The sequence below is a fragment of the Anaerobacillus sp. QJM3NY_32 genome, from assembly GCF_056173645.1.
The window spans coordinates 2,357,648-2,472,990 of record NZ_CM149684.1; the positions used below are offsets into that span (position 1 = coordinate 2,357,648).

General features: G+C 38.4%; 112 protein-coding genes, 7 tRNA genes, 1 pseudogene and 1 riboswitch (1 of these 121 cut by a window edge). Of the genes and pseudogenes, 26 read left to right on the forward strand and 94 right to left on the reverse strand.

Going from position 1 to position 115,343, the window contains the following annotated elements; genetic code table 11:
- The 6 genes from AC0VYH_RS12380 to xylA form a co-directional block, all read right to left on the reverse strand.
- Positions 1-641 carry the start of a helix-turn-helix domain-containing protein gene (locus AC0VYH_RS12380; RefSeq protein WP_475365312.1) on the reverse strand. Its footprint begins 850 nt before the window's first position, so only the first 641 of its 1,491 coding nucleotides appear in the window; the start codon lies at positions 639-641; its stop codon lies off the left edge, out of view.
- A 241-nt stretch (positions 642-882) separates the two neighbouring features.
- The gene (locus tag AC0VYH_RS12385; protein ID WP_475365313.1) at positions 883-1,419 is read right to left on the reverse strand and encodes a hypothetical protein; all 537 of its coding nucleotides are present in this window, start codon (positions 1,417-1,419) and stop codon (positions 883-885) included.
- Positions 1,420-1,533: 114 nt separating this feature from the next.
- Entirely contained in the window at positions 1,534-2,022 is a 489-nt protein-coding gene (locus tag AC0VYH_RS12390; protein ID WP_194221835.1) for a hypothetical protein, read from the reverse strand.
- A 45-nt stretch (positions 2,023-2,067) separates the two neighbouring features.
- Complete coding sequence (locus tag AC0VYH_RS12395; RefSeq protein WP_194221836.1) at positions 2,068-2,760, reverse strand: MerR family transcriptional regulator; 693 nt, start codon at positions 2,758-2,760, stop codon at positions 2,068-2,070.
- Positions 2,761-3,933: 1,173 nt separating this feature from the next.
- Positions 3,934-5,421: a xylulokinase gene (gene xylB / locus AC0VYH_RS12400; RefSeq protein ID WP_475365314.1), complete on the reverse strand. Its 1,488-nt coding sequence runs from the start codon at positions 5,419-5,421 to the stop codon at positions 3,934-3,936.
- Positions 5,422-5,471: 50 nt separating this feature from the next.
- Positions 5,472-6,803, reverse strand: coding sequence for a xylose isomerase (xylA, locus tag AC0VYH_RS12405; RefSeq protein ID WP_475365315.1), 1,332 nt, complete (start codon positions 6,801-6,803; stop codon positions 5,472-5,474).
- A 752-nt stretch (positions 6,804-7,555) separates the two neighbouring features.
- Between xylA and AC0VYH_RS12410 the strand changes: the two genes are divergently transcribed.
- Positions 7,556-8,176 carry a YesL family protein gene (locus AC0VYH_RS12410; RefSeq protein WP_475365316.1) on the forward strand — a complete coding sequence of 207 codons (621 nt, stop codon included), beginning with the start codon at positions 7,556-7,558 and terminating at the stop codon, positions 8,174-8,176.
- Positions 8,177-8,364: 188 nt separating this feature from the next.
- Positions 8,365-9,747, forward strand: coding sequence for a D-xylose transporter XylE (gene xylE / locus AC0VYH_RS12415; protein ID WP_475372593.1), 1,383 nt, complete (start codon positions 8,365-8,367; stop codon positions 9,745-9,747).
- Between the two features lie 105 nt (positions 9,748-9,852).
- Here xylE and AC0VYH_RS12420 read toward each other — a convergent pair whose 3' ends face one another.
- The 4 genes from AC0VYH_RS12420 to AC0VYH_RS12435 form a co-directional block, all read right to left on the reverse strand.
- Positions 9,853-11,964: a glycoside hydrolase family 52 protein gene (locus tag AC0VYH_RS12420; protein WP_475372594.1), complete on the reverse strand. Its 2,112-nt coding sequence runs from the start codon at positions 11,962-11,964 to the stop codon at positions 9,853-9,855.
- A 28-nt stretch (positions 11,965-11,992) separates the two neighbouring features.
- Positions 11,993-12,814 (reverse strand): carbohydrate ABC transporter permease, encoded by an 822-nt coding sequence (locus AC0VYH_RS12425; protein ID WP_475372595.1) that lies wholly within the window; start codon positions 12,812-12,814, stop codon positions 11,993-11,995.
- 13 nt (positions 12,815-12,827) lie between these two features.
- Entirely contained in the window at positions 12,828-13,706 is an 879-nt protein-coding gene (locus AC0VYH_RS12430; protein ID WP_475372596.1) for a carbohydrate ABC transporter permease, read from the reverse strand.
- A 204-nt stretch (positions 13,707-13,910) separates the two neighbouring features.
- Positions 13,911-15,212, reverse strand: coding sequence for an extracellular solute-binding protein (locus tag AC0VYH_RS12435; RefSeq protein WP_475372597.1), 1,302 nt, complete (start codon positions 15,210-15,212; stop codon positions 13,911-13,913).
- Positions 15,213-15,350: 138 nt separating this feature from the next.
- Between AC0VYH_RS12435 and AC0VYH_RS12440 the strand changes: the two genes are divergently transcribed.
- On the forward strand, positions 15,351-16,532 hold the full coding sequence (locus AC0VYH_RS12440) for an ROK family protein (RefSeq protein ID WP_475367487.1): 1,182 nt from the start codon (positions 15,351-15,353) through the stop codon (positions 16,530-16,532).
- Between the two features lie 469 nt (positions 16,533-17,001).
- Here AC0VYH_RS12440 and AC0VYH_RS12445 read toward each other — a convergent pair whose 3' ends face one another.
- The 5 genes from AC0VYH_RS12445 to AC0VYH_RS12465 all read right to left on the reverse strand — a co-directional run bounded on the left by AC0VYH_RS12445 (position 17,002) and on the right by AC0VYH_RS12465 (position 21,872).
- On the reverse strand, positions 17,002-17,322 hold the full coding sequence (locus AC0VYH_RS12445; RefSeq protein WP_475372598.1) for a hypothetical protein: 321 nt from the start codon (positions 17,320-17,322) through the stop codon (positions 17,002-17,004).
- A 624-nt stretch (positions 17,323-17,946) separates the two neighbouring features.
- Positions 17,947-19,440 carry a peptide MFS transporter gene (locus AC0VYH_RS12450; RefSeq protein ID WP_475365322.1) on the reverse strand — a complete coding sequence of 498 codons (1,494 nt, stop codon included), beginning with the start codon at positions 19,438-19,440 and terminating at the stop codon, positions 17,947-17,949.
- Positions 19,441-20,098: 658 nt separating this feature from the next.
- Positions 20,099-20,281, reverse strand: a complete 183-nt coding sequence (locus AC0VYH_RS12455) for a hypothetical protein (RefSeq protein WP_475372599.1) — start codon at positions 20,279-20,281, stop codon at positions 20,099-20,101.
- A 244-nt stretch (positions 20,282-20,525) separates the two neighbouring features.
- Positions 20,526-20,984 (reverse strand): nucleoside deaminase, encoded by a 459-nt coding sequence (locus AC0VYH_RS12460; RefSeq protein ID WP_430242955.1) that lies wholly within the window; start codon positions 20,982-20,984, stop codon positions 20,526-20,528.
- Positions 20,985-21,296: 312 nt separating this feature from the next.
- Entirely contained in the window at positions 21,297-21,872 is a 576-nt protein-coding gene (locus tag AC0VYH_RS12465) for a hypothetical protein (RefSeq protein WP_475365323.1), read from the reverse strand.
- 792 nt (positions 21,873-22,664) lie between these two features.
- On the opposite strand from AC0VYH_RS12465, the gene AC0VYH_RS12470 reads away from it, so the two are divergent.
- Positions 22,665-23,114, forward strand: a complete 450-nt coding sequence (locus AC0VYH_RS12470; RefSeq protein WP_475365324.1) for a DUF1569 domain-containing protein — start codon at positions 22,665-22,667, stop codon at positions 23,112-23,114.
- 221 nt (positions 23,115-23,335) lie between these two features.
- On the opposite strand, the gene ytxJ is transcribed toward AC0VYH_RS12470, so the two are convergent.
- The 10 genes from ytxJ to AC0VYH_RS12520 form a co-directional block, all read right to left on the reverse strand.
- Positions 23,336-23,680, reverse strand: coding sequence for a bacillithiol system redox-active protein YtxJ (ytxJ, locus tag AC0VYH_RS12475; RefSeq protein ID WP_475365325.1), 345 nt, complete (start codon positions 23,678-23,680; stop codon positions 23,336-23,338).
- 31 nt (positions 23,681-23,711) lie between these two features.
- Entirely contained in the window at positions 23,712-23,822 is a 111-nt protein-coding gene (locus tag AC0VYH_RS12480; RefSeq protein WP_475365326.1) for a glycine zipper domain-containing protein, read from the reverse strand.
- Positions 23,823-24,059: 237 nt separating this feature from the next.
- A complete protein-coding gene (locus AC0VYH_RS12485) occupies positions 24,060-24,608 on the reverse strand; it encodes a GNAT family N-acetyltransferase (protein WP_475372600.1) in 549 nt (182 codons plus the stop codon).
- Positions 24,609-25,135: 527 nt separating this feature from the next.
- Positions 25,136-25,879: a type I methionyl aminopeptidase gene (map, locus tag AC0VYH_RS12490; protein ID WP_475365328.1), complete on the reverse strand. Its 744-nt coding sequence runs from the start codon at positions 25,877-25,879 to the stop codon at positions 25,136-25,138.
- Between the two features lie 398 nt (positions 25,880-26,277).
- Entirely contained in the window at positions 26,278-26,775 is a 498-nt protein-coding gene (locus tag AC0VYH_RS12495; protein WP_430242963.1) for a P-loop nucleotide/nucleoside kinase family protein, read from the reverse strand.
- 345 nt (positions 26,776-27,120) lie between these two features.
- A complete protein-coding gene (locus AC0VYH_RS12500; protein ID WP_430242964.1) occupies positions 27,121-27,327 on the reverse strand; it encodes a helix-turn-helix transcriptional regulator in 207 nt (68 codons plus the stop codon).
- Positions 27,327-27,728 (reverse strand): hypothetical protein, encoded by a 402-nt coding sequence (locus AC0VYH_RS12505; protein WP_430242966.1) that lies wholly within the window; start codon positions 27,726-27,728, stop codon positions 27,327-27,329. The genes AC0VYH_RS12500 and AC0VYH_RS12505 overlap by 1 nt, the downstream gene beginning before the upstream one ends.
- 795 nt (positions 27,729-28,523) lie before the next feature.
- Positions 28,524-29,135: an ABC-2 transporter permease gene (locus AC0VYH_RS12510; RefSeq protein WP_475365329.1), complete on the reverse strand. Its 612-nt coding sequence runs from the start codon at positions 29,133-29,135 to the stop codon at positions 28,524-28,526.
- Positions 29,116-29,997, reverse strand: a complete 882-nt coding sequence (locus AC0VYH_RS12515; protein WP_430242969.1) for an ABC transporter ATP-binding protein — start codon at positions 29,995-29,997, stop codon at positions 29,116-29,118. The genes AC0VYH_RS12510 and AC0VYH_RS12515 overlap by 20 nt, the downstream gene beginning before the upstream one ends.
- Positions 29,997-30,374 (reverse strand): GntR family transcriptional regulator, encoded by a 378-nt coding sequence (locus tag AC0VYH_RS12520; RefSeq protein WP_206894689.1) that lies wholly within the window; start codon positions 30,372-30,374, stop codon positions 29,997-29,999. Before AC0VYH_RS12520 ends, AC0VYH_RS12515 begins: the two co-directional genes overlap by 1 nt.
- Positions 30,375-31,016: 642 nt before the next feature.
- On the opposite strand from AC0VYH_RS12520, the gene AC0VYH_RS12525 reads away from it, so the two are divergent.
- Complete coding sequence (locus AC0VYH_RS12525) at positions 31,017-31,409, forward strand: hypothetical protein (RefSeq protein WP_430242971.1); 393 nt, start codon at positions 31,017-31,019, stop codon at positions 31,407-31,409.
- A 470-nt stretch (positions 31,410-31,879) separates the two neighbouring features.
- Here AC0VYH_RS12525 and AC0VYH_RS12530 read toward each other — a convergent pair whose 3' ends face one another.
- A complete protein-coding gene (locus AC0VYH_RS12530) occupies positions 31,880-33,166 on the reverse strand; it encodes an IS110 family RNA-guided transposase (RefSeq protein ID WP_475365330.1) in 1,287 nt (428 codons plus the stop codon).
- Between the two features lie 465 nt (positions 33,167-33,631).
- Here AC0VYH_RS12530 and AC0VYH_RS12535 point away from each other — a divergent pair, with 465 nt between their 5' ends.
- Entirely contained in the window at positions 33,632-36,016 is a 2,385-nt protein-coding gene (locus AC0VYH_RS12535; RefSeq protein ID WP_475365331.1) for a penicillin acylase family protein, read from the forward strand.
- 41 nt (positions 36,017-36,057) lie between these two features.
- On the opposite strand, the gene AC0VYH_RS12540 is transcribed toward AC0VYH_RS12535, so the two are convergent.
- Positions 36,058-37,125 (reverse strand): branched-chain amino acid aminotransferase, encoded by a 1,068-nt coding sequence (locus AC0VYH_RS12540; RefSeq protein WP_475365332.1) that lies wholly within the window; start codon positions 37,123-37,125, stop codon positions 36,058-36,060.
- A 379-nt stretch (positions 37,126-37,504) separates the two neighbouring features.
- Here AC0VYH_RS12540 and AC0VYH_RS12545 point away from each other — a divergent pair, with 379 nt between their 5' ends.
- Positions 37,505-38,128, forward strand: coding sequence for an acetate uptake transporter (locus AC0VYH_RS12545; RefSeq protein ID WP_475372601.1), 624 nt, complete (start codon positions 37,505-37,507; stop codon positions 38,126-38,128).
- 489 nt (positions 38,129-38,617) lie between these two features.
- On the opposite strand, the gene istB is transcribed toward AC0VYH_RS12545, so the two are convergent.
- From istB to AC0VYH_RS12585, 8 genes are all read right to left on the reverse strand, one after another.
- Positions 38,618-39,373 (reverse strand): IS21-like element helper ATPase IstB, encoded by a 756-nt coding sequence (gene istB / locus AC0VYH_RS12550; protein WP_475365776.1) that lies wholly within the window; start codon positions 39,371-39,373, stop codon positions 38,618-38,620.
- Positions 39,370-40,911 (reverse strand): IS21 family transposase, encoded by a 1,542-nt coding sequence (gene istA, locus AC0VYH_RS12555; protein ID WP_475372602.1) that lies wholly within the window; start codon positions 40,909-40,911, stop codon positions 39,370-39,372. Before istA ends, istB begins: the two co-directional genes overlap by 4 nt.
- Before the next feature lie 429 nt (positions 40,912-41,340).
- On the reverse strand, positions 41,341-41,871 hold the full coding sequence (locus AC0VYH_RS12560; protein ID WP_475365333.1) for an RNA polymerase sigma factor: 531 nt from the start codon (positions 41,869-41,871) through the stop codon (positions 41,341-41,343).
- Positions 41,868-43,883, reverse strand: a complete 2,016-nt coding sequence (locus AC0VYH_RS12565) for a DUF6449 domain-containing protein (RefSeq protein WP_475365334.1) — start codon at positions 43,881-43,883, stop codon at positions 41,868-41,870. Before AC0VYH_RS12565 ends, AC0VYH_RS12560 begins: the two co-directional genes overlap by 4 nt.
- Positions 43,858-44,760, reverse strand: a complete 903-nt coding sequence (locus AC0VYH_RS12570; protein ID WP_430242983.1) for an ABC transporter ATP-binding protein — start codon at positions 44,758-44,760, stop codon at positions 43,858-43,860. Before AC0VYH_RS12570 ends, AC0VYH_RS12565 begins: the two co-directional genes overlap by 26 nt.
- Entirely contained in the window at positions 44,753-45,127 is a 375-nt protein-coding gene (locus AC0VYH_RS12575) for a GntR family transcriptional regulator (RefSeq protein WP_194221853.1), read from the reverse strand. Before AC0VYH_RS12575 ends, AC0VYH_RS12570 begins: the two co-directional genes overlap by 8 nt.
- Before the next feature lie 275 nt (positions 45,128-45,402).
- Positions 45,403-45,753 carry a DUF2200 domain-containing protein gene (locus AC0VYH_RS12580; RefSeq protein WP_475365335.1) on the reverse strand — a complete coding sequence of 117 codons (351 nt, stop codon included), beginning with the start codon at positions 45,751-45,753 and terminating at the stop codon, positions 45,403-45,405.
- Positions 45,754-45,849: 96 nt separating this feature from the next.
- Positions 45,850-46,215 (reverse strand): nuclear transport factor 2 family protein, encoded by a 366-nt coding sequence (locus AC0VYH_RS12585; protein ID WP_475365336.1) that lies wholly within the window; start codon positions 46,213-46,215, stop codon positions 45,850-45,852.
- A gap of 318 nt (positions 46,216-46,533) precedes the next feature.
- On the opposite strand from AC0VYH_RS12585, the gene AC0VYH_RS12590 reads away from it, so the two are divergent.
- Entirely contained in the window at positions 46,534-46,965 is a 432-nt protein-coding gene (locus tag AC0VYH_RS12590) for a helical membrane plugin domain-containing protein (RefSeq protein WP_430242989.1), read from the forward strand.
- A 30-nt stretch (positions 46,966-46,995) separates the two neighbouring features.
- Positions 46,996-48,177 (forward strand): NAD(P)/FAD-dependent oxidoreductase, encoded by a 1,182-nt coding sequence (locus AC0VYH_RS12595; protein ID WP_283154090.1) that lies wholly within the window; start codon positions 46,996-46,998, stop codon positions 48,175-48,177.
- A gap of 61 nt (positions 48,178-48,238) precedes the next feature.
- On the opposite strand, the gene AC0VYH_RS12600 is transcribed toward AC0VYH_RS12595, so the two are convergent.
- The 5 genes from AC0VYH_RS12600 to AC0VYH_RS12620 all read right to left on the reverse strand — a co-directional run bounded on the left by AC0VYH_RS12600 (position 48,239) and on the right by AC0VYH_RS12620 (position 53,870).
- Positions 48,239-49,702 carry a sucrose-6-phosphate hydrolase gene (locus AC0VYH_RS12600; RefSeq protein WP_475365337.1) on the reverse strand — a complete coding sequence of 488 codons (1,464 nt, stop codon included), beginning with the start codon at positions 49,700-49,702 and terminating at the stop codon, positions 48,239-48,241.
- Positions 49,703-49,741: 39 nt separating this feature from the next.
- Positions 49,742-51,151 carry a PTS transporter subunit EIIC gene (locus AC0VYH_RS12605; RefSeq protein ID WP_475365338.1) on the reverse strand — a complete coding sequence of 470 codons (1,410 nt, stop codon included), beginning with the start codon at positions 51,149-51,151 and terminating at the stop codon, positions 49,742-49,744.
- 199 nt (positions 51,152-51,350) lie between these two features.
- On the reverse strand, positions 51,351-52,313 hold the full coding sequence (locus tag AC0VYH_RS12610) for a LacI family DNA-binding transcriptional regulator (protein WP_475367488.1): 963 nt from the start codon (positions 52,311-52,313) through the stop codon (positions 51,351-51,353).
- A 117-nt stretch (positions 52,314-52,430) separates the two neighbouring features.
- On the reverse strand, positions 52,431-53,483 hold the full coding sequence (locus AC0VYH_RS12615) for a PQQ-dependent sugar dehydrogenase (protein ID WP_475365339.1): 1,053 nt from the start codon (positions 53,481-53,483) through the stop codon (positions 52,431-52,433).
- A gap of 39 nt (positions 53,484-53,522) precedes the next feature.
- Positions 53,523-53,870 (reverse strand): VOC family protein, encoded by a 348-nt coding sequence (locus AC0VYH_RS12620; RefSeq protein ID WP_475365340.1) that lies wholly within the window; start codon positions 53,868-53,870, stop codon positions 53,523-53,525.
- A gap of 190 nt (positions 53,871-54,060) precedes the next feature.
- On the opposite strand from AC0VYH_RS12620, the gene AC0VYH_RS12625 reads away from it, so the two are divergent.
- Entirely contained in the window at positions 54,061-54,375 is a 315-nt protein-coding gene (locus AC0VYH_RS12625) for a hypothetical protein (RefSeq protein WP_475365341.1), read from the forward strand.
- 158 nt (positions 54,376-54,533) lie between these two features.
- On the opposite strand, the gene AC0VYH_RS12630 is transcribed toward AC0VYH_RS12625, so the two are convergent.
- On the reverse strand, positions 54,534-55,121 hold the full coding sequence (locus tag AC0VYH_RS12630; RefSeq protein WP_475373790.1) for a YdeI/OmpD-associated family protein: 588 nt from the start codon (positions 55,119-55,121) through the stop codon (positions 54,534-54,536).
- Positions 55,122-55,383: 262 nt separating this feature from the next.
- Positions 55,384-56,511, reverse strand: coding sequence for an NAD(P)/FAD-dependent oxidoreductase (locus AC0VYH_RS12635; RefSeq protein WP_475372603.1), 1,128 nt, complete (start codon positions 56,509-56,511; stop codon positions 55,384-55,386).
- Positions 56,512-56,695: 184 nt separating this feature from the next.
- Between AC0VYH_RS12635 and AC0VYH_RS12640 the strand changes: the two genes are divergently transcribed.
- Positions 56,696-57,130: a VOC family protein gene (locus AC0VYH_RS12640; RefSeq protein ID WP_194221861.1), complete on the forward strand. Its 435-nt coding sequence runs from the start codon at positions 56,696-56,698 to the stop codon at positions 57,128-57,130.
- 152 nt (positions 57,131-57,282) lie between these two features.
- On the forward strand, positions 57,283-58,071 hold the full coding sequence (locus AC0VYH_RS12645) for a DUF817 domain-containing protein (RefSeq protein WP_475365344.1): 789 nt from the start codon (positions 57,283-57,285) through the stop codon (positions 58,069-58,071).
- Positions 58,072-58,139: 68 nt separating this feature from the next.
- On the opposite strand, the gene AC0VYH_RS12650 is transcribed toward AC0VYH_RS12645, so the two are convergent.
- The 3 genes from AC0VYH_RS12650 to AC0VYH_RS12660 all read right to left on the reverse strand — a co-directional run bounded on the left by AC0VYH_RS12650 (position 58,140) and on the right by AC0VYH_RS12660 (position 61,844).
- The gene (locus tag AC0VYH_RS12650) at positions 58,140-58,748 is read right to left on the reverse strand and encodes a trimeric intracellular cation channel family protein (RefSeq protein WP_226613615.1); all 609 of its coding nucleotides are present in this window, start codon (positions 58,746-58,748) and stop codon (positions 58,140-58,142) included.
- 110 nt (positions 58,749-58,858) lie between these two features.
- Positions 58,859-60,346 carry a UDP-N-acetylmuramoyl-L-alanyl-D-glutamate--2,6-diaminopimelate ligase gene (locus AC0VYH_RS12655; RefSeq protein ID WP_475365345.1) on the reverse strand — a complete coding sequence of 496 codons (1,488 nt, stop codon included), beginning with the start codon at positions 60,344-60,346 and terminating at the stop codon, positions 58,859-58,861.
- Between the two features lie 196 nt (positions 60,347-60,542).
- Positions 60,543-61,844, reverse strand: coding sequence for an acetamidase/formamidase family protein (locus AC0VYH_RS12660; protein ID WP_475365346.1), 1,302 nt, complete (start codon positions 61,842-61,844; stop codon positions 60,543-60,545).
- A gap of 199 nt (positions 61,845-62,043) precedes the next feature.
- Between AC0VYH_RS12660 and AC0VYH_RS12665 the strand changes: the two genes are divergently transcribed.
- Both AC0VYH_RS12665 and AC0VYH_RS12670 read left to right on the forward strand, forming a co-directional pair.
- Positions 62,044-63,117, forward strand: a complete 1,074-nt coding sequence (locus AC0VYH_RS12665) for a DUF3900 domain-containing protein (RefSeq protein ID WP_303531051.1) — start codon at positions 62,044-62,046, stop codon at positions 63,115-63,117.
- A gap of 362 nt (positions 63,118-63,479) precedes the next feature.
- A complete protein-coding gene (locus AC0VYH_RS12670) occupies positions 63,480-64,475 on the forward strand; it encodes an aldo/keto reductase (RefSeq protein WP_475367667.1) in 996 nt (331 codons plus the stop codon).
- A 170-nt stretch (positions 64,476-64,645) separates the two neighbouring features.
- On the opposite strand, the gene AC0VYH_RS12675 is transcribed toward AC0VYH_RS12670, so the two are convergent.
- The 3 genes from AC0VYH_RS12675 to AC0VYH_RS12685 form a co-directional block, all read right to left on the reverse strand.
- Positions 64,646-65,563, reverse strand: a complete 918-nt coding sequence (locus AC0VYH_RS12675) for an HNH endonuclease (protein WP_430243008.1) — start codon at positions 65,561-65,563, stop codon at positions 64,646-64,648.
- Positions 65,564-65,724: 161 nt separating this feature from the next.
- Positions 65,725-65,862 (reverse strand): hypothetical protein, encoded by a 138-nt coding sequence (locus tag AC0VYH_RS12680; protein WP_475365348.1) that lies wholly within the window; start codon positions 65,860-65,862, stop codon positions 65,725-65,727.
- A gap of 86 nt (positions 65,863-65,948) precedes the next feature.
- Positions 65,949-66,944 (reverse strand): LCP family protein, encoded by a 996-nt coding sequence (locus AC0VYH_RS12685; protein WP_475365349.1) that lies wholly within the window; start codon positions 66,942-66,944, stop codon positions 65,949-65,951.
- Positions 66,945-67,336: 392 nt separating this feature from the next.
- On the opposite strand from AC0VYH_RS12685, the pseudogene AC0VYH_RS12690 reads away from it, so the two are divergent.
- Positions 67,337-67,916, forward strand: a pseudogene (locus AC0VYH_RS12690) (GH25 family lysozyme); the annotation flags it as partial.
- A gap of 140 nt (positions 67,917-68,056) precedes the next feature.
- Here AC0VYH_RS12690 and fbp read toward each other — a convergent pair.
- From fbp to AC0VYH_RS12740, 10 genes are all read right to left on the reverse strand, one after another.
- A complete protein-coding gene (gene fbp, locus AC0VYH_RS12695; protein ID WP_475372604.1) occupies positions 68,057-69,988 on the reverse strand; it encodes a fructose-1,6-bisphosphatase in 1,932 nt (643 codons plus the stop codon).
- Between the two features lie 382 nt (positions 69,989-70,370).
- On the reverse strand, positions 70,371-71,216 hold the full coding sequence (locus AC0VYH_RS12700; RefSeq protein WP_194221872.1) for a bifunctional 5,10-methylenetetrahydrofolate dehydrogenase/5,10-methenyltetrahydrofolate cyclohydrolase: 846 nt from the start codon (positions 71,214-71,216) through the stop codon (positions 70,371-70,373).
- A gap of 41 nt (positions 71,217-71,257) precedes the next feature.
- Positions 71,258-71,340, reverse strand: a riboswitch (ZMP/ZTP riboswitch).
- A 191-nt stretch (positions 71,341-71,531) separates the two neighbouring features.
- Positions 71,532-72,842, reverse strand: coding sequence for an ATP-binding protein (locus AC0VYH_RS12705; RefSeq protein WP_475372605.1), 1,311 nt, complete (start codon positions 72,840-72,842; stop codon positions 71,532-71,534).
- Positions 72,843-72,976: 134 nt separating this feature from the next.
- Positions 72,977-73,050 (reverse strand) — tRNA-Arg (locus tag AC0VYH_RS12710).
- A gap of 91 nt (positions 73,051-73,141) precedes the next feature.
- Positions 73,142-73,215, reverse strand: a tRNA-Gly gene (locus AC0VYH_RS12715).
- A 5-nt stretch (positions 73,216-73,220) separates the two neighbouring features.
- Positions 73,221-73,295: transfer RNA gene (locus tag AC0VYH_RS12720), tRNA-Gln, on the reverse strand.
- Between the two features lie 4 nt (positions 73,296-73,299).
- Positions 73,300-73,384, reverse strand: a tRNA-Tyr gene (locus tag AC0VYH_RS12725).
- Between the two features lie 17 nt (positions 73,385-73,401).
- Positions 73,402-73,478: transfer RNA gene (locus tag AC0VYH_RS12730), tRNA-Met, on the reverse strand.
- A 14-nt stretch (positions 73,479-73,492) separates the two neighbouring features.
- Positions 73,493-73,569, reverse strand: a tRNA-Arg gene (locus tag AC0VYH_RS12735).
- Positions 73,570-73,579: 10 nt separating this feature from the next.
- Positions 73,580-73,664, reverse strand: a tRNA-Leu gene (locus AC0VYH_RS12740).
- Between the two features lie 162 nt (positions 73,665-73,826).
- Here AC0VYH_RS12740 and kynU point away from each other — a divergent pair.
- From kynU to AC0VYH_RS12775, 7 genes are all read left to right on the forward strand, one after another.
- On the forward strand, positions 73,827-75,104 hold the full coding sequence (kynU, locus tag AC0VYH_RS12745; RefSeq protein WP_475372606.1) for a kynureninase: 1,278 nt from the start codon (positions 73,827-73,829) through the stop codon (positions 75,102-75,104).
- 58 nt (positions 75,105-75,162) lie between these two features.
- Positions 75,163-75,348, forward strand: coding sequence for a hypothetical protein (locus AC0VYH_RS12750; RefSeq protein WP_226613644.1), 186 nt, complete (start codon positions 75,163-75,165; stop codon positions 75,346-75,348).
- Positions 75,349-75,359: 11 nt separating this feature from the next.
- A complete protein-coding gene (locus tag AC0VYH_RS12755; RefSeq protein WP_475365355.1) occupies positions 75,360-75,644 on the forward strand; it encodes a spore coat protein in 285 nt (94 codons plus the stop codon).
- A 123-nt stretch (positions 75,645-75,767) separates the two neighbouring features.
- Positions 75,768-77,150 carry an alanine/glycine:cation symporter family protein gene (locus AC0VYH_RS12760; RefSeq protein WP_475372607.1) on the forward strand — a complete coding sequence of 461 codons (1,383 nt, stop codon included), beginning with the start codon at positions 75,768-75,770 and terminating at the stop codon, positions 77,148-77,150.
- 112 nt (positions 77,151-77,262) lie between these two features.
- Positions 77,263-77,427 carry a YjcZ family sporulation protein gene (locus tag AC0VYH_RS12765; protein ID WP_370314233.1) on the forward strand — a complete coding sequence of 55 codons (165 nt, stop codon included), beginning with the start codon at positions 77,263-77,265 and terminating at the stop codon, positions 77,425-77,427.
- 197 nt (positions 77,428-77,624) lie between these two features.
- Positions 77,625-78,158: a 5' nucleotidase, NT5C type gene (locus AC0VYH_RS12770; RefSeq protein ID WP_430243023.1), complete on the forward strand. Its 534-nt coding sequence runs from the start codon at positions 77,625-77,627 to the stop codon at positions 78,156-78,158.
- A gap of 10 nt (positions 78,159-78,168) precedes the next feature.
- Entirely contained in the window at positions 78,169-79,083 is a 915-nt protein-coding gene (locus AC0VYH_RS12775; RefSeq protein WP_430243025.1) for an NAD(P)/FAD-dependent oxidoreductase, read from the forward strand.
- Between the two features lie 54 nt (positions 79,084-79,137).
- Here the strand turns inward: AC0VYH_RS12775 and AC0VYH_RS12780 are convergent, their stop codons facing one another.
- Together AC0VYH_RS12780 and AC0VYH_RS12785 are read right to left on the reverse strand one after the other, a co-directional pair.
- A complete protein-coding gene (locus AC0VYH_RS12780) occupies positions 79,138-80,346 on the reverse strand; it encodes a D-alanyl-D-alanine carboxypeptidase family protein (RefSeq protein WP_430243027.1) in 1,209 nt (402 codons plus the stop codon).
- Positions 80,347-80,614: 268 nt separating this feature from the next.
- On the reverse strand, positions 80,615-80,779 hold the full coding sequence (locus tag AC0VYH_RS12785; RefSeq protein WP_194221881.1) for a hypothetical protein: 165 nt from the start codon (positions 80,777-80,779) through the stop codon (positions 80,615-80,617).
- A 175-nt stretch (positions 80,780-80,954) separates the two neighbouring features.
- Here AC0VYH_RS12785 and AC0VYH_RS12790 point away from each other — a divergent pair, with 175 nt between their 5' ends.
- Entirely contained in the window at positions 80,955-81,158 is a 204-nt protein-coding gene (locus AC0VYH_RS12790; RefSeq protein WP_098443926.1) for an alpha/beta-type small acid-soluble spore protein, read from the forward strand.
- Between the two features lie 51 nt (positions 81,159-81,209).
- Here the strand turns inward: AC0VYH_RS12790 and AC0VYH_RS12795 are convergent, their stop codons facing one another.
- From AC0VYH_RS12795 to AC0VYH_RS12815, 5 genes are all read right to left on the reverse strand, one after another.
- Positions 81,210-81,707 (reverse strand): hypothetical protein, encoded by a 498-nt coding sequence (locus tag AC0VYH_RS12795; protein ID WP_430243029.1) that lies wholly within the window; start codon positions 81,705-81,707, stop codon positions 81,210-81,212.
- 54 nt (positions 81,708-81,761) lie between these two features.
- Positions 81,762-82,016: a DNA alkylation repair protein gene (locus tag AC0VYH_RS12800; RefSeq protein WP_194221883.1), complete on the reverse strand. Its 255-nt coding sequence runs from the start codon at positions 82,014-82,016 to the stop codon at positions 81,762-81,764.
- 102 nt (positions 82,017-82,118) lie between these two features.
- Positions 82,119-82,481, reverse strand: coding sequence for a YppE family protein (locus AC0VYH_RS12805; protein ID WP_194221884.1), 363 nt, complete (start codon positions 82,479-82,481; stop codon positions 82,119-82,121).
- Positions 82,482-82,588: 107 nt separating this feature from the next.
- Positions 82,589-83,083 carry a MerR family transcriptional regulator gene (locus tag AC0VYH_RS12810; RefSeq protein WP_430243031.1) on the reverse strand — a complete coding sequence of 165 codons (495 nt, stop codon included), beginning with the start codon at positions 83,081-83,083 and terminating at the stop codon, positions 82,589-82,591.
- A 333-nt stretch (positions 83,084-83,416) separates the two neighbouring features.
- Positions 83,417-84,367, reverse strand: coding sequence for a DUF2515 family protein (locus tag AC0VYH_RS12815; RefSeq protein WP_475372608.1), 951 nt, complete (start codon positions 84,365-84,367; stop codon positions 83,417-83,419).
- A gap of 98 nt (positions 84,368-84,465) precedes the next feature.
- On the opposite strand from AC0VYH_RS12815, the gene recU reads away from it, so the two are divergent.
- Both recU and AC0VYH_RS12825 read left to right on the forward strand, forming a co-directional pair.
- Positions 84,466-85,071, forward strand: coding sequence for a Holliday junction resolvase RecU (gene recU / locus AC0VYH_RS12820; RefSeq protein WP_430243033.1), 606 nt, complete (start codon positions 84,466-84,468; stop codon positions 85,069-85,071).
- A gap of 78 nt (positions 85,072-85,149) precedes the next feature.
- On the forward strand, positions 85,150-87,840 hold the full coding sequence (locus tag AC0VYH_RS12825) for a PBP1A family penicillin-binding protein (RefSeq protein ID WP_475372609.1): 2,691 nt from the start codon (positions 85,150-85,152) through the stop codon (positions 87,838-87,840).
- A gap of 103 nt (positions 87,841-87,943) precedes the next feature.
- On the opposite strand, the gene nth is transcribed toward AC0VYH_RS12825, so the two are convergent.
- From nth to AC0VYH_RS12915, 18 genes are all read right to left on the reverse strand, one after another.
- Positions 87,944-88,606: an endonuclease III gene (gene nth / locus AC0VYH_RS12830; protein ID WP_475365362.1), complete on the reverse strand. Its 663-nt coding sequence runs from the start codon at positions 88,604-88,606 to the stop codon at positions 87,944-87,946.
- Positions 88,607-88,694: 88 nt separating this feature from the next.
- Positions 88,695-89,411 (reverse strand): DnaD domain-containing protein, encoded by a 717-nt coding sequence (locus AC0VYH_RS12835; protein ID WP_430243038.1) that lies wholly within the window; start codon positions 89,409-89,411, stop codon positions 88,695-88,697.
- A gap of 210 nt (positions 89,412-89,621) precedes the next feature.
- A complete protein-coding gene (gene asnS, locus AC0VYH_RS12840; protein WP_194221890.1) occupies positions 89,622-90,914 on the reverse strand; it encodes an asparagine--tRNA ligase in 1,293 nt (430 codons plus the stop codon).
- Between the two features lie 146 nt (positions 90,915-91,060).
- Complete coding sequence (locus AC0VYH_RS12845; RefSeq protein ID WP_475372610.1) at positions 91,061-92,248, reverse strand: pyridoxal phosphate-dependent aminotransferase; 1,188 nt, start codon at positions 92,246-92,248, stop codon at positions 91,061-91,063.
- Between the two features lie 22 nt (positions 92,249-92,270).
- On the reverse strand, positions 92,271-92,768 hold the full coding sequence (locus AC0VYH_RS12850; protein WP_430243043.1) for a cell wall elongation regulator TseB-like domain-containing protein: 498 nt from the start codon (positions 92,766-92,768) through the stop codon (positions 92,271-92,273).
- A gap of 12 nt (positions 92,769-92,780) precedes the next feature.
- Positions 92,781-92,951: a YpmA family protein gene (locus AC0VYH_RS12855; RefSeq protein WP_098443938.1), complete on the reverse strand. Its 171-nt coding sequence runs from the start codon at positions 92,949-92,951 to the stop codon at positions 92,781-92,783.
- A gap of 324 nt (positions 92,952-93,275) precedes the next feature.
- Entirely contained in the window at positions 93,276-94,100 is an 825-nt protein-coding gene (locus AC0VYH_RS12860; protein WP_226613685.1) for a ComEC/Rec2 family competence protein, read from the reverse strand.
- A 43-nt stretch (positions 94,101-94,143) separates the two neighbouring features.
- Positions 94,144-96,939, reverse strand: coding sequence for an ATP-dependent DNA helicase DinG (gene dinG / locus AC0VYH_RS12865; protein ID WP_430243044.1), 2,796 nt, complete (start codon positions 96,937-96,939; stop codon positions 94,144-94,146).
- A 210-nt stretch (positions 96,940-97,149) separates the two neighbouring features.
- Positions 97,150-97,533 carry an aspartate 1-decarboxylase gene (panD, locus tag AC0VYH_RS12870; RefSeq protein ID WP_430243045.1) on the reverse strand — a complete coding sequence of 128 codons (384 nt, stop codon included), beginning with the start codon at positions 97,531-97,533 and terminating at the stop codon, positions 97,150-97,152.
- A 3-nt stretch (positions 97,534-97,536) separates the two neighbouring features.
- Positions 97,537-98,400 carry a pantoate--beta-alanine ligase gene (gene panC / locus AC0VYH_RS12875; protein WP_430243047.1) on the reverse strand — a complete coding sequence of 288 codons (864 nt, stop codon included), beginning with the start codon at positions 98,398-98,400 and terminating at the stop codon, positions 97,537-97,539.
- Positions 98,397-99,236: a 3-methyl-2-oxobutanoate hydroxymethyltransferase gene (panB, locus tag AC0VYH_RS12880; RefSeq protein ID WP_430243048.1), complete on the reverse strand. Its 840-nt coding sequence runs from the start codon at positions 99,234-99,236 to the stop codon at positions 98,397-98,399. Before panB ends, panC begins: the two co-directional genes overlap by 4 nt.
- Before the next feature lie 262 nt (positions 99,237-99,498).
- On the reverse strand, positions 99,499-100,476 hold the full coding sequence (locus AC0VYH_RS12885; protein ID WP_283154068.1) for a biotin--[acetyl-CoA-carboxylase] ligase: 978 nt from the start codon (positions 100,474-100,476) through the stop codon (positions 99,499-99,501).
- A complete protein-coding gene (locus tag AC0VYH_RS12890) occupies positions 100,461-101,648 on the reverse strand; it encodes a CCA tRNA nucleotidyltransferase (RefSeq protein WP_430243049.1) in 1,188 nt (395 codons plus the stop codon). Before AC0VYH_RS12890 ends, AC0VYH_RS12885 begins: the two co-directional genes overlap by 16 nt.
- Positions 101,645-102,781, reverse strand: a complete 1,137-nt coding sequence (gene bshA / locus AC0VYH_RS12895; protein WP_475367674.1) for an N-acetyl-alpha-D-glucosaminyl L-malate synthase BshA — start codon at positions 102,779-102,781, stop codon at positions 101,645-101,647. The genes AC0VYH_RS12890 and bshA overlap by 4 nt, the downstream gene beginning before the upstream one ends.
- Positions 102,778-103,491 (reverse strand): bacillithiol biosynthesis deacetylase BshB1, encoded by a 714-nt coding sequence (gene bshB1 / locus AC0VYH_RS12900; protein ID WP_475365369.1) that lies wholly within the window; start codon positions 103,489-103,491, stop codon positions 102,778-102,780. Before bshB1 ends, bshA begins: the two co-directional genes overlap by 4 nt.
- On the reverse strand, positions 103,472-103,882 hold the full coding sequence (gene mgsA / locus AC0VYH_RS12905) for a methylglyoxal synthase (protein WP_194221901.1): 411 nt from the start codon (positions 103,880-103,882) through the stop codon (positions 103,472-103,474). Before mgsA ends, bshB1 begins: the two co-directional genes overlap by 20 nt.
- Before the next feature lie 11 nt (positions 103,883-103,893).
- Positions 103,894-104,694 carry a 4-hydroxy-tetrahydrodipicolinate reductase gene (gene dapB / locus AC0VYH_RS12910; RefSeq protein ID WP_475365370.1) on the reverse strand — a complete coding sequence of 267 codons (801 nt, stop codon included), beginning with the start codon at positions 104,692-104,694 and terminating at the stop codon, positions 103,894-103,896.
- Positions 104,695-104,696: 2 nt separating this feature from the next.
- Positions 104,697-105,035: a nucleotide pyrophosphohydrolase gene (locus tag AC0VYH_RS12915; protein WP_194221903.1), complete on the reverse strand. Its 339-nt coding sequence runs from the start codon at positions 105,033-105,035 to the stop codon at positions 104,697-104,699.
- A gap of 243 nt (positions 105,036-105,278) precedes the next feature.
- On the opposite strand from AC0VYH_RS12915, the gene AC0VYH_RS12920 reads away from it, so the two are divergent.
- The gene (locus AC0VYH_RS12920) at positions 105,279-106,148 is read left to right on the forward strand and encodes a YitT family protein (RefSeq protein WP_475367490.1); all 870 of its coding nucleotides are present in this window, start codon (positions 105,279-105,281) and stop codon (positions 106,146-106,148) included.
- 36 nt (positions 106,149-106,184) lie between these two features.
- On the opposite strand, the gene AC0VYH_RS12925 is transcribed toward AC0VYH_RS12920, so the two are convergent.
- The 11 genes from AC0VYH_RS12925 to AC0VYH_RS12975 form a co-directional block, all read right to left on the reverse strand.
- A complete protein-coding gene (locus AC0VYH_RS12925) occupies positions 106,185-106,862 on the reverse strand; it encodes a zinc metallopeptidase (RefSeq protein WP_475372611.1) in 678 nt (225 codons plus the stop codon).
- A gap of 114 nt (positions 106,863-106,976) precedes the next feature.
- Positions 106,977-107,738, reverse strand: coding sequence for a sporulation protein YpjB (locus AC0VYH_RS12930; RefSeq protein ID WP_475372612.1), 762 nt, complete (start codon positions 107,736-107,738; stop codon positions 106,977-106,979).
- Between the two features lie 59 nt (positions 107,739-107,797).
- The gene (gene lhaT / locus AC0VYH_RS12935) at positions 107,798-108,391 is read right to left on the reverse strand and encodes a lipoprotein heptaprenylglyceryl N-acetyltransferase LhaT (protein ID WP_475365373.1); all 594 of its coding nucleotides are present in this window, start codon (positions 108,389-108,391) and stop codon (positions 107,798-107,800) included.
- An 89-nt stretch (positions 108,392-108,480) separates the two neighbouring features.
- A complete protein-coding gene (locus AC0VYH_RS12940) occupies positions 108,481-109,248 on the reverse strand; it encodes a menaquinol-cytochrome c reductase cytochrome b/c subunit (RefSeq protein ID WP_194221908.1) in 768 nt (255 codons plus the stop codon).
- A 64-nt stretch (positions 109,249-109,312) separates the two neighbouring features.
- Positions 109,313-109,984, reverse strand: coding sequence for a menaquinol-cytochrome c reductase cytochrome b subunit (gene qcrB, locus AC0VYH_RS12945; RefSeq protein ID WP_194221909.1), 672 nt, complete (start codon positions 109,982-109,984; stop codon positions 109,313-109,315).
- A 12-nt stretch (positions 109,985-109,996) separates the two neighbouring features.
- A complete protein-coding gene (locus AC0VYH_RS12950) occupies positions 109,997-110,494 on the reverse strand; it encodes a ubiquinol-cytochrome c reductase iron-sulfur subunit (RefSeq protein WP_194221910.1) in 498 nt (165 codons plus the stop codon).
- Positions 110,495-110,627: 133 nt separating this feature from the next.
- The gene (locus AC0VYH_RS12955) at positions 110,628-111,098 is read right to left on the reverse strand and encodes a YpiF family protein (protein WP_430243061.1); all 471 of its coding nucleotides are present in this window, start codon (positions 111,096-111,098) and stop codon (positions 110,628-110,630) included.
- Positions 111,079-111,915 carry a GNAT family N-acetyltransferase gene (locus AC0VYH_RS12960; RefSeq protein WP_475365374.1) on the reverse strand — a complete coding sequence of 279 codons (837 nt, stop codon included), beginning with the start codon at positions 111,913-111,915 and terminating at the stop codon, positions 111,079-111,081. The genes AC0VYH_RS12955 and AC0VYH_RS12960 overlap by 20 nt, the downstream gene beginning before the upstream one ends.
- Before the next feature lie 184 nt (positions 111,916-112,099).
- Positions 112,100-112,636 (reverse strand): ReoY family proteolytic degradation factor, encoded by a 537-nt coding sequence (locus tag AC0VYH_RS12965; RefSeq protein ID WP_194221913.1) that lies wholly within the window; start codon positions 112,634-112,636, stop codon positions 112,100-112,102.
- 67 nt (positions 112,637-112,703) lie between these two features.
- The gene (locus AC0VYH_RS12970) at positions 112,704-113,978 is read right to left on the reverse strand and encodes a tetratricopeptide repeat protein (RefSeq protein ID WP_303530994.1); all 1,275 of its coding nucleotides are present in this window, start codon (positions 113,976-113,978) and stop codon (positions 112,704-112,706) included.
- Positions 113,948-114,907 carry a hypothetical protein gene (locus tag AC0VYH_RS12975; RefSeq protein ID WP_475365375.1) on the reverse strand — a complete coding sequence of 320 codons (960 nt, stop codon included), beginning with the start codon at positions 114,905-114,907 and terminating at the stop codon, positions 113,948-113,950. The genes AC0VYH_RS12970 and AC0VYH_RS12975 overlap by 31 nt, the downstream gene beginning before the upstream one ends.
- Between the last annotated feature and the right edge of the window lie 436 nt (positions 114,908-115,343).

Sequence of the window (115,343 nt, forward strand, 5' to 3'; positions counted from 1 at the left end):
TCCCACTCCCGTAAGAAGCGCTGTGCCTGACTATTTGAATCTGGAATGGCATTCTCAAATACAACCACGATTCGATCACTGGTTGAAAAGACAAGGGGCTTGTTATAAAAATCAAATTGATCTATAAACTGACGCAACTCCTCAAGATAATCGCTTTTTTCTAACTTCATTAAATATACTGGAAAGTGATGGTTTACTTGATCATCAATAAACAATGATTTATACCAAACTCTTTCGTATGCCTCTCCTCCTAACAGTGTCTTATTTACCGCTTTAGCATTACGAAAGGCTTTTTGCAGAGATGTTTTCACCTCTAGGGGAGAAAGCGGTTTCACGATTAAGTCTATTGCACCGATTTCAATCGCTTCTTTTGCCCGTTCAAACGTTGGTTCTGCCGTCACAGCAATAACTTCACCTGCATACCGGTTAATAAAAGTTTTCATAAGACCCCACTTCCCCCTGGGGATCATATCTAATTCAATGAAAACCACATCTGGTAATTCCCTTTCTAACATAGTCATCACTTCTGTTAGATGGTTCGCAGTTATGAATAAGGAAATAGGAAAGGAATACTTTGAAATTAACCATTCTAATCCGCTCAGTTCTCGTGAATCACGGTCTGAAATTAATAGTTTGTACATAGATCTTTCTCACCTACTTTTTACTTACCATTTCGTTTAATCTACCTTACATCATCAGCGGATTATCCTTTGTTAAAAAATTCACTTATTTCAACTTTCTTTATCATTCATTTTGTCAAAATAATGCACATATCACAATGTTTTTTCATCATTCATATAAACTCTTTTATGACAAAACAAAAAAGGACATGCTAGTCATTTAGCAATCCTTCTTATTCTTCATTATAAGTTTAAGACTTCTTCATTCACCTTTACCAAGTACAGCAGTAACACCCCATACTTTATCGTATGCTCCGTAGCCATTTAACCCAATATCGAGGTCATGGAAATAGCGATGTAGCATTTGCACATCCTTTTGACTTGCATGCTCAACGTAACGAAGCGCGATGGATTTGATCTCCTGAAGGTCTCTTTCAAGATCCTTGTCCTCATTGTTTGCATAGAAATTTATATAAGAAACGATTTCAATAGCTTTATCGGTTTGATCATTTATATTCAAATTTGATATTTCTCCAAATCCTGTTGTCTGATTGTAATAGGCATGATTCGCTGCAATAAATGCATTCACGTTTTCCAAATCTGTCTTTTCAGGAAGAAGAGAGGCAATATCCTTCATTTCTTCCTTCGAATAAACTTGTCTATCCTCCAAAACCGACGATACAAGTTCCTTACTTGAAGTTTGCACATTTTCGTTTATGGAAAATAGGGCATAAATGGTAAGGGCCAAGCTACCTAGTGTCGCTAGACCAAGTATGATGAATCTTAGTCTGGTATTCATCAAGACATAGCCTCCCTTATTATTATGAAACTGATCTTTAACGCAACAAAAGCGATATCTCATAAGCTAATCGATATCGCTTTTGGCTATACGGCATGAGTGGAATGGTTCATCTTATTGATCTCCTAAAGTAACGGTGACACCAAAGGTATCTTCGTGGTCGTAGTTGTTCAGCGCTTTATCAAGATCATGAAAATACCTATGAATTTCTCGAACCTCTGACGTCGTAATCTCTATACTAGCAAGAGCCTTAATCGCCATTAAGTCCTTCTTAAGATCGTCATGATCTACACCAATTTCTAAAAACACATTAATATAAGCTACAGCAGCATCCGCTTGAACTTGTTGGGCTTCTATGTCCATCGGACGATCAATCATGCCATAGCCTGTTGTTCGATTGTAAAAAGCATGAAAATCTCCGACAAACTCTTCCACTTGTTTATATTCGGCCGGGAATGATGCAGCAGATACCACTTGATCATTCGCTTTCACTTTTGTACCATTCACTTCGGTATGCAGTGAGAAAATATAAATATAGAGAGCCGCAAATGTAGCAGCGACGAGGAGACTGAGTATGGAAAACATCACCTTAACCTGATCCATTTCATCTTCCCCCATTCGGATTTCTCTCTACTCTATTACAATTCCTTATTTCGCAAATCCGAATATATTTTTAATTTTCGTTACGCCCCATTTAGGATCATGTGATCTACTTTCATCACGGAAGCGATCCTGCACCACCGCCATCAGTCTTTCTTCTCGAGCTGACATATGATCTTCAGCAATTTTTCTTTCTTTTGTCACCTCAAATTGATAAAACTCACGCTCATCGACTGAAATATCAGCAAGATTATCGATTTTTTTACCGATAGAATTGAGTTCCATTTGATTAATAGTTGCATGAGCATCTGATGCAGTCGCTATTTCTTCATGAACAATTTCATGAACCTGATGGACAATATCCTTCTCCAACCGTTTAACCGTTTCATCGATTTTCAGTAGTTTCTTCACTTCATCAGATTCAACAAAGGAGACAATTTTTGAGAGAGATGATTGAATATCAGTCTGATCAGCAGGATTGTTAATCGGTTCAGGAGTATTTTCAATTCCTTTTCCTTGTTGATCCAATGCATTAATAATGACCTCATCTTCGGCATGGCTTTCCTTCATATTTTTAATTAATTGAAGCACTTCAATATCGCCAATTGTATACGTCCGAGCGTTGTTTTCATCACGTGGTATAGTTAAAAACGGAGCAAATTGCTCTTCCCATAATTTCAGTGTATGACGAGACACGTTCAACATGGAAGCCACCCTGGAAATCATCAAAGTATTATTCATCTTCATCATTCCTCCCCGTTGATTTTATAATGAGTTATTCCATACCTCTACACCAGTTTTCCTGCCAGATGACAAAGGTTCTTATCAACAGACAGAGACTCTTAAATATAGCGCTAATCTACCAAACCCTCCCCGTTTGTTGTAATGTTTTGAAACGGTTTAACAGCATTGGACGAATCATGACACCATTTTTCCTTCAGAGAAAGATATCGACATTAAGTTTGTTTTGTTAGTTGCTTAAATTCGTTGTATATGATGTAGCAGAATTGACTAGTGGACCTTATCCAAAAGAAAGACGACACTTAAATCCTTAGTGGATCAGGTGTCGTCTTTCATAAATAATAGGTTGATTTTATACTCGTGTAAAAAAGATGAAGGTACTAAGAAACCCTTAGTAGACATTTTAGGCAGAGTTCTGAAGAATATCTTTTATATCATTCAAGTGTCCAATTAATGATAATGCTGGAACAAGAACATATAGGAAACCTTGGAACAGAACTCTCTTCTGTGATTTTTATCTAAGAAGCTCGAATCCTCCCCAGAATATCGCCACCATGATAGGGATGAAGAAGAAGGGGTATTGAGTCTGTTGTTGATTGACCAGATCTTTAAGAAGTTCAACCTTCCATTCCTCACCTTTTTGTGGTTCATAGGTAATTCTATCCTCTTTCAGCCCCAAGACGTTATGAGATTGTAGAACTAGCGTATCCTCTTTTGCTTCTAGCCCTGCGTAACCGAGCGGTGAATATCCCAGCGGATATGCGATTAAATAAGACTAGACAGATGCAATCATTAGAAGGGGGCTATAGACAAGGATACGCCTCACTTTCCTCAAAACTTTTTCATAATCTTTCAACTAAAAGTAAATAGCTTGCGAGTATTTTTATGTCCTATTTTCTTAAACCACAACAAATATGATAGAGCTCCTAAAATACAATTTGAACGATAAATAGCCAATTGGTGTTGGAATTGTATTTATTAGAAATGGGTTCCTAGCTTATCTTCACCTAGATAATCCCTAAAGTTCCACTTTCTTAAATCCACCAGCATAATTCCCAAAAAGCTAACTAGAATAGGAACAAACTCTGCAAAAAAAGGGCCCGTTTATCCAATACTGATGAACGGGCCCTTTTTTTTATTCAATTCAAGCTAATGTTTACTCATACTCATTTTTTATTGACGAATTGATTTTAACTGCTCACTCAAATCTTTTGTCTGAACATATACGGATTGATAAATCGAAAACATTTTTTTATATGCTTTTACATTAGCTTGATTCGGAGTGAAACGTTCTTTCACTTTTATAAAGGAATCACTGCAGGATTCAAGTGTAGAAAACCAGTTACAACCCACAGCTGCTAGCATCGCCGCCCCAAGGGCTGGCCCCTCTTCACTCTCATGCTTTACAACAGTAGCATCAAAAATGTCCGCCTGCATTTGTAGCCAGGAATCATTCTTTGCCCCACCACCAATAGAAACAATTTCTTGAATGTCTTTTCCATTTTCTCTAAAAATAGAAAGTGACTCCTTCAACGAAAAAGTGACCCCTTCTAATACTGCTTTTACAAAATGAGTTCTAGTGTGTGAAGCATCCATTCCGATAAAACTGCCTCGTATGGATGAATCCGCATGCGGCGTTCTCTCTCCGGCCAAATATGGCGTAAAGAGCAATCCATTCGCACCTGCAGGGATATTGTCGATAGAAGAAAGCAATTCATCGAATGGCACTCCTTCGGCAAATTGGTCTCGAAACCAGTTCAGACTCTGACCTGCGGAAAGCGTGACCCCCATTGTATAATAAGCACCCGGCTTACTATGATTAAAAAAGTGAACCTTGCCGTTAAAATCAAGCTGATTGCGATCTTCATATGACAAAATGATGCCAGAAGTTCCAATACTACAGAGTGTTTTACCATTTCTAAGAATCCCAGCTCCAATAGCCCCGCATGCATTGTCAGCACCACCAGCAAAGATTTCTACATTATCCAAGCCTTTCACTAATCCCTTTGTTATATTACCGACTTTGGCAGTAGATTCAATCAACGGTGGGCATAGGGATAGACTGATGTTAGTCTTGGAAGTGACTTCTTCACTCCATTTATGCCCACTAATATCCATCATCAAGGTCCCGGCTGCATCGGAATACTCCATCTGGAGCTCGCCTGTTAAACGATAACGTACATAATCTTTTGGAAGGAGGAAAACCTTAGTTCTAGCGTATAAATCTGGTTCATTCTCTTTCACCCAAAGTAATTTAGGAAGTGTAAATCCTTCGAGCGCAGGGTTATGGGTGATTTCAAGCAACCTCTTTTCCCCCACAAGTTTCTCAATCGTTCGGCATTGTTCAGTAGTTCTTGTATCATTCCAGAGAATGGCCTGCCGAAGAGGCTTATTATCTTGATCCAGTAATACAAGCCCATGCATTTGCCCAGAGAAACTCATTCCTTCAATAATTGCCGAGGAAGGAAGTTGTCGGGTAATCTCCTCCAAAGCATGAAGGGTTTGTTCCACCCAATCGTCAGGGTTTTGCTCGCTGTATCCAGACTTCGGTTGATGAAGCGGATATGTCTTTGATACTTCTGCTTGAACTTGCCCAGTTCGATCTACAGCGATGACTTTGACTGCACTTGTGCCTAGATCGACTCCAATAACATAGCTCATGGTGCTTCCTCCTTTCCCTCAACCATTTACTATAAGTTTCATTCTTTAACTTATACACGAACATTTGAAAAAGCATTTAGTAAATATGAGTTAATCTCACCTTTTAGTTTTTCCATACGTCCTGATTTTGTCTCAATTTCATTAAGTCCTAAAGCATATTTCTCGAGCTTATGAAAGTCCGTCTTTCCTTCGATAATTTCTTTCCCAATACCTTCTGAGAAACTACGATAGCGATCCGAAATAAAATTCTCAAGAATTCGATCCTCTAACATTTGATGAGCCGCCTTTAATCCAATTGCAAAGCTATCCATCCCAGCAATATGGGCGTGGAAAAGATCGTCAGGATCGAAGGAGTTCCGACGAACCTTAGCATCAAAGTTCAAGCCACCTTTTCCAAGTCCATCATTTTTTAATATCTCATACATTGCGAGAGTAGTAGCGTACAAATCCGTTGGGAATTCATCAGTATCCCACCCAAGAAGCGTATCACCTTGATTAGCATCCACAGATCCTAGCATGCCATTTATTCGAGCGGTATGGAGTTCGTGTTCAAACGTGTGACCTGCCAACGTCGCATGATTCGCTTCGATATTGAATTTAAAATGGTTCTGCAAATCATATTTTTGAAGAAATGATAGAGATGTAGCTACATCAAAATCATATTGATGCTTTGATGGTTCTTTTGGTTTCGGTTCAATAAGAAATTGTCCGGTAAAATTAATTTCGTTTGCATAATCAAGCGCCATGTGGAAAAAGCGTGCTAGGTTGTCTAGTTCAAGCTTCATATCTGTGTTAAGCAAAGTTTCATATCCTTCACGTCCACCCCAGAATACATAATTCTCTGCGCCAAGCTCTTTCCCAACTTCCAGTCCTTTCTTCACTTTTGCTGCTGCATAAGCAAACACGTCTGCTTCAGAGGTGGTCGCAGCTCCGTGAGTGAATCGCGGATGGGTGAACATGTTTGCCGTATTCCACAACAGCTTTGTAGAGCTTGTTTTCATGTAGTCTTTTATCATCTTAACGATGGTATCGAGGTTATTATATGACTCTTTAAGTGTTTCTCCTTCAGGAGCTATATCTACGTCATGAAAACAGAAAAATGGCGCATCTAGCTTATCAAACAGTTCAAATGCAGCTTCGACCCTTGCTTTTGCTTGATCCATACCGCTGTATTCACTCCATGGACGTATCATCGTGCCGGCACCAAATGGATCAGCACCATCTGCAGTGAATGTATGCCAGTAAGCAACCGAAAAACGAAGATGTTCTTTCATCGTTTTGTGACCAATTTTTTCATTCGGGTTGTAATATTTGAATGCAAACGGGTTTGTGGATTGTGCTCCCTCATACTGAATACGATTAATGTTGTTAAAATAACCCAAAATAACTCCTCCTCAAATAAAATTAGCTAACCAATGCGTACACTTACCCTACCTGTTACTGGATAAGAACTTCATGATGTAAAGCAGAGAACATGGTGTCACCTACAGTAAAAAAATCCTTTAAACTTATCTAATTTCTAATGACTTTATGTAACTGCTTTCACCCAAAAGTATAGCACCTCTACATTAGTTTGTCTATTAGATAAACTAAGTTTAAAATTACTAAAGTGAACAATATTAATAATTTAGTCAAATAGATACTAGTTGTAGAGGCAGTTATATCATTAATAGTTGATTTGGAAAAATAAGACCCCATCACTAGTAAGAGATTACTCATCCAATGGTATTTCTCTTTCACGAATGCACTTACAGTCAACGTAATTTTCTGCTTCTACCGATCTTCTTTACTTAAAAAAATGGGGTACGATCCGCCCCCCTCTGTAAGTCATTTATATTGCTAGCCATATATACTCCTCCAAATATTGCTTCTGCTTGCCTCAACGTTCTTATATTAATCGGATTTCATTATATCCCTCCCCCCAAATTAGGAAGTCGTAAATGCTGCTATATTAACTTAGACGACGATATAACATTCAACTATCCTACTCAAATTCATAGAAAATTCGTTTCAAACACTACGATAGCAGTTAACATATAACGAGGAGTATCAGGCTATTGTGATATACTTTTTTTAGTTTATAGTAATCTAAACACATAAGCTAATAGCTATGTTTTAAGACGGGGGTATAGAAATGACAAATACATTTAATGCTTTTTATAGTACCTTTGAGTGGATTACGAAACTAGCTCTTCTCAATTTGCTTTGGTTACTATTTTCATTAGGAGGAGGGATTCTACTTGGGATCTTCCCTTCTACGCTTGCTATGTTTGCTGTTATTAGACAATGGTTAAAAGGAAATACACAGTTATCAATCAGTAAATCATTCTGGCATTATTATAAAGCAGATTTTTGGAAAGGAAATATTCTAGGAGCAATTTTATATTTCTTGATTGGCTTTATCTGTCTTGATTTGTTTTACATCAAGCAGATACATCCAGTTCAATGGACTTATATTCCTTTGTTCGCTTTTATTCTATTGATTGGACTACTATTCTTATACATTTTCCCTACTTTTGTTCATTTCGAAATTAAGCTGAGCACTGTCTTCAAAAATACTTTCTTTATAATGTTGCTTAGCCCCTTAACTACGATAATGATGGTTATTTGTCTAACGTCTATCTATTTTATAATTAAACTACTACCTGCACTAGCGTTTATCTTCGGAGGAAGTGCAACAGCTTTCATTCTTATGTGGCTATCTCTTCATGCATTTTCTAAAGTAACCAGTAAAAACTCGATTCAACATCTATGAGAACTTACAAACATGCTCCAGTGATTTCTAACATAAATAAAAATAAACCTATAGTTAGTTTATCCACTATACAAACTAAGAAACCTCTGATAAAATGAAAACATTGCAAGCGATTTCACTTGAAGGGAGGAAAGAGTAGATATTCTCTACTCTGTAAAAAAATGGAACTAAGACGGAGCATTTACATTATGTTAATCACCCTTGTTGCAACTTTAGGAGGACTTTTATTCGGTTACGATACGGCAGTAATTTCTGGGGCAGAAGGGTCACTACAGACATACTTCTCAGATCATTTACAGCTTAGCTCGCTGGTTCACGGACTTACTGTATCAAGTGCGTTAATTGGCTGTATCATCGGTGGGGTTTTATCAGGTTACTTTTCCAAAAAGATTGGCAGAAAATATTCTCTTATACTAGCTGCTGTACTCTTTTTACTATCAGCTCTCGGCTCAGCTTATCCCGAATTTTTGTTTTTTGGCTATGGTGAGGAGCCGACTTACTCTTTGTTAATTATGTTTAATCTTTATAGAATCATAGGTGGGATCGGGGTTGGATTAGCCTCAGCTGTTTCTCCAATGTACATTGGAGAAATCGCTCCATCTAATATAAGAGGAACGTTAGTATCTCTTAACCAATTCGCTATTATTTTCGGGATGCTCGTCGTCTATTTCGTTAACTGGGGCATCGCCAAGGGGCAACCCCTAGAATGGATGAATGATATAGGCTGGAGGTATATGTTTGCTTCTGAAGCTATCCCAGCTCTATTATTCTTGTTGCTATTGTTTACGGTGCCTAAGACACCAAGGTACCTCGTATCTATCAATAAAAATGAAGAAGCGTTTGCTATCCTTTCAAAAATTCATGATCAAACGATGGCTAAGGCAACCCTATATGAGATAAAAAATTCATTTGACACGAATAAAGCAAAACTCTTTGCTTTTGGGAAAACCATCGTATTTATAGGTATTTTGCTATCTATTTTCCAACAGTTTGTAGGGATAAATGTCGCTCTCTATTATGCACCACGAATCTTTGAAAGCATGGGAGCAGCACGAGACGCCTCAATGGTTCAGACGATTATCATGGGATTAGTCAATGTGATCTTTACGATTATCGCCATCTTAACGGTTGACAAATGGGGCAGAAAACCCCTTCTCATTGTCGGCTCAATCGGTATGACAATCGGAATGTTCGGCGTAGCTGGAATGGCTTTCTCTGACATTATCGGTATTGCCACTTTAGTTTTCATTATTATTTATACAGCTTCCTTTATGATGTCCTGGGGACCGATCGTTTGGGTATTAATTTCAGAAATTTTCCCGAACAAAATCCGAGGACAAGCCGTCGCAATTGCAGTTGCTGCTCAATGGGCGGCTAACTACTTAATCTCTTCTACTTATCCTATGATGATGGAAGTAAGCGGTGGTCTTACATACTCTTTTTATGGAATTATGAGTATTCTATCAGCCATTTTTGTTTGGAAGTTTGTTCCTGAAACAAAAGGAAAATCATTAGAAGAATTAGAAATGCTTTTACGAAAAAAAGGTAATAAGGAAAAGAAATTGGCCTAATCTCATGAAAGCTCCTCGCTTCTCGGGGAGCTTGTTCATTGTAATGTTCCCACACTTAGCAAAACAAAAGGACGAAACCTAATCGGTTTCGTCCATTTGTCAGTATTATTTCTTTTCTTCTAACCATAGAATACTTGTAACTCCTCGGGGATAATATTTACTTCCTGTTATTTCACCAGAGATAATCTGGTCACTCCAGCTCCAAACTGACAATTCTGGATGTGTCAGCCATTTCACATGCGCCGCATCCGCTTTTGCTCCGTTTTCATCAACGTGATGCAATATTTCACGAGCAATAAATTGAGAAAGATACACTTTACTAAGCCAGGAGTTGTTACTAGTAGAGGAAATTTTCCACCCTCCATCATCAAACTTACACACGCCTTCTTTTAGAACCGTATCAAGATGTGCTTTTAAAACCCTAATGTACTCCCCAAATCTTCCTTCCGGATCAAGAGCTTCTTTACAATTCGTATAATATGGAAAGATTAACCCTTCAATTGCAGGAATAATTCTAGAATCATTATTCTCCCCAATCACAGCAGGGATATAGCCTGAATCCGTCAAATGACTTGCCATCGTATGAGCACTTTTCTCTGCTTGTTTTCCAGCTAATGTAGCCAGCTCTTTTTCCCTTTGTTCTGAAAAAATCTTTTCTAGCGCGACATAGGCCGCCCACATTTTCCCTCCAAGGTAAATATTATTCCTAGCCTGTCCTAAGGAAACGTCCAAACTATCATACGTCGTAATTTCTGCTCCGCCCATAACACGACTTGAATCCAGCCCCAGCAATCCGTTGCGCTGAACTGGGTCTGGATGGTCGCGATTTAACATACTCTCGAAACAGCTTTTAAAAATAGTTAAGTTGTCTAATAACCATTGTTCGTCATGGGTTTGTTCAATATAAACTGACGCAGTGAGTACCCAGTTAACCAGCTGCTCCCCTGTCATATGAGAGAAACATCCATCAATCCCATACACTTCATAAGAAGAGTAGTGTGGACGACTAATCGTATTCGCTACGCCCATATCATGAGTGAAACTGATTCCACCTGGATACAGTTCTTCTTCATTTGGAAAACGAACTTGATCTTCATAACTGAATCTATCAATGAACATATCCAATTCATTCTTCACTGTCCAAGGATTCATTTTCATCTCAAAAAACAACTGATCCACTGTTAAATCAAATGTATTCATCATGCGATATTCGCCTTCATTAACTACCCAGAAAGGCTTCCCTTCATGTTCAAGTAATTGAGTATTTCCATAATAACTACGGACCGCATGGGCCATCATGAACTTCTGATCGTTCGATAAATTTGCTTCACTAATCATCGCATTGCTTTGCAGTGCCCGTTGTTTCAGCTCATCAAATTTTCCAATGGCGAAGTTTGCTACGCTTTCTATGTTTGAAAAGTATTTTGTGTAGAAATAAGAAGTATCCATACCAGCTGTCACAATTCCACCTCGATAGAAGCAGATGGCAAATTGATACGTCGCTTTTTCCCCTGGTGGAACATCAGCAATAAGCGTACCTACTGGTCCGAGACCAAACGTCCAATTTTCCTCGAAAGGAGTAGTTAGGATATTTTCCATACTAAAGTGCATAGCTGACTTCGTTTCAGCCTTCTTACTTGCTATAGCCGTTATTCTTCCTTCACCGATACCTGCCAATTCTTCTGCCGTATCATCCAATCGCCGCATCGAAGAATAGGGGTCGCTCCCTTCGTATCCAAAAAAGGCTCGACGCTTTCTCTCTCCCTTTGTATTATCGATGGTTAATTCTGCTAGAACTGCTGGGACAAGCGTTCGTTTCAATTCCTCTTCGCTTGCTGTTTCTGGATTCTCTACTGTATGAACCTGTGAATACACCGTAAATGTTAAATCACCTGCTTTCCAGGTATCCGTACATAGTTGAAAATCTCGTTCAACTTGGTCTTTGGGAAAGGAATGAATGATGTTAGGATTGTCTGGGTTAGGATCCGGGTTCTCAATATCATACCGCTTACTCTCATCGTCATTCGCATCAAAGAATGGAAGAGCATCATAATGACCTTCTTGCTTCAGTGATTCCAGTCCAACGTATATGTTCTTCCTCGGTGAACGCCCTAGTTCTAAATCGAGTCCACCTCCATTACCCCCATAACCTAATGTAAAACTTGAAAAAGCACCGATCGGTGAATGATGAGCATTATAAAAATTGTTTTCTGGCATAACTATCCCTCTCTTTTCCTATAATAAGCTATCCTTTAACTGCACTAGATGATATTCCTTCTACAACCTTGTTACTGAAAAAAATAAATGCAATTAAAATCGGTAACACACTAATGATCAAAGTAGCTCCGATTGCCCCCCAATCCGTCATGTACTGACCAATGAAATTCTGAATACCAACCGTTAACGTCTTGTACTTATCTGAGCTAATAAACGTGTTAACAAATACAAACTCATTCCAGTTATAGATCATATTAATAATTACGGTTGTAGACATAACTGGAATCGTCATTGGCAAAATAATTCTAAAAAACAATCGATGAATGGAACAACCGTCAATAATCGCTGCTTCTTCAATCTCACGGGGCAACGTATAATAAAATCCTAGTAAAATCATCATTGTGATCGGTAAGTTATATGCCGTATAAGTGACAACAATAGACAATGGATTATCTATCAAATTCACATTTAAAAACATATTAAACAACGGAATGAGAGCTGAATGAATCGGGATCATCAAACCAATCATAAACAACCCCAGTACTAGTTTACTTAATTTCCAATTCAGCCTCGTAATCGCGAAAGTAGCCATACTGGCTAATAGTACTGTTAATAGGATGGCTACCGCTGTAATCCATACACTATTGAAGAAATATAGGCCAACCCCTCCATCCCAAACCTTCTGGTAGTTTTCCCAATTAAACTTGCTGGGAAAGGAAAAAGGAGATCCCGAAAAAATCTCTTGATTATCTTTCAGAGAGAATAAGAACAACCAAATGATTGGATATATTTGAAATAAACCTAATATCCCTAAGCAGAGATAGAGCAAGACATAACCTATACGATTCATAAAAGAAGACCTCCTAGTACTGGATATTTTCATCCGATTCCGTCAGTTTACGAATGATGAGTGTCACGATCAACGTTATTAGAAGAAGCATAAAACCTACCGCGCTTCCATAGCCAAACTCATAATTTGAAAATGCTAGCTTATACATATAGGAAGCCATAACTTCACTAGCCCCGTTCGGCCCTCCGCCAGTCATAACGTAAATGAGATCAAAATATTTTAACGAACCTACAATGGCAAGTACGACAGTCACTTTTACGACGCCCATAATAAGTGGAAGTTTTATTTTATAAGCGATTTGCAGAGCAGATGCCCCATCAATCCTTGCAGCTTCAATAATCGAATCTGGAATATTCTTGAGCGCAGCATAATAGATCAATATGTAAAACCCTGCATACTGCCATAGAATTGGGATGAAAATGGCGTATAATACAAGTGAAGGCTCCGCTAACCACGAAGGCGGATTATCAATTCCAATCCCTATAAGAATACTATTCAGAATACCATTATTAGGATTGTAGACTTTAATCCATAGCTGTGCGATTGCAACAGAAGATAAAAGCATAGGGATCAAATAGATTTTCCTCAATAGATCGGCACCTTTTATCTTCGATACGAGGATAAGAGAAATGGCCAGATAGATAATCAAACTGAGTGTTGAAAACAATGCAAGAAGAAAAGAATGTAGAGCACTATCCCAAAACTTATCATCCTGAATAACATTGATATAATTATCCATTCCAATAAATTTCATCGCACTTATACCATCCCAATCCATTAACCCATAATAACCACTCAATAGTAACGGAATGAAGATGAGGATCCCTATTAATAACAGAGATGGTAGAACGTATAACGCAATGACAAACTTATTCGACATAACTTTATTCATAACCACAACTCCATACTGTTCAGATTAGAAAATGCTACCTACTCGCTCGAGAGGACGACCACATTATTTTCAATGAAAAAATTAATATGTTTAAACAAAATACAAAGTAAATTTGAGACGCCTCTTTATTAACTATTTTTGTTATTAGAAAGGAAAGAAACTGGCCTCACTTACAATAGAGGCCAGCTATACTTTTATTTCCCATTACTCAGAATCTGAGAGTGCTTTCTCGTGCAACTTCGCAAACTCTTTCGGTGTAATTTCTCCTCCGAAAAGCGCCTGAATGGCATCAAGGTGAATCTGGGCCACCTCTGGCTTCATTTGCACATCTGCGAACAAAGTGATATTACTAGATTCATTTAATTCATTCAGTACATCGTTGTACATATCTGGAAGCTCTAGATTTTCACTATTCACTTTGGTTGCAGGGATTACGCCAGCTTCTTCTACAGACTTCTCTCCCCACTTCTCTACGAAGAATTTAACGAATTCCTTCGATTCCTCTTTCACATCCGAATTTTCCGCTACAAAAAGCCCAACACCTGGACCACCAACGAAACTATTCTCAACACCACTACCTTCAACTGTTGGAAATTTAAAGAAATCAACTGAATCTCTAAACTCCTGAGGAACATCTTCATTCGTCGTGTAGTTTGGTAGATCCCAAGTTGCAATTAAATACATAGCAGCTTGTCCGTTCATAAACATACTTTTGGCTTCTTCATCTGACAGGCCATTAAACCCCTTCTCAAACGCTCCCATGTCTACAAGGTTTTGAACCTTTTCTGCTGCTGACACTAAGGCCGGGTCTTCAAAAGTGCCAGAACGATCAATAGCTTTAGTTAACACGTCTGATCCACCAATTCGATCTGCAAGATACATGTACCACAATGAGCCAGTCCATCTATCTTTATTTCCTAGTGCGATTGGTTCCACATTATTTTCATTCAATGTTTTTACTACGTTTATTAATTCTTCATACGTTTTAGGCGCCTTAAGACCATACTTCTCAAAAATCGCTTTGTTATAGAAGACAGTTGCAATATTTAATTCAAGTGGAAGTCCGTACGTCTTTCCATCAATCCCATATGCCTCAGTTGTACCTGAGACAAATTGATCTTTTAATCCATCATCCAGAACATCATCTAGCGGTGTAAACATCTCACCATCCACATAAGGTTCCAAAAATCCTGCCGGCCAAGTCATTCCTACATCGGGTAGCTGTTCTGACGTAGATAATACTTTTAACTTATCTTTATATTGTTCATTACTAAGCACTTCAAGGTTAACGTTCACATCCGGGTTTTCTTTTTCAAAATCCGAAATGATTTCGCTTACAATTCTATTGTGATCTTTAGAACTCCCTTCAGGCCAAAGGTGCATGAAATCAATCGTTTTCGTATCACCACTCGATTCTTCATTACTACTTGAAGAAGCACAACCTGTAGCTAGTAAGACCGTGAATATAACCATCACAAAAAATGTAACCGCTTTCTTATAACCCATCTAAAATCCCCCTCATAATTAATAAACCGCTTTCCGTTAATTCAGAATAGCAAATGAATTTATGTTTGTCTACTGGATAAACTAAGTTTATGTTAGAATACTGGTAAGAAGTTAATCGAAAAGGGGAACAAAATGAAAATGACACTAAACCACACTTGGAATCAACACGTTGTAAAAAGAGGGAATAAATCGATCGTACTACAAGTAATAAAAGACAATACTCCGATTTCACGAGCGGATATAGCGAAAATGACCGGGCTTAATAAAAGTACTGTTTCCTCTCTTGTCAGCGAGCTCCTTCTCGAAGATTTGATATATGAATCTGGCCCTGGAAAATCGAGTGGTGGCAGAAGACCCGTTATGCTTCTGTTCAACGAGCTTGCCGGTTTTTCAATTGGAATTGATCTAGGTGTAAACTACATGTTAGGCATCTTAACAGATTTAAATGGCAACATTGTCAAAGAGGAAAAGTTGAATTTCTATGATTTAACATATAAAAAAATTGAGTCTCAACTCATTGCCATGATCAAGAGTCTTTCAATGAACACTCCTTCATGCAAATATGGTGTAATAGGAATTGGAATTGGCGTACCAGGAATTGTGAATAAAGACGGCGAAATTTTATTAGCTCCAAACCTGGGGTGGAAGAACATTAGGTTAAAAACCATTATTGAAGATGAGTTTGCCATTCCAGTTATCATCGAAAATGAAGCAAATGCTGGAGCATATGGCGAAAAGAAATTCGGAGTTGGTCAGGCATTTGATAATATTGTATATGTTAGTGCTGGAATTGGAATTGGCGTTGGTTTACTCTTGAACGGTAAACTTTATCAGGGTCATGAGGGTTTTTCAGGAGAGATGGGCCACATGACAATTGATGTGAATGGCCTCGAATGTCGCTGCGGGAATAAGGGGTGCTGGGAATTATATGCTTCCGAGAATACTTTGCTTAAAAAAGCTAAAGAATTAAAGTTAAACCCACACAAAGGAAAAGAACTTTGTTTAGATGCATTAATTAAACTGGCTAATACGGATCAGCGTTCTGCTGATTTGTTTGAAGAAATAGGAACTTACCTTGGAATCGGCATTAACAATATCATAAATATATTCAATCCGGAACAAGTTATCATAGGAAATCGTCTCGCTTCAGCCAAAAAATGGCTAAAAAAACCAATAAACAAACATATCAAGGATCATACACAAAGATTTCAACAAAAAGGACTTAGGATTGATTTTTCTGAGCATTCAACTCATTCTTCTGCCCTAGGCGTAGTAGCCTTTACAGTTGAAAACTTTCTTCAGATCGATTTAGTTAATTAAAAGAGAGCACCGCTTTACTTGCTACCTAGTATGTTACTTATCGGAAAAGAGAAACAGTCAATAGTTGTTCTTTTTTCCGATTTTTAATGGATAATCAATTCGATAAATACATGCATGTGAGTGCTATTATCATAACAAATGTTCAAACATTTTAGCTCTTCTATTGTCATTTGATCTCCCGCTCAATAAAACTCACCTTTAATCGCCTAATGTAAAAGTTATATTATCTTTCCTCTCTTGAGTAAACAGTATTTACATCACCCTTCCCCATTCTTACAAATGCAAGTGATTCTTCCCCATACATTTCAATTATTCCTTCATCATAAAGAATCTGATCATTCGGCTACATCGACAGCTTGCAATCTTCTCACCGTTCATACCCCTTGCTGACGTTTCTTTTACAATCCTTTTAAATCGGTGATGTTAAAAATCGCTGACTGTGGAATAATTATTACACTCCTAAAGTTAGTTAATTAAATAACAAAATGATAAGTAGAATGATAGTTAAAATTAACAAACAAAAGATGGTATTCCTCAGAATTTGATTCTCTTTTTGCCTTTCTTTCTTTCCTGGTGAACCGTAAAAATGAGGAAAAAACAGAATAATAATCCATTGTGGTATCGATAGTCCAAGCATTAATGGCAACTCAGCTTTTAACCGAAACGGCTCGCCTTCAATCAGTGTAATAATATAAATAACAATTCCTACTACAACAGGGCAGAGTATGATATAAATCAACTTTTGCAATTTTGTTTTTAATATAGATTTTTCATTGTGGTATTCTCCCATAATTCCCCTCCCATGCCTTAGTTTTCTCTTCTCAAACCCAAACTAATTGCCACTAACACGGACTTGTCTATGAACTTTATTCCAGATAACCCCGAGTTTACGGAACATCGATATGTGTTAACGGTGTTTTCAACTACTGGTTTGTATCCGTAGGACAGAAGCCATTACTCCTATGAGGCAAGATGAAAAATAGTGAAAGATCCGGAATTATTCCAAGATACGGTAGAATTGTACATTCCGGAGCTGCAGTGATCATGGTTAATAAGATAACCTTATCTAGTCTTACGGTATTCAAATATAATCCTCTTAAAGCAAATCAATACTTTTATTAGCGTCTTATTATTTAACGCTATTTCAATCTTACTGAACGTTGGATTAATACCAATTATTTCAAAAGAATCCACATAACTCAATCTTTAATTCCAGTTAAAAGGAGCCTATCTTTTTAAAGATAATCGTAGAAGAAGTCGTAAAAGAACATGTGAATGTGACTTTTTCTAATTGTTAGATTAGAACTCCGTTATATAGCGGAATTCTTTTCTACTTTACTGGCATTGAAGAAGCCACTCCATTCCCCTTCAAGTATATAAAAACCCTCTGAAAACATTCAGAGGGTTAAATGAATTATTTTACACCTTTCATCAATTTCTGGATCTTAGGTGAAAGTAGGAATAGTGCAATACTCAATATGATTGCCATACCTCCGATTGCCCCGAAGTACAGCGTTTCTGTTTCTGGTGTATAGAAACGAACAAGTTGTGCATTCAATGCTTGTGCGGCAGCTGAAGCTAAGAACCATAGACTCATAGTTTGAGCAGAGAAAGCTTCTGGAGCTAATTTGGTTGTGGCAGAAAGACCTACTGGTGATAAGCATAGCTCACCAAGCACAACGATAAAATAGCTAAGCACAAGCCATAATGGACTTACTAGTGAATCCTCTCCTCCCAAATATACAGGCAGTAGTATCACTAAGAATGATAAACCAGCAAACAATAGACCAAATGAAAACTTCTTAGGAATCGATGGTTGACGATTGCCAAGTTTCACCCACATCCAAGCAAATACTGGAGCTAATAGAATGATAAATAACGGGTTTAACGATTGGAACCAAGCTGGGGATATACTGATTCCCATGAATTCCAGTTCAGTTCGTTTATCTGCGTAAACTGCAAGGATGGTTGAACCCTGTTCTTGAATTGCCCAGAACATAACAGCTGCAATAAATAATGGAATGTAAGCGATGACTCTGGAACGTTCAGTTTGCGTTGTTTTCGGACTATAATACATCACGATAAAGTAAATGGTTGGAACGACGATACCGAAGATGCCTACTAAATTAATAAATACGTTTAATGTAAATAAGCCAGCAGGAATCGTAATACCTAAAATAATAGTAAGACCAACCACAACTAACCCTGCGATTAATCCATATTTCTTCTTCTCAGATGGCGCAAGCGGGTTTGGAACATAAGTACCAGCTAGACCAAGATTCTTTTTCTTAGTTAACATGAATACAACAAGACCTACGAACATACCGACAGCTGCAACTGCAAATCCCCAATGGAATCCTTTTGTTTCCATAAGCTTACCAACGATTAGCGGGGCAATGAATGCACCAAGGTTGATACCCATATAGAAAATACTGAAAGCTGCATCGCGGCGCGTGTCACTTTCGCTGTACATTTCTCCAACCACAGTTGAAACATTCGGTTTTAATAGTCCTGTTCCCACAACGATCAATACCATGGAAACAAAGAACATAGCTAAACTTCCTGGAAATGATAATGCAATATGACCAAACATGATGAATATTCCACCGTAGAAAACGGCTTTCGAAGTTCCGAATATCCTATCTGCCAACCAGCCTCCGATTACTCCGGACATATATACAAGTGAACCATAAATCGACATGATTGCTAAAGCTGTGTTTTGCTCTAGACCCAGACCGCCTTTTGAAACCTCATAGTACATGTAGAATACAAGGATGGCACGCATTCCGTAATAGGAAAAGCGCTCCCAAAATTCTGTGAAGAATAAAGTGAATAATCCCTTCGGATGTCCAAAGAAACCTTTTTGAGGGACGCTATCCACAATTTTCTGTTTATTCAATGATGACATGTTACTACCTCCCTTATTCCTTTACTATAATATTTTAATATTTTAATAAAGTCAAAAATAGTTTGAAACCCTTTAATATAAACAAAAACATTTTTTGTTTTTCAAATATTAAGTTATTTTAAGATAATTAAAAATTTATTAAGGTACTGTAATAAATATGAAAATAAGCCCGCCATCCAATTTGAACGGCAGACTTATTCTCATTTTCATTACTTTATTATGTTTAAGTACACATGATAACATTTCAATCTCTTGATCTAGGTTTGTCACGTTAACATTTGACTCGTTTAAAATTTTTTTAGGGATGGTGCAGATACTTCCTCTCCAGTTACCTTTGCTTGATCATTATGTGAATGAATTAACGCTGTTTTTCATGATTGCTCATCGAGCGATACAAGTATGAGTATGCGGATACCAACATCATCCATTTTATTTATCATAAATATTCCTTGTTCCTTCTCATAATAATCATCAGGTTTTAATACAACTTTTACGATATCATATATAGTAGAAAGTATCCTTATCACCAGAAAGAGAGGTTAATGTTTTCTTTAAGTTGATCTGATATGTAAAAAAACGTTGAGCGTACGATTAATGAAGATCGGTCTTCAACCTCTACTGTGCTCCTTTATGACAGCATTTTTCCGAATTAACGGAACTAAAACGACAGACTTTGAAAAAGAGTAAGGTTTATAACTAATGTAGATAAAGAACCAGCAGACAGTAATGTTATCATTTTCCACCAGTTTATTTCCTTTGAAGGTTTTACAGCCTCTTTAGACACCGTAACCCATATAGCCATAGATACTATAACTAAGATAAAAATAACTTCTTTAGACATATTTGACACCTCCATAATTTTTCTTAAGTAAACTTCCCTGGGTATTAATTCCAATTATTTCAAATCAGGAAGCATAACTCAATCTTTATTTCAGATAAATGGAGCTTATCTTAATACAAGTAAGCTCCGAGTTTATTGGAAACTATGATACTACTTTACAATCCTTTCTTCTAATTCGCTCCCTTGCTGCTAAAAAAACCAGACAAAAGATTTTTTGCCTGGGGTTACTTACTATCATACTGTTTTATCCAAACGTGTATCCATCAAATACCTTCAAACCTTCGTCATTCAATACTTGTTCTACCACTGAAGGTTTAAGTGGGCTTTTAGTAAATACATCTTTACAGGAAATCATTATGTTGTCACCTGCTATTTGTGCTAATTGATCGTGTGTAACGCTATATACTAATTTACCTAGATTTGACCAAACCATTGCACCTGAACACATTACACAAGGCTCGCAGCTAGTGTACAGAGTGTATTCCTCCAAATCAAATAGCTGATTCTCTGAACAAAAATCTCTGATTAGACCTATTTCTGCATGGTAGGTAGGATCTGAGTGGGTATGTACTTTATTCTCAGCAACTTTTACAATTTCATTGCCTTTAACCAGGATTGCACCAAAAGGTTCGTTTCCTTCTGCTCTTGATTTTGAAGCTTGTTGGATAGCTATTTTCATGTAATATTCATCGTTGTACGTCATAGAAGCTCTCCATTCCCTGTTGAATTATCCCTCATTATAAAGGAAGTACATCTCACTTGCCATCCTTCTCTAAACAAACGCCTCAAATCTCCCATGTCATAAATGAATGAAAGAAATTCCGATGAATTACTATCAATTGGTAGGCTAGTATCCCAAGTCTTAACCTTATCTCCAATAACAAATTGACTACCTGTATATTCGTTGAAGATTGTATTATTTGTGTACTACAAATCTATTTATAGATAAGCTCCGATTTTACTGGAAAATTTGAATTCAAGAAATCCTCAGATTTTGAGCTAAGCCACCTGTAGTTTAAGAATTTTTTTTTACTTCATTCTCAACGACCTTGAATACCTTAGAGTATATTCCTTTTACATTATCTTGTTGAACTTCACTGTTTTTAATTGGGTATGCAAGTTTCCAACCACGATAGCCTTTTTCTTCTCCCTCATACAAAATTCCTGATATAAAATTTTGCGTACCATTAATCCTTTCCGCTTCTTCTTCATAAGACACGGGATTTTCTAAATCTTGAAAAGGTATAGTATTTGCTCGCGAGCCTACAAAGAAGAATGGAATGTTTTTACTCTTATACATTTCTACATATTTTGATTTTGAAGCATCAGATAAATGGTCTTCCATAATGAATACTGCATCATACTTTCTTAAGTTTGAATGATGTAACTCACTTAGAGATAATTCATTAAAATTTATCTGTTCCTCTCTAACATTAGGTTGTTCACCAACAACTGCAATCTTTAACAGCACGCCATCATATGGCTCTTCTTTTACATTATTCGTTTGACAAGCACTCAAAAGAAATAACATCAATGTTAAAATAGTTAAAAGTAATTTTTTTGATTTTATAATAACTACCCATCCTCTCATCTTCTACACACCAACATATCATTTTGACTTTACTGAACTCTACTATCCAATTTGTTTGAGAACTTCAGAATCCATATACACCTCCCATTAACTGACCTTTTACTAGCTAAAACAAAATAGAGCGTAATCCTTTTAGATTAACGCTCCTATATAATAGAAGAGTGTTTATGTATTTATTTCTTCAAGAACGCTCTAATAATATAAATAACAGCTACGATAGGTATTACCGTAACAAAAATCAACATTATAGAAGCAGCACCCATATCCATATAATCCCCCTATTTCATTACCATTTAAATGATTGAGACACTACTAAATTAAATGTAACAAGCACTAGCCTATCCGTTAGCTAAAGAAAAATCACAAAACATAAAGATATAATTGCTGCTATCTTTGCGTCCTTCCTGACTGTGGTTCTTATTGTGGGTACCCATCTTATATTTCCAGACAGGCTAATCAATCTTGCAATCAAAAACAAAATGAGAAAATACATAAAAAAATAAACCAATCATAAAATCACCCTTACTGCATTGTAGATAAAATTAATTCAAACGGCTCCGTGAGCACAATAAGTGATACCAAAATTTTAGCTATCGCTTCGATTTAACGGAACAATGGATTAATTTCCATATTCTTGAGTTTCCCGCTAATCTGAAGACTTGATTCCAAGGTATATCTTGAAGCAGATTTTAAATTAAAGCACCCGTTAGTTTAAAGGATTAACAACGGTGACGGTGAACTCTATAATAATTAATGGGATTTTTTAGTTTTAAAAACTAAAGGAGGATTCTAATGAAAAACATTTTCGAGATCAAGCATACAGATGAAATATTAATTCGTATCGATGACTTAAATGTAAATTCACAACCAATATGGGGTAAAATGAATGTTTCTCAAATGTTAGCTCATTGCTCATCTTTCCAAGATATCGCATTGGGAGATTCTTTCCCTAAAAGAGGTTTGTTAGGAATATTAGTAGGTAGATTTGCAAAACCCATCTTTTATAATGACAAACCTTTAGAGCACAATATGCCAACTATTCCAACCATTTTAATTACATCTAAAAGAGATTTTGAAGTTGAAAAAGAAAAACTAAAACAAAAAATAATAACATTTCAAAAGAATGGACCAGAGTCTTGTACAGATCATCCACATCCTTTTTTTGGAAAACTTTCTTCCCACCAATGGGGAAAAGGTATCTACAAACATCTTGACCACCATTTAAAACAATTTGGAGTTTAGTAGCAGGAGTTTAAATATACCGGACCATCTTAAACTATTCTGCTTTGCCAATAGCCCTGATATTCCTTATGCTTAATAAAAAAGAGCTAGGACTCTATTGATCAATCGCTACGATATAATGGAAGGCTTGATTTCAAGGCCTTTTGTTAAAATCATTGTCTTAGAGTTAAGGTGCGCCTCTAATCTGCTTTAACTTTTTAACAACCCCTTGCACTCGAGTATTAACAAATTGCTTTCTGTATACGTTTTTTTGTAATCTTCCAATGAGATGTATGCCAAATAATTTGTTGTTTATCTATGAGGAGTAGTTGTGGTGATTTGTGAGGTATGTTTGTAACCTTTGCAATCTCATTAGAAATTCTTCTGTTTTCAACAACCTTTACCATATAACAATCCACTATTCCTCCCCCTACCTTTTGGAAGTTCCTCAAGTGTTTGAAGGATCTAGAACTAATCATACAAGATGTGCTATGTTTAAAGACTAATACCGGCGAATGGATCGATTGTCTCCACAGGGCCCACCAATCTTCAAGAGATGTCAATTCATGAATAGAGTTCATTTTCATTCCACCAAAAAGTTAATCATTCCTACTAATTCTATCGATTACTCCTATTATCAATCATGGAACCAAGGACCAAACCTAATAGGATACCCAACATAAGACTAATCGCTAGTTGATTCACAGCTATCCCTATGCTGGTGCCCATGATAAACCAAGAGCAATTCCTAACCCACGGTACTTTGATTTCGTTTTCACATTATTCTCCCTACAGCTTTATTCATTGAACTAAAAGCTACATTACATTAGATACGATTTCATGCTGGAAACGTTTCAAAAATTTGTTCCGTCATAAAAATTAAGTGATAGCCGCTTTACAGCTATCGCTCCGAGATTAATTAAGGCGCAGTATCAAGATACCTTCCTTAAAACCATTACGGTTCTATTACTTGATAAGATCTCTTTTAATAATTGAATACATATATAAATCATCAAACTTACAAAGAGTATATTCATAGCTCCTGAGTAAACCTTCTTTTGTAAAACCTAGTTTGCTAACCAATCTATGGGATTGAATATTAGTAGGCTCTATTAAAGCCTCTATCCGTTCTAAATGGTAGTGATTAAATCCATACTTAATAATAGTTTCTAGCGCTTCTGAGGCAATGCCTTTCCCCCAATAATTTTTATTTAATTCAAATCCAACTTCAGCTTTATAATGTTTGGGCTGCATATTTAAATACCCGCAACTACCTATAACCTTACCTGAGTCTTTTAAAGTAACGCCCCACCTAATGCCTGTTCCTTCTTTTATTATTGAATGATACCAGTCGATTTCATCCATTACTTCTTCAACACTTTGGGCAGGCGGTAACCCCATATGTTTTACGACTTCTTCATCGGACAAATAGTGATACATATCCAAAGCATCCTCTGCGACTACCTCTCTTAGTACTAATCTATCTGTTTCAATTATTGGATTGTGTTTTTCCATTCATGTTCCTTCCCTTAACATTGTTTTTCTATTTTCATGTTTAGCTTACAGATATAAAGAGGATACGAATCTATGTATCGATCTTCAGCTCTTGCTCCGAGATTGTGGAACATTGATATTTGTTATGATTGTTTCCAACTACTAGTTTGTATCCTTAGAACAGAAGCCATTACTCCTATGAGGCAAAAGATAATTCCTACTGGCAAGATGAAGAATAGTAAAAAGTCTGGAATTATTCCAAGGTACGGTAGAATTGTACATACCGGAACTGCAACGGTCAGAGTTAATAAGATAATCAAATCAAGTTTTTTGGTATTCAAATAAAAATCCTCCTAAAAGCAATACAATAGTTTTATTAGCATCTAATCTAAGTCAAAATGCTTAATACCAATTATTTCAAAATAGAACTAATAAATCCATCTTTTTCCCCAAAAGAGCCTATCTAATTAAAGATAAGCTCCGATTTAATAGAACAATGGACTAAATTCAATATTCTTGAGTTGCGCTCGATTGCCGAGTTGTGCTTTTTATAATGTCGTAATAAGAGGTCCTTCATTTGTAAGAATAACCGTATGTTCGTATTGAGCCACAAAGCTTTCATTGGTTAAGAAAGTCCATCCATCTTCAGATTCGAAAACTTCCTCTTCGAATGTAGAGATCATAGGCTCAAAGGCAATTACCGCACCATCTTTCAAGATTTCATCATCCCAACTAGCGAAATAATTAAAAATATGTTTAGGTTCTTCATGAAGCGAAAGTCCAATACCGTGCCCAGTAAGATTTTTTATTACTGTTAAGCCATGGCGTTTCGCTACATTGTGGGCAGCCTTTCCGAGAGCACTTTTTTTTGAACCTGGCTTTGCCTGCTTAAGTCCAGCATGGAATGCCTCTTTAGAAACGTCACATATTTTTTGTAATGCCGCGTCTCCTTTCCCTACTACAAATGAAATTCCAGTATCTGCGTAATATCCGTTTTTTGAACCTGAAACGTCTATATTCACTAAATCTCCTTCATGGATGACCCGTTTTCTCTTCGGAATCCCATGCGCCACTTCATTATTTATACTAATACACGTATACCCAGGAAAATCGTATTCTCTTTTTGGCGCAGATTGAGCTTCTGCCTTTTCAAACATCTCTCTTGCAATTTCATCGAGTTCTTTTGTCGTAATTCCGGGTTTCGTACTATGGACCAATTCATCACGAATCGCTCCACAAATTTCACCAATTATTTTCAATCCATCAAAATCCTTTTTAGTTTTTGCAACCATTGATTTCCCCACTTTTTAATGTATTTTATGATTAGTATTCCATTTAGTTTCTAGCATAAACTGAACAGGTTTTTCTTCAACAATCTCTGGCCCTTTTATGGATTGAATATGACAACCTCTTTTTCCGTTAAATTGCCCTGTTATTAACTTAAACAAAAAGGAGCGTAATCCTTTTTAGATTAACGCTCCGAGATTGTTGCATACCCCTTTAATGCTTATCCATTCAGCTCATCTTGATTAGTTTCTAAATACCAAAGGACGATATTGAAGAGTTGCTCTGATTATACGGTAGACTTGATTTCAAGATAGTTTAAAGTAGATTTTAAACTATCGCATCCGCTACCACCCGTTGCAAACGATTTTGTTCTGTTCCTTATTAAGCTGTGTTACATTACTTATTATTCTTTTCCACTAAATTCTAAGATATTTAAACCCTCAGATGCTTCTGGTGTTTCAAAAAATTTAGTAACATGGATAAACCCCTCTTTCGTGTCAAAAGCTGCTCTTTCGGGCTGTTCGTTACGCCTTTGAGCAATTTGACTTAAGCATTGCTCATTATTTACATTAATGAAAATTAGTTGATGGCTTGCATGTACTTCTGACGCCATATCTAAAAACCACTTCCGCTGTTTTTGAGTGTTAGCTGGAAAATCCATCACTACATCTGAACCGACACTTAATATGTTTTGGACATGCTTTTTTAACAACGGCTTGAGTTGCGCCGAGAATTTTAGATAGTCCTCAAATGATACAATCTGATTCGGATAAAGAGATGAAAGCCATTCATCTTCAGACAATAGTACCGCATGTTTATCGAGCGCCAATTGTTTTGATTTAGTTGTTTTTCCTGCGCCCATTTTTCCACAGAAAAAGTATAGCGTGCCTAATTGTTTCATATTTTCTAACCCCCGCGCTTAATCTAGTGGTTGTTGACCCACCTTACTTCGTTTGTCCAACAAAATATAGCGTTTTTGCAGCAATAGCTCCCGTTTATTGAACAACTTCAATATTGTATCCTAAAACATTTTTACCACATTTAACCAAAAAGCAATCAATAAGTTCCCTACAATCTCAATCCGGATATTTGTGTAACAAGGATCAAAACAAAAATAGAGCGCACGAATCGGTAGAAATTCGTCGCTCATTTGAATTGGGTCTTATTGGTCAGGGTAGATAAATAACCTTATAAGAGAGCTACCGTTTCTACGATACATTTTCAAAAAGTTGTTCTATTAAGGCACTTATCTCAAATCATCTTCGTCTAGAATAAACACATCCTCAATCCTTGAATTTAACTGTCTTGCGATTTTGACTGCTAGTTTAAGTGATGGGTTGTATTCCCCTTTTTCGAGAAACACGATCGTTTCTCTTCGAACGTTCACGCGTTTTGCGAGATCTGCCTGTGTTAGTTTAAGAGCTGCTCGCAATTCTTTCATTCTTGTGTTCATTACTGAAATCCTTTCCTTCTAACTAATAACCAATTGATTCCAAAGCTGAAGATCATTCCGGAGAGTCCTAACATCAGTAGATCATCCTGTTGAATGTGCTTGTGGAAAGCAAAGAGGGCGAGCCAGATAATAAGCGAAGAAAAATAAGAATATCCTGCTGCGAACATTTTCATCTTCTGAGAAAGTTCATCATCGTGAGGGATACCCTCTTTAATATTTTTCCATAACCGTAGAAAGATGGGTATAAGTAGGAGCATGACCACCATGGTCGTGATCGTTAAAATTAACTCAGAAGTCGTCATCGCATCGTTACTGAATACCGTGAACATCTGAAATAGGAGTCCTGCAGCAATCGAAGCTGACAGAATAGAAACAAGAATCAACGCAGTCTTTGAATTCAACTCTCTTACCTCCTTTTGTTAGAAATAATTAACCTTATGTTATAAATATATAACATAATATTGGTTTTGTGCATTATTTTTTAATTTTTCCGAAAATATACGTAATAGCTCATTATTATTAAAGCAAAAAAAGAGAACGCCATCAGAGTGGTGTTCCCGTATTTATTCAACAATTGCTCCGAGATTGTTGAACACTTTAAGTAAAACATTTACGAGCGCAATTTTAGTTAAGTAAACTTCCAAAAAGTAAAATCCCACTCAGAAGAACCGCCAAACTAAGGGATATTATCATTGTGAATAGACTTCTCGTCATACCTTTCCAGTCTCTAATACCAGACAAACCAAATACTCCAGCAAGAAATGTAAATAACGAAATAAATAAAACTATTGTTAAAGGGTGAATTCCGATTATGGAATTACTGAACCAACCTGAGAATGAAACTATTAAAAATAATAACACGCAAATAAATGAACAGATAAATGAACAAATGTTGATCTTCTCCTGCATCCCTCTCTCCTCCAAAAATAACATCTTAAATTCCATCTACTGCATTCTGTGAAAAAGGTCAAATTCATTTTGCTCCGTTACATATGTTATAGAGGCTTGCACTCAATTGAGCAATTGCTCCGATTTAATGGAACAACTTAGATTTAAACTTGAGTTTATATCAAAAAACAAGTCCGATGATGGTGAGAAGTAAATTCTTTAGGATTCACTGATGCTAGTGGTTTAGTTGACTTCCTGGTGATGCCAACATTCAACGCCTCCCCCTTCTCCTCCTAGTTATTAAACCACTAAAACACTTTACGCTGATATATGCGAATAGAGAGAAGCCAAGAAAAGCCATATAAAACTACAACATAGATTCCTATCCCTATAAATAAGGAAGGGCTTGATGTTGTCAGGATAAGGTGAACGACCTGCCTAATCCGATCATGTAAATTCGGAATTAGGAAATTAATTGTCAGTAAATAAAGACCAAATAATCCAATAAAGCCCACGTAAAGATATTGGGTCTTAAATTGATAACTAAACGGCAATAAAAAAGAGGCTGTTGTGAGAACAATCGTGAACATGAGCAGAAAGTCCTTCCATAAGGTGAATTCACCGTGAAAAACAAGTTTTCCAACTAATAACGCCAGCGCCACCATACATGTAAACAATACGAAGACCACATACTTCGAACCAACGATTTGTTTCCTAGTGTACGGTAAAGAGTTTAGAAACATATGTATGTTCGATTTCTCATCCAAAAAGATAGCACTCATAAAGATCGAGAGGCAGAATATAAGTCCTGGATAGATAATTGAAGAAACCCCAAGAGCTGAATATCCACATAACATTAGCATAAGAAGCGCCAACAAGTTCTTTTGCATCACAATATCTTTACGAACTAAGTTGAGCATGTGATGGTTCCCCCTTCTTCGTAAAAAACATAATATCTTCAAGCGTCGGTTTTTCAATAAGGACCGTTTCCCCGAACATCTCTTCCACCTCGCATTTATGATCGGTTAAAGCCACAAACCCAAATGATGATTTCTGAATGGCTACAAATGCTCCTTCAGTTTCCTGATCAAGTAGCTCAAGTCCGCCTTTGACAATGGCATACTCCTCGCTTATTTCATTAAGATCCTTCGTAAAGATATGTTCACCGTTATGAATAAAGGTAATATAATCCGCAATCGTATCTAAATCTGTTGTGATATGAGTTGAGAAGAAAATCGTCTTTTCTCCATCCATCATCAGTTGTTGCAGAATCTCAAGCAGCTCTCTTCTGAAAATTGGGTCGAGTCCTGATGTGGGCTCATCCATTATAATGAGCTCTGCATGGTGGGATAAAGCGAAGGCTAAAGAAGCTTTCATCATCATGCCTTTAGAAAAAGTTTTGATCGGCTTTTTAAGTGGAAGTTGAAAGGTTTTTACATACTTATAAAACAGATCATCATCCCACATATTGTACGCCCTTTTAACTATATCCTTCATTTGAGCTAAAGTAAGTTGTTCATAGAAGACGTTTTCATCGTAAACAAAACCGATTCGCTGTTTAATTTCTTTCTCTCGTTCCTTATAAGATGACCCAAACACAGATACATTCCCACTATCTGGCTCGAGTAAGTTCATCATCATCTTAATCGTAGTGGACTTCCCAACCCCGTTTCCACCGATAAATCCATGCACAAACCCTTTTTTAACGGTCAGCGAAAAATTCTTCAGTGTAAATCCATCAAATGATTTAGTCACATTGTTCAGTTCTACCACAGGTTCCATTATTCTTCCTCCCTGTACAAAATAGTAAGCAATTCCTGTAACTCAGTAAGTGGAAGACCAATATCTTTGCTGTTTTGTACCGCTGCTGATAGCTGCTCTTCAATCCCTCTCATCTTACCTTCCTTAATCATCTCGTCATTTTGATCCGACACAAATGAACCTCTTCCTACAACGGAAAAAATAAAACCGTCCTTCTCAAGCTCTTCATAGGCCCGTTTAGTCGTAATGAGACTGACGTTCAACTCTTTCGCCAACTGTCGCATTGATGGCAGTAAATATCCCACCTTAACTTCATTAGAGAGAATCTGATTTTTGATTTGGTTGTAGATTTGTACATACATGGATTGTTTCTCTCGATTTGAAAGTATAATTTTCATTCCATAACCTTCCTTAAATTGTATATAAGTCATTATATATAATATATACAATATACACAATGATTTCATGTAAAAATAATTGTTAGGTAAGAGGGTATTTTTCAATTAGTGTGAAATTGACTCTTTTACCTTATTCAATAAAGTATCCTCATTCAAATGGAAGGAAAATATTGAGTCCATCCTTGAGTTGAAATATAAAAAAATGCCAGGTTTCAAAAGTCATATAACTCTTCAATAGCATTGGCTTAATTTTTCTGAATATCTAATCATTACCAATTACCCAGACCGTTTAAGAGAACTCAACCTTTTCTTCAACAAAAAGAAGCCTATCTTATTACAGATAAGCTCCGAGATAGAGGAATAACCAAAGATCATTTCTCCTTCTTTAATAAATGTCCCCGTTGAAGAATAGCGTAAACACTTAGCTCAATATTAATAACAATTAACACTTAGGGAAAAATAACGTCACTAGAACTTTTAAGAGGGGCGTGTACGATATTAAAACGTTTGTAGTATTCTCTTTATTAACATCTTTTTGGTTACAATTAACAGCCATAGATGTTGAAGCAAATTATACTAATGAACAATTTGAAAATTCCTTATATGATATTGGCTTTAAAGAAGTGCATAAGGCTGTTGACGATGCTGAAAAGTTTTATCGAAAAAAAATCGAATTACCTGTACAATTCCCCCCCTATCACGTTTACGCATAGTTTCGGTCGATTTGATGATTTAGAGGGGGATATTAATGACGAATTAGAGATCACGTATATTAATAAAGATGCAACAAAAAATCATTATATAATTTCAATTAAACCATCCAGATATAAGCTAACTTTAAATCCTAACCTAATTGATAGGACAATTCCATTAAAAGATGGGACAAGTGCTTTATTAAGTAACAAAAAACTAGGAAGATTTATCGTTTTATTTTTTGAAGATGAAGGCTGGCAATATAGATTGAGTTTAGATAGTGCAAGTCCTGAAAAAGTATCTCCTGATATGCTTGTTGATATTGCAAATTCATTAAAATAGCCATCAAAGAGATGGCTATTTTTACTTTTTCTAACCAGTTTTTATTCCACAATCCTCCCTCCCTCTATAAAGAAAGGACAATCTTACGATTTCTCTAGTTTTCTTAGATTTTCATAGTCATTCATATTTAGTGGACATTAGAATCATGGAATTATGTTGTATTTATGTCTAATTATGGACTTTAGGAGCCTGAGAATCTATATCCTACTTCGTACAATTTTTAAATAGGATGTATGATTATTTATGATCGCACTAGAGGATGTCCACAGATCTCATGGAGGTGAACCCTCCCATGTCTCACAGAGTCAATGCTCTAAAATTCCTTCGTACAATCTTTCCATGAGGTGGATGTCAGTCATGCTGCCCGACAGGATCATTGTCCGTATTATTGTTGGTTTTACTGATTAATCCGTGCTTCAAATGTCTACTATAAAATGAGCTAGACTATAATTTATTCCGAAAAAGAAACCCTAAGCTGCTGGTTGTAAGTCGGCTAAATGAGGAATGTCACTCAACATTCTTGCTTCACTAAATTCAAATTTCTTTCTACCGATGGCGAACAAAATCCTTATGAGCTTGTTACATAAAGCAATCATAGATTGCATCTTCTTCAATGGATTATTGGTACGTCTTGTATAATACTCATGTAACGATTTAAATGCCGAGTTTTTAGCGACAAGGGGCATAGCTACTTTAAACAAAAGGGCTCTCAATTTCTTTCTGCCTCTCTTTGTAATCTTCGTCTGACCCTTGTGCTTACCTGATGTATTCTCTTTTAAGTTTAAGCCTGCGAGCTTAATAATTTGGCGTGGATGAGAATAATAGCTAAGGTCTCTGACCTCTGCGAAGAAGCCAACAACAGTGTCCCTTCCAATGCCCGTGATACCAAGCATTTGGTCCACACCTGGGATATGTTCAAATAGGGAATCCATATTGGATTCAACTTTTTCGAACTTTTGTTTGATCAAGTCATACTTGTCTAACAGTGTTTGAATCTCTAGTTTAGCCATTTCAGCACCTTGTCGTATGCCTATCGAAAGATTGGCTACTTGTTTTAACTCCTGCATCTTTCCTAAGCCTACGCCGCGTTTAACAGCTTGTCTAAGATGCACCATTAACTCTTCATCAGAGAGGTTCACTAACTCATATGGCATTAAATTTAACTTCAATATTTGTAGCGCTGCTTTGCCTTCCCAGTCCTTAAAAACCGTTAAAAATTCAGGGAAATACCGGTCAATCCAGTTATGAATTTGACCTTGTACGACTTGAAGATCAACAGATAAGAGATCACGAATTTTCCTAGCCCCGCAGAGTTCTGCATACACTCCTTGTGGAATATTTGGTTCAGCGTATCTCCCATCCTTTACTAGTTGTGCAATGACCTTCGCATCTTTTATATCATTCTTCGTAGGTGAATTATCATCTAACTCTTTCGATTTCTTCACGTGTGAAGGATTTACTACAACGAATTTAATATTATGTTCTTTAAGAAAATGGGCTAAATTGAGCCAGTAATGTCCTGTAGGCTCCATGCCTATCAACACTTGGTTCATTTGATGATCATTCAAAAGACTTTGAATCCACTCTAACAATCTCTCAAAACCATTTTTGGTGTTCTCAATCGGAAGCGATGTTCCAAACTCAACACCTCTATAATCTTGAGCACGCGCTACATGGTTGAATTTCGCAATATCAACACCTACAATTAACGTTTGATAAGTAATTTGAGCGAGTTTGTTATTTTGGTTATAATTCATTGTATAAGCTTCCTGGTATTCTGTTTTTATGCTGGCCAGCTAAAACAATCATACCAAGGGGCTTGTTTTATTCTCAAATAGCATTTTACTTCATAACAGGAATGCTGCCCGATTGTCGAACATCACTCAATTACTATCCAACGCTAAAATTAACATATTTTGGATTTTTTCTCCGCCATACTCAGTACTTTTCTATCTTATTCATTTTAATCAAACCAAAGATTCAATTCGTATCATACACACTGATTCGAAATCATCAACAGTAATTGTTATGTAACTAAGGGGTCTAATTATTTAGGTTTATACATAAATTTATTATTTTGATTTGGTTCGGGAACGGTTCAATCAAACCTCTATTACCTATCTTTAGTCTATCGTCTTAATACCCTTACACTCCAAAAAAAGAAAGCGTTATCACTAAAGATAATTATGGTAATATATAGTTAAAACGAAATGGGGGACGTTATGAGCACGGTTGTTACACCTGAAAAGCACGTTAAGATCCAGAGAAGGAAGTGGCCATATTATCTACTTGGGGGAATTTCACTTTTACTGATCATTGCTATCGCTATAAGCTTCTGGTTTGTTCAAAGAACAGCTCCTGAGACAAAGGGGGAAATGATCCTATCAGGCTTGGAGGAATCTGTATCCATTTATCGAGATGATTCAGGTATTCCTCATATTGAAGCCTCTTCTACTAAAGATCTATTTATGGCTCAGGGATTCGTCACAGCTCAGGACCGCATGTTTCAAATGGACTTAAGTCGTCGGCAAGCTTCTGGAACTCTCAGTGAAGTCATTGGTGAATCGACAATTGATAAGGACAAATTCTTTCGAACGCTTGGTTTAAGAAGAGCTGCAGAAGATTCATTTAATGCCTACTCTCAAGAAGCGAAACAAATTCTTCAATGGTATGCTGATGGTGTGAATGCCTATATGACTCAAGCAAAAGAAGAAAACTCATTATCGCTTGAATTTACACTTGCGGGTTATGAGCCTAATGAGTGGGATCCAATCGATTCTCTTACAATCGGAAAATATATGGCTTTTGATCTAGGAGGACATTGGGAAGGTCAAGCCTTTCGTTATTATCTTCTGCAGAATTTCTCAGAAGAAGAAGCCGTGGACTTGTTCCCAAGTTACCCTGAAGAAGGCTCAACTGTGATTCAAGAAATCAAGGAAAGTAACCTTGATATGTCAAAAAGCTTTGCGAAATCAGTAATCCCAGATCAATATAATGGGAGTAACAATTGGGTCGTTTCTGGAGATAAAACCGCTTCGGGACAACCGCTTCTAGCCAATGATCCTCACCTGGGTCTTGGTACCCCACCGATATGGTATGAAACTCACTTAAATTCACCTGAATATAATGTAAGTGGCGTTATCTTTGCTGGTGTGCCAGGTATTATCGTTGGACGAAATGACTCCATTTCCTGGGGCGTTACCAATGTTGGTCCTGATGTTCAAGATCTTTATATTGAGAAAAGAAATCCAGATAATCCTACTGAATTTCAATATAATGATGAATGGGAGAAAGCAGAAGTTATTGATGAAAGCATTCCTGTAAAAGAAAGTGAACCTCTTCCATATGAAGTCGTTATTACACGCCACGGCCCGATTCTCTCTGAATTTGCTTATGACGACCAACCAGATACTGCATTGTCTTTAAGATGGACAGCCCTTGACCCATCTAGGGAGCTTGAGGCCGTTCTAATGATGGATAAAGCATCTAACTGGGAAGAATTCAAAAGTGCCTTAACCTCTTTTCATACACCCGCTCAGAATTTCGTTTTTGCTTCTACTGACGGCACGATTGCCTACCGGGCGAATGGATTAATTCCTATTCGCAAAAATGGTGACAGCATGGTGCCAGTCCCTGGATGGAACGATGAATATGAATGGGAAGGTTATATCCCATGGGAAGATCTCCCAACAATTGTTAATCCTGAAGAAGGCTTCATTTCTACTGCAAATAATAAAATCACAACAGAAGACTACCCCTATCACATTACACATACATGGGCACAACCGTATCGTCAAGATCGCATTCGAGAAGTTTTGCTTGAAAGCGATGAACTTGAACCAAAAGACATGATGGCGCTACAAAATGATTTCGTGAATTTACAGGGAAAAGAATTTACTCCTCTTCTCATAAAGGAACTTAACAGTGAAAACTTAACTTCAGTTGAAAAAGAAGCGCTATCTGTTCTTAATGAATGGAATTATATTGATGGTAGAGATGAAGCTGCTCCCCTACTCTTTCATCTCTGGTTAGTAGAAATGGAGAAAGTTCTATTTGAGGGAGAAATTGAAAAAGAAATGATGCCGCTTTTTGATGGTAAAAGCCAGGTGGTTGACCAGCTCATAAGACGAGCTGCAAGCGGGGATGAAGGGCCATGGATAAAGAAGTCTGGAGGATTTACATCCGTAGTCACTGAATCTTATCAGGCTGCAGTTTCGAGAGCAGTTGATTTACAAGGGCGTACACCAGAAAAATGGGCATGGGGTACGTTCCATTCGGTTCCATTTGAACACCCGCTAGGTGCGATTAAACCGTTAAACCTCCTGTTTAACCCTGATGTAAATGCAATGGGTGGCAGCCGCGTTACGGTAGGTGCTGCTGGGTGGAACACGACAACTGGACTTGTAACCCATGGTGCACCATGGAGAGGCGTTACTGATTTATCAAATATCCAAACAAGCTACAATGTCATTTCACCAGGTCAGTCCGGCTACGTTTTTAGTAAGTGGTATGATAATCAAATTACGGATTGGGTTGAAGGAGAATATCATGAAACAAAGATGAATGATTACGAAGAAAATGCTCAGCACCTCATTCTAAAACCATAACAAAAGGCTCTCTCAGTCAATGAGAGAGCCTTTTGGCATTCTTACTTTACAGAAACGGTCCAATTCTGCGTATCTTCTAATTTTCCAGTTTGAATTCCTGTGATTGTATCATAAAGCTTTTGAGACAGTTCCCCAATTTCATGATCATTGATGACCATTTTCTTACCAGCCCAGTTTAATTCACCTACAGGGGAGATAACAGCGGCCGTTCCTGTTCCAAATGCTTCTTCGAGCTGCCCTTTTTGAGATAGCTCATACAGCTCTTCAATGGAAACTTTTCTTTCAGTAACAGGGATATCCCATTTCTTTAACAATTCAATAACCGACATTCTCGTAATGCCGTGGAGAATGCTACCGTTTAATTCAGGTGTCACAACTTCCCCATTGATTTTAAAGAAGATGTTCATGCTTCCCACTTCTTCGATGTAACGCTTCTCTACCCCGTCCAACCAGAGAACATCAGCATTTCCATCTTTATATGCTTTCGCTTGCGCTTGATATGCAGATGAGTAGTTACCAGCCGTTTTGGCCATACCCGTTCCACCTTTAACAGCTCTTGTAAATTTATCCTCTACGCTAATTTTCACTGGAGTTAACCCTCCTGAGAAATACGACCCTACTGGTGAGAGAATAATCATCAATTTGTATGTGTGGGAAGGGGCAACAGATAGATTCGGTTCCGTTGCAATAATATAAGGACGTACATAAAGAGACGTTCCAGGTGTTGAAGGAACCCAATCTTGCTCCAAGCTAATTAATTCCTTAAGATAGCCCATTACACGCTCTTCATCAATATGTGGAATGCTTAAACGTTCACTTGAAAGGTTCAGTCTCTGTAAATTTTTTTCAGGTCTAAACAATAAAATTCGATTATCAGCACGATAGGCTTTTAACCCTTCAAAAACGGTTTGACCGTAATGAAAAATCATTGCAGCAGGATCAAGAGTGATTGGCTCATATGGAATGATGCGAGGTTCATACCACCCTTTTTCAGTTTCATAATCCATTACAAACATGTGATCTGTGAACGTTCTTCCAAAAGGAATTTGATCCTTCTCAGGCTTCGCTTTCAAATTAGTGCTTTTCACAATTTCTAAATCTGTACTCATGGCCAGGACTCCTTACTCTCTTGAAAGTGGTTATGATAATGAATTCATACTCCTTCCACATGAAGGCAGTAGATTAACTATTCATCTATTGTACTGCCAAACTCTACTGAATTAAAGCTTTATAGTGCAGAAAGGTAAAAAAATTCAGTTTTTAACACCTATCTCTATCATTTCATACAAATTCTAGATTTCAGGTCCTACTGGTCAACATTTGAAGCACACTTTTTTCACTTTTTACTGTAAGCGATTTCGAGTGAACAGTAACAATGTTTTTAACCAATATAACAACCAGTTCAGGTAACGCCTTTTAATATTTGCTATTGCAAGAGAGGCGATTTTTATGTAAATTAGTCAAGTATGTTTATTAGGAGGTCTCATCATGAATCAAACACAAAATACTCAACGCGTGCAAATGGTTACAGCTGATCCATCCGCTATTGGATTATTCGGTCTTGCTATGGTAACGCTTGTTGCATCATCAGTCAAGCTTGGTTGGACAGATGGCGTCTCATTTGTACTCCCTTGGGCGATTTTTCTAGGGGGCATTGCACAGCTGATCGCTAGTTTTCTAGATGCAAAGCACAATAATACATTTGGTACGACAGCCTTCGCAGCTTTTGGACTGTTTTGGCTTGGAGTAGGAACGTCATGGTTAATCGAATTCGGTGTTTTTGGAGACGCTGCAGCTGCCGCTGTGGATCCAAAGCAATTAGGCATTGCATACATCGGCTATTTGATCTTCAGTGTCTTCATGACAGTTGGAGCTATGGAAACTCATAAAGTACTTTTCTTTATTTTTGTCTTTATTGATTTCTTATTTATCGGACTCACATTTTCCACTTTAGGTATTTTCCCTGAAGGCATGCACTTCTTAGCCGCCATTGCTGAGTTCTGCATTGCGATTTTAAGCTTCTATGGCTCAGCTGCGAGTGTTTTGAATACTCACTTTGGCAAAGTCACACTCCCGATTGGCAAACCATTCGGTATTTTCAAACAAGCTTAGTATCACGTAAAGAGACAGATGAATCTAGATTCATCTGTCTCTTTTATAATTTATAAAGATTTATGAAGATCATGGAGCCTTTGAATTGCCTTAATGCGAATCAAGTTCTAATCAAATGAGTTGTATCACCTATCTCCTTCACTGCGAACTTCCCCCATATCACGCTTATATATATCAACCATAATATCATTATGTAAACTTAATTAGTGATTAACTATAAAAACACTCTTTAATCTCTTTTCAACTCAGCCAGATTAAGTGAATTGATTCTCTCCAAATCATTTTAATACAACATGTAGATCATATATTTTCAATTAATTGTGAAATGCTAAAATGAAATACAAGGCTAACCTCGTATCTTGAGTATTGCGGAACGAAAAAGCCACTTGTGCGAAGTTTTGAGCCATCAATTGCGGAGAATGGAGCCAGTGAATGCATAGAAGAGAGCCACCGGGTAAATTTCACTAGTGACTCTCTTCTTTAATATGGTCAACGAGGAGCGACTAAACTATGCCTTTCACGCATTGATATGTGGCCATCGATTAGTATTTTATAAGAGTCATGGACAATCCGGTCAAGAATCGCATCAGCTACCTGGGCTTGTCCGAGTTTGGAATGCCACCCTTCGGGTGAGAACTGGGAACAAAAGATGGTAGAAGTCCGCTTGAGCCTCGCGTCGATAATTTCTAAAACGTGGAGTACTTGATCTTGAGACAGCTCACTCAGGAGCCATTCATCCAATATCAATAAATCAATCGATCTGTACTTTTTAATCAGTTTGCGAAAACTTCCATCTGCCTCATGTTTGGCAACTGCGAGTTCATCCAATAATTCGGGCAATCGGATATATTTCACCTTGTAGAACTGCCGGCAGGCCTGAATGCCGAAAGCATTTGATATCCATGTCTTTCCATTGCCTGAAGCGCCCATAAGGATAATATTATGATGCTTCTGAAGATAGGTGCCGGACGCCAGCTCTAAAATTAACTGCTTATCCAACTTACGGTCAGCGTGATACTCGATCAGTTCAACGGCTGCGCTCGAGTCATCAAATGTGGCTTGTTTAATCAATCGGTCTAACTTATTCGACCTTCTGCGATCATATTCCGTATCCACCAATAGGTTAAAACGATCATCAAAATCCATGCCTTGGAAGTCTTTATTTTCATTCTGTAGTTGATATAAGTCCGCCATTCCACTCATCTTCATGTCCATTAACTTTCGTAAGGTTTCTTGGTTGATCATTTTTTATCCCTCCCAAAATAGGTAGCGCCTCTGGTAAAACCATAGTCCTCTGTCTGCGGTTCCCCAACTAGCTGTTTGTTCGCTTGCTTTTTCTTCTGCCTCTCCAAGATGCTTTTAAGAACGGCAACGGTGGGATGGGAGGATATCTCCAGTAAGGTCTTGGTCGCTTCCTCAAGCTCTGATTCCGTTCTTTTAGAGGCTGTACTTCTCAATCCGTTCAATATATTCAAAGCTTTCTTTTCAACATTTGTTTTCAAGATATGTTCAACCAGACGTTGCGTATTCGGTCCGACAGTCCTCGCCCATTTACGGTTGTTTTCTGGATTGTGATCGAGATAAAGCCGATGGTGGTCTGGCATGTGATCCGGATTTGTGGCATACGAATCTTCTGATTTTTGTTTACGTGGATGGGATGCAATCCGCACATCTTTAAAGTACAATTCAATTACATCCGCAGTGATTCGGACATCGACATCCTCGCGGACGTATTCATAGGGGACGGAATAGAACTTATAGTCCACTTGAACGTGGTAGTTCGGTTGAACTTTGGCAGTTGCCCATTCCGTCATCTTGAACCGTGTTGGAGGTAGAGGATGAAGGTGGCTCTTCTCCTCTTCTTCAAACACTTTGAACCTAGAACCCTCGCGCTTTTGGAAATTCATCGTATTGATTTCTTCCAGCTTTTCAAAGATTCGTGCATTCAAATCCTCGAGATGAAAACACTGATAGTTTCGTAATGATGCAATGATCTGCCTTGATATGTATCCGACAGTTCCTTCTACACTCGCTTTGTCTTTCGGCTTTCTGACGCGACTGGGCACCACCACAACCGCCCGGTAGTAATCGGCTAATTCCCGGTAAGCTTCATTGATCATTGGGTCGCCCCGGTGGGGCTTAGTCACGCCCGTCTTCAAATTATCAGGTACCAATGCCTCGGTAACGCCTCCAAAATATTCGAATGCATGAATATGTGCACGCAGCCAGGAAGTTGATTTCATATCAAGAAATGCCTCTACATAACTCAACTGACTGTAGGGAAGAGTGGCAATGAACACATACGCTGGTATAACCTCTCCGGTCGAATTATCCATGATTTTAAGCGTCGTTCCTGCCCAGTCCACCTCTAAAATCTCGCCTGGCTTTCTTCTAATTGGCATGGTCAGCTTATGCTTCTTTGCGAAGTTCCCATATTTTTCAGCGAATGTCCGATAGGCATATGGGACTTTTCCATCTTCTCTAGCTGCACTTGCATATTCGTTGTGCAGAAGCGTCAGGGTGACATTTTTCTTTTGTAGTTCTTTGTGAACCCACTCAAAATCAACGGGGCAGTATCCCTTTTCAATTGCTTGTTTCTCCGGGAACAAGTAAGTCCCAAGCCACTGATTATTCATGGAATCCTCTAACCCCCTTAACCCTCTTTCCTTAGCCCGCTGGACAACTTCAGCGATTGTATTTCGCGAGTGGCCGGTACTGGAACTGATCGTCCTCTGGCTTATGCCATCGAACTCCATCCCCAGAATCTTCCGATAATTAACCATAAAAAAATCCTCCTTCTACACAAGTGTCATGCTTTATAGGCATGTCCCTTAAGTATACCGGAGGTATATTGTGAAAATATGTTTTTGTGGCTCTCTACTCCGCAAATGGTGGCTCTATCTTCCGCAATCGGTGGTTTAATTTTGCGCATAAGTGGCTCATTCACCATGCAATATTCATATCTCCCATTAAAATTCATTATCCTTATTTACTCAACTGTTTAATATGATTGATGATATAATTTATCTCAGCTAATTTTTGAAAAGGTTCTGTATTTTCGACAATCGAAAAATCTAAATTCCTATTTTTTATGTTCGTAAGACCCAATCACCTTTGAAGATTAGTTCATATACAATTCAGAAAAATTCAATTTTATTAGCCCTCTTATCATCAAGTAAAAACGCCCTTACCTAAGTAAGGACGCTTTTTGATTATGCCGAATGATTTTGTGTTAATTCATCACTTAGTTTTGTTCTCATAGCCATTCGCCCACGATGTAGACGAGACTTCACTGCCCCCGGTGATAGCTGCAGTTTATATGCTATTTCACTTTCCTTTAAATGATCATAGTAGTGAAGTTTCATCACCACTCTTAATCTCGGGGATAACAAATGGATCTTTTTTTTCACAGATTCTTCAAAAAGAAGAATCTCACAGTCTTCTTCTACGTTACAATCGTGATCCGCTTGATTCATGAGAGTATCTTCCGTATTAAACAGAGTCACTTTTTTTTGCTTTCTTAATTGATCAATCGATTTTCGAGCGGCAATAGTTGAAAGCCAGGATCCTAGCTTCCTTTCACTTTGCACTTCGTCTAATCGATCATACGCCTTTAAAAAGGTTTCTTGAAGCACATCTTCGGCAAGTCCGTGATCTTTCAAGACTCTTAATGCAGTATAGTAAACGCGGTTATAGTGTTTTGTAAAGATGTCATTAAAACAAATTGTTCTCGAGTCTATCATTGTTGTTGGTCCTTAAAGTAATCTTGCACAAAGCCTGGAGCATTTGAAGAATCAAAGGTTAACACTTCATAATACCCACCTTTTATATCCTCATAATGAATGCCAACTAAATAATCCCCTTCCTCTTCTTCTTTGCTGCTTAATAATATCATTTCGATTTGCTTCTTATCCTTTATCTCAAAAGGTTCAACGGACTCATTCTCTACAATTTGATCATAAGCTTCTCTCGGGTATTGATTTTGTGCTTCATCCCATGGATAAATGCTTACATGATCGATTTCACCTTCGTCAATAAATGCATCCTCATAGAAGCCTTCTTCTTTCAACCAATTAACAGTATTTTTATAGGAATTATAGATCGAATTGTCTTGCGCATAGTAGTATTCCTCTTTCCAATCGGAACCTTCTCTTACTTCAGATACACGAGATCGAATCCCTTTTGGATGAATCAATTGATCATAGGATAAACTGTAAATGTCCTCTCTTACATGTTGATAGAATTCTTGAATTTGAAGCGGATCAAGTATGGAAACTTCTTTATTGACGGGCCCTCCCGGTTGAAGAGTGACTTTTTGAATTTTTGAAGGGTCACTATTTAAGACAGGGTAAGTTAATTCTTTGTATTCCTTAGTTTCCATTACACGTTTAAGGGTTTCCTGGACGTTCTTTCGATCGACTTGATATGAACGTTGCACGCGATCACCGTTTTTTAATTCATAAGAGATGAAATACATCATTCCTGTAGAATTAAACTGATCGTTCTGGTTAATCATCTCTTTTTGTAATTGTATAACTGCATTAATTGCACCTTCTGATTCTATTAAATCAGGTGAAGTATTTTCGATATGTTCTTCTAACTGATAGATATTGTCACCTATATAAACATTTTTAATTTCACTCGTTTCTGGAACGTAACTTTCATAGTTTAACCAGAACAATGGCAAAATCCCTATAATTAAACCAGCTGTTGCTCCGTAAACGAACAAGCCTTTAAAGTGCTTCCAGTGAAACACACGCCAGCTTTTATCTAACACCATTGAAGAAAGGAAATATCCGACGATCCCACCTATAACGTACCCAAAAATCAACCACGATAACATTAGTTGAGTTTCTCCAAAATAGGTACCACCGACTAGAGCAAAGCAAAAGGTCATTCCAAACTGAAAGACTGGCTTTAACACGTTAATGGCAATCGTCTGTGTAGCTACTTCTAATGGACGTTTCTTATAGATAGCTTTTCCACCAAAGTAGAATACTATTGAAGCGATAAAATAGATACCCAACATTATATACTGAACGGGGAGATACCCCTCCTGTGGGTCATTAGGGTAATATTGAAAAACGTTGACAAGGGGTGAATAGTTACCTACCGTATGATCGATTACCACCAAGTCTGAAAAACCAGCAATAAAGAAGCTAAGATGTACCGCTACAAGAACATAAATTCCTGCCGGAAGAAGCAGAAGGATATAAGTCAAAACAGCTTGAACGGTTGATAATCCAGTTAATGTACCAGCAAAGACACAAATCATAAACGTTAGAATGCTTACAATGATCATCATCAACGTCCAATAACCAAGCTGGCTAATTGAATAAAAAGCTGACACGTCAGTAAACAAAAAGAACATGAATAGAATAAGACTAGTCAACAAAATAGGCGCAATGAGCAAAATCACTCCTGATAAAGCGTGATGGCGAAATAAATGCTCTCTGCTAATTGGTAAACTGTGAATAAAGTCTGAAGCACCTTTCACGTGAATGTAACGAAAAAGAAATACAGCCATTAAAACGGGCATAAGAAATAGCAGCATAAATTGTATTTCAAACATAAATATCGGATCAAAAAGCCCAGCTCCGCTTGCTTCTATCCTATATTCATCGTTAAACGCCATGAGTAATTGGAGCGGCAAAGTAAAGGCAAGACCACAAAAGAACAAAATACTAATCCAACCAACATTTCTAAAATCTCTTTTGAACATTTCTCTTCTAAACAAGGACGTTTTCGATAGCATATCCAACACCCTCCATTTCATAGATGAATATTTCTTCTAATGTAAGTGGTAATCGATCCATTAAGACTGGACCAATTTTCTCGATTTCAGTCATCACTTTCTTTTCTTCTCCTTTTACGATCAAGAGAATAACACTTCCCCGTTTTTCCTTATAGAGAATATCAAGATCGCTAGAAGTCAAATCGTGTTCTCCTGAATCTTTAAATGCGACTTGAACTTTATGTACGTCTTCCTTTAATGCATCTAAATCACGTTCAAGAAGAATTTCACCATGGTGAAGAATCCCGACATGATCACAAATCTCCTCAACTTCTCTTAAATTATGTGACGAGAGCAACACAGACATTTCTCTTTCAGCCACATCCTGAATGATCATGCTTCTTACTTTTTTTCTCATAACCGCATCCAAACCATCAAAAGGCTCATCTAAAATAAGCACATCCGGCTTAACTGACATAGATAAGATGAAAGCCACTTGTCTTTGAAGACCTTTAGAAAACTGACTTACTTTCTTGTTCTCATCGAGCTTAAACAAATTCGTTAGATTTGTGTAGCGCTCCTCATCCCACTGTTCATATAAACTAGCGTAATAATTGGCTAGCTGCCTCATTGTATATTGTGGTAAAAAATAGAGGGCATCTGGAATAAACACCACTCGTTGCTTCGTAGAGACATTTTCATAAATGGGATGGTCCAGTACGAGAATTTCTCCTGAATCTTGTCTCAGAATACCGGCAATCATTCGCATGAGTGTTGTTTTTCCTGCGCCATTTGAACCAAGCAAACCATATATTGATCCAGGCTGCACTGCAAAACTAACTTGATGGATGATTTTGTTAGTCCCAAAAGACTTTTCAACACCGTTTACTTCAATCATCCTTTTTCCCCCCTTCAATTTCAGTTAATAGTGACTCAATTTCCTCTACTGTCATTCCAAGATAAATGGCTTCAGCTAGTAGCTTCTTTAACTGATCTCGCACGTTTTTTAGCTCCTCACTCTCAAGTTTTTTTGAAGGATTAACAAAACTCCCCTTCCCTTTCACTGAATAAATGTATCCTTGAGACTCAAGCTCTCTATATGCTTTTTGGATGGTATTCGGATTAATTGTCAGCTGATGCGCAAGTTCACGGACAGAAGGAAGTTTCTCATCGTCTTTCATAACATCTTTAATGATCAGCTGCTTCAAACGATCAACTAACTGTTCATAGATCGGCTTTCGACTTCTAAAGTCCAATTCAAACATCAATTCACCTCCACTCTCACTAGCTATAACTGTATTAACTGTATTAATATATGTAGTACAGTTAAAGTATATCGAAAGCCAATTGATTTGAGAAGTCTTTTTTTGTAATTTTTTCTATTAATGATCAAAAATGACTTTATCAAAATAAAAATAAGCCGTATCTCAATTCCATATTTGGGAATGAGTTACGGCTATTAGTTAGTTTTCAATAGACTCCCTTGTCTAAAGGTTTATGTAAATTCGCAAATAAATCAGAACATTTTCTTTCCAAGATATTATTTACGCAAAATCTTTTCCATCGCTTTTCCTTTTGCTAACTCATCGATCATCTTATCCAAATAGCGAATTTCCTGCATAGTTGGTTCTTCAATGTTTTCTACTCGCACACCACAGACCACTCCTTTGATCATCTTGCGTGAAGGATTCATTTGGGGAGCTTCCATAAAGAAGGTCTCAAAGTCTGTCTTTTTTTCTAATTGAGTTTCAAATTCATTTTGGCTATACCCTGTCAACCAACGAATGATTTCGTCCACTTCTGCTTTTGTACGCCCCTTTTTTTCCGCTTTCGTCACATAATGGGGATAGACGCTTGAGAAGCTCATTGTATAAATTTTATGTTTTGTCATAAAAAGGCCTCCTTTGATTACTAAAGTAAAGATTTGCAACGGCTTACCTATTCGTCTTCACATCATACTGTCCCTGAACCTTTAATGTTATGCAATTTAATCAGTCAACGTACCCTGATGAAAAATCATTTTCCACGTTCCATTATTGTTTCTCCATATAGAACTTCTTAAGGTCTTTTGTGATCTTGTTTTATCATGGATGCGATATGTTGCAAGAACGGCAGCCTCTGATAAAAAGCGTATCTCGAATTCACTTAGAATCATTTCTCTATTGGAAAGACCATTATTGTAATCCCCCTCTTTATGCCACACTTTCCCTGAACTTCCAAACTCAAAGAAATCATCTGCAAGTATCTGATTTAATCTATCTGGATGAGAACGTACTTCAGGCTTTAATAGTTCTTCTTCTAATTTCATTAAATGATGTTTTAACTCTATTTCATCGATGATAATTACTCCCACTTTTTACTTATTCATCCATATTATACTCTTTAAAAACGACAGAACGTGATATTCTTCACGAAATTATTGATGTAAGCGGTTAAGTATGAGGCTATGCATTGAAATTCGCTCAAGGATAATTTAACCTATTAGAGTAGGTATAAAAGATGACTGGATGATAGACACTTTATAGGGAAAAATAAACAGAGTGAAGTCCAACTTTTCTTCTATCTCTTGATTAGTAACTTCGTTTCTAATCAGGTATAAAAATACCTTAACATGGTTTTGCCTTACTATATAACAAATAAGCGTAACTGCTTACAAGAAGGAGAAGTGACTATGTCAGAATCAATCACAACCGAAACAGGCGAAAAACGCGTCCCTACTCAAGACGAACGCGAACTGCTTGATCAGCTTTTGGATCCTAAAGTTCAAGAGTCACTAAGCGTGCTTGTAAAGGAACTTCCTAAAGTAACGGAACTTGTTAATATGATGTCTAAATCATATGATACGGTCCAAGGTCTTGCAACAGATGATGTATTGAAGAATGATACAGTAGAATTTATGTCTGAAATCCTTCATCCTGTTACAAACTCCGTAAAAGACGTGGCAGCAAATGCAATTGAAGCAAAAGATGAAGCTGAAAAGAGCTCAGAAGTTATTGGGTTATTTGGTCTTTTAAAAATGTTGAAGGATCCTCAAGCTCAGAAGCTTTTCAGATTCGTGAATGCTTATCTTAAAGTTTCAGGAGAAAAAAGTAACCAAAAATAATACTGATCTGCTAGAAATGGAGGAACAATCATGTCAAAACAAATAGTCATTTTGGGCGCAGGTTATGGTGGGCTTCTTTCTGCTTTATCCGTACGTCAATACTTAAATGAATCAGAAGCTACTGTTACATTAATTAATAAAACACCTACTCATCAAATCATTACAGAGTTGCACCGTTTAGCTGCTGGTAACATCTCAACGGAAGCTGCGGCACTTCCACTGGATAAGTTATTAAAAGGAAATGACATTAATCTTAAAGTAGCATCGGTTGATTCATTTTCTGTTGATAATAAAGAAGTTAAGTTATCTGATGGTTCTACACTTTCTTACGACGCATTAGTCGTAGCACTAGGTAGTAAAACAGCGTACTTTGGTATTCCAGGACTTGAAGAAAACAGTATGGTACTGAAATCGGCTGAAGATGCAAACCGCATCCACGCTCATGTTGAAGAACGCATCAAGAGCTTTGCAGCATCAGGTGACGAAGCGGATGCTACAATCCTTATCGGCGGTGGCGGTCTTACAGGGACTGAACTCGTAGGAGAACTAGCTGATGAAACACCAAAGCTTGCTCGTAAATATGGCGTAGATCCTGCCAAGATCAAATTGAAGCTTGTTGAAGCGATGCCTAAAATTCTTCCAATGCTTCCTGATGAGTTAATTAACCGAGCGATGACTAGCCTTGAAAAACGCGGCGTTGAATTCCTAACAAACCTTCCTGTAACGAATGTAGAAGGAAATGTCGTGGAATTGAAAGATGGCCAAAAGATTGTTACAAACACATTTGTTTGGACAGGCGGCGTTCAAGGTAATCCACTTGTTGGAGAATGCGGTATCGAAGTCAATCGAGGCCGTGCAACAGTGAACAATTACCTTCAATCCACTTCTCATGAGGATGTATTCGTTGCTGGTGACAGTGCCGTTTACTTCAAACCAGGTGACGAACGTCCACAGCCTCCAACTGCTCAAATCGCTTGGCAAATGGGTGACCTTATTGGTTACAACTTGTATGCTTACCTTTATGACAAAGACTACAAAGAATTTGAACCAGTTAACTCTGGAACATTAGCAAGTCTTGGTCGTAAGGATGCCGTTGCTCAAATCGGTGGCAACGCAACATCCCTTAAAGGCCTTCCTGCATCTGTGATGAAAGAAGCAAGTAACGTCCGTTACCTTTCACACATCAAAGGATTGTTTGCATTAGCATACTAAACAACGAATCATTTTCTATAAAGATATAAAAAAGTGCTGGGAAATTTCCCAGCACTTTTTTTCAGATAATAAAACCTGGTTTTGTACCTTTATCAATTGGTTTTAAAGAATATAAGTCACCTGAAACACCGTGGCAACATACGACATTCATGCCTTCTATAAACATTCGACTCGTAAAAACAGTTTCGCCATGATCACAAAAGATTTCTATGCTTGAGGAATCTATAAAAAGACGAATTTGATGTTTCACTTTTTGTTTTCTTAGTGCATATCTTTTTGTACCATATTCTTTAGCATAAACATGGGTCATATTTGATCGATCAAGACAATACTCTTTTCCATTTGAAGAGAAAATCACGTTTTCATTTGCATCATTCCTAAAAATAATTTCAAACTCTCGGTCGGCTTCAATGACCATTTCAAAGGCCCGAGAAGTTAATTGATGATTTGTTTGAAGCTCCTGCCTCTTTGTTCTCAGTTCTTTTAGCTCTTGAAGAGGCTGTTGTAATAAACGATCCCCCTCAATCTTAACTTCTCTCGGCAACGTTAACATGTGAGCCCACATATTTTGGTCTGTAGGATAGATGCTCTTTGAATTGCCTAACCAACCAATCAGAATCCTTCTTCCACATGCATCGTCATAAGTTTGTGGAGCATAGAAATCAAACCCTTTGTCTAGTTCGATATATTCGTGTGCATTCAGTTTACCCGTAGCAACATCTAATACATCACTAATACAATACACCACCGAAAATACATTGTTATACTGATATTTATTTTTACTCAGCTCCCCCTGAGGAGAAAAGATAAGAACACCGCGATTATTTTGTTCAAAATAGTTGGGGCACTCCCACATATACCCCGCATCCTTAAAATTCGTCTGTAGAATGCCATGATACGTCATTTCATTTGGTTGGTCTCCTGAATAAAGGGCGATTGCGCCTTTATGCTTACTCGTTTCACCACCAACGAGCATGTAGTATTTGTTATCCCGTTTAAATACAATTGGATCTCTAAAATTATTGCTGAAATCGGGGGGCGTCCCTTCTATCATCACGTTTTCCTTCGATATCGTTTGATCTTCATTTAGGAATCCATACACCTGACTTGGTATGGCTTCACTCTCCTCAGTTAGATGATTTCCTGTATAGAATAGGTGCATGTTATCCCCTTCAACAAAAGCGGATCCTGAGTGACAGCCGTGAGAATCATATAACTGATCTGGATAAAGAGCGATACCGTGATCTTTAAAATGAATAAAATCTTTCGTTGAAATATGATACCAATGCTTTAATCCATGAACTGGGCCTAATGGGAACCATTGATAGAAGATATGGTGTTCTCCTCTAAAAAAAGCTAATCCATTTGGATCATTCATTAATCCATGATGAGGTGCTATATGATAATTTGGATAATAAGTATCCTCTTTTGCAATTTTTTCAATCGTACTTAGATAGTCATTCGAAACATCTGACAAAGTAACGAAACGATTCTGGCGGTTAGAAAAATCAATGTAATCAATCATGTAAAGCTTCCCTTCTGTTAAACCTTAAGAAAATGAACATTAGCCATGTTTAATATTTAAATTTAATGCAGGTTGTTCCGCAGATGGCTTTTCACGATAAGCAATGAACGTAACGAGAAACGATGTGGCCAATGCAACTAGAATGACTAGAATGTATTGAAAGAAACCATCGCCTATATACAATAACAATCCTGGTAGCATCGTCGAACCAGTACCCGCTGCAGCGATGCCCAAGATCGAAGCAAACCCACCGCCGACTGCGCCACCTAAACAACCGTAAATAAATGGTTTTACTTTAGGTAAGTTAATCGCGAACATCACGGGCTCAGTTATGCCAAAGAAAGCAGGTATAACGGAACCTAACATATTAGATCGCTTAATTTTATCTCTTTGCTGAATAACAACTGCAAGAGCTGCTCCAGCTTGTCCGGCAATTGCTGCCGTACCAATCGGATTGATTAAATCATATCCCGTTTCCGCAACCATTTTAACCGTTATTGGAACAATCGTGTGGTGCATACCTGTTATCGCTAAAAGCTGAATGGCACCTCCATAAACAAATCCACCGATACCAAATGGTAATTCAAAGAAATACATGATGCCAGAAGTAAGTAAATTCTCTATTCCCAAAATCACTGGGCCTACGATAACAAGTCCAAGAATTAACGAAAACAGTAATGTGACAAACGGTGTCAAAATAAGGTCTAGCATCTCAGGAATGTATTTTCTCGCTATTTTTTCAATTTTTGCAGCTAACCATCCCATAAAGACAGCAGGAAGAATTGAACTTTGCATACCTGTAATTGGAATATCAAATCCTAATAAAGTCAGGAACAACGGATCAGCTTTCCCGAAAGATACAGCCCACTTATCCGGTAATTGCGGTGCTACCAGCATTAAACCGAGAGCAATTCCAATAACAGGAGATCCTCCAAATTTCTTCATAGCAGACCAGGTAATCAATACCGGAATGAATGTAAAAGCTGTATCTGTTAAAACTTGTGAGAGTACTAAAATCGTTGAAGAAAGCTCCATTCCGAAACCGTTTATTAACAAGCCTCTAAGTCCCATTAATAGGCCCGTTGCAATTAGAACGGGAATAACAGGGATGAAAATATCTGCAAACGTTTTCGTTAATTGATGGATTTTAGAACTGTTTGAATTTCTCGGTTCATTAGAGACCTCTTTACTGTCACTAACTCCACCCTTTTCTAGTTCAGCATAGACTTTATTTACAAAACCAGTACCAAGAATAATTTGATGCTGCCCACTTTGATAAAAATATCCGCTTACACCTTCAATTGAATCAAACGATTCTTTCTTGAGCAATGTATCATCATATAATTCGACTCTTAATCTTGTTGCACAGTGAGAGATGCGAGATATATTCTCTTTTCCACCTAAAGCTTGTAATACAGAATGAGCGACCGTTTTAGGATTCTTAGCCATGATCCTACCCCTCCAATAAAATATTCGTTATCCAAACAAAAGCGGAAACGTTTCCACTTTGTTATAAAAAGAAAATTACTACCAAGATTACTACCAAACTGGAAACGTTTCCAGTTTGGTATAAAATGAAAGCGACTCTAGAAATCGCTTTTGAATAAGTAAATGATATCGTTTACACAAAGAAGAGTCAAGAGTTTTTTTATTTAGTACTATTTCCATCAAAAAAGGTTACAGGAAGTACATTTTTCTTTTCAACCGGCTGTTCCTTAATTAGTTTAATAAGCACTTGTACAGCTTTTTCAGCCATTTCAGCAACAGGCTGGATGATTGTTGAAAAAGTTAATTCATCTTCCTTACTGGAAGTAACGCCATCAAAACCAATCACCTGAACTTCCTCAGGAACTCTTCTCCCTAGTTTTTTTAGAGATCGCAACAATAATTTCGCCCATTTATCGTTCATGGTAAAAAAACCATCCACATCAGGGTTTTGTTCTAAAAACCGCTGGATGACCGCTTCAATGTCTGTGACAGGCTCTCTTAATTCGTAAATACAGTGATCAAAATTTTTACTTAAACTCACAGTTTCAAATCCAAGTCTCCGATTCATAGATTCATTTTCAATGTTTGAAACACTTCCTAAATAGGCAATCCGCTTACAACCTCGCTTCATCAGTTCTTTGGCTGCAAGCTCTCCACCTTTCTTATTATTACTCGTTACGAATACGACATCTTTTGTAAAGTGCCGATCAATGCTTACAATTGGTAGGTGACTTGAAATATATTGATCAAGTTCAGCACTATAAGTAATGGCAATTAATCCATCTATTTTATTTTTCTCGAGCATTGAAATATATTCTATTTCTTTCGTACGCTCATTTTGAGTGTTGCATAGGATCATTTTATAGCCAAGATGAGACAATTCCTTTTCAACATGATAAGCAAATTTTGAAAAGAATGGATGCCAAATAGTGGGGACAATCAAAGCGATCGATTGACTTTGCTGCATTTTAAAATTCCTAGCAACTTCATTTTGCTTATAATTCAAAGTTTCAATCGCTCGTTCTACTTTTCGTCGCGTTGTTTCTTTAACAGGGCCATTGTTATTTAGTACTCGAGAAACAGTACCTAGTCCTACCCCAGCTTCTCTTGCTACATCTTTCATATTTACCAAAGTTCTGATTCACCTGCTTTGTTAATAAATTCATCCAGAAATTATTGTAACATAGAAAAAGTTCTCAAGTTGATCGATAACTGCATTGAGATAAGCTTTAAGGTTATCCTATTCCAAGTACACCTTCACCATACGATCATCCTCTTTAACCGGGTCTCCCCGACCATCTTTATTGTTTGTTATCGCAAATAATGTGTCCTCGTCCAATAATAAGGAGCGAACTCGTCCAATATCTTCTGTCTCCACAGTAGTACCCTGGCCCTTCAGTTCAAACGACCGAATTTCCTCGCCTCTTAAGCAAGCAACGTAAAGTTTGTCATCTTGAAAAACCATTCCTGACGGAGCCCATGTATCATCTCCAGAGTGATAGAGCGGCTGCACCATGCCATCAGCAATTTCATCTCCTTCAATCACTGGCCACCCATAATTGTTTCCTGCTTCAATTTGATTGATTTCATCATGAGCAGACTGCCCATGCTCTGAACTAAAAAGCTGTCCTTCTTCATTCCACGCAAGACCCTGAGGGTTTCGATGTCCATAAGAATAAACATAAGAATCATTAAATGGATTATCTTCTGGTACGTTTCCTTCTAAATCCATACGTAAAATTTTGCCTGCTAAACTACCTTTATCCTGTGCAAGCTCCGGTTCTCCAGCATCACCTGTTGTGATATAAAGCATATCGTCTGGTCCGATTTTCAGTCTTCCTCCGTTATGAAACTGAGAGCCAGGAATATTCGCTAGAAGCTCATCCGTTTCTTCCCAGGTGCTTTCTATAAGTTCAACCTTCACGACCCTATTCAGAGTCTTCTCACCTTCTACATAAGTGTGGTAGAGAAACGCAATTTGGGACTGAGGAAAATCTTCAGCTAGTGCCATCCCCAAAAGCCCGCCCTCACCTTCACTATGCACAGGTTTAGTAAGGTGGATCGTTTGTCTTTTCAGGGAATTATCGAATTTCGCTACCTTACCTGCTCGTTCTGTGAGATAAAACGTTTCTTCTGTTTGGACGATCTCCCATGGAACATTTAAATTTTCAATATAGGCTGACTCTCTTTTAATCTCCTCATCTGCACCATCGCTAGAACTTGAGTTTGGATCATTACTTGAGCAGGCTGTTACGAGGAGTAACGCACAAAGCACACCCCCTATTTTCACCATGTCTTCCTCCATTTCATCCAGATCTTATTTTAAACAGTGCTACTCACAAATCATGAGTACATTTCCATCAAGATCTTTAAAATTAAACCAATGACCATTCTCAATATCAGTGATAAGCTCAATTCTTTTTTCTTTCATAAAAGAAAAAGCGACTTCAATGTCTTTCGTATTGAAATGAAGAGGTGGAGTTTTATAAAGGTTATGCTCAGAATAAATTTTGCTATCCAATACAAGGCGGTTACCTTTCATTGGCACGACATACAAATGTCCTGCTACTATGTCGCCATGGGCAGGAATCCCTAGTAAATCACAATACCAATTTTTTGCATTTTCAATATTTTTTACGGGAATAAAAACAGCACCAATTTCATTTAAAATCGGATTCATTTGAATTACCTTCCCTCCCAAATCAATTTTCAGTACTTACTCCTTCTTTCTTATTTGATCCGATCCTTCCAAAACCCACTAAAAAAATATACACCACATTTTTGAGGAAGAAATGATAAACATGTATGATATGCTTGATTTAACAAATATCCCCATAATAAATCACTCTACAAAAAAGGAGGGGGCTAGCATGAGTACCATTAAGAATATTCTCTTAATCGTTTTTTCAAGTGACCACTCTCAAAACGATCTTGCAGAGCTACTGGTAATGCCTTTAGGACTATTTTCCCTACTATCGATTCATCATTTTTTTCATTTTGTTCCGCTAAACTGGTACTCGTTACGATCAGCTGTCATTTTCATAGCTATTTTTGCACTCTTCTATTCTTTTATGAAACTAATTAGAAAAAAACTAGGAACCAAAAACAATAAACTCTCACCTTTTGTCATTTACATGGCCTATTTTGTTGCCATCCTTGGAGGATCAGTGATCATGGCCTCATGAACAAAACCGCACTTCCCCTTTACTAACCCCTCCCAAAAAGCTCGAAGCAGTAATGCTCCGGGCTTTCACTTCATGCATGAAGAATATCAAATCTAAAAATCTCATCCACAGCCAGTGAAGTTACCTGCGGCTGGATCAAGAAGTATTATTATTATCTCTCAATCATTTAATCCCTTTCCCTGTAGAATTTGCTGCATATATTTCTCGATCCTTGCTTCTCGTGTTTTGGATTGTTTAGCTTTAGAAAAGTAAAGGACATATGCTCTTTGCCTTCCTGGTGTTAAAGCTTCAAATGCAGAATGTAATGCAGGAACTTCATTGAATTTATTTTGAAGTTCTTCAGGGATTTCTATATTCTTCTTAATATTCACTTCTAAACCAGCTTTTTCAACAGCAATGGCGTTATAAATATATTCTTTCAATATGTTTTCCTTATCCACTATTTCTTCTATATGGGTGAATCTTATCTGACGGCTAGACTGTACATTTTCCGTTTGTTGAATAAGCATGTCATGCGTATCTTGTAACAAGACACCTTTAAAAAATAATAGAGCACAATATTCTTTAAATCCATGTATTAAAACGATATTTTTCCCTTGGAATGTGTAACATGGAACCCCCCACTTCAATTCTTCAGTCAGCTCACAGTCAAGAATGATCATTCTCAATTTCTTAAATTCTTCCTGCCACTTTTGGGGTTTACTGATAAAGCCATCAACTTTAGGATTCATTCTACTATTTGCCATTAAAGCACTTCCTTTCGCAGTTATTTGATCAGCCGAAAGTTTTATATCACTACTTGCAATTGCCCCATCCATTTTCAATGACAATACTTTCATATTTACTTCTAAATAATACCACAAACCTATCCATTACCTTGAGCAGGCTTAGTCTCATTTTCGATGACCTTCCTTATTAGATTTATCGTGCAAATACAAAAAGCAGTTCAATGTAGGTGACTAATCTATCTTTGCACGCTACACTGAACTGCTTCATTTTCATGTTATCTTAAGTTTCTTGTTTAGTTATGGCTACTTCAATGTCATAATCTTCCGGGTCAAGTTCTGTTTCCGTTCCGAGCGCAAGTTTAGCGAGCTCAAGTCCTAGATACGGGCCAACTGTGAGTCCAGAAGCCCCCAGACCATTAGCAGCAAGTAGATTCTTACTACCTGGCACATAACCAAACACTGGTAAAAACCCTGGTGTGAAAGGACGGAACCCTACTTTCGCTCCTAGAAACGTACTATCCGCTAATCCTGGGGCGACGGATAGGGCTTTAGTGAAGATTTCCTGCAGTCCTCCAGCAGTCACACGCTGATCCATACCAGCTTCATTTTCATGAGTTGCCCCAACAACAACGCGTCCATCATCAAAGCTTAATAAGTACTGATCGTTAGGCGGCATCACGACTGGCCACTCATTCGTTACCGAGTTGTTCATTTCAAGGTGGACGATCTGAGCTTTCTGAGAAGTAACATTAAATTGAAGGCCCATTGGAGATAAAAGCTCTTCCGCCCAGGCTCCAGCCGTCAAAATTACTTTGTCCGCTATAAAGATCTCGTTACCTAACGTAACACCAGTCACTTCGTCTTCTGACAAATAAAGCTTAGCATCACCATACATGATGGTAGCACCGTGTTTTTCAGCTGAGCGAAGTAGCGCATTACGAAGAGCTGAACCGTTCACTCTTGCCGCTCCACTAACAAATACAGACTGGTAATCTTCAGCTATAGGGGGGAATATCTCTCTTGTTTCCTCAGAAGATAGCTTCTTGATGTCCCCGATTTCAGGGGCATCTTCTCGTCGCTTTTTAGCACGTTCGATCATTTTATCTAATTTTGTCTCATCAGTGTGGAGGCTGATTGCTCCTACTTTCTTATAACCCGTTTCTGTTTCTCCATCCTCTATTAATTGTTGAATTAAGTCTGGATAATATTTTGCTCCCCCTTTAGCAAGTCGATACCAGACTTTATTCCGACGTTGGGAAAGCCATGGACAAACAATACCAGCTGCCGCTTCTGTCGCTTGTCCAGGTTCATTACGATCGATAATCGTAACGTCTATTCCTTCTTTTGCAAGATGATAGGCCGTTGAAGCTCCAAGGATGCCGGAGCCGACAATAATTGTTGATTTCATATGTAACACCTTTTTCATTGATTTCGATTCTTTGTTCATTTTACATAAATTCAGTTAAGCACACAAACCGACTGTATTGACTAATACTCTTTAAATGAAGACCTACCTTTTTTTAACCTATTTCTTCAGGTGAAGCCTTTCATTATGCTAAAATAACACCATTACATGAAGAAGGAGTCTCACTATGAAAAAAACATTAGACCACATTGGAATTGCAGTCAGACGTTTAGATGAAGGAGTTCAGTTTTATACAGAAGTATTAGGTGGCGAGCTTTTCGACCGTTACCGTAGTGAAGCAACAGGTGTAGAAAGCGAAATTGCCGTTATAGATCTTGATGGCAGTCGTATCGAACTGCTGATGCCTACGAATAATTCCACTTCGCCAATCGCACGTTTTATGAAACAAAAAGGGAAAGGCGTCCACCATGTTGCCTATGTTGTCGATAACCTTGATGAGGCAATAAAGGAATTAGCGCAACAGAATATTCGCGTAATGGAAGATACGCGACGAGTAAACAAACACGGCAGAAGATTAATTTATTTAAATCCAGCTGACACAGAAGGAACAATCATTGAATACTGTGATTATCCTGAATCAGGTAAAACTACAATTGAATAACTGCCAGTCGAATGACAAGAATCATAAACAGCAAGAATGTGAGTACAAGTAGTACATTCAATCTTGTCGGTAGGTCATTATTCCGATTATTTTTATCGCTCATATGATTTCTCCTTCCTTATATGTTAACTACGTTCAAAAAGGCGGTGCTTATGAAGCATATCTATAATCTTTTTTACTTCGGTTACTTGCAAGCCATTTCTTGTCTGTTTCCATTAATTATTTTTGTAACGCTAGCATTAAGCGAAAGAATGACGCTTTTTTTTCTACCAAGGTATGATTTTATTCTTATCGTTTGCATTTTAGCACAAATCTTCTTATTAATAACCAAATTTGAGACAATTGATGAAATGAAAGTGATTCTTGTTTTTCACATTATTGGTTTGGCACTCGAGATATATAAAGTTCATATGGGTTCCTGGTCTTATCCAGAGGAAGCTATCTTCAAAATAGCGGGCGTTCCACTGTATAGCGGATTCATGTATGCAAGTGTTGCTAGTTACATGTGCCAGGCCTGGCGAAGACTGGATTTACAATTAGTGAATTGGCCTACTTCCTGGATGACGATCGGTTTAGGAATTGCCATCTATGGAAACTTTTTTACCCATCATTTTCTATATGATTTTCGCTGGGTGTTGAAGATCCTTGTTGTGATTCTCTTCTTTCGAACGATGGTGAACTTTACAGTCAATCATACAATTTACAAGATGTCTCTCCCTATATCTTTCGTACTCATTGGTTTTTTCATATGGATTGCTGAAAATATTGCGACGTTTTTCGGAGCATGGGCGTATCCAAATCAGCAAAGTGATTGGGAAATCGTACATATTGGTAAAATTAGCTCGTGGCTTTTATTAGTCATTGTGAGCTTTATGATCGTAGCTCAGTTAAAGCATACAAAATATGAAAAATTAATTCACAACAAAAATGCAGCTCTTTAAGAGAGCTGCATTTTATAATCCATCTATTTCTAATGAAATGTTCGTCTCCAGATGAACATAGCTATTTTCTATGAACTGTGAATGCTACGATATGGCAATTTCCATCCATAACGGAGGGACAGCATTCGTAGAAAGACAATGGCACCAAATAAGAACATGAGCTGAGGTAATTCTTGTGGATAACCAAGCCCAATTAACAGCCCTGCCATCATGGCCCACACTGCATAAACCTCTTTTTGTAAAACGGTCGGTTTTCTTCTCGCTAATAAATCACGAATAATTCCACCACCAGTTCCCGTCATGGCTGCAGCAACCATGGCAGCAATAAAAGGATGACCCATTTCTTCTGCGAATAGCGCGCCCTGGATCGCAAATGCAGCAAGACCAATTGCATCAAAGAAGCTCCCCCACTTCTCCCAATAGTAGTTAATCCAGCTTGCAGGAAAAACAAAAATGATTAGGATTGTACCGATCGCAATCATAATAAGCACATCCTGTTCCCAAATCGAAGCGACTGGCACCCCTATTAATAAATTCCGTATAATTCCACCACCAAATGCTGTAGCAAGTCCAAGAACAATCACACCGAGAAAATCAAACTCCTCCTCTAGTGCAACGAGTGCTCCACTTGCAGCAAAGGCAATTGTACCAATGATATTTAATATTTCCCAAGTCACACCATTACGCCCTTTCACGATCTATTGAAAGTTAAAGTGTACGTCAGCTTTTATCTGTTATCAACCCTTATTTTTTGGTTAAAAGAATTAAAAAACCTCCTAGTGGAGGTTTAAGAAGAAAGATGATAATACATTTCGATGATGTCCTCATCTGAATGAGGAATTTCATTTCCTTTTACAATTTGAGCACCGTTGATACATCCACTTGTTAAAAGGATAATATCTTGTTCGCTGCCAAGTTGTAAAGATTTCAAGACGCCCTCTCTTCTTGTGTTCGTTCGATAAATATTAGGATCATTGGGATTCAAAAATCCTGACATAACCTTGTCGACAATGAGAGATGGCTCATGATAGCCGGGATGATCAACTGTGACGATAATTTCATCCGCTCTACCTTCAATTGCTTTCGCCATTTTAGGCATCTTCTCAAAATCCCTGATCCCAATTCCAGCAATCATAACAATGAGCTTGCGATGATCCATCTTTTTCACTTCATCTACAAGACGTGTTAAAGCTACTGGAGTATGCGCGTAATCCAGGATGATCGTTTCCCGGTTAGGCCCACTAATTACTTGAAAACGACCTTCAGGGCTTTCTAATTGTGGCAGCACTTTAATAATCGTTTGCAGTCGGTATCCAAGTAATAAAGCTGTCCCTACAGCAGAAAGCACGTTTGCAACATTATAATCTGCAAAAACTGGTACAAAAACATCGTATGCTTCACCATGTGAGAGCAATTTGAATGAGGTACCATCTAGTCTATATTCCAACTCAGTGGCTATGAGATCCGCTTCTGCATGTGGATTTAAGCTATAAGTCACTTTACGATGTTCATAAGCTCGGCTAAGCTCAACGCCCATTTCATCGTCTACATTGACTACAGCCGCTTTTGCTTGATTGAAGAGTTTTTCTTTACAAGCTTTGTAGTGTTCAAAAGTATGGTGATATTCCAGGTGTTCTGGAGAGATATTAGTGTGAATGGCGACATCAAATTCAATTCCTTCTACGCGCTTTTGATCAAGGGCAATAGATGAAACCTCCATCGCTACTCCCCCATCTCCTTCGTTGATCAAATCCTTGAAGATGCGATGAAGGTCAAGTGACTCAGGAGTCGTTGGTGTGCTTTTCTTATAGGGAATTTTTTTCTTTGAAGACCAAATGCCGGTTGTTCCAATAGACCCTGTTGGCAATCCAAGCAGTGTGAGTAACGAGCGCACATAAGCTGCAACGGTTGTTTTACCATTTGTACCTGTAACGCCAACTGTCTTTAATTTCTCGTCTGATGAGCCATAATATTGTTTTGAAAAGGATGCCATTGCGTTTCTAACATCATCAACAAGAATAAAAGTACAATTAGGATAACTGTGAGCAAGACTTGTAATGAGATCATCTTGATCTGCTACTACTGCTACTGATCCATTCTTAATCGCATCTTCTATGTATTTATGTCCATCGTGATTCTCGCCTTTAATTGCAAAAAAAACAGAAGAAGACCCTGACATTTTCGAATGAAATGTAAGACGCTTAATCGTTTGAATGTCTGGTCCATATATATGGGTGATCGGAGTGTATTGAAGTTGGTTAAAATTAATCTTCATGGTGAATTCCTCGCTTCAGTGGTATCATTTACTTTTATTGGAAAATTTTTATAACGAAAGTAAATAATATATTTTTACTTAAATTCCCCATTTTTCCTTACTTAAAACAACATCGTTACATTTAGCATACTCAATTAGTACCATGCTTCATTCATGTGAAATCAACAGACAGCTAACGAGCTGTCTGTTATGTTCATTATTCTGCCGCGTTGTAATGATTGCGAACTAGGTCTGTTAAACTCAGTTCATCTAATAAGTGTACAGGTACTAATAATGTAATCGTGACAACACCAGGATGCCTCCCTATTTCAATCGAACCAGTGATCGTTGCTCTATTCATAACTTCTGGAACTGATATTCCCAGAGTTTCTGCTGCACGATTAAGGCCGTTATCTGTTGCCTCATTAAGGTTTGCTCCTGTGCCTATAAAAGAAAGAGGTAAAGATTCTTCTATTTTTGCAACCCCGTACATATCTGCTACTTGTTTAGCTGATGCTTTTTCCTTATCGGTGAAAGGTTTAGCTAAATGAGGTAGTTCTTCTAGTACCGGGAGTAAAATAGGGCCTTCAATGTTAAGATTCTTGATTACCTTTGCTTGAAGGTTTACGATACCAGATACGTCAGCAGTATGGCCGGCGATTTCTCCATTCCCCTGCATGGCATGCATATCCCCAATATAAATGCCTCCACCTGGGACCTTTACAGGACAAATGAGAACCGCACCTTCTCTAACGCGATTAATATCCATATGACCATCTGTACGATCTTCTAATTCCTCTTTCGTTACGCCATAATCATGCGGAGCATCAATGAGAAATTGACCGAAGTCTCCTGCATTATGAGAATCGGGCAATGGGCGTGAAGGTGTTGTTCCGAGCTGCCCTAAAAATGGACGGAGCCTAGCCATTGTTCCAACGAGATCACTTGGCGCAAAAGTAACAACTGGATTTTGTACAGAGTTCTCGGGAGTAGCCATAAATGATTTTCCATGTTCTGCTATGTACTTCGCAGCTGCCTCATCCACTGTCACACCTATTGTTCGATTCGAATCAAATGCCATTGTATACCCATTCGTAAACACAAATGGCGTCACATCTTCTCCACAATTTGAACACCGAATAGCTTCTGGTCCTGTACCTTCAATCTTAGTCTCTGGATATAGTTCACCGCAGCCAGGACACTTGACAGCAACGAAAGGATCACCGACAAATCTTCCATCAACGGGACGATCATTTCCTGAAGCAGTAGCCATAGATGTAACTTGAACGGATTTAATTCGAATCGCTATGGCGTCACCAACTTCAGCCCCTTCCACAAAAACAGGTTTTGTTACTTCATGGCCGCCTCTTAAGCAGGGGGTGATCATGGGTCCCCAACAGCCAGGTGCAGTATTTGCAATAATATGACCGCCGTCCTTCAATGGTCCTATCATCTCTTCCTTTGGATCCAAAATACCATTCGTAAACTCATTTACAAAAACGGTTTGCTTCGCTTCCATTGCCTCTCCCCTTTTCATCATTATTCCTACCTACATTATAAGAGTAATGTCGATTCATGTAAAAATTTAATTGGCTAAATACAAAAAAACTTTGAATTCAAAGAAATATTCCTTCTCTAAATCACTTCTTTTCAGTGATTGACGAAATGCAAAACCTTGCCTATACTGAATAAACGCAAACGTAAAGACAGGTGATGAAATGGAATTTAAAATGCAGTATCTTTCCTTTTATTTAATACAAGTAGAAGGAAGCGGAGAAAGTGAAGAACGACGTTACAAGCATTATCAAACTCTTGACGCAGATGCCTATGAGGAAAGCTCACTAAAAGACTTTCTAAACGGTGAGTTAACGAAAATAATGAAACGTAAAGTAGATCGTCACGCGAAGTCAGAAGGAGCACCTACGAAAATTGGGCGCTTCATTGTTGAGCAAGGTCATGATTTAACATCGAATCCAAATTATAATTTATTCGATCGGACACGCTATGCTGAATCAGCAGATGATTTCGAAACTTCATCCGATCAAATTGTTCAAATGTATTTGGATACAAGCGCTATCAGAGGTGGCGTGTTAATTGTGGCCACTTCAAAGCTTACAAAACTCTTTGATGATCCTTTTCTCTTTATCTTGAAGTGCGACTTTGAACCGAAAGTAGCAACAATTACTGATGAAGATACGCTGATTCAGAATGTGGAAATGGCGATCACAACAAAAAGCATGAAATCCGTCCAATACCCCTACATGCCAGAAGAAGGCATGATTGACAGTGCTGAGATTAAAGTCCATCAGTCCTCTCACGCCCGTTACTTCGAAGACTTCTTAAAATGGGTCGAATACGAAAAGTCGATGCCTGAAATCGTGAAGACTCAGACGATGGGTATGGTACAAGAGCATATCCAAGAAACGTATCAGGAAGAAAGCGAAGAAAAAGAAGAGTTCGAACAAGCGATAGAGGAATGGTCTCAGAGTCCTAAGCGAGAGCTACAGGAGCGCTTTACGACCGAACAAGTCGTGGAAGCTACTTCACAAATCGTGGAACACTCCCCTGACGTTGAGTGGAAGCTGAAGCTTGACCATGTGTCAGTCAAAGCCATGCTGTCTGACTTCGGCGAATCGATTCATCTTGCGAAGGTAAACGGCAAGTATGTGCTTGCGATTGAAGCCGATTCGATTACGTTCGAGAAAGGCTTTTCTCCTGTCGAGTTTCATAAGCCTGATACGCTTCAGGAAGTGGTGGAGCGGATTTATAAGAAGAATGAGAATGAATCATAATTAAAGCGTTTTGGTCTCCCGAAAGTCCTGATAAAGAAGAATCCATTTAATTTCTTAAATAAGGTGCCTCGCAAATGGAAAGAACATTTTGCGGGGTATTTTCATTTTCGTATTGCTCAGTTAAACGAACAAATTAGTAAATAGACGATCAGAAAGCAAAACCGATTTCCAACTCTCACCAAATGCCGTTATCGATTTCTCACTACTTAAGACGGAATAACTCCTTAATGGATGATAAAACTAGTAATCTATTTTGATATAGTGACTGCATCTTCTCTTGCCATTTCTTATTCTATCGCGTTTATTTTTCCCTTTTTCTGGGTAGAAAATTATATCATTTAATTAAAGGTGGAATTGAACTTATGACATCCTTTGATAATGCATTAAAACATCAAGTAGGATTAGGCACTGCTCCTTTAGGTAATATGTTCAGGGAAGTTCCAGAAGAAGAAGCACGCAAAACGATTCAAACCGCGTGGGATCAAGGAGTACGTTATTTTGATACTGCCCCTTTCTACGGTGCAGGTTTGGCAGAGATGCGCCTTGGTAACGTACTATCGCAATATAACCGGGATGACTACTTATTAAGTACAAAAGTCGGCCGTTATATCACTGACGATACAGAAAACAAGGAAGGTTTATTCCAACATGCCCGGAATAATAAAGTGATTACGGACTACACGGAAGATGCAACGAAACGATCTATTGAACAAAGCTTGGAGCGATTAAAAACAGATCGATTAGACTTTGTCTTTGTTCATGACGTTTCCCCTGATTTTCACGGGGATGAGTGGCTAGCCAAATTTGATGAAGCTCGTGAAGGAGCTTTTCGTGTGTTGACACGCCTGCGCAAAGAAGGAGTAATCAAGTCGTGGGGCCTTGGTGTTAATACGACAGAACCGATTGAAAAAGCAATGGAACTTGAAGAAACTCAACCGGATGTATGCTTGTCGGCTACCCAATATACATTGCTACAGCATGAACAGGCTTTACAAAAAATGTTGAAAAAAGCTGTAGAAAATAATGTTGACATCGTCATTGGATCACCTTATAACTCCGGTGTATTGCTGGGCGGGGATTATTACAATTATGAGAAGGCGGATGCTGATATTATTGCCAGAGTCAATCAGCTAAACGAAATAGGTCAGAAATATGATGTCCCATTAAAAGCAGCAGCCCTTCAATTTTCAACTTCTCATCCTGCCGTAAAATCAGTCATTCCGGGATCAACACGTCCAGATCGAATTAAGGAAGATCTCAATATGATTCAACGTGATATACCGAAAGCGTTCTGGGATGAATTGCTCAGCAGAGGATTCATTTCATCAAATGCCCCTTTGCCTAGCAATGTTAGATAGATTATTTTTCTTGGTAAGTTTCGCTTAACTAAAAGAGCAATAATTAAAGCTCAAAGAAAGAATGGACTTCTCTTCATGAGAAGTCCATTCTTTCTTATATATTTTCCAATGGCACTGTAACCCTAAACAGATACTTTATTGAGTTCAACCCCATAGCCAAACTGTAACAATTACTTTCTAAATATCTTTCGCTTATGCCACTTGAAATAGACTTTATTTTCCTGATGAATGCTGATTTTTGCTCGCTCCACTAATCCGTAAATTTCGTAGTCTTTTTCTTGCATAATCGAAGAAATATGCAAGCGACCCTGGCCATCAAACGCAATTAGCCCTTCCTCATATAAACCTGCATGGTTTCGACAAAGTAACAACCCGTTATAAGGATCCAATCGCTCATCATTGGAGCAATCCTTCCACGGTTTAGAGTGACTAGCCTTCAATAATTCCGGCAAGTTAATTGCACATAATGCACATTGTTCTTTCCATAACGGGGCTACTTCATTTCTAAATTTAAGCTTGCCCCACCTCATTTTCGTTTTTGCTTCTGATTCCGTTTCTGTAATCACCGGAACGAGCGTATTCCGATCGGTTCGTCTTACTTCATCGACTGTAAGTTCTAATTGCTCTTCATTTACGCGATAAAAATTCGACTCACTAATAAGCTCAAGCAATTTAATCGTTAATGCTTCATTACAAGGATATAAGTATCCAGGATTCCCGCTAGCATCATTTTGAAACGGCGAATATTTAAGAGGTAATAAAGGAGAAATTTCTTGAAACTTCTCTTTCACATTCACCGGAACATCCAATTCTTGATATTCTAACTTCACTAAATACCCCTGTTTAGATTCAGTTTGATTCCACAACGTTGACGGTTGCATTTCTTCGCTACAATCAACCTTTGCAATACTAACGGCAACAATATCTCCCTTAACATAGTGGAAAATAGGATCTCCTTGTCTCACTTCTTTCAGCCTTTTCCAAGAATGAGGTACCTGACCTCCCCTGTCCTCTTTAGGAGACCAAATCACTCCCGATTCTTTTTCCTCATGGTATGTATCTCCTTGCATGACAATAAAACTATTCATCTTTCTTCCCCCACCTGACGAGCATATTCCTCTAGTTGTTATTCTACATGAATCACAAGGGTTTTTCCCTTTTAAAACGTTATTCCTTGTCTTAGTATGAGTATATGGTGGATGAAAGAATCATTCAAGTAAAGTCTACGCAATTTTTCTGACAAAAAACCTTATAAGATAGTTTCTATTGCATCATTTGCATGACCACATACAAATAATCCTACCACCACACGAGCAATATCATCTGCGTAAAGAGCTTTAGTATGAACGAGGTCAGAAAGTCTTTCTTGAAGTTGTCTAATAGTCATGAATTAAATTCATACGCGAACTCAAAAGAGACCAACAAAGTTTCCTTTGTTGGTCTCTTTCTTAGTATATGGATGTCGTTTAAATTCTATAAATTGAGAGCTTCTCTTAATTGGCTCTTCAATAATTCTAGCTGATCGAGATCTGGAATAAAGTAAGAAGGACCACTTACATCTGGTGTCGTACCCCTGATTTCTTTCGTTTCAATTGCAGTTGAACTAAGTGATGGAAATTCTCTCTGCAGAGCGAGAATCTCTCCTGGTGTAATATTTGTTTCCACATTATTTTTTAATACATTTGAAATTTTATTAATCTCAAAGATCGTGTCTCCAGACTTCATTTCGTCGACCGTTGCTTTAATAAATTGCCTTTGACGCTCTTCTCTTGAATACACCGTATTTATATCACGTTTCCTCATTCTTACAAAGGCTAGTGCCTCTTCACCATTCATTTCGGTTAAGCCTTCATCGAAATAGATGCGATCATTTGAATAGTAGTTTTTTTCCCAGAAAGGGTATTTAACATCAACTTCCACTCCGCCGATAGCGTCAACAATATCATGAAAACCATCAAAATCAACAGCTACATACCGATCTATCGGAATATTCAATAGATCTTCCACCGTTTCTACAGCTAATTTCTTTGCCCCATAATCACTAAGATATCCGTATGTATAAGCAGCGTTTATTTTATGACTACCATCATATTCCTCTCCTACTTTCTCTATAGGAACTTCTACCTTCGTATCTCTTGGAATACTTGTCATAGTAACATTCTTTGAACCAGGATCAAGTGTGAGAACAATTTGGGTATCAGCTCTTCCACCCTTTCCATCTGAAGAGTAGTTTTCAATTCCAAGAAGGAGAATCGAAATCGGTTCTTCTCCAATGTCCACTTCTGTCTCTCTCAATTCTGAAATATCATTCTCCCGATCAAGCTCACTATAAGATTGCTTCGCCGTGTTATAAACCTGATAGCCTAGATAGCTACCAATACCAACGATAACTAGTAATAGAAATGAGACACTGAGCAATATTTTCTTTTTACGCTTCTTTTTCCTTCTATGCGCTAATCTATTTTTCATATCTTTCACCGCTAATTATTCCTTTCTTTCACTTGTTCTGTGTTAATGACTATCGATACTTTTGGCTTATTTACGCTCTATGTTGAAAAAGGATTGAAGTAAATGTTTCACTCGAATTTAGCAAAAATCATACTATCTACAATATAAGTTCATATCGTTAATTGCATAAAAATTTTTCTAAAATAAACTCATCTACTACATGAGCCACTTTCTAAAGCTATCATCAGAATACCACTATTTATCGTAACATTAATTTACCAATTATTTCATGATTTTTTAATAGGTTATATTCACTTTTTATTTCGTTGATCTGAAAAACAGATGAAAATCCTTGTGAATCTAGTATTAATTAATATGTATATTCAACTTTAAACTATACATTTCAAACTATTAAGGGGGGGATTGAGTGGACCAAAATACAGGACCAAGGTATGTCCTTCGCTTTTATTAAAGCGACAGAAGGAAGCTCATTTATCGATCCATATTATTAAACGAATTGGAAAAATGCTCAAAAGACTAACTTACGAATCGGCGCCTATCATTTCTTCAGTTTTGATAGTAAAGGAGCGACGCAAGCCAAGCATTTTATCGAAACCGTACCGATTGATAAGTATGGATTACCACCTGTTATTGATGTTGAATTTTATGCTGATAAAGAAAAGAATCCTCCTGATAGAAGCGAAGTAGAGTCAGAGCTTCAGACAATGATAACGATGCTAGAAGAACACTATGAAAAAAGGTCATTCTTTATACCACTCATGAGGCATATGAGCTCTATATCAAAGATTCAATCAGTGTGATCTTTGGATAAGAGATGTTTTAACTAAACCAACCTTACCTGATAATCAATCTTGGACTTTTTGGCAATATACTGACAGAGAGCAGTTTAATGGGTATAACGGAGAAGAAAAGTTCATAGATGTTAACGTATTTCATGGTAACAAGAAGGAGTTTAAAAAATATGGTTATTAATTTCGAACCTTTTAAAAACTCAAATGAGCTAGAGTTGTTATTTACAGAATATCCCTTATAAAAACAGCCCACATTTCTGTGGGCTGTTTTTATAGTAAACCGCAATTGTAAATTCGTTTATACCCTGGCATGTGATTCCTTTAATTTACATAACGATATTCCATTAAACTATTTAAAAAATAGACTTCCTGTAACAATTCTTCTCCAACGTTCGTTTCGCGAACCTTTTTCCTCTCTAACTCCTTATCTACCAATCTTTTTACTGATAAAACATCTGCTCCATTTAGTAAAACCTCATCTTTGGAATTAAAATGTTTATGTGCGACAAGTTGCATGCCGTATGAATTAAATAATAACGTGTATCCTGCAATACCTGTGGTTGATTGATAAGCCTTAGAGAAGCCTCCATCTATCACTATCATTTTACCATTTGCCTTAATTGGGTTCTCACCGTCTATTTCTTTTACTGGTGTATGCCCGTTTATAATATGACCTTGATCTGGATTAAGATCAAATTCTTCAAGAATATCTCGGCAGGTATTCTCGTTTTCACGTAAATAGTAATATGGGTTCTTTCTTTCTTTATGAGTTGCTTTATCTTTAATAAAATAACGTTCAAAAGTGGTCATTTCTCTTTTACCAAAAAGTGATGAATATTGTCCGGTCCACAAATACCAAACCATATCCGTTGCTAGATCGTCTGTTTCATCAGGATGTGCAAACGCATGTCGAAGATAATTTTCAAAAACGTCAAGCAGTTCACGACCTCCATAAGATTTATTTTCAATCATCATTTCTTCCATATTACCTTTTTCATCTAAAGGAATACATCCATGTATTAATAAATTCCCGTTGTACTTCAAATATAGAGAACCTTTTTTCATCAAGAAATTCATATGCCTTGCCAGCTTTTCAGAGTGTTGGAGAGAAAAAAGCAGCTTATCGATTACTTCTTCCTCTTCTTCTAATAACTGATCCGGTCGCTCTGGATTAACGGTCGCAAAACAAGTGTTATCAAGCGGATACGTTTTACCGTGAAGTGTAATGTTATTCTGCTCAAAGTCTATTTTCTCAAGCAACAGCCTTTCCGACATATTAAAATATGAGCGCCTCTTTATAATCGGACTTTCAAGTTTGAACTGAATCATAGTTATCGCCTGATGAATTTTGGTGATTTGACATTTTTCATGATTCGATTGCTTCTCATCCGAATCAATTTTAGGCGTAAACGCTGAATTGTCATGATAGTATTTTTCTGCAAGATTTAAAAGAGGTCTAAGATTGATTCCATACACATCTTCAATAATCTCCAGATTGTTATACCTTGCGCATATACGAATAATGTTAGCGAGACATACCTTTGAACCAGCAAATGCACCTATCCATAGAACATCATGGTTTCCCCACTGGATATCAACTGAGTGATAATTAATGAGTGTTTCCATAATTTTGTCAGGCTCTGGACCTCGATCATAGATATCCCCTACTACGTGAAGGTGGTCAACGACTAATCTCTGAGTCGTATATGCGAGACCAATGATGAGTTTATCAGCTTGTCCGAGAGAAATAATTTGCTGGAGAATTTTTTGGTAATACGTCTCCTTATTTGTAAGATCGTCCGTTTTGTATAGTAGTTCTTCAATCACATAAACAAACTGAGCAGGTAAAGCTTTTCGTAATTTCGAACGTGTATATTTGGAGGACGCATAAGAGATGAGCTTAAGCATCCGCTCTATGATTTCTGCGTACCATTGGAATAATTCTGGTTCATTGTCAAAAGCATTTTTAATTAACTTTATTTTTTCTTCAGGATAATAAACTAATGTGGCAAATTCATTAATTTCATTCTCTGGTAGTATCTCATCAAAAAGATCAGTTATTTTCTCCTTCACTTTCCCAGAACCGTTTCTTAAAACATGTTGAAAGGCTTGATATTCTCCATGTAAATCACTCACAAAATGCTCCGTACCCTTTGGTAAGTTAAGAATGGATTTAAGGTTGATTATTTCAGTGACTACCTTTTCTTCACTATCATATTTTTGAGCTAATAAATCTAAGTATTTCGTGTTCATGATTATGTATCCCCTTTCAATATTAATGACTATGTAAGTTAAATTACCGTCTTTGTATAATCTATTCTATTAGGTGATCGCATGTTTCTTGATTTCCATGCTCATTCATTACTGCTGAAAGGAAAAGGCACTCACTACTCATCACTTCTGTGTGAAGCGATGAATAAACGATTCATTATCTATGATAGTATCACATTTTTATCTTACTGAAATAAGAGACTATTATAAAAACTATGTTCGTTCGTATAATTGATCACCTTACATAATTCCACTATGTTCATAACCAAGGTGGTATGATTGAATTTAAAAAGCAGCTTAACTTAAAGGACAAATTAAGTATTTGTCCTCCTACATTAAACTGCTTTTCATATCTTATGTTATTTTAACGAACTGTTTTCTCAGCTGCATCAACCGTATGCTTTAGTAGCATAGCAATTGTGACAGGTCCAACTCCACCTGGGACAGGTGTGATATAGGAAGACTTTCTAGCAGCAGCCTCATATTCAACATCCCCGATGTTGCCTTTGTTGTACCCGGCATCGAGCACAACCGCTCCTTCTTTGACCCAGTCCCCTTTAATAAATTCTGGTTTTCCTACAGCAGCTATCACAATATCTGCTTGACGAACATGAGAAGCAAGATCTGCGGTCCTTGAATGACACGTTGTAACTGTAGCATTCTGATTTAATAAGAGAGCCGATACTGGTTTTCCTAGAATTGGACTACGCCCAACAACAACAGCGTGCTTTCCTTCAGCTTGAATATCATAATCTTCCATAATTTTCATAATAGCCGCTGGAGTACAGGATGGGAAAGTTCCAAACCCAAGAGCTGTTTGGCCATATCCAGCACTTGTTACCCCATCAACGTCCTTCTCAATAGCAATGGTTTCAAAAGCAAGACGCTCATCAACTTGTGATGGCACTGGATGTTGAAGTAAGATACCGTGTACTGATGTATCATTGTTTAATTCTTCAATAGTTTGAACTAACGTTTCTGTTGTCGTGTCTTCAGGGAGATGAATTTTTTTAGACGTAATTCCTACCCGTTCACAAGCGTTGCCCTTCATTCTCACATACGTTTCAGAAGAAGGATCATCTCCAACTAGAATCGTTACAAGACTTGGTGTAACTTCTTTTTCTTTAAGAGAAGCTACTCTTGTTTTCAGATCTTCCTTTATGCGATTTGCAACTGCTTTTCCGTCTAAAATTTTAGTTTCAATTGTCATTTCTATTCCTCCTGAAAATTGGTAAAGAATGAGGTCACTCACTTCTTCGCCCAGACGACCGGCATTGTACACCGCAGCTCCCTCGTGGTTATTTCCACATTTGTCGTCAGTTACTGCAATGAATCGTTTCTACGGATATAGTAGCACAATTCATAAAAAAACAAAAGAAACACACCTAAAAAACTCATCAAAAGTGAATAAACAACTTCGAATAACAAGTATCGTTCGTCTTTTTCTAATTTTCAGCTATATTAGCTTATCCTATTGATTCTTGATTCGGGCACATTCGAGTAAAATCTTCGTTTCACTCGCCTTTCATTCCAATATGTGCTGATCTATCATAAGACGAGGTAGTTTCATTTCAAATGTAGACCCTCGCCCTTCTTCACTCTCAATTAATAACTCTCCTCCGTGTTGTTCTATAATCTTCAAACACACTGATAACCCAAGCCCAGTACCACTCTCTTTTGTTGTAAAAAATGGTTCCCCTAGTCGATCAATATCTTCTTTAGAAATACCGGCGCCATTGTCGGTAATCCTTACAGATATAAACATCTCTTGAACATCCATACTCACATGAAGATATTTCGATTTCTCCATTAGACTCATTGCTTCAATAGCGTTTTTCATGAGATTAATAAACACTTGCTTTATTTGATTAGGATCAGCAAAAACAACTGCTTCCTCATTCCCAAAATTCGTTTGTAATGTCACATCGTTCAATAGAGCATTAGACTCAATCAAGGTTGAGACCTGCTTTAATAAACCTTTCATTTCAACATTCGTAAATAATGTACTATGCGGCTTTGCTAGCGTTAGGAGTTCACTTAGCACTAATTCGATACGGGATATTTCTGAAAAGATTATTTCAAAATACGGCATAGTGGATTCCTTCTTCTCAAGCAGTTGAAGAAATCCTTTCACTGATGTTAGAGGATTCCGAACTTCATGAGCAATTCCAGCGGCAAGCTGTGCAGCTGATGCTAGCTTTTCAGATTTAACCGCAAGGGCTTCATTTGTTTTAAGTAACCGCTCTTCTGATTGCTTTCTAAAGGTTTTATCCTTAATCGTTCCTGTCATTCCTTCAAATCTTCCTTTAGAGCTATATTCATATTTAATAAAGACCTCACACCAGACGAACCCCCCGCCTTTTTTCTGAACCCTGAATTCAAATACGTTAGATTTTTCTGCGCCATCTTGGAATCGAGATAATTCTTTATGTATATTCAGCCGATCATCTGGATGTATATAAGATAAGCTGTATGTGCCTATTGATTCCTGAACGTCGTATCCAGTTAACTCACCCCACGCTTCATTCAACCAGATCCAACTACCATCTATTCCAGTTTGAAAAACAACTTCGTTTAAGCTGTTTATGACACTATTATAGTTTTCTGATAGTTTACGATATTTTTCCTCACTATCTTTTAATTTGGACAGAAGTATGACAGAGCGATCATAATAAGAAGAGAACCACCAAACAATTACCATAACTGAGATCGTAAAGAATATGTCCATTAACCAATTGATTTTAATTCCATTAACAGAATAAAGCCAATAATCCCATAATAAAATCGCTATTAAAAACGTTACAACAGATATAATTCTTCCTTTATATCGCTTCATTTCGTCACCATTTCCTAAGTGATTTATTAATTACTAGTTTATTGGAAATGGAGCGTATGTGCAAACACACATGTGCCATTAATAGGATAAAAAAACTCCTTGAATAAGTAATCTTATTCAAGGAGTTTTGGGTATGCGCCTTAGAGGATTCGAACCTCTGACCCACAGCTTAGAAGGCTGTTGCTCTATCCTACTGAGCTAAAGGCGCACGATATGAATGGTATTCCATCTCAACAAAAGTATACCATGATTAAAATCAGGTTGTGAAGTAGCTTTTAAAACTCTTCTACAATATGTAATGGAGCGGGTGATGGGGATCGAACCCACGACATCAGCTTGGAAGGCTGAGGTTTTACCACTAAACTACACCCGCAAAAATGGCTGGGCTAGCTGGATTCGAACCAACGCATGACGGAATCAAAATCCGTTGCCTTACCGCTTGGCTATAGCCCAATCATGGTGGAGGGGGACGGATTCGAACCGCCGAACCCTGAGGGAGCGGATTTACAGTCCGCCGCGTTTAGCCACTTCGCTACCCCTCCATGATGAAATTGTAATATGGTAGCGGCGGAGGGGATCGAACCCCCGACCTCACGGGTATGAACCGTACGCTCTAGCCAGCTGAGCTACACCGCCACTTAAATTATGTATGGTGCGCCCGAGAGAAGTCGAATCCCTAACCTTCTGATCCGTAGTCAGACGCTCTATCCAATTGAGCTACGGGCGCAAAAAATATATGGTGCGGGTGAAGGGACTTGAACCCCCACGTCGTAAGACACTAGATCCTAAGTCTAGCGCGTCTGCCAATTCCGCCACACCCGCATGTGCTGTGCATCAGCGACGTTTAATAATATACCATTGAATCATTTAAAATGTCAATCGTTATTCTAAAAAAATGTAGAAAGTTTCTTTTGCAAAGAGTGAAAGCGTTGACATGCTCTTCTCCCTCTCATACGATAAGTTGTAGAAAAGGAGCTGTTACATATGAGTTTATCACAGTCCATTACAGGCGCAAAAGAATTCGACAAGAAAGACCCTTTAGCCCATTTACGTGATAAGTTTTACTTAAATCCAAATACGCTATATTTGGATGGTAATTCACTTGGTCTTCTATCAAAGAATGCGGAAGCATCCCTTCTTCGATCTCTTGATGACTGGAAGCAACATGGAATTGATGGCTGGTCTGATGGAAAGCAGCCCTGGTTTTATATGGCAGAAAACATCGGTGAGATGACATCAACGCTAATCGGTTCACATGCTTCTGAAACAATTACTACCGGTTCAATTACAACTAACCTTCATCAGATGCTCGCTACTTTTTTTAAACCTTCAGGAAACAAAACAAAAATACTAGCCGATTCTTTAACATTTCCATCTGACATTTATGCTATTCAAAGTCAGCTTGAACTCCATGGGTTATCCCCAAAAACTAATCTAGTACAAGTTCCGAGCCGTGACGGAAGAACAATCCTGGAAGAAGATATCATTGAGGCCATCGATGAGACTATAGCCCTTATTCTCCTCCCTTCCGTACTTTACCGGAGCGGACAATTACTAAATATAGAAAAAATCACAAAAGCAGCCCATTCTAAAGGAGTAATCATTGGCTTTGACTTAGCTCATTCAATCGGAGCCATTCCACATAAACTTCACGACTGGAACGTTGACTTCGCGGTTTGGTGTACATACAAGTACTTAAATAGTGGCCCTGGTGGTGTTGGTGGACTTTTTGTGCACGAAAACCACCTTGGCAGACGACCCGGTCTTGCTGGATGGTTCAGTTCCAAGAAAGAAGTGCAATTCGATATGAGCCATACGCTTACTCATGCTGAAACCGCTGGCGCATTTCAAATAGGCACACCCCACATTTTTAGTATGGCTCCTTTAATAGGAGCTTTGGAATTGATGAACGAAGCTGGCATAGATGCGATTCGAGAAAAATCATTGTCTCTTACCAACTATTTAATGTGTCTTATTAAAGAAAATCTTGCTGAAGATGGTTTTACAATCACTAATCCATCAGAAGATGATCGACGGGGTGGGCATATTTGTCTCGAGCACGATGAAGCTGCTCGAATTTGCAAAGCGCTAAAACAAAAAGGCGTCATTCCAGATTTCCGCTCACCAAACGTCATTCGCCTTGCACCAATTGCTCTCTATTCATCATTTGAAGATGTTTATCATGTTGTCCAAATTCTAAAGAGTATTATGATTAAAAAAACGTATCAGCAGTTTTCTAACGAGCGAAATGTTATCGCTTAAGTGAGTATAATTTGGTTTTTCTCCATTCATACTATGTGAAATGAAGGAGGGAAACAGGATGACTCAGCTGAACGAACTTGAACTTCAAAACCTGCGTCACATGATCGGCGGACATGAAACACTCGCAAACAAACTTGATTCCTATGCCCAATCTTGTACTTGTCCGCAGCTTAAGCAAATGCTTCAAAAGGATGCACAAGACGCACGCAACACACAACAACAATTAATCGGCTTCTTAAGTTAAGGAGGGATTTTATGAATGAGAAAGACATGGTAAATGATTATTTATCCGTATTGAACAGCAGCTTAAGTAATTACGGGAGCGTCATTTCTCAAGCTGACAATCAACAACTTCGTCAGGCTCTTCAACAAATTAGAAATACTGATGAGCAGCGACAGTATAACCTTTATCAATACGCTAAACAAAAAGGGTATTATCAGCCAGCTGCCAAAGCCCAAACCAATGAAATTCAACAAGTTAAAAACCAACTAACAGCTCCGCAGCAACAACAGAATAATCAGCCTCCCCAGGTCCATTAATCCAGAGCCGGTGAAAACCGGCTCTGTGTCTTTATGCTCATTTTTTCATAATTTTGTAAATAGCGTTTCGGCCTCCCTTTATATGGATAATTAAATGAGTATTACCTATAAGGAGAGATTGATATGGACTATATTCTTAATGCAATAACTGAATTTTCCGCGTTCATCTGGGGTTATCCTATGATGATTTTACTCTTAGGCGGTGGATTATTTTTAACAATCCGCCTCGGCTTCTTTCAAATAATCTTTTTTCCCCACGCTTTAAAACATACCATCGGTAAAATTTTCAAAAAAGAAAAAGGTGATGGAACAATTTCTCCATTTCAAGCCTTTGCCTCCGCTCTCGCATCTACTGCAGGTGCTACAAACATTGTTGGGGTTCCTGTGGCAATCGCTTTTGGAGGACCTGGCGCTATTTTCTGGATGTGGATTGTCGCTATTATTGGAATGTCTACAAAATTCTCGGAAATTGTTCTTGGGATCAAATACCGAGAGGAAGACAAAAATGGCGTTTATGTTGGTGGCCCAATGTATTACATAAAAAAAGGCTTGGGATGGAAGTTCGCTTCATCTCTATTCGCTTTTGGACTGATGATTGAAATCATTCCAAGTGTCATGGTCCAAACCAACTCCATTTCAACACTCTCAGAAAGTTCTTTTGGATTACCGACTTGGGTAACAGGTGTCTTATTAATTATCCTTATATCAATTGTTGTATTCGGTGGAATACGTAGAATTGGTTCTGTAGCTGAGAAGATTGTTCCATTCATGGTACTTACATATATTGCAGGCGCTATCGGCGTTATGGTGATTAATATAGAAGAGTTTCCAGCTGTTATGAACCTTATTTTCGTACATGCTTTTCAACCGATCTCAGCAGCTGGAGGTTTTGCTGGAGCTGGTTTTGCTGCAGCTGTTAGATGGGGCCTTGCTAGAGGGCTTTATTCAAACGAAGCTGGTATGGGTACGGCGTCTATTGCCCATTCTGCAGCACATACGCCTCATCCATGTAGACAGGGATTATGGGGCATTTTCAGCGTTTTTGTCGATACAATCGTTCTCTGCACAGTAACAGCTTTTACAGTGCTTCTTTCAGGAGCTTGGAAAGACGTTAAACCCTCAAATGCAGCTGATATGGTTTCAGATGCTTTCTCTGGACTAATGGGAGCTACATGGGGCCCCATCTTTGTTTCTTCCCTCCTATTGATTTTTGTTATCAGTACGATAGGTGTCCTTGTCTTTTATGGTGAGAAACAAGCTGAATACTTATTTGGCACACCCTTTTCTAGAGTAATGCGATTTGTTTATATTATTTCTATTTTTGTTGGAGCTATAGGAGGACTTCAATTTGTTTGGGAGCTAGTCGACATTACACTCGCCTTGTTTGTTATCCCAAACGTTATTGCGATCTTATTCCTTAGTAAGGAAGTGAAAGAACTAACTGATGACTACAAATTAAATTTCTTAAAGCAAGCCCAAACGAAAGACAAAGGCATTAGTTCATAAGAAATTCACATGGGACATTCACCTAATTTAGGTTCCTCTCCGCTCCTGCCTATATCTTTTCTAGACGGAAACATACAGTGGTAAAGAAAGAGAATTTAAAGGGGGACCTAATATGTATCATGCAAACAATGCACCATACGGAAATGAGCCTTACCAACCAGTAGCTGGAGCTTCTTACGGCATGCCTTGTCACCGACCAGCTGGAAACGGCTTTGCGCTAATTGTTGTACTATTTATCCTGCTTATTATAGTAGGAACAGCTTTTATTAAATGTTAGTTTTTAACAAGCAAGAGCCACTTGGTTCTTGCTTTTTTTAATTACGCTATGTTAGCTTAATTTTCGATTTATAGTTCATTCATTTTTTGATGAGTCAAAAATCAAGAACGTTCGTTCCATGTCCTTTCCTGAACAATTGTTCCAATTAACTTTGCCTGTTATAGTGATAAAGAATGTATGATGAAAGAAGTGAGACAATGAAAACCTTATTAATCGATATGGACTCGGTTATATGTGACCTTATGTCTGAATGGCACCAGAGATACAATCATGATTACAATGACGACTTGTCTGTTGAGAAACTTGAATGCTGGCGATCTGAAGACTATGTAAAAAATGAGTGTGGAGATAAAATTTATGAATACCTTGATCAGCCAGGTCTATTTCTTGAACTCAAGCCTCTACCACATGCTATTGAAGTAATGGAACGTCTTTCATCCGTGTATGACGTAATGATTGTCACGAGTAGCCGTACATATGCTTACACTGAAAAAGAACAATGGGTAGAAAAACACCTTCCGTTTATCGGCAAAAGAAATTTGATTTTCTCGCATAGAAAAGAAATGATTCGCGGAGATTTATTATTTGATGATGCTCCACACAACCTCATCGCATTTAAAAATTCAGGGAGAATGGCCATTGCGATGAACTATCGTTATAATCAATATGTCGACGTCCCTCGCGTGAATAACTGGTTGGAATTTGAAGAATGGCTTTCAACATGGAAGTGAGGGTACAGTGGTGACTCAACGAACAGATTTGCTAATAATCGGTGGAGGACCCGCTGGAATTTCTGCTGGAATATGGGCTAAAAGACTAGGCATTAATCATTTATTGCTTGAAGCAAAGGATAGCCTTGGGGGGCAATTAAGTACAATCTATAATCAAATTGTAGACTACCCAGGTATGGTGGTTGCAAACGGTCAGGTTTTACAGGAACAGTTCATCAAACATGCTGAGGAAATCAAATGTGATTATGTTACAAACACTTGCGTTAAGTCGATCGATTGGACTAATCGGATACTTCAAACAGCAGAAGGCAATTCATATACATTTCGCACTTTGCTAATTGCATCAGGGTCTTCCCCACGTAGGCTAGATGTTCCTGGTGAACAAGAAATGATCGAGCAAAAAGAAGTATACTCGGCAACTCGAGATAAATTGAAATTCAAAGGCAAACATGTTGCTGTAATCGGGGGCGGAGACCGCGCATTCGAAGGAGCTCTTCTTCTTGCTGAAGCTGGTTCTCAAGTTACACTAATACATCGTTCTGATTGTTTTAAAGCTCGTAAGGAATACAAAGAACCTGTCATGCTCCACCCAAACATCGACATACTAACAAAAACGTTTATTACAAAAATAGATGGAAAAGGAAAGAAGAAACTATTCCTCGCTGACGAAGATCATCACTTTACAATGATGGTTGATGGTCTGTTCATTCGAATTGGTGTTAAACCAAACACTGAACCTTACGAGGATGGCATTGACGTCGATCAGGAAGGATACATTCGATGCAACTCTTATGGTGAAACATCTCTGCCATTCGTCTATGCTGCAGGAGATGTTTGCACTAGACCGCTGTTATCAAGTATTGCCTCCTCAGTTGGACAAGGAATGACCTCTGTCAAACAGCTATCGTTCTTTCTTGAAAATTAAAAAAGGACCCTGAGGTCCTTTTTTAATTTTCAATGTTAGGTTTGAAAGTTGATTTTAAGGAAAAGTTCGATGTCTTTTTTGAGAAGAGTGACTTCTTCCAAAAAATAAAGATAGTAAAATTACCACAAAAACGCCGATCCCAAAATAGAAAATATTTTCACTAGACAGCAATGATGCTGTTTCTTCATCTTTTACTTTTGCTGCTGGTTTTGTTTCACTTTCCACTATTGTCGCACCTTTGTCTTCTTCTAAAGAATTCACTTCAAGAAAATCAGCATCCAGAATGGAAACATATGAAGCCCCTTTACTTTCAAGAATATTGTTATCAGATATGGTAAGATCTAGCTCGTCATCTCCAACTTGATAAAGGGTCATATCCTCAGAAAGACTATATTCCTCATTATTTCCAACTCCTAAATCAGTCCCCTTCTTATACTCAACTGGCGTGAAAGCATTAAACCCATAGTTAAGCATGGATAATGTGTCCTGATAAGCGATTTGATCATCGTTTGCTTTCATCGTAACAGCAATCAATTCTTGACCGTCTTTTGATGCGGTTGTCACTAAAGTGAAGCCAGACTCTGAGACATACCCATTTTTTCCACCTGTAACAAAGTCATAATCGAGTAAGAGTCGATGATGGTTAATAAGCGTCGTTTCCCAATCTTCACCAACCCATTCTAATTTTTTGATTCCTATCAAAGATCGAAACTGCTCATTTTTCATGGCGTACTGTGTTATTCTAGCCATATCTTCTGCAGTCGTTACATGATTCTCATTAAAAAGTCCATTTGGGTTAACAAAATTCGTATTTTTGACACCAATTTCTTCACGTAAAAATTCGTTCATATCTTCAGAAAACGATTCCACACTTCCACTTAAATGCTCAGCTATAGCGATTGCAGCGTCATTTCCGGAATTAACCATCATTCCTTTAACTAATTTTTCTAACGAAACGATTTCTCCTTCTTTCAAATACACCCTAGTACCATCTGCTTTACGTGCACGCTCGCTTACCGTTACCATATCATCCATCTCTCCGGATTTAACAGCCATAAATGCAGTCACAATTTTTGTAATACTCGCCGGGTACATTTCGTCATTGCCATTCTTATTAAAAAGAATTTGTCCTGTTTTGCCATCGATCAGTATAGCGGTTTCGCTTCTTACATTTGGTAGTTCCTGTGCTTGCGTTACTGATGGAAATAAGCTTACAGTTAAACATATGACCATTATAAGATTCGAATAGTGTTTTAGAATCATGGAAGCTCCTCTTTCTTTTAAATGCTATTTAAACTGTTCGTTCCATATTTTCATACATTGTCTAGTATAAAAGACCTGATCCGTTTTCTATTATAGCTAAGAGTGGTAAAACAGAAAATACTTATTTCTTTATACCCTCTCTAACAACTTTTAATATAAAAGTATTGGAATGAACTAATTTTTCATTTTCTTTTTTATTTGTGAATCCTGAATTTGATAGAAGTAAAAATAAATTCAACCATAATAAAAACCGCTCAGGGCGGTTTAGTTAAGAAGCATACGATCCTTTCCACTGCTCTACCATGGTTTGAGGGGCACTCCAGCAGACCCAGGATACAAGCACTTTATTTTCTTCAGATATCACCAACCAATATTCCAACCTTCTTTTATCGAGGTTTTGATAAAATCCTGTCTTAGTAATAAAGCGATCCATTCTTATATCCCTCCAGTTCATTAGTCTCTAAATAACATATTCGTTACCCAAATACAGAACCCTCTAAATTTTCAGAAAAATGAACGTCTCCGTAACTACCAAAAAGTTCCTATATTAAGATTGTATATCATTCTTTACTCCTGAGCATTATATTAGTCAAGGAGGTGTACACAACATGGCAAACAACAATAGCTCAAACAATCTGGTAGTCCCTGGTGTACAACAGGCTTTAGATCAAATGAAGTACGAAATTGCTAGCGAATTCGGCGTTCAACTTGGCCCAGACTCCACTGCTCGCTCTAACGGTTCTGTTGGAGGAGAAATCACTAAGCGCCTTGTCCAAATGGCTGAACAGCAAATGGGCGGCGGAAGCTACTAATCACCAACTGCATAGTATGGATATAGAGGGCGGAGCAATCCGCCTTCTTCTTTATTCTCCAAGTAACGTTGAAGTTTGTACAGCATGTGCAATTAACTCCGAAAGATCACTTATTTGATCTTCATTAATTCGACGGTTAAATTCTAAAACAATGTGAGTCTTTAATTGTTCCTCATCCTCGTATGGGAAAGATATCGTTTGTCGGATAGCAGGTCGATAACCCCAAATACTTCGGATATCTTCTTCAATCTGTTCACAGTCCTCTGCATCTGATATGGCAACATCAAACAGAATTTTGATTTCACATCCTGCTTGAACATGCTCTAGCTTAAGCTGCTCCGCACTGAAACTAGCTAGATCAGCAAAAAGTTCAATCGTTACATTCACATGTTCATTTTCACTAAACTCTACTTGATACTTTCTTGAAAGAGAAGCTAAATCAACCAGATCTTTTCGATTGATGATGGAGATCTCACCATCAAGATCTCGATCATATAGCTCTCCCTCAAGAACTACTTTTACATTCTCATATATAGTTGGATCAAACATCCTGTCCCCCTCCTTACATTCTCACTATATCATGAATAAAGGAGGGAAAAGTCATTAAGAATTAGCACGTGGATGTGATCGAGCAAATTGAATAAAGGTTTCTTCGTCTCCAATTTCGCCACATGCCCCACATTGAACTCGTATGCTTGGTCCTTTATAAACCATATGGAATGGATCAGCTTTTCCCTCTTCTATAATAGACATCACTTCTCCAGATTGAGGATCTAATTTAACTGAAGTCGCTTTTTGCTCAATTTTATTAAATCTCATTCGATTGGTTTTACATCGTGGGCACAAATACGCAGTCATAAACTCACTCCCTTTTTCTTTAGTGTTACTCAAAAAAAGGGAAATTTATTCATTTTAGTATGGTATGTGAAATTATACATTAAATAACGAGCATCAAGCTCGTTATGTTACTTGCTCAATTATTTTTTCAAGTACATATTCAACAGATTGGACACGCTCATTAAATTTCTTAGGTCCAGTATCCTTCTGCCACGCCACAACTGAAACCATTTCTATATTTTCGAATGTGTTTTTAATTTGAATTGGATATAAATATTTAGGTTTGTTTTCCATTACCCATGCTCTTGCTAATGGTTCCCATACCTTCAAAATCTCAAGTGCTCGATCGGCAAAAGGTTTCACTTCTTCATAGAAGTTAACTTTGTACGTATCAAGATGTGTGCGAGTAGTATATTGTACTCTCGCTTCTTCATTTATTGTGATTAGCTGTTTTGTTAGCTTTAATAATTTTTGTGTATCTTCCATTTCATTCACCCCTACTCCCTTATCCTACCATACTCACTGGTCACCAAACACATACAAAAACCTTATATCCATTTAGGACATAAGGTCAGAAGGGAACGTAAAGATCTCTAGAAACTGAATAAACTCATGATCCAGGGACGCTTGCCTTTGCCCGTCGACTGACCTACTGCCTCATGTATCGAAGTATGATCCTCAAGCTCAGATAATTTTTCTTCTAACGAAGAAACTTTCTTGACTAGCTCTTCCAGTTCAGATCGATGCTGAAGTACTTGAACGGTGATAACCTCATTAGCTTTTTCATCTAACTGTCGCTCAAGCTGTTCTAGCCTTACTGAGAAGCGATCTAACCTTTGCTCAAATCGTTCCGGTGTTACCATTGCAACTTTTGAATTGTTTTTACCAGCTGATTTAATTTTCTCCATTGAGTAACCCCTTCTTAAATCGTTTTTAATCGATTTTAGCTCCTCAAGTGTTTCATTAGAAAATAAAAAGTGGCCAAGTTCATTCTTCTCACATGATAGGTCAAAATACTTAACCCAACGCTGAACAGTAGTAGGGTTTACACCAAGTTCATCCGAAACTTGCTTTGTTTTTAATAACATGCAATCCCATCCCTTCTGTCATTCTCAGGCCTTCGCCTGTTAGTTTGTATACGTAATATTCGCCTTTCTTTTTTATTTGCCTTCTTCGTTGACAAAACTAGTACGGTTTCGGCAAAGGTAGTGGTTTAATGCTAAAGGAAAAGGATTTCGACAATGAATAGGAATGTTTTTGTAACATCTGCTCAAACTAAAGTAAGGAGGTGTCAGTATAATGACCAAAAAGCAAAAACTTGATCAAACAAAACGTAAAGGCAAAACTCAGGAAGAAACTAGAACTGGATATGGAAATAAGAAAATGGAAGGACCAGATCGACCTTCCACTTAAAAGCAGGGCTATTTCCTGCTTTTTTGTATGAGCAGATTTTCCACTTCCATCGCAATTCTGATCTGACTTCTCTTTCTTTCATACCAATCTGAAATGAGAACTTTATCTGGTAATTCCGCTTCAACTTTCATCATTTTTTTTACTAGTAATTGACCTCTAAACCAATCTTTCTTATCCTGTTGATGATGAGGAATAATTGGATAAACCTGTCTTAACATTGGTCCCTCTCTTCTTTTCCCCATGAACCTTTCATAATCGTAGCGTGATCCCGTTGGAGCAACTTTCATTGCAAAATGATAAAATGCACTAAAATAATTAGGATGAAAGAGGAGCTTAGCTAAGCTTTTTCCTAGCTTAATTCGGTTACGGGTATGACGAAAACCACTAACTGATAAACCAAATAGCTCTCCCCTCACTGTCGGAAAAAGAACTGTGCTAAAATGGAACCAATCTTGAATGGTGAATAGCAATGAATGAAATACCTTCTTAGCATATAAATGATGTTCCATAAGCGGTCCTTCAATCACGTGCTGCTCATTAATAATTAACGCCGTCATTAAACGATCCTGATCACCTAACTCAAGAAAAGTTTTCCATTCTTCTAACATAAAGCACGATATTCCAAGATCTCTACCAAAATGGAAGAAGGAAGTGTTTGCTTTCTTACCTAGCTCATAGAGCAATAGCTGTGGGGCTGCGTCTGCAAAGATGATCCAATTAGCTCGTTCATATGTTAGGAATAACTTCATTAATTGCTCTTCCTTTATTGCCTTAGGAAACCATTCTCCTTGTAAGTCAGTCATACTCCAACCGGCATTCCTAGAAACCATCGCGGCAAGGAACGACCATTTTATTTCTGGATTCCGATTGAAAAAATCTTGATAAAATACGGTACGTGAAATATTGTCAATGTTCCATTTTTCTATCGCTTTTGTGATTGTTTTCGTGACGTTCTCCACAATTTTTTTCACCTGCTTGAAACATTTTTGTCGTACAACTCGTAATAAGTAAAGTAAAATAGATTCAGTGCACCTTTTATATAGAAAGGATGGTTAACGTGCCGATTCGATATCCGAACGGAAAGCCGTACGTCCCTTCGGCTCAGAATCAGCTAGCAAATCAGAAACAAAAAACATACAGCAACCGTGGTATGACATTAGAGGAAGATATTAATCATAGTAATACGTATTATCTCTCAACAGGCAAAGCTGTTATACACAAAAAGCCTACGCCTGTTCAAATTGTTAACGTTGATTATCCCAAACGAAGCGCAGCCGTGATAAAGGAGGCCTACTTTAAGCAGGCATCTACGACTGATTATAATGGCGTTTACAAAGGAAGGTATGTGGATTTTGAAGCGAAGGAAACAAAAAACAAAACAGCTTTTCCATTAAGTAACTTTCATGAACATCAAATTGAACATATGAAACAAGTTCATGAGCACAACGGAATCTGCTTTGTGCTTTTACGTTTTTCAATCACTGACGAAGTGTTCCTTATGGATGCCGCTATGCTCTTTTCCCACTGGGAAACAATGAAAATTGGCGGAAGAAAATCCATTAGAAAAGAGGAGATTGAAAAGCAGGGAACGCATATTCCTTATACCTATCAACCGCGCATTGACTATATCAAGATTATTGATAAAATGTACTTCAGTTATTAAACAACTGGTTTAAATTCATAAAATGAAGGGTTCATTCGAATCCTATTAACAGTACAGGCTTGAAAGGCAGGAATATTCATGAGTGAATATCAATCACGTCAAGAACGACGTAAATCAAATGACAAGAAAAAGAAGTCCCCGAAGAAAGCTGGGAAGAAAGGTATTTTCAAAAAAATCTTTCTAACCCTCGTTGTTTTGTTTTTAGTTGGTTTAGTTGCTGGGGGAATCACCTCAATTGCCTATATCAACAATGCACCAGAGCTAGATCCAGAAAAGCTTACGAATCCACAGTCCTCCATCATACTGGATAAAAAGGATGAAGAAGTTCAAACTCTCGCAGGAACCGATGCAAGAGAAGTCGCTAAAATTGATGAGATTCCGGATATTCTAAAAAATGCTTTTGTCTCTGTTGAAGACACTCGTTTCTATGACCATTTTGGAATTGATCCACGAAGAATTGGCGGAGCTGTTCTTGCAAATATTACGCAAGGGTTTGGCGCTGAGGGTGCTAGTACGATTACACAACAGGTCATCAAGAACTCTCTCTTAACATCTGAAAAATCATTAGAACGAAAAGTTCAAGAAGCTTATCTATCCATTAAGCTTGAACAAGAATATTCAAAAGATCAGATCTTAGAAATGTATTTAAATAAAATTTATTTCGGTAATGGTGCATGGGGAGTTGTGGATGCAGCCGAAACTTATTTTGGCAAAAACATTACTGAAGAAGACTTAACACCTGGCGAAGCAGCACTACTAGCAGGACTTCCGCAGCGCCCTACCTACTATAACCCATATGAATACGCTGATCAGGCAGAACAGCGTAGAAATGTTGTGCTTAGCTTGATGGAAAAACAGGGCGTTATTACAGCTGAAGAAGCTGACAAATATCAAGCAGAAAAAGTTAGTGACATGGTTGTTGCATTAACAGAAGATAAAGAAACAGATCAATATAAAGTCTTCATGGACCAGGTTGTGAAAGAACTACGAGAACGTGATGATATTTCTGAAAAGGATATCTACTCAGGGGGACTTGAAATTTACACAACCCTAGATACGCGCGCTCAAGATATAACAACTGATGTGATTGCAAACTATCCTTATTCGAATGAAGATATGCGATCAGGGCTAGTCCTGATGGATACTAAGACTGGTTCGATTAGAGCCATTGGTGAAACACGTAAAGATGAGAACGTAATTACTTACGCAACGACAGGGAAGTTTCAGCCAGGATCAACCGCTAAACCGATTGTTGCTTATGGCCCTGCAATTGATACCGAGCAGTGGTCAACTGGCCGCTCCATTAAAGACGAGCCTCTAAAAATAGGTGACGCTAATATTCGTAACTGGGACCGCGAGTATCGTGGTCAAGTATCAATGAGACGTGCTCTCGAGATGTCTTATAACGTTCCGGCTGTTAACACCTTCCTTGAGATTGGTGAAAAACCTGCTCAAGAGTTTGCTAACAAGCTTGGTATGGATTTGAAAGATGAAGACATGGTACCTACTGCTGCTATCGGAACATTTAGCACCTCTCCCCTTCAAATGACTGGTGCTTATGCTGCTTTCGGTAACGGTGGAACGTATAATGAGCCTCACACGGTACGAAAAGTGGTCTTTCCTGACGGAAGAGAGATTAACATCGAACCTGAACCAGTAAAGGCAATGAATGATTACACAGCCTACATGGTTAGCGATATGCTTAAATCCGTTGTAAACGAAGGCACTGGAACCGATGCTAAAATTTCCGGTCTACCTGTCGCTGGTAAAACGGGTACGACAAACCATCCTCAAGAAGTCGTGCAATCACAAGGGTTCCCTACATCAGGTATTGTAAGAGATGCCTGGTTTGCTGGATATACTACGGAGTATTCCATGGCAGTATGGACAGGATTTAACGAACCAAATAAGCACTATTTAGATTCTAGCAAAGGCGAAGATGATACTTCCAAGCTCCTTTTCAAAGAAATTATGAGCCAAGTATCTGAAGGTATTAATACTGCCGACTTCCAGAAGCCCGACTCGGTCGTAGAGGTTGGCGTTGAGAAAAGCACTGGTCTATTGCCAAGTGACTACACGCCAAAGGATCAAATCGTCTATGAGCTATTTGTAAAAGGTAGTACGCCAGAAAAGACTTCTGATAAGTACAAACAACCAGACGGCGTCAAAGGACTTTCTGGAAAGTATAATGCTGACTCCAATAGCATTTCACTATCATGGCAGCCTGGTGAAGATAAGAGCTTCACTTATAAAGTAGAAATGGCTGTAAATGGTGGAGGTTATCAAGGGGTGACCGAAACAGGAGATACTGGATTTACGTTAGAAAATGCCCAAAAAGGTAGCGAATATAAATTTAAAGTAACAGCCGTTTCAGACTCAGGAGTATCAACGAAGCCTGCTGAAACATCCGTATCAGTTCCTAAAGAAGAAGAACAGGAACCTGAGGAGCCTACAGAAGAAGATACAAACGAAGATAGTGAAACACCGCCGGACGAAGGTAATGATGAAAATAGCGATGCTGGAGACGGAAACAGTGGTGACAATCAGGGAGAAGAAGAACCTCCAGCTGACGACCAAAGTGGCAACACTGATGAAAGTGGTAACGGAGGCCAGGATCAAGGAAACAATGGTTCTGGAGAAAATCCTGGTAACGGGTCTGGGAACGGTTCTAGTGACGGTTCTGGATCTGAGACTGATAATCCTGGTGACACAGGAAACACAGGTTCAAACGCTCCACCAGCCAGCACACCACCTAATGAGGAAGAATAGCTTTAAAGCCCAATCTGCAATGCAGATTGGGCTTTATTTATACTTATTTGATTTAAAGACTAACTAATTCTGTTTATTAATTCATTGTAATAATACATAAAATCTATTTGCCTTTCCGAGCTCGCTGATTCATTCTCTTCTGTCCTTCTCGGCATAGCTCGAGAAGTGGACAAATTTCACATTGCGGAGATTGAGCTTTACAATGGTACCTTCCAAAAAAAATAAAGCGATGGTGAGAAACGGACCACTCCTCTTCTGGAATTTTTCTCATGAGCGTCTTCTCAACTTCGAGAACGGAATCCTTCCATCTGCATATGCCGAGCCTCTTGCTCACTCTCTCAACGTGGGTATCCACGGCGATCGCAGGAACATCAAAAGCTACTGAAGCAATGACGTTAGCCGTTTTTCTTCCAACACCTGAGAGCTCCATTAGCTCTTCCCTCGATTCAGGAAGAGATCCGCCATATTGTTCAACAACCGTTCTGGCAAGCTTTTTTATATTTTTTGCTTTATTTCGAAATAAGCCGATCCTTCTTATATCGTTCTCGAGTTCTTCTATGGGTACTTGAAGAAAGTCTTCAGGACCGTTATATTTTTCAAACAAACCAGGAGTAACTTTGTTTACTAGTGCATCTGTACATTGAGCTGATAATACAACTGCAATAGCAAGCTCAAATGGAGTAGAATGATTCAATTCACAATGGGCATCTGGAAACATCTCCCCCATCGTATCAAGAACTGTTCTTATCTTGGCTTTCGTTAGCAAAAGTCTGTCTTCCTTTCTTATGTCTAGTATAGGCTTTAATTTGTTCATAAACAAAAAGCGGAAGCAACACTTCCGCTTTACATATGACCTATCTTCCAAGCCAGTTATATATAGGAGCACTCTGACCTGAATCTTTCTTCATATCAGGCTTAGCAGGTGCTTTTTTATCATATTGGTGCTTTCTAAACTTCTCTCCGTAGGAACGTGCCTGCTCTAATGTCTTAATGCCGTTTCGCTTCCATTCAAAGAGTATCCGGTCAATGTAGCGAAAGTTTAGCTTTCCAGCAAGAACAGCTTCTTTTAACGCCCCTTTAATTAACTCAGCATCATGCTTATCACCATCTATCCACATGGCAAGCGTCTCGCATTCAATGGGGGAAAGTGGCCTTGCAAATTCACGCTCAAACAACGTGTAAAGACTTTCTTCATTCTCATCGTTTTTCGCAGCAGCCTTCTCTGCTTCTTCTTGCTCGATCGCCTTAAAAATTCGCTCCCACAACGGGATTAGCGAATAGACTTCAGAATAATAATTCTTCGATTCGTTCTGGTGTTCCTCGATCGTTAAAACACCTTTTTGCATAAGCTGCTGTATTTTATCTAGACAAGCTTGTGGTGAATATGTCATTGCTTGGGCAAGTTCCTCCGGTGTTGGAAAAGAATTCCCCTGTTCAATAAAACTGTGTAGTCTAATTAAAAAGAAGGCATCTTCTTCATGTAAACCAACGCTAACATAGTAATTGAGCAATAGCCTTGGTACTGAAACATGACCTTCATTAATGATTTGAATGATGTGTTCCTTCTTCATCCCATCCACCTCTACCTTTCATTATAGCACGCCGGCATTTTGTGATGGGAGTAGAAAAATCTGGCTATGTACTTTCACGTACATACCATTTTTTCCTCTCATCTTCTAATCTTATCCATCTTCACTTCGTGAAATGCTTTAACCTACGGCTTTTTCATCAGATAAAGACGCTTCTTTCACATTGAAAGAAGCGTCAGCTTTGTTAGTTTATCACGGATATAGTCTATTTAAAAGACGTGGGAACGGAATTGTTTCACGCACATGTTCCACACCAGATAACCATGCCACAGTTCGTTCTAGTCCAAGACCAAAACCAGAATGTGGAACAGAACCATAGCGGCGAAGTTCAAGATACCATTTATATGCATCGTCTGTAAGACCATGTTCTTCATATCGCTGCTCCATAAGTGCTAAATCATCAATTCTCTGACTACCTCCAATGATTTCACCATAACCTTCTGGAGCGATTAAATCAGCGCATAGAACAACTTCTTCACGCTCAGGATCAGGCTTCATATAGAACGCCTTAATGTCCTTAGGATAATTAGTAATGAACACTGGTTTCTCAAAGCTTTCAGCGATTGCAGTTTCATGAGGAGCACCAAAATCTTCGCCCCATTCAATATCTGTAAAGCCTTTATCTTTCAATAGCGTAATCGCATCATCATAAGAAATGCGAGGGAATGGCGCTTGAATCGCTTCTAATTTCGAAACATCACGTTCAAGCGTTTTTAACTCAAGTTGACAATTATCTAATACAGATTTTACAAGGAAGCTAACATACTGCTCTTGAACTTCAAGACTTTCGTCATGATTCATAAATGCCATCTCAGGCTCAATCATCCAAAATTCGATTAAATGACGGCGCGTTTTTGATTTTTCAGCTCGGAATGTTGGACCAAAAGAAAAGACGCGTCCAAAAGCCATAGCTGCTGCTTCCATATAAAGTTGTCCACTCTGTGATAGATAAGCATCTTCTTCAAAATATTTTGTATGGAAAAGATCTGTTGTACCTTCTGCAGAGCTACCTGTTAGAATAGGCGGATCAATTTTAACGAAGTCATTTTCATTAAAGAATTGATAAGTTGCACGAATAATCTCATTTCGAATGCGAAGAATAGCGTTTTGGCGTCTAGAGCGAATCCAAAGGTGACGATTATCCATTAAGAATTCTGTACCATGCTCTTTTGGCGTAATTGGATAATCCACAGCTTCATGAATTAATTCAATGTTAGTAACAGTTAATTCATATCCTGATTGTGAACGATCATCTTCACGGACAACTCCTGTCACCCATACTGAGGATTCTTGAGTTAAATTCTTAGCAGCTTCCCATGCTTCTTCTGTTACTTCCTTCTTAACCATAACGCCTTGAATGAATCCCGTTCCGTCGCGAAGCTGAAGAAACTGGATCTTTCCGCTTGAACGTTTATTATGTAACCAGGCTCCAATTGTAACGGTTTGTTCAACCTGTTTATTTACGTTAGAAATCGTTGTTTTCACTTCTTATTTCCCTCCAACTAATTAGAAAAAATTGGCGCACATTCTTTATACAATAGGAGAATAGCGCCATGAATTAATTTGTTTAAATAGATGAATCTATTGTTCGGTTCTTATTATACCGATTATTTGGCCATACAACAACTTGCTTAAACTGTCTGTTTCGTTTTAACAAATCGTTCAATTCGATTTATAGCTTCAAGAATCACATCAAGTGATGTTGCATATGAAAGCCTAACATTATCAGGTGAACCAAAGCCGGATCCAGGCACAAGCGCTACTTTCTCTTCTTCAAGAAGGCCTTTTACAAACGCATCAACAGAATCAAAACCTGTCTTCTCTGCCGCTTCTTTAGCATTAGGGAAAAGATAGAATGCTCCTTGTGGCTTCACACATGTAAATCCAGGTATCGCATTTAATTGTTCATAAACGGTGTTTAATCTACCTTCAAATGCTTCTTTCATTTCACTAACAGGCTCCTGTGACCCTTCATATGCTGCTAGAGCTGCATATTGGGAAATGGAAGTTGGATTTGAAGTGGAATGGCTTGCAAGGTTTGTCATTGCTTTAATGATCTCTTTTCTCCCTGCAGCATAACCAATTCTCCAACCTGTCATGGAATGGGATTTGGATACACCATTAATAATAATCGTTTGATCCTTCAATTCAGGTGAAAGCTGTGCGATAGAAGTATGTTCTGCTCCAGCATACACAAGCTTTTCATAAATCTCATCAGAAACAATGAGAATGTCATGCTCTAAACAGAATGCACCTATTTGCTTAAGCTCTTCAGGGGTATAGATCGATCCTGTTGGATTAGAAGGAGAATTAATGATCACAGCTTTTGTATTGGACGTTACTGCTGCTTCAAGTTGAGAAATTGTCACTTTAAATGACTGTTCTTCTTTACCTTCTACATAAACGGGCTTGCCACCAGCAAGCTTAACTTGTTCAGGATAACTAACCCAGTAAGGTGTAGGAATAATAACCTCATCACCTTCATCTAGTATTACCTGGAACAATGTGTAGAGAGCATGCTTCGCTCCAGTACATACAATAATTTCATCAGCTTTGTACGTTATATTCTGATCTTCTTGGAATTTAGCGATAATGCTTTCTTTTAGAGGAAGAATGCCTCCAGAAGGAGTATATTTTGTTAACCCTTCATCCATTGCTTTCTTCGCTGCTTCAAGAATGTGAGATGGTGTATTAAAATCTGGTTCACCTGCACCTAATGCGATAACGTCATGTCCTTCAGCCTTCAATGCTTTTGCTTTTGCAGTTATTTCAAGCGTAGCAGACGGTGTAAGAGCTGCTACACGTTTAGATAAATTCATTTCTCTTCCTCCCTTAATCACATTAACTTTGTTTTATTGAACGAGATCGCCAATATTCACCATTACTAAAATAATAATATGCAAATGTATAGCGGTTGTCGGTATCAATGAATGTGGCTTCCCATACAAGCACTTGCTTCTCTTCTTGATTGATTTCAATACCTGGTTTAATATTAATGACTTCTTGTGGAGAAAATTCTTCAGAAAGCTTCTTTTTGATGGCTTCTAACGTAACGCCGTCTTCTATTTTCTTTGTGGCAAGCGCCCCATCCTTTCGTGGCACGAAAACATAAACCTGATCTCCATCTGCATCGCTACCTTTTAAGACAACATATGCACTATTTGTACCATGATATTGAACCGCTTCATCAACTTTTTCTATCACCGATTCCGATTCAGCTCTCTCAATCGCTTTTTCTTCTAGCCGATCAGGTTGATCGGTTACGGAAGAATAAAATGAAATGCCTTGCCAGATCAAAACTGCTAAAATCACGCCTGCAATTATTCCTATTACTCGCATTCGCTCACCCTATTATGTACGATAGATTGTAAAAATCATCTGGTCCTGGTCTTCTTCATCAAGTGCAAGTCCAAACATTAAATCTTTTTCTTTTAAGGTGCGATTTAACGAATCAACAATTTTGTAAATATCGAGGGATTTACTAACCTTCACAGTCGACAATACTTCAATGTTGCTTTCCATTGCTGTCATCTCCCTATAGTATGTGTTTTAAGCTACCAATCCTTTTATAGAGACGTTTTCTCACTCAGGGATAAATTTACTACTTATAGATGCAAAAAGGTGTGACAAACTATAAGTACCGTCAAAGACGGTGCACTATATCTGCTCCACTTCCAACAGTGCCTGCGCCTTGCGCAGGCTATTTTAGTGGGACGGTTTCATGCGATTCATTGATCCCTCTTGGAGATATGAGACACTTTTTCTATAAGAAAATAGGACGGCTTCTTTTCTATTCCTATTTTTAAATAAGTTACGGGATTTTGCAACAAATACTATGACGAATTTTCATCTAACTTCTTTAGTAGGAAGTGTGATAACGTCATAACGATCATGTTGCATCCTTAGGGTTACGCTTCCGATTCGGTATGGGTAATAGACATCAGTCCAGCTTTCACTTAACCGTTCAAGGACTGATTCACTTACATCAATGTTATTGTGACGAAAAATCACGGCCATTTGTGGATCGATGGCGTTCAATAATTCGGTTGAAGTTCCATTACCTGATCCGAAATTCGCAACTTTCAATACCTCTACTGCTCTCCCGGAAGACGCGATCTCTTCCTCTAGTTCGAGATTCGTTTCTCCCATCAGTAGTAAATCCTGACTTCCTAAGGATAGCACAAATGTTACAGAACCCGCCTTAGATATGTTTATAATTTCGACATCCACGCCATCCATCAGTGTAAGCTTTTGATTTATCTTTAAGTTAGTCTTTTGTAGATGAGTTGGTATCTTCGTAAGAAATGCCTTTTCTGCTTGATCAGATAAAAATACTTCGTCTATATCAAAATATTTGAGCAATGCAGTGAAGTTTCCTGTATAAGCTTCCTCAGCATTCGTAAGCCAAACTTTTCTCAGCTCCTTCACCTGGTACATCTGTAGTCGATTCATTAGCTCTTTTTCGGAAAGGCTACTCCCTGTATTAATCAGAATTGCCTCTCCATCTGATCCTTGTATCAAAACCGCTTCTCCAATTGATAGATCAAGAAAAGTTACGGCTACTTCGTGGTGCTTAAGGTGTAAGTCAACAGATTGGATAGCTGCGTCAGCACCCGGGCAAGCCAAACTAAAAAAAAGGAAGCTCGCACTAAGTAAAAGTAATTTCTTCATCACAAAACCCTCCTGTAGAATTAGTTTGTGATGAAGTGGAGCTTTATAACCAGAGATCTAATTCATTTACTAATTCTTCCGTTGTCCCTTTCATAAGAGGAACGTCAGGGAGTGACTTTACAAATGAACGACCGTATCTTGTAGAAATGATTCTGCGGTCAAATACAAACACAGCTCCTCGATCTCGCTGTGATCGAACAAGCCGACCAAAACCTTGTTTGAATCGAATGATTGCTTCAGGTAGAGAAAGTTCCATAAATGGATTTCCACCTGACTGCTTCAATTGCTCTGATCTAGCCTGAAAAACGGGATTATCTGGTGGTGAAAATGGAAGACGAACAATGATAAGGCAGCTTAAGTCTTCGCCTGGTATATCTACGCCCTCCCAGAAGCTGCTTGTACCAAACAGAATCGCTTCTTCACTTTCCTTGAAATTCTTCGTAAGCCTTACTCTACTTCCACTATCTACGCCCTGACTGATCAAAGTTAACTCATCATGAACAATGAGCTCCTTCATACGGTGGTGAGCTTTTTTGAGCATATCATAAGATGTAAAGAGAACGAGCATTCTCCCTCGAGTGACGCGGGCAATTCGAAGAATCGCTTCTGTAATATGGTCTACAAACTGATTGTCCGATACATCTTTAATCATTGGTAAATCAGTCGGAATCATTAGCCTTGCCTGTTCACTATAATCAAATGGAGAATGATATTGGTGAATAAGTGGCCCAAACTCCTCTAATCCAAGTCTGTTAATAATGAAATCAAACGAATTTCTGACAGTTAGCGTTGCAGAGGTAAGCAAAATACTCTTTTTCTTTCCAAAATAGTCGCTTGATAGTAATGAACCTACCTCAACAGGTCTACTAAACAAAAAGGCTGAATTTAATGAGCCCTTCGGATCAATCTCCACCCACTTCACATCATTTTCGCTTTCGTTTAGTAAGAGGTAATCTACTTTTGAAAGTTCCTCCAAAACAGAAGCATGAATTCCTTTAAAATCAGCTGAAGTGTTCAATTGCTCTCTTGTGAGTTCATCTTCTTTTAAATCAAGTTCTTTTTCTACCTTCTTTAAACCTTTATCCAAATCTTTCAAGTAGAACACTAATCGATGAGCTGCTTCTTGAATAGCTTCCCATGTAGGACCGTTTTCATCAGAAATACGATAGCTTAATCGACCAATTTCATTCGAACGATGAGTGTTTTTCTGAACGTAACGATGAAGCATGCGAAAAAGCTCATCTACATCTCCAAGAATCGTCTTCACATAAGCATCAATTTCCCTTTTGGTTTCATCTATTTCGATTTCAAGGTTTTTGAGGATACTAATTACCTTTCCGTAAATGCCATCACCATCTTTTAATCCCATCCGAACAAACCCTTGTAGGATAGAAAAGTAATCCGTTTTAATACCGAAGAATTCTGTAGCAATATCTTCTAGATGATGGGCTTCATCAATTACTGCCTGTTGATAAGCGGGTAATAATTGATGGTCGTTAATTAAATCACTAAATAATAAAGCGTGATTTGTGATGATTAAATCAGCATTCATCGCAAAGCGCTTTCTTCGATGGTAAAAATCACGGGAGAACCACGGAGAACGGTGGTTTGCAGATACAGCGGCATCGCTTTTCACCTGTTGCCAAAAAAGCTTGCCTCCACTAGAGAGATTTAATTCCTCCACATCCCCATAATCTGTTTCTAGCAACCATACGAGAATTTGAGCTTTCGTTAAAATCGTATCATAATTATCTTCTTCTACATGATGAAGCTGCTGTTCAAATCGCGTTAAATCCAAATAATGACTTCTGCCTTTAATAATCGTGGCTCTAAAAGGGAACGGCAAAATATCACGAAGAAACGGTAGGTCTCTTTGTAATAGCTGTTCTTGTAGTTGGATTGTATGCGTACTGACAACAACAGGCTTACCTGTATTTTTGGCATGAACAACCCCAGGTAATAAATACCCTAAAGATTTTCCTATACCCGTCCCAGCTTCAATCAAAATGTGCTGATTTGTTTCAAAAGCTTCTGAAACCTGCTTCATCATGTCACTTTGACCTTCTCGCACTTCAAAACCGGGGATAATCTTAGACATTTTTTCCTCAAATTCATTTTGGGCATCATGGAACGCGATACGCTTCTGAAGTGACTCAACTTCGTCTACTTGCTCTTGTAATTTAATCGCTATATCCCGAAACACTTCAAAATTCCCTTCAGGCTCAATCCGTTTCTGCTTATCTTGAATAAGCTCATGAAGGACTACTTCTATATCACTATAAAGCCGAGTTGAAAGCTCCTCGAGCTGCGTTAACGTTACGAGCGGTAAATCACCCATCTTATCAAATAGATAAAGCAAAAGCTCCGCTGTTACCTCCGCATCACTATCTGCTTGATGCGGATTATCATGCTGGATTTCTAAAAACTCTGCTAGTGAAGATAATTTATAGGCCTCTGCTGTAGGCAAGAGGATTCGTGCAAGTTCTACTGTATCGAGCGTTGGTCCAGTAAAAGCCTCATATCCACTTGAATCAAGCTGTGCATTCATGAAATTAAGATCAAATCGAACATTGTGCGCAACAAAATAAGCACCGTCAAGACGTTTAAGAAGTTCAGGTGCGACTTCTTCAAATAGTGGCGCATCTTTAAGATCTTCATCCGTTATCCCTGTCAGCTGCTGAATAAATAACGGTAGTGGTTTTTCAGGATTAACAAACGAAGCATATCGGTCAACGATCGTGTCATCCTCTACAACAGCAAGTCCAATTTGAATAATGCGATCCCCGTTTTTGGGGGAATTACCAGTTGTTTCAAAATCTATAATTGTATATCGATTCATACGTTTTCACCTCAGTTGCTTAAACCGTTCAAGCGGTCACCTTACTAACTTTATCATTTTTTCTATGGAACGGAAAATAATTTCTTATAACATGAGATAAGAATCCACGAAAATGCGATAGATTCGATTGTGAGGATATGATTTGAAAGGAGTAAAACTAGGATGGCCCTTCAAAAAAAAGCCCTGGACCAAAGTCCAGAGCGTAGGTATTTATAATATAGTCGCCTCAGGCTCTACCCCAATCATATCGATGATCGTATTGTGATCGTCCATAATCGCAACACGAGGCGTAAAGTTTCTGGCTTCTTCTTCACTCATCATCCCATAAGCGACAATGATGACGACATCGCCCTCTTGAACATGACGAGCTGCAGCACCATTCAAACAAACTACACCTGACCCTCTTGCCCCAGGAATAATATACGTTTCCAACCTTGCACCATTATTATTATTAACGATTTGAACTTTCTCATTCGGTAGCATACCAACCGCTTCGATAATATCTTCATCTATTGTGATGCTTCCTACATAGTTCAAATTTGCTTCTGTCACACGTGCTCGATGAATTTTCCCCTTCATCATTGTTAGAAACATGTTCTACACTCCTATCGCTATTTCGCTTTTTAGCGCTACAATATTATCAATTAGCCTTGCAGCAGAGAATTGAACGGCAACCGCTATGATAACGTCTTCTGTTATCACATGTACCTTCTCTAATGCAGGGTAGGCTAACACTTCTACATAATCAATACTTCCAGAAGTTTCGCTTAAGTAAGTTGAAACGATGTCTTTAATTCGTTCCGGATTTATTTCGCCATCACTAAGTGCTTTTGAAGCAGCACTTAAACTTCGTGAAAGTTGAATGGCTTCTTTCCGCTCGGTTGGTGTTAAATACACATTCCTTGAACTTTTGGCAAGCCCATCCTTCTCTCTAATGATAGGACAAGGGACAATCTCAACAGGTACATTAAAGTCATCGACTAGCCCTTTTATCACAGCTACTTGTTGAGCATCCTTCATACCAAAATAAGCTCGATCAGGTAGTGTAATTTGCAACAATTTCAAAACGACTGTAGCTACGCCATCAAAATGACCAGGTCTAGATTCACCACATAATGTATTAACACGTTCTTGAACGGTTAGCTTTGTCGTACGCTCCTTCGGATACATTTCCGTTACATCAGGGTAGAATAAAACATCTACTCCTGCCTGACTTGCTAGTTCTTCATCTCGCTTTAGGTCTCGGGGATAGCGATCAAAGTCTTCATTCGGACCGAATTGAAGTGGATTCACAAACACACTCATGATAACGCAATCATTTTGCTTCACAGCTTCTCCCACAAGGCTCATATGCCCTTCATGAAGATAACCCATGGTTGGTACAAAACCAATCTTCTGTCCTGATCTCATCGCTTGTTTTGAGAATGATTGCATTTCGTTAATAGTCTTTATAATCTTCATAGCCTTGTTCCCCCATACATTCCTGAAAGCTGCTCCTCTTTCATATTAAATGAATGTTTTTGTTCGGGAAAATGACTTCCTTTTACATCAGAAACGTATTGTTCAACAGCTTTATGAATTAAGTTAGACACGTTAACATATTGCTTGACGAACTTAGGTACATGACCAGAACCATATCCGATCAAATCATGATAAACGAGTACCTGGCCATCAGCTTTGACCCCTGCTCCAATCCCTATTACTGGAATAGAAAGCTCGCTAGATACAATTTCAGTCAGCTGTTGCGGCACACATTCAAGTACTAGGGCAAATGCTCCAGCTTCTTCAACAGCTTTCGCTTCTTTTACTAATAATCCGGCACTTTCTGACTCTTTTGCCTGTACTTTATATCCCCCAAGAACACCTACTGATTGCGGAGTTAATCCTAAATGCCCCATCACTGGCACTCCAGCTGAAGTTAACTTTTGAATATGATGGATAACTTCTCCACCACCTTCAAGTTTAACAGCGTGAGCTCCTGCTTCTTGAAGTAATCGACCAGCATGAGAAAGCGTTTCAGAAACGCTGCTATGATAAGTGAGAAACGGTAAATCTGTAACGATAAAAGTATTTGGGGCGCCTCGCTTAACCGCTTTTGTATGAAGGACCATATCATCCATCGTTACTGGAATAGTTGAGTCATAGCCGAGCGCCACCATTCCAAGTGAATCACCGACTAATAACAAATCAATATGAGCTTCTTCTACTAACTTAGCTGAGGGATAATCATATGCCGTAAGCATAGCAATTGGTTCTTGATTTGCTTTCATTTTTCTAAAATCACTCGTTGTTTTCATATCTTTTCCTCCTTTATTCAGAGGAATACCGCACAAAAAAACTCCTGAAATGGAATTGCAGCAGACAGGGGTATCCCATCAGTCTATGACAACATAGACTAGCTGCAACGCTCCATCTTCAGGAGGTTACTGTATCGGTCTCATCCCTCTGTCCCAGTCCATATGGATCAAGGCAGATTATTTTTTTGAAGTTACGATTGGTGCGGCTCCATCCGGATACCACCCTTACATCTGTTAGTATAGCAGAAATCATCAGCTATAGTTAACAAATTTCGATATCTGCTGAATAAATGTAATGCATCTTACCACTTTCATCTTCCAAAAGGAGTACCCCTTCTTCTGTTATTCCTTTCGCAAGACCTTCAATCACACCATTCAGAGTTCTCGCCTTAATTCTTCGACCAAGACTGACGGCATAACTTTCCCAAAGTAGCTTGATCATTCTAAAACCGTTATTTAAGTACTCTTCATAGAGCGTTTCAAGTTCATTTAAGATAGCAGCTAATAACACTGAGCGCTTTATTTCTTTTCCTAATTCAATCCTAAGGGAGGTAGCTGTCGTTAAATCTTCTGGAAAATCTTCTTTTGTGGCATTGACGTTAATACCCATTCCAATAATAATTGATTTAATTTGATCAGCTTCTGCTTGAAGTTCCGTTAGGATTCCAACTACTTTTTTTCCATCTATGAGAATATCATTTGGCCATTTAATTTCTGCTTCAAGCCCTGTTTGTTTACGGATGGCATGGACAACACTAACAGCTGCGATAAGAGTGAATTGAGGGGCCCTTTGAGGCGGTAATTTTGGACGAAGTATAATGCTTGTCCAAATACCACTCCCAGGTGGAGAATGCCACGAACGTCCAAGTCTTCCTTTTCCCGCTGTTTGCTCATCTGCAACAATGATCGTACCGTCTGCTGTCCCTTTATGCGCATAGTCATGCGCAATAAACTGGGTCGATTCGACAGTAGGATAGGTGTAAATGGTTTTGCCAAGAAAATCTGTTGTTAACTTTAAGCTGATTTCTTCTTTACTTAACATATCTGGTCTAGAAACAATTCGATAACCTTTTTTCTGAACAGCCTCAACCTCATATCCGTTTTTACGAAGTTCAGATACATGTTTCCAAATGGCTGTTCTAGATACATTAAGCGTTTCGCTGATCATTTGACCAGAAACATATGATTCTGCATGTTCTTCAAGCATTTGCAGCAGGCGCTGCCTTATTGAGTCTGCCACTGTTCAAGCCACCTTTTAATGCTGAATTTCTCATTCTTTATCTCTTCTGTTATTACAGCATGCTCAATTTGTTTAAGAGCTTCTCCAACCCATGGCCCGGGCTTTGTACCCTTCCATTTAATCAATTCTTCTCCAGTCACAACGAGCATTTCGGCTGATGTTATCACTAGTTCTGAAGCGATTCGATCCACTTCTAAAAGATTTGGTGTGCGCTTTTCAAAAACGGATAAAAGCCGTTCGCATGACCTTACTTCGGGTATAGCTTCGTATATGCGCCACCTGCTCCAGCCCTCTCTTTTAACAAGATCGACATTCCTTAATAGAAATTCGACCTTTTTAACGATCCGATTTGGTAAGCGCCATTCTTTAAGAAATCGAACGGGATCATCTGTAGTCCGCGCAAGAAAAGCCCATCTCTCTTCTTCCGAAGCCAGATAGTGCAGGTACCTTGTCTCTTCAAGCCATTTCTCTAAGTTTTGGAGTCCTGGTAAAATTTGGTGCAAACGTGCTTGAACAAGCTGATTGATGGCTGAATGAACAGCCTTTCCGTACAACAATTTGCTTATCTCAATTTGAATTCTTTCAATCGCCACACGCTTAAGGAGAGGCGCGTTCAGTATTAACGCTTCTTCCGTTTCTTTATCCAACGAAAAGTCCAGGACACTTTGAAACCGAAGCGCTCTTACCATACGTAGAGCATCCTCTTGAAAACGCTCAGCGGGATCTCCTACAGTGCGTAAAAGGCGACGCTTCAAATCATCTAGACCATCGTATAAATCAATCACATCCCCCTTTATTGAAAGAGCCATGCTATTTATAGTAAAATCTCGCCGTCCTAGGTCATCTTCAATCGTTCCAAGAAATGATACTGCTGATGGATGTCTAAAATCCCGATAACCTTTTTCAGAGCGGAACGTTGTCACTTCAAAAGATAACTCCTTATAGATGACTGTCACGGTGCCATGATCAATCCCAGTAGGTACAACTTTATTGAATAGCCTCATTACTTCTTCCGGTTTAGCAGACGAAGCAATATCAAAATCAGCAACAGGTATACCTAGTAAAGCATCTCTCACAGCTCCTCCAACAATGTAGGCTTCAAATCCATCTTCAGTTAGGATGTGAAGCACTTCCATACATGTGTTGTAAGCCTCGCCTTTTAGGTCAATCAAGTCAATGCCCCTTGAAGTGTTTTATAATAAATGGCTTCATATTGTTCTAGAATCCGTTGTGAAGCAAATCTCGTTTCAACAGCTTTTACAGCTGCCGTACTCATTCTTTCATGCAGAGCGTCGTCCGATAGCAACTGCTTTGCGTAAGAAGAAATCATATCTATATCACCGACTTCTGCAATAAAACCGTTCACATCATGTTCGATCACTTCTGGGATTCCCCCAATGTTCGTACCAATGGCTGGAACTCCACAAGCCATCGCTTCAAGTGCAACAAGCCCAAAGCTTTCTTTCGAAGAAAGCAATAATTTCAAATCACAAATTGAAAGAATTTCAGCGACATTTTCTTGTTTACCAAGAAATTTCACTTTATCTTTCAAACCAAGTTCATTAACGAGTTTACAGGCAACTTGAATTTCAGGACCGTCTCCTATGAGTAGCAGCTTCGCTGGCATGTCATTTTGAATACGATGGAACACCTTAATGACATCCGGTACACGTTTCACTGCTCTAAAGTTTGAAATATGAACAATCACTTTCTCCTCTTCCGAAATACTGTATGTTTTCCTTAAATCGGCAGGCTCTTTTGGATAATAAATCCTTTCATCAACAAAGTTATACACTGTATCGATCTCTTTATCTGTTTCAAGGAGCCGATGCGTTTGTTCAACGAGATCATCTGACACAGCTGTAACTCGATCAGATTTTTCAATCCCAAATCGAATCAATTGTGTTAAGGAAGGATCATAGCCAAGCACGGTAATATCCGTACCATGGAGCGTTGTCACAATTTTTATGTCTCCTCCCACCATTTCTTTAGCAAGAAAAGCACAGACCGCATGCGGAACAGCATAATGTACATGAAGCAGATCAAGGTTTTCTCTTTGAATAACCTCTGCCATTTTACTTGCAAGGGTTAAATCATACGGAGGATAACGGAAAACCGCGTATTGATTTACTTCAACTTCATGAAAATAAATATTCGGGTGGAACGTATCCAAACGGAAAGGAACGCTACTCGTAATAAAATGGACTTCATGCCCTTTTTCAGCAAGCATTTTACCAAGCTCAGTTGCGATCACTCCAGAACCCCCGACAGTTGGATAACAGGTAATACCAATTTTAAGTGTCATTTGCTTTCTCCTAACGGAAATTCTTCCATACATAACAGATTCTTTGCGATAAACCCTTCCGCATAATCTACTCCAGATTCTTTGCCATATAAGTATTCACGATTGATTACTTTCTCAACGTAGCCATTCGTTAGTGGAGTTGAGACGCTTCCGTTACTTAGAACGAATTGACTTTCATAGGCTTCTAGAGACTGTTTCTTTGCTTCTATTTGATGTGAAATATTAATTGTAAACTGAGGGCGGTGAAATCCATTAATAAAATAATAATAGACCTGACTTACTTTATGAGCAGATCCTAATTCAGGATTGTATTTTCGGATTCCAGCTGAAAAAACCGCTTCTTCAACTAAACGAGCAGCATGTTCATGATCAGGATGGCGGTCTTCTGGATATGGAACAAAAATAGCCTTAGGTTTTGTGCGGCGTATTAATTTAACAAGGGAAGAAACTTTATCATCAGAGATCGTCAATCCACGGTCAGGAAACTTCATATTCACCCTCGTTTTAACAGATAAGATTTCTGCCGCATTCCTTGCTTCATGGTGCCGTATAAACACGGTCCCATTAGATGATAGGTCTGCCTCGGTTAAATCACAAATCCCCGTCTGTTTACCTTCGTCGGCAAGTTTCTTTAATGTTCCAGCCATTCCAATCTCAACGTCATCAGCATGAGCTCCGAACGCAAGTATATCAAGTGTTATTTCTTCCATGTACAATTTCTCTCCAATCCAATTCTCCCCTAGCAAGGGCATGTACAAGAATCTCTGCACTGCCCATATTTGTTGCTAGCGGGATATCGTATACATCACAAAGCCTAATAAGAGCAGTTATATCAGGCTCATGAGGCTGTGCTGTGAGGGGATCTCGAAAGAAAATCACTGCATCCATATCGTTTTCTGCAATCATAGCGCCAATCTGCTGATCTCCACCAAGAGGTCCTGATTGATACCGGTGCACGTCTAATCCCGTTTCATCAATAATTCGCTTACCAGTTGTACCAGTTGCAAAAAGTTCGTGTGGATCTAGAATCATTTTATACGCAAGAGTAAAACGAACAAGATCATCCTTTTTCTTATCGTGCGCGATTAAAGCGATTTTCATAAGGTCATCCCCTACTCCATAATATTTTCAAGACCATAGACAAGCTGATCAATTTTCAAAACCGTTTCAACAGCTAACTGCACACCTGGCATAAAGGAAGCTCGATTCATTGAGTCATGACGAATTTTCAACGTTTGTCCTTCTCCACCAAATAAAACTTCCTGATGAGCAACAAGTCCCGGTAAGCGTACGCTATGAATTCTCATTCCTTCATAATCTGCACCACGCGCACCTTCTAAATCCTCACGCTCATCTTCATGCCCCTGTTTCTTTGCATCTCTTACTTCTGAGATCATTTTCGCTGTTTTGACAGCAGTTCCTGATGGAGCATCAAGCTTACGATCATGGTGTTGCTCGATAATCTCAACGTCATCAAAATATTTAGCTGCCATAGAAGCAAACTTCATCATAAGAACTGCACCGATAGCGAAGTTTGGAGCAATAATGGCTCCTAATTCTTTTTGTTCAGCTATTTTGGATAATTCTTCAACATCATCATTAGAAAAACCTGTTGTCCCAATGACAGGACGGACGCCATGATTAAAAGCAATCTCCATATGTTTTTTTCCATATTCAGGCGTTGTTAGATCAATTAATACATCACATTCTACTTCTGACAAGCACTTGTCAAGATCCGTATACACAGGAGCATCTAGCGACGGAAGTCCTTCGATATCCGCTACCGTTTGCCCTGTTTGTTTGCTGTCAATAACTGCAGTAAGAGTAAAATGACCTGTACGATCTACCAACTTCACTGCTTCGCTCCCCATGTTTCCTCTTGGTCCTGCGATTACGATTTTCACTTCTTGCATGCCTATTCACTCTCCTCTTCAATTCTCGTCCATCGATCTTTGTCTCTCGTGTTAAATTTAGTCATCACTTTTCCAAATGCTTCATCAAGATCTATATCTAACGAATTTGCAAAGCAGGTTAGTACAAAGAGGAGATCTCCCATTTCATTTTCAATGGTACGCTCTTCCTCTGTATTTTTTTTCGGTTTTTCACCATGGTAATGATTAATTTCACGTGCAAGCTCACCAAGTTCTTCGGTCATTCTTGCTAGCATCGCAAGGGGAGTAAAATACCCCTCTTTAAACTGACTTATGTATTGATCTACCTCTTTTTGCATCTCACTAATCGATCTATTAGCCATCTGTCAAACCACCTTTCACATCATTTCTTATGTTAGCTAAAAGATAGGCATTTGACAAATGTTTCACAAGTTTTTTCTTTATCAAATCTTCACCTCGTCAGATCTTTAACACCAAATTCGTAAAATCTAACAACATATTCTTATCAAACCTAAAGTGAGTATAACAGATTCAAATTGCTGTCTGCTCAGTATTTGATTATAATGAATTCTGTTGGCTCTACTGGAGGGATAGGAGTGGTTATTATGGAAGGCATACGTGGAAAAAATGTATTGTTCATCTTACTTGGGTCTGCAATCTTTGCATTTGGCCTTGTGCATTTCAATATGGAAAATAATTTAGCGGAAGGTGGCTTTACTGGCATTACCCTTTTGCTATACTTTCTATTTCAAATTGATCCTGCGATTAGTAATCTAGTTCTTAACATTCCATTATTTCTAGTTGGATGGAAGTTGCTTGGTCGAAAGGCATTTATTTATACGATTATTGGAACCGTTTCCTTATCTGTGTTTCTATGGATTTTTCAGCGATATTCCGCTCTATCCATCCCACTTCAAGACGATTTAACTCTTGCAGCATTGTTTGCAGGAGTGTTTGTAGGGGTTGGTCTTGGCATTATCTTTCGTTATGGAGGAACAACCGGTGGGGTGGACATCATCGCGCAGCTCGGTTCTAAATACATTGGCTGGAGCATGGGTAGAACGATGTTTATTTTCGACTTTTGCGTTATAGCTTTATCACTTGTTTATTTAAACTATAAAGAAGCGATGTATACATTATTAGCGGTATTTGTAGCTGCTAGAGTCATTGACTTTATCCAACAAGGGGCATATTCTGCGAAAGCGACCATGATCATATCTGAGAATAATAAAGAAATCGCTGACAATATTATGAAGCAGATGGATCGGGGAGCGACCGTATTGAATGGAAAAGGCAGCTTTTCCGGTCTTCAAAAAGAAGTTCTTTATTGCGTTGTTGCTCGAAATGAAATTGTACGTTTGAAAAATATCATTCGACAGGTTGATCCACATGCTTTTGTAGCCGTTAACGATGTTCAAGATGTTTTAGGTGAAGGCTTCACCCTAGATGAAAACAAAAATCCCATCGACCAATAAAAAAATCTCGCCCCATAAAGGGCGAGATTTTTTTATTTAATCTTCGTTCATTCCTATAAAGATGAACACAAAGCGGAGTAATTCTAATAGAGCAACTACTGCTGCTGCAACATATGTTAAAGCCGCTGCATTCAATACTTTTTTCGTTTCTCTTTCTTCATCATTTCGAATAACGCCTGTTGATACAACTTGTTCCATTGCTCGATTTGAAGCATTAAATTCAACTGGAAGTGTTACCAATTGGAACAACACAGCTGCACTCATAAAGACGATCCCAAGTAAAATAAAGTTTTGCGATGCCATCAAAATACCAGCGAGAATGATGAAATAGCTAAAGTTTGAACCAATATTCGCCACAGGAACAAGCGTATGACGGAAACGAAGCGGTGCATAGTTCTGCTCATCTTGAATCGCGTGTCCTACCTCGTGTGCAGCGATCGCTGCTCCCGCCACTGATTGACCATGAAAATTACCTGATGATAGTCTTACTGTTTTTGAGCGAGGATCATAATGATCCGAAAGTTGCCCGCGCACTTCTTCAACCCCTACAGAATATAACCCATTTTCATCGAGAATTTTTCTTGCCACTTGAGCACCAGTCATCCCAGACGAGTTTGGAACTTTTGAGTATTTTTTGTATGCGCTCTTCACTCTACTCTGAGCCCAGAGTGGAATGATCAACAAAAGCGCAAAATAGACTAGAAAACCAGCCATTTCCATTCCTCCATCATATGTGTAATTGCTTTCTAAACTGTTATTAACGTCAATTTTAGTCAAATCCCACTAGAAAGTCAATCACACTGTTTCAGGTTCACAAGATCTTCAAATTTAATCGGCTTGTTTCCTTTTTAAGCCTTCTTTTTCGCCTCTGTATTTTCGATAGGTCACATAAATCAGTGTCGCGATGATAATACCTCCAATTGAAACAATTAACCATAAAAGGGAAGATTCCTCAGATGAAGAAGGATGGTAAGCTCGTTTGTAATCATCTTTCATGGTTTGCAATTGACCCGATAATTCTGAATTACGATCAGACCCATATCGCTCAATAAATGCAATATGCGAATCAAGTCGTTGCTGAGTTTCAGGCGAGAGATCAATTGCCATCGCTGGGCGTATTACACTGTACGTTCCAATAAAACGATCCTTACTCGCATTGTAGACGTCTACGTCTCCGTGTTCAATAGCGGTGGACATTTCGGTAATAAGCGGGAGAATTTGGTCATCCGTCTGTTTCCACATTGGCTGATCTTCAGCTACTAGCGCATCAACAGCCAGACGAAATTCCGTTAAGGACTGAATTCTTTGATCAACTGCTTTATCCATAGCTGTCACTGCCTTTAGTGCACGGTCATGTGTATTGAGGATCACTCTTAATTCAGTAGTCGAAAGTTCACCAGACTGATCACCTGGAAAAGCATTAGAAAATTCATCAAGCATCGTTTTAGCACGGTCAAACTTCTCTTGTTTGCCAAATTCCAACGCATTTGCTGCTATATCATTCCAGACTTGTTTCGTATCTGTTTCCGAAGCATGTACATTGACGGGAAGCGTCAAAAGCAACACTACAAGGAGCCATCGTCTACCCATTCCCTGTCCCTCCTTCTTCCTACTTCAATGTATGAAGAAATGGACAAGAGTAGACCATCTTAGATAGAAAGCTGATAGCGTCCTTTTCGAACAGATAAGAAATAGACAAGAGCTAGAGAAAAGATCGACAGCCAGAATGTAAAATATCCAATAAGCGGTGTATACTCACTTAATATTGAATAACTTGGCATTTGACCGAAAACATAATCGATCACATCATTATGTAATGTCCATATCGCCACTAGCACGAGATGCCACAACTTAATTCTGTAGAAAGGAGTAAAAAGCAATCCTTCTATCGCCATTCCAAGATGAGATAAGATGAGCATAATTGCGATAGGAGATAGCTGTCCTGTCACAACCATCACTAGAGCATTCATAATGACCGCCCAAATCCCATACTTGAATAAAGTCACGGCAGCTAGACTTTCCATCAGTGGCCAATTTTTACCGAAGAGAAAGGCCAGTAAAACAAAACAGAAAAACAGACTCGCTGTAGGACTATCCGGAACAAATAGTAAAAAGATAGGCTTTGTTTCTGCTAACTGCCATCCATACCAGTAATAGCCGTATATGGTACCCGGAATGTTAATGATCAACAGAAGTAAAAGAAAAGGTCTTGATTTTAGCAGGTATAAAAATTGAGAAATCATAGGCATCTCCTTTTCAATATCTTTCATCGATTGAAGTGCATAAGCAATTTAAATGAGAAAAAGCTGACTGTAACAGTCAGCTTTTCATCTTATTTATTTGCTTCTGCCGTTTCGACAATAAATTCAGCTAGCTTCTCACGTTCTTCATCAGAACCTTTAAAAGCATTCGCTGGCATTCCGCCGATCCCGTTCACAGCAATGTCCATAATCGACTCTTTGGTTTGCTGTGTTTCAAGAAGAGATGGACCTGAACCACCTTGAAGGCTGTCCCCATGACAACCAATACAGGATTGTCCAGAATAAATGGCGTAACCTTCTGATTCTTTGTCAACTTCAGCTTCAACAATTTCCCCTTGCTTTGCTGCTTTTTCCCAGTCATGAGTTACAACTGATTCCCACGTCAAGTATACCGTTGAAATAAGACCAAGTAACATAAGCGCTGTCGCAACAGGACGCTTAGCTGGTCTTCTTTCTGGACCGCGGTCAAGCCATGGAGCAAGAAGAAGTGCACCAAATGCAAGGCCTGGCATAACAACTGTACCTACAAGCGTATAGTCACCGGCGGCAAATTTGTACTTCAAGAGCTGGTATAAGAAGAGAAAGTACCAGTCAGGAAGCGGCGTATAGGTCGCATCTGTCGGATCCGCTACACGCTCGAGTGGAGATGGATGGGCAATTGTTAGTGCTAGATACCCAACTAGAAATACAGCACCTACCATCCACTCTTTTAATAAGAAGTTCGGCCAAAACGCTTCTGTTTTGCCGGGGTACTCTGAATAATCTTTTGGAATGTTAGGCTTTCTCTGCGCAGGAATACGCGAATCGCCAACAAACTTCATTCCTTTTCCGCGATGCATCTGTCCCCCTCCTTCGTATAAAAAATTGTGTCGAAATGATCATTATAAGTTCTGAGATTACATCTTATAGCGGGCCAGAAATACCCTGTTTACGAATCATGATAAAGTGAGCACCTAGCAATCCAAGAAGTGCAGCTGGCAAGAAGAATACATGAATCGCAAAGAAACGAGCGAGCGTTTGAGCTCCGATAATTTCTCCACCTGCAAGAAGAGTTTTTGCCCATTCTCCAACCACTGGTATAGTCACTGCAATTTCAAGACCAACCTTCGTTGCGAATAGCGCTTTCATATCCCATGGTAAAAGATATCCTGTAAACCCTAGACCAAGCATAACGAAGAAAATCAATACACCTACAACCCAGTTTAATTCACGAGGTTTTTTGTAAGAGCCGGTAAAGAACACGCGAAGGGTATGTAGAAACATCATAACGATAACGAGACTGGCTCCCCAATGGTGCATTCCTCTTACAATTTGTCCGAATGCTACTTCGTTTTGAAGATAGTAGACAGACTCCCAGGCATTCACAATGTCAGGTACATAATACATCGTAAGGAACATCCCGGATAGAATTTGAATAACGGTAATAAAAAACGTTAAACCGCCGAAACAATAAACAAACGCCGAAAAGTGATGAGCAGGGTTAACGTGCTCTGGCACTTCGTGATCTGCAATATCGCGCCACATTGGCGTAATATCTAAGCGTTCATCTACCCAATCATAGATTTTATTTAACATAGATTACGCCCCCTAACGTGGTTCAGGTTTTCCGAGGTAAAGTTTTCCATCTTCAACTTTCTTGTTGTAAACATCAAGCGGCGCAAGAGGTGGTGTTCCTTTTACATTCACACCATCTTTTGTGTAACGGCCACCGTGGCACGGACAATAAAACTGATCTGGATATGCTGCGTTTGAAGCCCAGTCCACCGTACACCCTAAGTGTTTACAAACAGGTGAAAGTGCGACGATTTCGTCTTTTTCATCTTTGTAAACCCATGCGGATTGAGTGACCTCAGATTCATACCAACCGTCTACCTGGTCAATTTTGAATTCTTTACGAACAGGTTTGTTCGTAATCTCACTTGTGTCCATTACAGGAACAAAATCCTGCTTGGCACCTTCTTTTAATAATGGATCAATTGCAAAACGAACCATCGGCATTAGCATTCCTGCTGCCATAAAACCGCCGACACCAGTCAGGCTGTAGTTTAGAAATTGGCGTCTTGTTACTTCCTTCTTCTTCGCCATTGGTTTCCCCCCTATCCTATGAAGTCAGTCCAGCCGGACATAAATAGTACATACATATAACTAGGACATTCCTATGATAGCGTAGTCACTCTTGCTCTGTCAATATTCGGATTGGTCTTTAGCATGCCACAAACTAACTATTTATATTACTTTGCCACGTATTTGTTACAAATTGTAAAACTTGTTTCACTTGCGCTGATACCGTTTCCATTTTATATTGTTCATCCATATGCTCTAGAGGGATCGCTGGCATCCATAGCATAGCACTATCTAACTGATCTTCAAGTTGCTTCCATTCAACATCGGCTGTTAGGGTAACAATGTGCTTAATTCCACCTTCGAATAACTCTTGTTCTACTTTTTTTAGACGTTCTACTTTTGATAATGATTCCTCAGAAGTCAAATAAGTAAAGGAAGGTAATAATAATAGACGCCCTTTTAACTGTCTTTCAAGCTCACTTGCTATTATGTTTATATATTCTCCCATCGATACAGTTGTTTTTATGCTACTCGTCATCGATATCGGGACAAGCGGAAGCACAGCAGTATCTACATATTCTTTTTCTTTTTCAAATAGAGCGATATCAGCTTCTGTCCATTTCATTTTGATAACTCCTTTTCTGTCCATATAAGTGCCAAATGGTTTGGTGGGACTTCATTTCTAGCCACTTCGCTTCTTTCATTGGTAAATCAATCCAAATCGTTCTCGCTTCCTCGCTTGCACAGTTGCTTGCAATCTCCCACATTTCTTTACTATAAAGGACCGTTTCATTAAATACTTTCACATGCAAATAAGAAGCTCCCTTCTCCTCCTTCGTCATCATAAAGCTTCCATATTCATTTAGAAAGATCTCAGTGCTATCAATGTAAGAAGACGATAGAGAAGGAACGAAGGGAAGTGGATAATAGATTGAATACGGGAAAAAAGAATGACTATTATTTCCCCATTCTTTTTCTATTAGACCTTTCTTTTCTGTTCCGGTCACTTTTTGAAAAGGTGACGTCACGATGTCACCAGAAACAGAATGAGGACTTATACGCGATGAGACTATAACTGCCTCAAGGTTCATATGTAAGTGAGGTGCTAAGCGATTACCTGCTATATTATACTCTTCTGTCGCATACCCGATCCATTTCACATTTGAATTGTTATGTGCTTCTTTACGTAGGAAGTTCATTAATGCTGAAGCAACACCTTTACCACGATAGTCAATATGAGTTCGCAATCTACCTAGAACGGCAGCTTCATCTTCATAGAGCGTCATCCCCGCTATGCCGATTAATTTCCCTGCTTCAAAATAGCCGACCATCTTCTCTTCTTTAATCAACCTTTTAATAATCCGGACGACATAGTCATCTTCAATTCCAGTCGGCATTTCTTCTACAAGAGCGATATCATTCCACTCTAAACTTCGGATCAACACGTCTTCTCCTCTCTTGACTGTGAGTCGGTTAACTCAAAACGAATTCGACTAGCGACATTCATTTCTTTCTTAGTATACCATCTGTAAGATCATCGATGAAGGAGTATTCTCGAACGCACGTTCCAAGTATATGCTCATAACGATAGCCACCAAAATAAAAAAACCCTTGAAAAATCAAGGGTTATAAATTACTTAATTGCTTGCTTAAATTTTTGAACGCCATTTCATCATTGCGATCCAGTGCTTCATCAATCTGCTTCAAAATCGATTCTTTCTTGAACCGTGTAAACGACTCATCAAGAACCATTTCAGCCATAAATGAATACTTTTTATCCGCTGCCATATTTTCTGGTAAAAATGGATTTTCCTCCAGAACAGCCACATAGTGTGGAGAAACGTTTTTACTCTTGAAATTCAATTGAATGTAGATAGGCTCGTCCTGATTCAGACGAATGTCATGAAATGATTTTTCAGGGTCAGTCGTGATGATGTTGTGCTTATAAAAACGGAATGGAGCATTTTCTACACAATGAGTTGAGATCACAAGCGCCTTTGGACAAAACTCAGCATTCTCAACAAAATGTACGTTACCCATGAGCACTTCATCGCTTATTAAATAATTTAACAGCCAGACACATTCACGTTTCTTCACCTGGTATTTCTTCAAAAACCATTTCAGAAAGTCTTTCTTTTCAACGACAGAAACGGAGCTGCTCATAGCGATTCCTCCCTGAGATTTTCCTAATTTAACAATTCGTCATTGAACATAAATTTCCTTCTTCGCCTTACTCCTCTTTAAATGTTTCTTCTTCAAAGCGCAGTACTTCTTCCTCAAGATGAACGAGCGTTGGGTCCAACTCCAAAGCTAGCTTAAATGCATTAACAGCTTCTTCACGCCGACCCTCTTCAAACAAAAATCCTCCATACTCTTCTAAAAAGATCGGATCGTTTCTGAAATAAGTATATGCGTTTTCATAACGTTTTATGGCATCTTTATACTCTTCTACCTGCGCATAAGCAGTTGCAGCAGACCAATCTAAGTAAGGATCGCTTTGATCTCCTTCTTCAATATTACGTAGTAGATCAAGGATGTCTTCATATCTTTCTTCTGTTCTAAGATACGTTGCAAGCGTCTTCGCTGCTTCAATGTGCGTTGGATTAATAGCTAGTAATTCGCGTAAGTACTGTTCACCGCTTGCGTTATCATGAGTTTTATAACTTAACCTGCTCGCTTGCAAATAGAGCTCTTCGTTAAATTCATCCACCTTTATTCCGTCTGCTAGTACTTGAATTGCTTCACTAGTAGCGCCCTCTTCTTCATAGGCTTTTGCGAGGTATGGATAAAGCGTGCTGTATTGTGGATCAACTTCCTTCAGTTCGTTAAATGCGTTAATGGCTTTACGGTATTCACTTATTTGTAACGCTGTGAAAGCATATCCAAAGAGTGCATTAATTTCGCGAGCATTCTCAAGGCCTTTCTCATAGTAAGTAAGCGCCTCTTCAAATTGTCCGCTTCCACTTAGGGCTTCAGCTAACCTCAGTTCAATGTTCTCATTCGCAAGCTCTCCCTTAGTTCCGAGTACTGATTCATAGTAAGGTACAGCTTTTAAATGATGCCCTTGAGTGAGATAAAACTCACCTAGTCCAAAATCAATGATTGGCTCATCAGGTGAAAGACGCTTTGCTTCCATTAATTTTTGTTCCGCAACCTCTTCCAAGCCTTCTGTTTGATATAGATCCGCAAGCAAGAGAAGCGCCGGCGGATAAGCAGCATCACTTTCATCTATTTTATTTAATGCGGCAATAGCCTCCTGCTCTTGTTCAAGATCAACATAGCATTCAGCTGCCTGTACAAGTAATTCTCCTTCATTTGGATAGTGTATTAACAGTTCCTCTACTACATCTCTAGAATCTTCAATCAGTCCAAGACTATAGTAAATGTTTGACAGATCATATAATGTTTCATGATCTGCATCTTTTCGTACTTCTTTCAATTCTGTTAAACCTTTTTCAAAGTTCCCCGACTCAATTAATGAGACAGCCTGCTTAAGACGCTCCACGTTCCAAAACTCCTTCTAACACTACTTTTTTTATTTCGATGACTCGCAGTAAAAAACGATGGTCTGTGAATTTTCAAATGTTGACCATATCCTGGTTTTAGGAAAACATGATGATTCACTTTCAGTAATTCACCACGAAGTCCTGAAATGATTGGGTCTCTTCCATCATAATCAAGAAATAGTTCATCTTCAACTTGATTGCCTGAATTCGTTCGATAGAGATTAAAATCAAAATCCGTTCCTGTAAGGATTCCACCTTTTTGAGGATAAAAACCAATTCGCATTAATATTGGTTTAGGAAGCTGTCTCCTTCTCAATAATTCAGGATAGTGGAATGCGTCTAGCCCTTTGAGTACCGCTTCATCAAGCAATTGTGGAAGCTTAAGTTCTATAGCATCAGAATTCCACGTTTCGATAAATGAAAACAAAGGCACAAGCATGGCATGATAAGGAAAATTCGCTTGAACGATCCATTCAGATACGAATTCTTTCCATTCTTCCTCACGTTTAAAATCAATTACAATGAACGGAACCTGGTAACGTGCACACTTCCTAATAACATCTGGAGTCACTTTTGTGCTGTCCATTCGTAAACCAAGAGCATAGTCAATAGGAGAATTCACTAGGTATGATAACGAACGACTGATCTCTTCTTCAAATGTATAAGCATGTTTTATTTCGGTTAACGCTAGAATCGAAGTGACGCCTTGTAACATGTATTCTCTCATTAATTCGATAAATCCACTCTCTGGTTCTCTATTGTTTATTTCTGAAAGATAAACTTTCCCAGCCATCATTGAAAAACCGTTCAAGTTGCAACGGACTCCTTTATTAAGCTTTCCAACCTTCGTCTTATAAGATAACAATTCATCCGCAACCAACTTATAATCAGTGCCATCTATAGATGCATTTTCATAAAGACGTTTCAAACAAGCGCCCCCCTGCCATTTTGTTTATGACAGGCTATGTTTTAAAGAACTTGTTTATGTTATAAAAGCACCAATGAAAAAAATTCCCTGTGCCGAAAGCCTTTGTTAGCGCTTTCAAAACACAGGGACAAAATAAATATGGATAGGAGTGGAGAGAAACCATTACTATTCTTAGTATAACAGGGTATTCCAGAAAATCAACAGATTCTTTAGAAAATTTCGGTTTTTATCCAAAAAGCGTAAGCGCCCGTTTAGAGCCGACTAGCGCTGGAAACTTTCACTCTGAACACGCCCTTTGTGTTCAGAGTGAAAGGCGAAGCGTCTCGAGGCTCTGGGCGCTGAAGCTGGACACCGAATAGCGTAAGCGCCCGCTTAGAGCCGACTAGCGCTGGAGACTTTGTGCGCCAAAAGATGGGAGGTGTTGTCACATAAAAAA

Coding starts and splice junctions, on each gene's coding strand:
- AC0VYH_RS12385 (WP_475365313.1), bottom strand. CDS start 1,419: ATGAATACCAGACTAAGATTCATCATACTTGGTCTAGCGACACTAGGT.
- AC0VYH_RS12390 (WP_194221835.1), bottom strand. CDS start 2,022: ATGGATCAGGTTAAGGTGATGTTTTCCATACTCAGTCTCCTCGTCGCT.
- AC0VYH_RS12395 (WP_194221836.1), bottom strand. CDS start 2,760: ATGAATAATACTTTGATGATTTCCAGGGTGGCTTCCATGTTGAACGTG.
- xylB (WP_475365314.1), bottom strand. CDS start 5,421: ATGAGCTATGTTATTGGAGTCGATCTAGGCACAAGTGCAGTCAAAGTC.
- AC0VYH_RS12410 (WP_475365316.1), top strand. CDS start 7,556: ATGACAAATACATTTAATGCTTTTTATAGTACCTTTGAGTGGATTACG.
- xylE (WP_475372593.1), top strand. CDS start 8,365: ATGTTAATCACCCTTGTTGCAACTTTAGGAGGACTTTTATTCGGTTAC.
- AC0VYH_RS12420 (WP_475372594.1), bottom strand. CDS start 11,964: ATGCCAGAAAACAATTTTTATAATGCTCATCATTCACCGATCGGTGCT.
- AC0VYH_RS12425 (WP_475372595.1), bottom strand. CDS start 12,814: ATGAATCGTATAGGTTATGTCTTGCTCTATCTCTGCTTAGGGATATTA.
- AC0VYH_RS12430 (WP_475372596.1), bottom strand. CDS start 13,706: ATGAATAAAGTTATGTCGAATAAGTTTGTCATTGCGTTATACGTTCTA.
- AC0VYH_RS12435 (WP_475372597.1), bottom strand. CDS start 15,212: ATGGGTTATAAGAAAGCGGTTACATTTTTTGTGATGGTTATATTCACG.
- AC0VYH_RS12440 (WP_475367487.1), top strand. CDS start 15,351: ATGACACTAAACCACACTTGGAATCAACACGTTGTAAAAAGAGGGAAT.
- AC0VYH_RS12445 (WP_475372598.1), bottom strand. CDS start 17,322: ATGGGAGAATACCACAATGAAAAATCTATATTAAAAACAAAATTGCAA.
- AC0VYH_RS12450 (WP_475365322.1), bottom strand. CDS start 19,440: ATGTCATCATTGAATAAACAGAAAATTGTGGATAGCGTCCCTCAAAAA.
- AC0VYH_RS12455 (WP_475372599.1), bottom strand. CDS start 20,281: ATGTCTAAAGAAGTTATTTTTATCTTAGTTATAGTATCTATGGCTATA.
- AC0VYH_RS12460 (WP_430242955.1), bottom strand. CDS start 20,984: ATGACGTACAACGATGAATATTACATGAAAATAGCTATCCAACAAGCT.
- AC0VYH_RS12465 (WP_475365323.1), bottom strand. CDS start 21,872: ATGAGAGGATGGGTAGTTATTATAAAATCAAAAAAATTACTTTTAACT.
- AC0VYH_RS12470 (WP_475365324.1), top strand. CDS start 22,665: ATGAAAAACATTTTCGAGATCAAGCATACAGATGAAATATTAATTCGT.
- ytxJ (WP_475365325.1), bottom strand. CDS start 23,680: ATGAAAATGAACTCTATTCATGAATTGACATCTCTTGAAGATTGGTGG.
- AC0VYH_RS12480 (WP_475365326.1), bottom strand. CDS start 23,822: ATGGGCACCAGCATAGGGATAGCTGTGAATCAACTAGCGATTAGTCTT.
- AC0VYH_RS12485 (WP_475372600.1), bottom strand. CDS start 24,608: ATGGAAAAACACAATCCAATAATTGAAACAGATAGATTAGTACTAAGA.
- map (WP_475365328.1), bottom strand. CDS start 25,879: ATGGTTGCAAAAACTAAAAAGGATTTTGATGGATTGAAAATAATTGGT.
- AC0VYH_RS12495 (WP_430242963.1), bottom strand. CDS start 26,775: ATGAAACAATTAGGCACGCTATACTTTTTCTGTGGAAAAATGGGCGCA.
- AC0VYH_RS12500 (WP_430242964.1), bottom strand. CDS start 27,327: ATGAACACAAGAATGAAAGAATTGCGAGCAGCTCTTAAACTAACACAG.
- AC0VYH_RS12510 (WP_475365329.1), bottom strand. CDS start 29,135: ATGCTCAACTTAGTTCGTAAAGATATTGTGATGCAAAAGAACTTGTTG.
- AC0VYH_RS12515 (WP_430242969.1), bottom strand. CDS start 29,997: ATGGAACCTGTGGTAGAACTGAACAATGTGACTAAATCATTTGATGGA.
- AC0VYH_RS12520 (WP_206894689.1), bottom strand. CDS start 30,374: ATGAAAATTATACTTTCAAATCGAGAGAAACAATCCATGTATGTACAA.
- AC0VYH_RS12525 (WP_430242971.1), top strand. CDS start 31,017: ATGCTGAAAAGTTTTATCGAAAAAAAATCGAATTACCTGTACAATTCC.
- AC0VYH_RS12530 (WP_475365330.1), bottom strand. CDS start 33,166: ATGAATTATAACCAAAATAACAAACTCGCTCAAATTACTTATCAAACG.
- AC0VYH_RS12535 (WP_475365331.1), top strand. CDS start 33,632: ATGAGCACGGTTGTTACACCTGAAAAGCACGTTAAGATCCAGAGAAGG.
- AC0VYH_RS12540 (WP_475365332.1), bottom strand. CDS start 37,125: ATGAGTACAGATTTAGAAATTGTGAAAAGCACTAATTTGAAAGCGAAG.
- AC0VYH_RS12545 (WP_475372601.1), top strand. CDS start 37,505: ATGAATCAAACACAAAATACTCAACGCGTGCAAATGGTTACAGCTGAT.
- istB (WP_475365776.1), bottom strand. CDS start 39,373: ATGATCAACCAAGAAACCTTACGAAAGTTAATGGACATGAAGATGAGT.
- istA (WP_475372602.1), bottom strand. CDS start 40,911: ATGGTTAATTATCGGAAGATTCTGGGGATGGAGTTCGATGGCATAAGC.
- AC0VYH_RS12560 (WP_475365333.1), bottom strand. CDS start 41,871: ATGATAGACTCGAGAACAATTTGTTTTAATGACATCTTTACAAAACAC.
- AC0VYH_RS12565 (WP_475365334.1), bottom strand. CDS start 43,883: ATGCTATCGAAAACGTCCTTGTTTAGAAGAGAAATGTTCAAAAGAGAT.
- AC0VYH_RS12570 (WP_430242983.1), bottom strand. CDS start 44,760: ATGATTGAAGTAAACGGTGTTGAAAAGTCTTTTGGGACTAACAAAATC.
- AC0VYH_RS12575 (WP_194221853.1), bottom strand. CDS start 45,127: ATGTTTGAATTGGACTTTAGAAGTCGAAAGCCGATCTATGAACAGTTA.
- AC0VYH_RS12580 (WP_475365335.1), bottom strand. CDS start 45,753: ATGACAAAACATAAAATTTATACAATGAGCTTCTCAAGCGTCTATCCC.
- AC0VYH_RS12590 (WP_430242989.1), top strand. CDS start 46,534: ATGTCAGAATCAATCACAACCGAAACAGGCGAAAAACGCGTCCCTACT.
- AC0VYH_RS12595 (WP_283154090.1), top strand. CDS start 46,996: ATGTCAAAACAAATAGTCATTTTGGGCGCAGGTTATGGTGGGCTTCTT.
- AC0VYH_RS12600 (WP_475365337.1), bottom strand. CDS start 49,702: ATGATTGATTACATTGATTTTTCTAACCGCCAGAATCGTTTCGTTACT.
- AC0VYH_RS12605 (WP_475365338.1), bottom strand. CDS start 51,151: ATGGCTAAGAATCCTAAAACGGTCGCTCATTCTGTATTACAAGCTTTA.
- AC0VYH_RS12610 (WP_475367488.1), bottom strand. CDS start 52,313: ATGAAAGATGTAGCAAGAGAAGCTGGGGTAGGACTAGGTACTGTTTCT.
- AC0VYH_RS12615 (WP_475365339.1), bottom strand. CDS start 53,483: ATGGTGAAAATAGGGGGTGTGCTTTGTGCGTTACTCCTCGTAACAGCC.
- AC0VYH_RS12620 (WP_475365340.1), bottom strand. CDS start 53,870: ATGAATCCGATTTTAAATGAAATTGGTGCTGTTTTTATTCCCGTAAAA.
- AC0VYH_RS12625 (WP_475365341.1), top strand. CDS start 54,061: ATGAGTACCATTAAGAATATTCTCTTAATCGTTTTTTCAAGTGACCAC.
- AC0VYH_RS12630 (WP_475373790.1), bottom strand. CDS start 55,121: ATGGCAAATAGTAGAATGAATCCTAAAGTTGATGGCTTTATCAGTAAA.
- AC0VYH_RS12635 (WP_475372603.1), bottom strand. CDS start 56,511: ATGAAATCAACAATTATTGTCGGCTCCGGCATCCTTGGAGCTTCAACG.
- AC0VYH_RS12640 (WP_194221861.1), top strand. CDS start 56,696: ATGAAAAAAACATTAGACCACATTGGAATTGCAGTCAGACGTTTAGAT.
- AC0VYH_RS12645 (WP_475365344.1), top strand. CDS start 57,283: ATGAAGCATATCTATAATCTTTTTTACTTCGGTTACTTGCAAGCCATT.
- AC0VYH_RS12655 (WP_475365345.1), bottom strand. CDS start 60,346: ATGAAGATTAATTTTAACCAACTTCAATACACTCCGATCACCCATATA.
- AC0VYH_RS12660 (WP_475365346.1), bottom strand. CDS start 61,844: ATGGAAGCGAAGCAAACCGTTTTTGTAAATGAGTTTACGAATGGTATT.
- AC0VYH_RS12665 (WP_303531051.1), top strand. CDS start 62,044: ATGGAATTTAAAATGCAGTATCTTTCCTTTTATTTAATACAAGTAGAA.
- AC0VYH_RS12670 (WP_475367667.1), top strand. CDS start 63,480: ATGACATCCTTTGATAATGCATTAAAACATCAAGTAGGATTAGGCACT.
- AC0VYH_RS12675 (WP_430243008.1), bottom strand. CDS start 65,563: ATGAATAGTTTTATTGTCATGCAAGGAGATACATACCATGAGGAAAAA.
- AC0VYH_RS12680 (WP_475365348.1), bottom strand. CDS start 65,862: ATGACTATTAGACAACTTCAAGAAAGACTTTCTGACCTCGTTCATACT.
- AC0VYH_RS12685 (WP_475365349.1), bottom strand. CDS start 66,944: ATGAAAAATAGATTAGCGCATAGAAGGAAAAAGAAGCGTAAAAAGAAA.
- fbp (WP_475372604.1), bottom strand. CDS start 69,988: ATGAACACGAAATACTTAGATTTATTAGCTCAAAAATATGATAGTGAA.
- AC0VYH_RS12700 (WP_194221872.1), bottom strand. CDS start 71,216: ATGACAATTGAAACTAAAATTTTAGACGGAAAAGCAGTTGCAAATCGC.
- AC0VYH_RS12705 (WP_475372605.1), bottom strand. CDS start 72,842: ATGAAGCGATATAAAGGAAGAATTATATCTGTTGTAACGTTTTTAATA.
- kynU (WP_475372606.1), top strand. CDS start 73,827: ATGAGTTTATCACAGTCCATTACAGGCGCAAAAGAATTCGACAAGAAA.
- AC0VYH_RS12750 (WP_226613644.1), top strand. CDS start 75,163: ATGACTCAGCTGAACGAACTTGAACTTCAAAACCTGCGTCACATGATC.
- AC0VYH_RS12755 (WP_475365355.1), top strand. CDS start 75,360: ATGAATGAGAAAGACATGGTAAATGATTATTTATCCGTATTGAACAGC.
- AC0VYH_RS12760 (WP_475372607.1), top strand. CDS start 75,768: ATGGACTATATTCTTAATGCAATAACTGAATTTTCCGCGTTCATCTGG.
- AC0VYH_RS12765 (WP_370314233.1), top strand. CDS start 77,263: ATGTATCATGCAAACAATGCACCATACGGAAATGAGCCTTACCAACCA.
- AC0VYH_RS12770 (WP_430243023.1), top strand. CDS start 77,625: ATGAAAACCTTATTAATCGATATGGACTCGGTTATATGTGACCTTATG.
- AC0VYH_RS12780 (WP_430243027.1), bottom strand. CDS start 80,346: ATGATTCTAAAACACTATTCGAATCTTATAATGGTCATATGTTTAACT.
- AC0VYH_RS12785 (WP_194221881.1), bottom strand. CDS start 80,779: ATGGATCGCTTTATTACTAAGACAGGATTTTATCAAAACCTCGATAAA.
- AC0VYH_RS12790 (WP_098443926.1), top strand. CDS start 80,955: ATGGCAAACAACAATAGCTCAAACAATCTGGTAGTCCCTGGTGTACAA.
- AC0VYH_RS12795 (WP_430243029.1), bottom strand. CDS start 81,707: ATGTTTGATCCAACTATATATGAGAATGTAAAAGTAGTTCTTGAGGGA.
- AC0VYH_RS12800 (WP_194221883.1), bottom strand. CDS start 82,016: ATGACTGCGTATTTGTGCCCACGATGTAAAACCAATCGAATGAGATTT.
- AC0VYH_RS12805 (WP_194221884.1), bottom strand. CDS start 82,481: ATGGAAGATACACAAAAATTATTAAAGCTAACAAAACAGCTAATCACA.
- AC0VYH_RS12810 (WP_430243031.1), bottom strand. CDS start 83,083: ATGTTATTAAAAACAAAGCAAGTTTCGGATGAACTTGGTGTAAACCCT.
- AC0VYH_RS12825 (WP_475372609.1), top strand. CDS start 85,150: ATGAGTGAATATCAATCACGTCAAGAACGACGTAAATCAAATGACAAG.
- AC0VYH_RS12835 (WP_430243038.1), bottom strand. CDS start 89,411: ATGAAGAAGGAACACATCATTCAAATCATTAATGAAGGTCATGTTTCA.
- AC0VYH_RS12845 (WP_475372610.1), bottom strand. CDS start 92,248: ATGAATTTATCTAAACGTGTAGCAGCTCTTACACCGTCTGCTACGCTT.
- AC0VYH_RS12850 (WP_430243043.1), bottom strand. CDS start 92,768: ATGCGAGTAATAGGAATAATTGCAGGCGTGATTTTAGCAGTTTTGATC.
- AC0VYH_RS12855 (WP_098443938.1), bottom strand. CDS start 92,951: ATGGAAAGCAACATTGAAGTATTGTCGACTGTGAAGGTTAGTAAATCC.
- AC0VYH_RS12860 (WP_226613685.1), bottom strand. CDS start 94,100: ATGAAGAAATTACTTTTACTTAGTGCGAGCTTCCTTTTTTTTAGTTTG.
- dinG (WP_430243044.1), bottom strand. CDS start 96,939: ATGAATCGATATACAATTATAGATTTTGAAACAACTGGTAATTCCCCC.
- panD (WP_430243045.1), bottom strand. CDS start 97,533: ATGTTTCTAACAATGATGAAGGGGAAAATTCATCGAGCACGTGTGACA.
- panC (WP_430243047.1), bottom strand. CDS start 98,400: ATGAAGATTATAAAGACTATTAACGAAATGCAATCATTCTCAAAACAA.
- panB (WP_430243048.1), bottom strand. CDS start 99,236: ATGAAAACAACGAGTGATTTTAGAAAAATGAAAGCAAATCAAGAACCA.
- bshA (WP_475367674.1), bottom strand. CDS start 102,781: ATGACACTTAAAATTGGTATTACCTGTTATCCAACTGTCGGGGGTTCT.
- bshB1 (WP_475365369.1), bottom strand. CDS start 103,491: ATGGAAGAAATAACACTTGATATACTTGCGTTCGGAGCTCATGCTGAT.
- mgsA (WP_194221901.1), bottom strand. CDS start 103,882: ATGAAAATCGCTTTAATCGCGCACGATAAGAAAAAGGATGATCTTGTT.
- dapB (WP_475365370.1), bottom strand. CDS start 104,694: ATGCAAGAAGTGAAAATCGTAATCGCAGGACCAAGAGGAAACATGGGG.
- AC0VYH_RS12915 (WP_194221903.1), bottom strand. CDS start 105,035: ATGGCTAATAGATCGATTAGTGAGATGCAAAAAGAGGTAGATCAATAC.
- AC0VYH_RS12920 (WP_475367490.1), top strand. CDS start 105,279: ATGGAAGGCATACGTGGAAAAAATGTATTGTTCATCTTACTTGGGTCT.
- AC0VYH_RS12925 (WP_475372611.1), bottom strand. CDS start 106,862: ATGGCTGGTTTTCTAGTCTATTTTGCGCTTTTGTTGATCATTCCACTC.
- AC0VYH_RS12930 (WP_475372612.1), bottom strand. CDS start 107,738: ATGGGTAGACGATGGCTCCTTGTAGTGTTGCTTTTGACGCTTCCCGTC.
- lhaT (WP_475365373.1), bottom strand. CDS start 108,391: ATGATTTCTCAATTTTTATACCTGCTAAAATCAAGACCTTTTCTTTTA.
- AC0VYH_RS12940 (WP_194221908.1), bottom strand. CDS start 109,248: ATGCATCGCGGAAAAGGAATGAAGTTTGTTGGCGATTCGCGTATTCCT.
- qcrB (WP_194221909.1), bottom strand. CDS start 109,984: ATGTTAAATAAAATCTATGATTGGGTAGATGAACGCTTAGATATTACG.
- AC0VYH_RS12950 (WP_194221910.1), bottom strand. CDS start 110,494: ATGGCGAAGAAGAAGGAAGTAACAAGACGCCAATTTCTAAACTACAGC.
- AC0VYH_RS12955 (WP_430243061.1), bottom strand. CDS start 111,098: ATGAAATGGACAGAAGCTGATATCGCTCTATTTGAAAAAGAAAAAGAA.
- AC0VYH_RS12965 (WP_194221913.1), bottom strand. CDS start 112,636: ATGAGCAGCTCCGTTTCTGTCGTTGAAAAGAAAGACTTTCTGAAATGG.